Consider the following 108,641-nt stretch of genomic DNA (forward strand, 5'->3'; position numbering starts at 1 on the left):
CAGCCGGAGATGGACCACTTCGTCAGCTCGCACTTCTCGCGCGGGGTGCTGACCATGCACCCGCAGTATCTGTTCCGCACGCCGCCGGGCTGGGGACTGATCGCGCAGGGCTCGCCCAATCACGTCAAGGACGGCATCCAGCCGCTGGCAGGCCTGATCGAGACGGACTGGCTGCCCTTCCCCTTCACCATGAACTGGATCTTCACCCGGCCGGGCCGGATCAAGTTCGAGAAGGGCGAGCCCTTCTGCTTCATCCTGCCGGTCGAGCATCGCAAGGTGGAGCAGTTCGAACCGGTGATCCGCTCGCTGGAATCCAACCCCGGCATGAGGGACCAGTTCGAAGCCTGGAACCGCTCGCGCACCGACTTCAACACCCGCCTGGCCTCGGGCGATCCCGACGCGGCCAAGGAGGCGTGGCAGCGCTTCTACTTCAAGGGCGAGGTGCCCGAGGCCCTGGGCACGGCGCCGGCGACCCACGCGAACAAGCGCCGCCTGAAGAACCCGCGCATCGGCTGACGCGAAGGGGCTGAATGCGGAAACGCCCGCTTCCGTCGTCGGAAGCGGGCGTTGTCGTGTCAGCCTGGATCGCCGGAGCAGCGGCTCTCACCAGGGCCGCTCAAGCAGCGAGCGACCGCGTCGCGAGCGTTAGCGGCCCCTTTTTCAAGACGCCGGGCGGATGACGCGGGGGCCGAGGTTGTTGATGACCTCGCGGGCGTCGAAGGCGTTCATGTCGCCGGCGGGCTTGGAGCCGCGGCCCATGATGATCTCGGCCGTGGCCTCATAGCGATCGACCTGGCGGATGTCGCGGTCCCGACCCCAGTAGGGATCCCAGGTGCTCCAGTAGCCGCGCTGGTAGAAGCGCCATTGCGGACCCCAATAGGGGCCGTAGCGGTCGTAGTAGAAGGGATCCGGAGTTGAATAGAATCGGGTGTCGCGGTCGGTGGCGCGGGTCACGGTGGCGAACCAGTCATAGCCGTTCTCGACCGTCAGTTCGGCCGAACGCAGCAGAAGCGACATCTCGACCTGATCGCGCGAGGTGACGGAGTTGCCCGAGAAGCTGACGGCGTAGCGGTTGGCCTCGAGGCGCTGCTCGGCATAGCCGCCCTGACCCTTCGAGCCGACCGGCTGATAGGGGGTGGCCGTCGCACAGGCGCCCAGGGCGAGCACGCCCGCCAGGGCGATCAGCGCCGGGGTTTTGCGAAGCTTGATCATGGAAGTTTCTCCTTGAGCGTTCATTGAACGCCCGTCGGTCTGAACGAGGGGTGAATGGTCAAGTTCCCGATCACCCGTTCCGGACGGATCACAGACGCGAGACGATGAGGACGGCGGCCAGGAGCAGAAGGCATCCGACCACAATGCCGAAGCCCTTGCGGAAACGCGGCGCGGTCATCTGTCGCGCCAGGGCCGCCCCGCCCAGGCCGTAGCCGCACATCGACAGGCCGTCCATGCCGACGGTGGTCACGGCGAACAGCGCCAGCTGCGGCGCGAGGGGACGGTTGATGTCCAGGAAGGGCGGCAGGACGGCGGTGAAGAAGAGAATGGCCTTGGGATTGGCGATCTGGACCATGAAGCCGTCGATCAGGGCGCTGCGCCCCCGCTTGACCTCGATATGGGCCGGTTCGGCGGCGGTGGCGAAGGCCCCGCGCAGGGCCTTGATCCCCAGCCAGGCGACATAGAGGGCGCCCAGCACGGCGATGACGCGAAAGACCTGGGGGAAGGCGATCACCAGGGCGCCCAGGCCCAGGGCGGCGGCGCCGAACCACACCAGGGTGGCGGAGTTCATGCCCAGGACGGCGGTCAGGGAGGCGGCCTTGCCCTTCTCCATCCCCGTGGCGACGGCGAAGATGTTGGCGGGGCCGGGCGTCACCGCCATCACGGCCATGACGCCGAGAAACGCCAGATACAGATGCGGGTCAACAGGTAGCGTGGCCATAAGGCCCTTTCGGGCGCGCGGCGGGCTGCGTCAAGCCGTCGCTGGCCGGCGACCTCAGCTTTCGACGGGCGGGGCCGGCGGGGCGGGCGGAACAGGCGTTTCAGCCAGGGCGGCCTGCACTTCGTCGACGGCGTCCAGGGCCTGATCCATGCCGTACTGGGCCACCAGGCCGTAGGTGACCATCTGTTCGGGATCGGCCTGGGCCCAGGCGCCGTTGGCCGCCAGACCGTGAACCATGGGTTCGACCCCGGCTATGGCCTCGCGGACGATGGCGTCGATGTCGATCTCGGCCAGGGCCGCCTCGGCGATCTGGCTCGCCTGGCGCGTGGCCTCGGCGGTGAAGTCGGCGACGTGAGGTTGATAGTCGGACCACAGGGCCGCGATCCGCAGGCCCTTCTGGGTCTCGCTCAGCTCCGAATCGTCCTGGATGCGCTCGGCGCGGGCGCCGAACTCCTCCATCTTCTGCTCGAAGACGGCGGCGGCGGATTCAAGGCGGGTCTCGGCGGGGGTCTTCTGCGCCTCGGCGACGGCGGCCGAGACCGGCAGCAGGGCCAGGGCGGCGGCCAAGGACAGAGAGGCGAGCGGGAGGGAGGCGAGCGGCAGGGCGCGGATCATGGCGAAGCTCCTTCGACGGACGCCGCGGAGGGTCCGCCGAAGGAGGGTTCGGCTCAAGTGAAATCGCGGTAAGGCGCGATCCCGCCTCGGCCTCAGTCGACGGCGGGCGGGGCCGGCGGAGCGGCCAGGGCGGCCTCGATGGCGGTGCGGAGCTGGCCCGGCACGCCGCGCAGCGCGGCCGGGGCGGCGTCTGCGGCGGCGAGGATGTCGGCCTTCTTCTCGGCGTTCTCGGGCTTCTCGGCCATGACGCGCAGGAAGGCGCCGTACTCGTCCGCGAAGGCGGCGAACTTGGGCTCATACTGGGTCAGGACCGCGTCGGTGCGGGCCTTCTTGGTCGCGGCGTCCAGGCTGGCGTCGTCCATGATCGTCTCCAGCTCGGCGCCCATGCGCGCGGTCTCGGCCTCGAAGGCCTCGCCCTTGACCTGGAAGGCGGCTTCCTCAGGCGAGACGGGCGCCTGGTCGGTGATCGCCGGAGCGGGCGGGGGCGGGTCCTGGACGGCGGCGAAGGCGGGGGCGGCGAACAGGGTCGCCGCCGCGGCGGCGGCGAGGGAAAGACGGTTCAACGGAGAACTCCGGCTGGCGACGGCTGACGCCGTCAAGAAGGATACGCCGGCCGGTCGACCGGAGATGGCCGCAGGTTGGCCTTGCCATGGGCCGAGCGCAAGCGTCAGCATGGACCGATGAAATCGAACCTTTCCGCTGTTTCCGTCGTCGCCGCCGCCTGTGTCGGCGCCCTGGCTCTATCGACCGGCCTGACGCCGAGCGAGGCGCGGGCCCAGGCGGGAGGGCGGGCCTATGCGGTTCAGGGCGATTGCGACGGCCGCCCCGCGACCGGGGTGCGCATGGCGCCGGGTTACTGCCTCGGGCTGGTGTGGCAGGGGGCGGGACGGGACGGGCCGCAGATGCCGCGCGGCCTGACGCCGCTGGACGGCGGCGACTGGCTGGTCACCGATCTGGGGGCGTGGGAGGCGGGCAAGGGGGCGGTGTGGCGCCTGTCGTTCGCGGCCGACGGCGCGGCGCGCTGGCGACGGCTGGCGGGCGGCCTGTCGATGCCGCACACGGTCAAGCGCGGGCCGGACGGGCGCATCTATGTGTCCGAGATGAACCGCATCCTGACGCTGGACCCTGACGCCGCCGATGCGCAGGCCAGCGTCCGCACCGTCATCGGCGACCTGCCGGACAACCGGCTGCACGACAACCGCCACCCCCTGTCCAGCTTCGTCTTCGATGGGAACGGCGACTTGCTGGTCAATGTCGGGGCGCCCAGCGACCGCTGCCTCGACGCGGCGGGCAAGCCGAAGACGGACGCGCGCGGGGCCTGCGTCGAGGATGCGGCGACGGCGCAGGTGCGTCGCCACGCCTATCTGGGGAACGGCCGCTGGGCGGAAGACAGCACCGTCTTCGCCTCAGGCTTGAGGAACTCCATCGCCCTGGTGCGGCACCCGTCGGGCACGGTGCTTCAGGCCGAGAACTCGGTCGACCTGGACACGCCGGACCATCCCTATGACGAGATCAACGTGCTGACGCAGGGGCGCCATTACGGCTGGCCCTATTGCGTCGATCTGGCCACGCCCCTGCCGGGCTGGCCTGCTCGTCAGGCGCGCTGTGAGGAACGCGAACGGCCGATCGCCCTGCTGCCGCCGCACGCGGCGCCGCTGGACCTGATCTATTACGAAGGGGCGATGTTCCCGGAGTTGCAGGGACGGCTGCTGATGACCTGGCACGGTTTCCGCCGCACGGCCGGGCGCATCGTGGCGGTCGAGACGGACGAGGCGGGCCGCCCCCTGACCGACATCGGCGGGCGCTACGCCATCTATCCGCGCGGGGCGCTGTCCTATCCTGCGGGTGCGCCCAGCGTGAACGGCAAGGTGCTGACGCCCGGTTGGGACAGGATCGCCGGGCGCCATCCGCGCGGCTCGCCGGTGACGATGGCGACGGCGCCGGACGGCTCAATTTGGGTCACGGATGACAGAAGCCGGGCGATCCTGAGAATCGCCCGGCCCCGGTAGGCTTGGGTTCTAAGAGGGCTTTTAGCCCTTCTGGCCGTCCCGCTTGGCCAGGACGCGCAGGCGCAGGGCGTTCAGCTTGATGAAGCCTTCCGCATCCTTGTGGTCGTAGGCCTGGACGCCTTCTTCGAAGGTCACCAGGTCCTGGTCGTAGAGGCTGTTGGGGCTCTCGCGGCCGATGACGGTGACGTTGCCCTTGTAGAGCTTCACGCGGACCACGCCCGAGACCTTCTGCTGGCTGTGGTCGATGGCGGCCTGCAGCATCGCGCGCTCGGGGCTGAACCAGAAGCCGTTGTAGATGAGCGAGGCGTATTTCGGCATCAGCTCGTCCTTCAGGTGCATGGCGCCGCGATCCAGGGTGATCGACTCCATGCCGCGGTGGGCGGCCAGCATGATCGTGCCGCCGGGGGTCTCATAGACGCCGCGCGACTTCATGCCGATGAAGCGGTTCTCGACCAGGTCCAGACGGCCGATGCCGTTGTCGTGGCCCAGCTGGTTCAGCTTCGTCAGCAGGGCGGCGGGCGACAGGGCCTCGCCGTCGATGGCGACCGGATCGCCCTTTTCATAGGTGATGGTGATGACGGTCGGCGTGTCGGGCGCGGCTTCCGGCGAGATGGTGCGCTGGTGCACGAACTCGGGCGCCTCGACGGCCGGGTCCTCCAGCACCTTGCCCTCGGACGAGGAGTGCAGAAGGTTGGCGTCGACCGAGAAGGGGGCCTCGCCGCGCTTGTCCTTGGAGATCGGGATCTGGTGTTTCTCGGCGAAGTCCAGCAGGGCCTCGCGGGACTTGAAGTCCCACTCGCGCCAGGGGGCGATGACGCGGATGTCGGGCTCAAGGGCGTAGTAGCCGAGCTCGAAGCGGACCTGGTCGTTGCCCTTGCCGGTGGCCCCGTGACAGACGGCGTCGGCGCCGACCTGACGCGCGATCTCGATCTGGCGCTTGGAGATCAGCGGGCGAGCGATCGAGGTGCCCAGCAGGTACTGGCCCTCATAGACGGTGTTGGCGCGGAACATCGGGAAGACGAAGTCGCGCACGAACTCCTCGCGCAGGTCGTCGATGAAGATGTTCTCGGGCTTGATGCCCAGCTTCAGCGCCTTCTCCTTGGCGGGCGCCAGCTCCTCGCCCTGGCCCAGGTCGGCGGTGAAGGTCACCACCTCGGCGTTATATTCCTCCTGAAGCCACTTCAGGATGATCGACGTGTCCAGCCCGCCCGAATAGGCGAGGACGACTTTCTTGGGGGCGGGCTTGCTCATCGGTCGGGGAGTCCTTTCAGGAGCCATGTCGGAAGGCGGGGGAGGCGGTTTGGCGCGCTTAAAGGACCAGACGCGCCGCGATGCAAGTGTGCGATTGAGGGCGCGATGGCGGCGTCGCCTCCCGAACGCGTCGAAGGCGCCGCGAACAGATCCGCGACGCCCCCGTTTCAAGCTGTGTTATCAGCCGCTTAAGGAGGTCAGGCGGCCAGAGCCTTGAGCTGGTCGACCAGGTCGGTCTTCTCCCAGGAGAAGCCGCCGTCGGCGTCCGGCGTGCGGCCGAAATGGCCATAGGCGGCGCTGCGTCGATAGATGGGCTTGTTCAGGCCCAGGTGCTCGCGGATGGCGCGCGGCGAGGCGCCGCCGATCAGCCTGGGCAGTTCGCGCTCCAGCACCGCCTCGTCGATCTTGCCCGTGCCGTGCAGGTCGACGTGGACCGACAGAGGCTTGGACACGCCGATGGCGTAGCTGATCTGGATGGTGCAGCGGTCGGCCAGACCCGCCGCGACGACGTTCTTGGCCAGGTAGCGGCAGGCATAGGCGGCCGAGCGATCGACCTTGGTCGGGTCCTTGCCCGAGAAGGCGCCGCCGCCGTGTGGGGCCGCGCCGCCGTAGGTGTCGACGATGATCTTGCGCCCGGTCAGGCCGGCGTCGCCGTCCGGCCCGCCGATGACGAAGGTGCCGGTCGGGTTGATGTGCCACTCGGTCTCGGCGGTGATGAAGCCTTGCGGCAGCACCTGTTCGACATAGGGCTTCACGATGGCCGCGACCTGGCCCTGGCTCAGGTTGGCCTTGTGTTGGGTCGAGACGACGATGGAGGTCGCGCGCACCGGGCGGCCGTCTTCGTAGTGCAGGGTCACCTGGCTCTTGGCGTCAGGCTCAAGGCCCGGCTCCTTGCCCGAGTGACGGGCTTCGGCCAGGGCCTTCAGGATATTGTGGCTGTAGGCCAGGGTGGCCGGCATCAGCTCCGGCGTCTCGTTCGAGGCGTAGCCGAACATGATGCCCTGATCGCCCGCGCCCTCGTCCTTGTCCTCGCCGGCGTCGACGCCCTGGGCGATGTGGGCCGACTGCGGGTGCAGGTGGTTCTGGAACTCCAGCGTCTTCCAGTGGAAGCCGTCCTGCTCATAGCCGATGTCGCGAACCACGCCGCGCACCGTATCTTCGATCTCCTGTTCGACGCCGGGGGCCCAGGCGCCTTCGACATCCATGATGCCCTTGCCGCGGATCTCGCCGGCCAGCACCACCAGATTGGTCGTCGTCAGGGTTTCACAGGCCACCCGCGCCTCGGGGTCCTTGGACAGGAACAGGTCGACGATGGCGTCCGAAATCTGATCGGCGACCTTGTCGGGGTGGCCTTCCGAGACGCTCTCGGAGGTGAAGAGGAACGACGAACGGGCCAAGACAGGCTCCTGCGTGACGACAACGCCGCCAGACATATAAAGATATGCTTATACGTGCAAGGCGGCTTGTGTCGCGGGAATGGGGTCGGCCGGGGCTCCTCCTGCGCTCTTCGATGTCTTCGCAGCCGCACCCTGACTCTTGCGTTGCAGCATTCCGTGTGGCAGCAAAATCCACTCTTCCCCGAAAAATGAACCGGTTTCCACCCTGGCTCCCGGGTCATGCCTAGACATTTGGAACAATAATGCCGAATCCAAACATCCTTGACGCGGCCCTGACCCGTCTCGACGAGGCCGCCCGCCACGTGCAGATCGATAGCGATGTTCTGGAGAAGCTGAAATATCCGCGCGAGACGATGAAGGTCCGGCTGCTGATCCGGATGGACGACGGGTCGCGCAAATCCTTCCTTGCCTGGCGCTGCCGCTATGACGACACGCGCGGTCCGACCAAGGGCGGCATCCGCTTCCACCCGGCCTCCACCGCCGAGGAGGTCGAGACCCTGGCCTTCTGGATGACGGTCAAGTGCGCCGTGACCAACCTGCCTTACGGAGGCGGCAAGGGGGCGGTTCAGGTCGATCCCAAGAGCCTGTCCAAGGCCGAGCTGGAGCGGCTGTCGCGCGCCTATGTCCAGGCCTTCGCCGGCATCATCGGCCCGGATCGCGACATCCCGGCGCCCGATGTCTACACCAACGCCATGATCATGGGCTGGATGGCCGATGAATACGCCTCCATCCAGGGCGAGGCCGCGCCCGCCGTCATCACGGGCAAGCCGATCGCCCTGGGCGGCTCGGTCGGGCGCGAGGACGCCACGGCGCGCGGCGGCTTCTATCTGACCTGTCACCTGACCGAGCGGCTCGGGCTGCCGGCCGAGGGCCTGCGCGTGGCCGTCCAGGGCTTCGGCAACGCCGGCCAGCACGTGGCGCGCCTGTTCCGCAGCATCGGCGCCAAGATCGTGGCCGTGTCGGATTCCGGCGGCGCCGTCCACGCCGCCTCCGGCCTGGATCTGGACGCCCTGCTGGCGGCCAAGGCGGCCGGCCGGTCGGTGGTCCAGGCCGACCACGGCGGCAAGGCCATACCGCCTGAAGAGCTGGTCGCCGTCGACTGCGACGTCCTGGCCCCCTCGGCCATGGAAGACATGATCCATGACGGCAACGCCGCCTCGGTGCGGGCCAGGGTGGTGCTGGAACTGGCCAATGGTCCGATCACGCCCGAGGGCGACCGCATCCTGGCCGACAAGGGCGTGGTGGTCCTGCCCGACATCCTGGCCAACGCGGGCGGGGTGACGGTGTCCTATTTCGAATGGGTCCAGAACCGCCAGGGCTTCTACTGGACGCTGGACGAGGTCCAGTCGCGCCTCAAGACCATCATCGAGACCGAGGGCGACGCCGTCTGGGCCATCGCCGAGGACAAGGGCGTCACCCTGCGCACGGCGGCCTATATCCACGCCCTGGGCCGCCTGGCCGCCGCCATCGAGGCCCACGGCACCCAGCAGTTCTTCGCCAGCTAGGCTGTTTCCGGCCCGGCTTCGATTTCTCCAAAGCGTCGCACTTCCAACCGCTTCCCTGTCATCAGTCTTCGGCAAGGGGACGGCGACTGAAGGTTGGGAGCGCGCCCATGGACGTCTTCTATTGTCTGATCCACACGCCCGAGGCGATCACGCCCGAGCTGTGCGTCCTGCCGGGCGCCACAGAGGTCGAGGCCGTGCGCGGCCTGACCGAGGTCGCGCGCGACTGGCCGCGCCTGGAGCGCATCGACCTCTATCGCGGCAACCACGAGGTCCGCAGCTTCGCCCCGTCCGATCTGGCGACGGCTGCACCCATCCAGGCCCTGGCGGCCTGACGTCCACGCGCGGCGAGGCGTCGTCGGAGGCGTCGGCGCGATCGAAACAAACGTAAGGAGAAGTGGTGCCGCTTAGGTGACTCGAACACCTGACCCCCTCATTACGAATTTGTCGGAAGCGAAACCTTCAAATCCAGTCGTGGCAAGGGTTTGAGCGCCATTCTGGCGGCGTGAAAACAGCCCTTCCCACCCACGTCCCAGATTGGCGTGAGGGGGTGATCCGACCGTTTCCTAAGTTACGATCGTTAGCTCAGTCCCGCGCGGAAATCCGACCTGCGCCATACCTACTGACGCCAACTCGACTAGCGGCTGGAACCTCGCGGTGACGACCGTTAGCCTCGATTAACGAATGCGTTCCCAACGTCGGCTGTCCTCATATGCGTCGAGCGGCACTTCCTCCCATACTGGAGGGGGAGAGCTCTGCGAGGCCCATCTGACTTCGTGCTGTCCACGTCGCAATCGAATGCGCTCCATCTCCTGCGATGCTGCCTCGACCAAGGACTGATCTCTGCACGGCTGGCTACAGAAGGAGCACTTGGAGCAAATCAGTTTGCGACATGACGGGCATGTACGGCTGTGACCGATGATGAGGGGGGTGTTGCCGCACTTTCCTTTGGGGGTCGCTGCACCCTCATGAAACTCGATGTTCCCGTCCTTGTCAGTTTCGTACTGAACGCCCCCACAGTAGGCGATTATCGTGGTCCAAGGACGCTCTTGGCTCTCTCTTCCCTGGAGTATACCGAGACCGACAAACCTGAATTGCTTGAACCGCGCCAACCGAGTTTCTCCTCGGCCATCCCATAGCGTCTGGAGAGTCTTGAGGAGATTGCTGACCAGTTGGAGTGGATCGATCGCGCCCAACGGGAAACGCGCACTCCCGTCTATGAACAACAACTGCTCGCAGTCCTTCGGAGCATAGTTCTCTCGGTCTTCGCTGAGGGCCGACAGGAAGTCTGTGAGAATGGTCAAGAAAATTGCGGGCAGGTTAGGAGGCGCTCCGATCACCGATCGCAGCCGATGGTGTAGGCGAAGCTGCCAATCCCACATCTCGTCTGAAATGTGTGTCGGGAGCGTTTTCTGGAGGATGCAGAAGGCCTGAATTACCGTGACCTTTGGTAGATTCGAAAAGGCTGATTCCCAATCTTCATCAGAGGGCCAATCGACTGCATCAGCGGCTTCGATGAGTTTGTTTAATTCCCCGTACCAAGATGAGGGATAAGAAAAGACCCAATTCGGGAAGACGCGATCTGAAGTCCGGGGAACAGAAAAGTTTGGCGCCTCGAAGGTCTTAGATAGCCTGTCGAGTTCGTGGACGCTTGTTTCTCCCAAGAAAACAATATCCTCGTTTGGAAAATACTTGTCGAAAGGCTTGTGTGAAAGGCTGTGTTTTACATACGGCGATAAGAGCGCCGCAATTCGAACGTGAGAGTTTCGGCGATCTAGTTTGAATTTTGGAACCGTATGTTCAACATAAAAATTCTTGCTACTTATCGGTCGTCGGGAATTCTTAACATCAACAGATATTGATCCGTCTAAAAGTAGGTCGTGTGTCAGCCAGTCATTACTCCTGGCCCCGAGCTGATGGATCGATACATCCTCAACAGAATGGCCAGCGCGTTCATAAATCTCTTTCGCGGCAATCTCAGCGGCGCGAGCCGAAAGCATTTTCGCGTAGACTGCAGGTCGACCTTCGCCCGACCAGCGTCGAGCGATATCTTGATCCGGTTCTGTGATGCGTGCGTACAGTGTTGACGCGTTGACACTGGAGATAGCGTTTCCGGTTGCGCTCACCAGTGTCGTCAATAAGTCTCCGATCCGCCCGTAATGACCTTGGATGAGCTGAAGCCTAACGCTCTCAGAAACCAGAGAAAGAATTGGATCGTTAATGCCTGTTATTGAAAAGCGATCACATAATTCTTTCAGCAACCAAAAGTTCTGCTCGACATCACCCAACTGAAGCGCCGCGACAACCTCATCATGCCATTCGGCCAGAGACGTCCGTGAAAGCAATAAGTGGAGTACTTCTTCCGGTGATGTACGAACTTCCTCAAGGAAGGAGCCGATCTCATCATCGGGGATTTCCGAAATAATTCGGACGCTTTGGGCCGCTGGTTTCTCTCCCTTTCCCCGCACAAGGCGAAAAATCACGGAGGCATTTGGCGCGAGGCCATCGGCGTCAGAAATCACCTGAGTTCGGTGGACGAATACGTCATCACCCCGCGAGTGGACGAACCCAAAATCGTTGACCTTGCCGGTCTTGGAGTTGAGACCGCCGAACCAGTTAACGGTGCCTACGCGCAGGTTGCTCATTCCACGAAGTCAGCACTCAAGAGGTTGGGGGAACTGGGGCGGCGGCGTAGAACCGTGGCCATCCGACAGGCTATGACGAGGTCATTAACGCACTGCTATTGCTAGCATTACGAAAAAATAAAGCGCCCCACCCGCACCCCGACGTGATGCCAGGATGCGGGTGAAGCGCTTGGGGGGTTAGAAGGCGGCCTGTTTGGCGGCCCCGGCCTCGACAGCCTTCAGCAGGGTGTCATTGGCGAGGTGGCTATACCGCTGCGTGGACTGATAGCTGGCATGACCCAGCACCTTGCCGACCGCGAACAGATCGACGCCGGAATTGACCATGTTACTGGCCGCGCTGTGCCGCAGGTCATGCAGCCTCAGCCCCGGCAGCTTCGCCTCCGCAATCGCATGCTGCCAGCTATGCTTGATCGACACGAATGGAAGGCGGGTTTCCGGGTTCGGCACCAACCATGGACATCCCTTGAAGCGAGGCAGCTTCTCGATGATCGCCACGGCAGGCGTGGATAGCGGGACATAGCGCGACTTTCCGGTCTTGCTGGTCGGAATGAACCACGACCGACGCGCCACATCCACGTTCTCCCACCTGGCCTCCAGCAGTTCTCGCAGCCGCGCCCCTGTCAGGAGCAGCAGCCCGACGATGTGCTGAAGCTGCGGGTTCTGGGACGCCGCCACGGCCGCCTTCAGCCGCAAGGTTTCCTCTGGCGTCAAGAAGCGTTCACGACTGTTGTTTAAGGGCTTTCTCGGAATACCCCGCGTCGGGTTCCTCTCGGTGCCCAAAATGTCCCAACTGGCCCCCAGAGAGAAGGATCGGCCGAGGATTACACGTAGTTTCTCGACCGACGCCGGGGCCAAACCGCTGATACGCTTCTCATTCAGCCACTGACCGACGGACTGGCTGGTCATGTCGGTGAGGCGGGTCTTGCCCCACTTCGGAACGATGTGGACGCGCATGCAGGATTCCAGATCGTCGTAGGATTTGAGGTGGATCTTGGCGAAGGCGAGATGCTTGGCGGCCAGCTCTGCGTAGAGAGGGATGGACTTGGCCAGCGCCTTCTTCGCGCCGGGGTCGCCGCCCATCACCACCTCCGACCGCAGTTCCTGGGCCTTCTTCCGTGCTGCCGCGCAGGTGACATCATCGACACCCCCGATCTTGTGCTGCCGCTGTCGCCCGCTCACGTCGTTGTAGCGGAGATAGTAGGTGCCTTTGCCGCTAACGCGGCGCTCCAGGATGAATCCCGGAATATGGGTGTCGTACCAGTCGGTCTTCTTCTTGCCGACCTCGCAACCGGCGTTGGCGACAAAGGCCTGGGTCAGATGTGCCTTAGGCATGAGTGAATTTCCTTGTGATGAGGTGTGTTCAGACGTGCGCCATCACGCGGCGCCGGAGGGGGCGCAGCGGGAGGCGGTTTGTGGTGAAGAGGGAAGTCTGGAGCGGGACGGACCCGCGAGGCCCCAGAGTGGCCCGCCTGGGCGGGGGCTTCAGGCCGGGGATGGTGTCGGCACCCGGTGCCGGTCAGGGATGCCAGCGGTGCAGAATTCGTGGCGATCAGGGTTGGTTCAAAAGGGGTGAAAGAGGCGTCCCCCCTTTTCCCCTTTTCTGCCGTCCACGGTTAGGAGTGGTTAGATCGGATTACTCATCATCGGTCAGGACGCGCCAAGATTTGCGCTCACTACGCTTCCCGTCCTCGATACGGAGGCCATTTATCCGGACGTTACGGTGGTCTTTGAGATAATGTCCCAGGTTGTGTGGCTTGATTTCACCACGCTCACTAACTGGAAGTTCGTGGAGAATTTCCATTAGCTTTGAATCGGTTTTGGCATCTTCAATGATCTCGCGAACCATGACGGATTCGTTCCCGTACATGTTTCGCCATTGCTTCAGGAGAACCGCCAACATCTCGTAGTCATTGTTTTCCTTGACCTGCCTGATCAGACTGGAGCCAGGATCAGCCTCGCCCAACCAGATAAGGGGCTCCCGACAGAGCTTTGACCACTCTTCATAAGAGCCGATTGGCGTGAGGGTTTCGTCACGCTTTCCGTGCAGAAGGAAAGCCTGAATAATGGTGAGAGCAGCGCCGACATAGATGGATCTATATTTGGATATCTGTTTATGAGGGTTGTGTTTAAAGTGTTTAAAGACGGACTTGGGGGCAAGGCGCAACGTTACGACACGTCTACGCATGTCCTTATGTGGTTCCCTATTGTTTCCTGTTCCTAAGAACAGGGAGTTTGTTTGTGCTGTCCCAGTCCCGCTTATACCAAGAACACGCTCAGTCGTGGTTTCACTGGTCAGAGCCTTATTGATTGCACCGAAAGGCTTCCAGTCCGTCTGCATGTCATCAAAGAGGACGACGGGTGGTCTCTCGCGCAGCACCGAGAAAATGGCCTTGATCGCTTCAGTCTCAGACGTGGGATAGCTGGTGATGTAGGGCGTCAGAGGTGTAGCGAAGAGAACGACAATTTTGGCGAGCAAGCTTTTTCCGCTGCCTGACATCGCGGCGACTATGTTGAAAGCAGGAGCCAACGGAAGCCCTGGACGAACGACAGCGGTAAGGATGGCGCAAAGGGCTGCGGCAATATCTTCCGGTTTGTCGAATTCGAACTCTACCAACTCCGCCTTCAGCATCATCAGGGCCTGTTGAGCATCCTGTAGCGTGGGGGCTGTAGCGGTATACTCATCGACGCCAAAGCAAGCGTAAGTCCCTGTTTCAGAGTTGAAGCCAGGAGTAGTGATCAGTTTCTCGTTGCCGTCGAAGTAGGGCTGGTGGGCGATGCCCAGGAGTGTCTTCAGGTATTTACGATCTTGATTGAAGAGCAAGGTGTTAATCAGGTTATGGGGTGGATTGCTGACCTCCCACTCCCCTCTACGGTTCTTACGGTGCCATTCGATCATTTCCGATAGAGCGACATACAGGGTTTGCGAGTTTACGACTTCGCTTTGGACTGCGCCTTGGGTCGGGACCAAGCGCACAAGATGGCCGTTTGAAACGTAATAAAGCCCCGTTTCGGCCAGCAGACGCTCAGCCTCATAGATCGCTAAGTGCTCCTCGCCGGTCACGATCTGCACGACCGGTCTGACCTTAATGATGGCCTCGGGATGCGTGACGACCACGGCGAGCGCACTGCTGGCCATCGGGGATTTCAAAGGGGGAGAAGGGGGCGTTTCGGCAGCCAAGGCATTCTCCCCCTTTACCTCTTTCATGGGCATGGACGGTGGGGGCGGCGGAACGCGTAACTCGGCCGGAGCGGCTTTGGGTTTAGGACGAAGAACCACGTTTTGATCCTCATGGTGTTGAAGGGGTCGACCTGGGTTCAGACGCCTTCCTGCCGCTGTTCGGTGCGGCGTTTCGGTGTCGTCCCTCAGGCCGATGACCGGATCGAAGCACCAAAAAATCCTTTTGAAAACAGGTATCTATGCTTCTATTATTCCATCTAGGAAATATCCTAACTAGCGTTATCGCGGCTAGGACTATTCCTTCAAGGAATATCGATTTAGGGTGTGGCCCAAGTTGATTTGGAGCGAACCGGTGAGGAAAAACCGTGCGAATCACCCTCGGCGTAGCTTGCATCTAGGTGATCTGCGGCTGGCGTGGTTGGTTACATTTCTGGCTGTCGTGCGCCTGAAGAACAGGTCGCTCGCTGCCAAGGAACTGGGCCTCACCCAAGGCGCTGTGACCAAGCAAATCCAAAGTCTGGAGCATTGGAGTCGTAGGGCATTGGTATGGACAGACAGCGCTCCTTTGCGACTGACGCCGCAGGGTGAGGAGTTTGTGAGGGTTGCAGAAGAGACCCTCGAAATTCTGACCAAGTTCCGAATGCCGCCGCCCATGGAGCAAGCAGAACCGCCCAAAGCAAAGATCTCGGGCAAAGACCTTCGGGTTCCGCCGAGCGTGCCGAAATCCTCCGTGATTTGATCATATTCCCTTGAGGCTGAAAGGAAGCGAGCCGTTCGTTCGAGCGGGCATCGCCTCCAATCTGTTTAGCTGTCAGTGCAGAGGCGCCTCCCGTGCCGTTTCCTCCGCTTTCGCCTAACCACGATGACCGCCACGGTCACAACGACAGCGCCCGTGATGAAGGCGAGCGGCTGGGCCACCGCGAGGCTCGACAGGATCAAGGTGCCCAGAAACACCAACGTCTCCCGAGGTCGCGTGACGAACGCGTGGACCAGCGCCAGGAGAAGGACCACGGCCAGCATCATCAGCAGGGTGCGAAGCAACGCCAAGGCCATGCCGAGGATGAGGAAGGCGAGCAGCTTCTTCACCATCAGCAGCAAGCCTCCTCGGCCCAGAAGTAGGCCAGGCATCTGTAGTGGACGCCCAGCTCGGTGCCTGGACCGTTCTCGACGAACAGCCGGACGGGCGGACCGAAGGGAGGGGTGACGACGACCTCGAACCAGAGGCCGTGATCCTGGACCCAGTCGAAGGGAAGGTCGTCCGCACCGTCGCCGGTGAAGGCGAATCCAAGGGCGGTGTTGATGACGTCTGGCGTGTCGCCGCCGTGGATGACGATCAGACGGGCGTCGGGATGGTGTTCGCGGTGGCCATAGAACCGCCAGCCCCGAAGGGCCAGCAGACGACGCAGGTCGGGATCGAGGTCAGGATCGCTCAGGGCGCTCGCCACCTCGGCAAGGGTGTTCAGGCAGAGCATAGGGAAGGTGTCCTTCAGGCATGAAAAAAGCCCTCGGGCGAAGTGCCAGAGAGCTCGGGTCGGATGGATTGTTGGTCCGCCTGTCGGCGGTGGTGGTTCAGGTCTTGTCCGCAGCCGGTGGTCGATCGGCGACGCCAAGACAGTTGAAGCGGAGGGTGTCGTTGGTCTCGGGATGATCCGGCACGAACACCAGCATCCCGAAGTCGTCGGTCAGGACGTAGGCCAGCTCGAACCATGAGCCGTGGTCGTTGAACCACTCCCAGCCGGGCTGTTCGGCCTGGTCCCAGCAGATCGGATAGCCGACGGCGTCATGGATGACCTCGGCCGGATCGCCGGGCTGGACGACGACGATCTGTAGGATGTCTTTCAGGGGACGCCTGCGGTCGGTATCCACCTGCCAGACCCGAAGGCCGATGAGGGCGCGTAGATTGGGGTCGAGGGTAGGGTCTGTGAGTGCGGCCGTTACGGCGTCTCGGTCGGTGAGCGAAAGCATGGTCTGGATAGCCTTTCCGGGCATAGAAAAACCCCCGCAGCGCGTAGCCACGGGGGTCGGTGATGTTGAAGCTTGAGAGGCCCTCAGGCGGGCGTAGTGAACGGGCTCAAAGTCGATGAAGAACTAGGACTTCCCGGCCTCGCAGACGGAGGAAGGGCGAGGCAGCCTTCATCAGATCGGCCCGACCGCTTACCTCGCCGCAGGGACGCTCGGCGACAGAGCCGTGGCGGCCTGAGAGAGACGCTCCCTCATACGCTTGGATCGCGACATGCCCGATAGCGGCATGGTCCCGCTGTGCGTGACGTTGAAGTAGTAGCCGTCCTGCACAGAACCATCACCAGAGCGCCCCCTGGACGGCACCATGGTGGCGATGATCTGATGGCTGTCGAACAGGAACTTAATGGTGGCCTGATAGCCCTTGTTCGGGTGTTCTACGCGCACGATAGGATCGCTTCCGAACTCGATGTTCATGGCATCCACGAGAATCCGATCAGCCTGAGCCTCGGTGATCAGATACACCGGCTCGCTTTGGCTAACGTAGGTGCCGGCAGTGCGTGCTGGAGCAGAGGCGCAGCCGCTGATGGTAAAAACACCCACGGCAAGGGCAGTCGCTACTACGGCTCTCACTGAGCACCCGTTTGAGCAGGTTGAGACTTACGGCCACGGGTCAGGAAGAGGACGCCGCCGCCGACGCCCAGAGCCAAGCTGCCCCATAGAAGAATAGAGCCATACCGGCGGACCTTCGCTTGGTTGTCAGGATAGCTCAGGGCGTCACGCATCTGTTGTTCAAAGGCCTTCTGGTTGCCAGATAGAGATGGCCCTTCGACGCTGGCGTTGAAGCGTTGCACCGGGATGTAGGCCTGTAGAAATAGACCGCCAACCACGACGTAGAAGGCTGCAATAGCCGCAAGCACCATACGTTTGGTGTAGGTATTCATCTGGTGTTTTCTCATTGTTGTGTGTGAGATGCGCCAGGATTTGCACATCATATAAGATGCCGAGATTTGCGCTCGGCGTTACATCAGGCGTGATCTTGATTGGCTCGCACTTGAGCAGCCGCGACGTTCCCCCAATCGCAAATAACCCGATCTGGGATATCCCGATTTAGGTTTTAGCGGAAGTGCCTCACATCGGAGGGGCGCTCTTTGCCGTCATCGATCTTCACGCAGCGGCATCAGGAGTTCATCGCCTTCATCGCATCGGTGCGGAAGGCGGCCGAGATCACACAGGTCGAGCTCGCGGAGAGGCTGGGGAAGCCACAGAGCTTCGTGTCGAAGGTGGAGCGCGGTGAGCGTCGCTTAGACGTGATCGAGTTCTGCCAGGTGGCGGAGGCTCTCGGACACGATCCGGGGAAGCTCCTTCAGGAGTTTGTCGATCTAGGGCGCTGAGCGCATGCGTTACCGCCCTACCCCAGATGTGGTCTTTTTAGCTCCAGCTGAGGTGCAGGCGTCGCAATCGGCTTTAGACGTACCTGACTGTGTCGCTTCCATCGCCCCCAAGAGCGATTTGCCAGGCCGGTGACTCCGCGCCTGATAGCTTTCACAAAGGACGTCGAACAAACCGAATTTTTCAAGCAGGCCTAAGTAGCGCCTCAAGCACACCGGTTACTTCTGCGCGGATTGCTGAAGTATTTCGTTCGAAAAAATCGCTCAATGAGTAGCCAACGACAGCTTCAAAAAATGCGTATGTGCTCTTCGTATCATCATCGCTGTTAGAACCGGTGAGAACGAGCAACTTATTTTGGCGATATCTTTCGATAACGACTCCGCTGACCTGGGTCGAAATTACCAAGATAACAGGCAGGTATTCTTCATCATACGCCGCAAGTCCAAACCGCAGGTCGGCGTTCTGGCGTTTCGCGTCGGCGCTCTTGTAGCCCTGCCGCACTTCGAAGACGGCACCTTTGGTGTCTCGGTGCTGATTTACTCTCTCGCTCGCCCTGGCCAGCCACTCTGTGAGACGGCGGTTTGCATCCTTGCCTAGATGGTCACCGTCAATGCGGGCGTCGAGCGTGAGACGCTGGTTCTTTCCGTCGCTGCGAACCGAATCGTAGCCCCACCGAACCTCTTCGTCGTCAAGAGACAGCGAATCTTGGATGACGGCTCGAACTAACCGTTCGCAGCCGATGCCGACTTGCCGGTAAATGGAAGTCATCCCCCCGGCAGCCTTGTGGGCCGCATACATCAGCGGCGAGTCCAAGCCGAGCCAACTATAGAGGGGGTCAGATCCGAATAGACGGTTGAAGGCGTCGAGCGTGATTTCCTCTTCGCCCCTACTCGTGCCGAAAGCGGGGCGATAGCCTGCGCAGACCCGTATGGGGGTCAGGAGTATTTCGCGATATCGGTTGTCGTTTGCTGCGATGTTCATGACGCCAGCTTCCACGCATTGCTGTCCAAGGCTTGCAGATAGTCGGCCACCGACTTGGTTACGGCGTGGCCGACGATCGGCGGAACAGCATTACCGATCAGCATGACGTTCCCGCTCGTCGAGTATGGAAATACGAACTCGTCCGGAAACGACTGAAGGCGAGCAAGTTCACGCACCGTCAGACGGCGGTCGAGTTCGTGGTGGAAGTGAATGCGAGCTTTGGCGTTTGCTCGCACGGCATAGCCCAGCTTTCCTCGTTCGGATTTTTGATCGCCCTGTCCGGCTCCGGCGGTCGCCTTCGTTGCTACGAAATACTGCGATTGGTTGGGAACGGACTCATCCTCGATTGGCATCAGGTCGTCGATGGCCTCGTCGATCGAAACATGGCGCATCACATGGGTTGGCTCTGGTTGCCTCGGGAAGCCCGGCAAGTCCGAACGAACACAGATAATAAAAATGCGCCTCCTTGATGCGGGTAGTCCGAAGTCAGGGCAATTTAGATACCAATGTTTGACGTTGTAACCCACGGCGGTCAGGTCCGCGACGATCTGGGCAAGAAGGGCCCCCTCGTTCATTCCTTTGAGCAAAGGCACATTCTCCCCAACAACCACTCTGGGCTGATGGATCCGCATGTAGTCGACCATCTTCTGGTAGAGCAGCCCGCGCGGGCCGGAGAAGCCCATCTTGTGGCCGCAACTTGAGAAATCTTGGCACGGGAATCCGCCGAAAAGCACGTCTGCGGCGGGAACCGTCTCCATATCGATCTTGGTCAGGTCGGCTAGATGCGCATGGTCACTGATGTTTAGCTTGTAGGCACCGACCGCGTTCTTGTCATTGTCGTAGGCAGCCAAGATGTTGAACGGCTGTGGAGCATAGTATTTCCCTAGGAAGGTGAACCCCCCTAGCGCTCCGAGATCAAGGCCACCACAACCCGCGAAAAAGCTGACGGTCGAAATCTCGCCCGGCGCGGGCGAATGATCATCGCGCAGTATCGGATTTAACTGCTTTTGGACTGCGGGGTTATCCCGAAAGCCATGCTGAAAGACCGGCATCCGCCGTAATGCTTTGCGTTTAGGTAAACCGGACTTGGTACGCATCTTCGCCTCGAATCAGCTGAGGAGGTTCGACCCATTTGAGCAGGGAGCGTCTTTGGAAGACACCCCTATAAAGGCACTCGCTTCCGTGCGATCAGCGCTGCTGATCACCAATACGGAACATCGCGGCTATGCGTCAGCAACGGCCAACGGCCTTCCCACCGCGTACCCACACAGCTCCCAAGCGGAAGCACCTTCCGGCTTATTCCGGTCGGGCGTCAAAGCTAGCGGTGCTCTGGAAAGGTGGTGCCGCTTAGGTGACTCGAACACCTGACCCCCTCATTACGAATGAGGTGCTCTACCAGCTGAGCTAAAGCGGCCCCGGCGTCGTTCACGCGAAAAGGCGCGAGCGAGCGAGGAGGGCTCTTTATACGGGCGCGGCGGGCTTGCCAAGAGCCGATAGCATCGCCGGTTCGTCGGGGATGGAGGCGATGCGGATTTCGGCGAAATCGAAGGGGCGCAGGGGCGCGGCGGCGGCTTCGGAGATGCAGATGGCGATGCGGCCGGATGAGGCGGTGTGCGGCAGATCGGCGGCCAGCGCCCGGGCGGCGCGGGGCGAGTGGAGCATGACGGCGTCGAAGGGTTCGGGCGCGGGCGCGTGAGTCTCGACGGCGGCGTAGACGGGCAGGCGCTGGACCGGGCGGTCCGGCAGCAGGGCGGGCAGGTCGCCCGCCGGTTCGCGCGCGCCGGGGGCGAGCAGGGGGCCGGGCGGGGCTTCGGCGGCGATCAGGCGGGCCAGGGCGTGGATGTCGCCGGAGGCCGAGCGGACGTCGGCGAAGCCCGCCGCGCGGGCGGCTTCGGCCGTGGCGTCGCCGACGGCGAAGACGGGGTGGTCGCGAAAGCGCGGGATCAGTGAGGCGAAGGCTTCGACGCCGTTGGGGCTGGTTAGGGCGAGGACGGCGACGGCGTCGGGCGAAGGAGCGGCGTCGAGGGCGCCGGGCAGGGGCGCCAGCGTCAACAGGGGCGCGACGAGCGGGGTGAAGCCCAGCGCCGTCAGCCGGTCCGCCGTGCGGGCGGCGCCCGGCTCGGCGCGCGTGACCCAGACGCGGCGGATCGGCGTCATGGCCCTAGAGCGCGATCTTCTGGTCGCCGGCGACGGTCTGGACCTGACCGCCGAGGTCGAGGCCCAAGGCGCGGGCGGCGGCGTGATCGGCGTCTGCGGTGATATCGCCCGAGCGGGTCCAGCGGTTCGCCCCGTCGGGGCTGAGCATTTCGGTGCTGAGGTGCAGGCGGCCATCCGCGATGTGAGCGTAGGCGCCGATGGCGGTGCGGCAGGAGCCTTCCAGCGCCGCCATGGCCCCGCGCTCGGCGGCGACGGCGAGGGCGGTGGGGGCGTGGTTCAGGGCGCGGGTCCAGGCGGCGTCGACGTCGCCCTCACGCGTCTGCAGGGCCAGGGCGCCCTGGCCCGGCGCGGGCAGGAAGGCGTCCAGCGGCAGGCGCTGACGGATGACCTCGCCGAGGCCGAGACGGTTGAGGCCGGAACAGGCCAGCAGGATAGCGTCGAAGTCGCCGTCGCGCAGTCGCTTCAGCCGGGTGTCGACGTTGCCGCGCAGCATTTCGATGTTCAGGTCGGGGCGCAGGGCCAGCGCCTGCGCCTGTCGGCGCAGGGAGGCGGTGCCGAAGCGGGCGCCCTGCGGCAGGTCGGCGAAGGTCGCGTAATGGTCGCTGATGAAGGCGTCGCGGGGGTCTTCGCGCTCGGGCACGGCGGCGATGGCCAGACCGGGGGGCTGTTCGGCGGGGACGTCCTTCATCGAGTGGACGGCGACGTCGACGCGGCCGTCGAGCAGGGCTTCCTCGATCTCCTTGGTGAACAGGGCCTTGCCGCCGACCTCCAGGAGGCGACGGTCCTGGATGCGGTCGCCGGTGGTGACGATCTCGACCAGAGGGACCAGGGTTTCGACCTCGGCGTCGGGCACGCCCAGGGCGCGGCCGATGGCGCGCTGCATCATGCCGGACTGGGCCAGGGCCAGGCGCGAACGTCGGGTGCCGATGCGCAGGAGAGGTTGAGTCACGTCGAGACGCCGTTGCGAAAGGGGGGGCGGGTCGCTAACTCCGCCCAATGAAGATGGACGCGGACTATAGCAGGGCGGCGGACGGGGCAACCGAACGCGGGTCGGACGGTTTGACCGTGCTGGGCCTCGAGACCAGCTGCGACGAGACCGCCGCTTCGGTGGTGCGGCTGTCGGCGGCGGGCGCCGAGGTGCTGTCCAGCGTCATCCACAGCCAGATCGACGACCATGCGGCCTATGGCGGGGTGGTGCCGGAAATCGCCGCCCGCAGCCATGTGGAGATGATCGACGGCGTGACGCGCCGGGCCATGGCCGAGGCCGGGCTGGACTGGAGCGCGCTGGACGGCGTGGCGGCGACGGCGGGGCCGGGGTTGGTCGGCGGCGTCATGGTGGGCCTGTCCTATGGCAAGGCGGCGGCGCTGGCGCGCGGGTTGCCGCTGATCGCGGTCAACCATCTGGAAGGTCATGCGGTGTCGGCGCGGCTGGGGGCGGAGACGACCTATCCCTTCCTGCTGCTGCTGGTCTCGGGCGGGCACTGTCAGCTTTTGGAAGTGCGCGGCATCGGCGACATGAGCCGACTGGGCACGACGATCGACGACGCAGCGGGCGAGGCCTTCGACAAGATCGCCAAGGCCATGGGGCTGGGTTATCCGGGCGGACCTGCGCTGGAGAAGCTGGCGGCGTCAGGCGATGGGTCGCGCTTTGAGCTGCCGAGAGCGTTGTTGGGGCGGAAGGACTGCGACTTCTCCTTCTCGGGGCTGAAGACGGCGGCGTCGCGTCTGGCTCAGACCTGCGAGACGGAGCAGGATCGGGCTGATCTGGCCGATGCGGTGCAGAAGGCCATCGCGCGCCAGCTGGCCGAACGCTCCGAGCGGGCGATGAAGGATTACGCCGAGGCGCATCCGGAACTTGCTGACGGCGCCCTCAAGCAGCCGAGCGCTGCGCGCGAGGCGATAGGGCAAAAAGAAAGACTCTTTGTGGTGGCTGGAGGCGTGGCCGCCAACAAGACGATCCGGCGGACGCTGGAGGATCTGGCGACGAAGCACGGCTTCGCCTTCCTGGCGCCGCCGATGGCCTATTGCACCGACAATGCGGCGATGATCGCCTTGGCGGGGGCCGAGCGGCTGGAAAAAGGGCTGACGTCGGACATCGATGTCGCCGCCCGGCCGCGATGGCCTCTGGACGAGACGCGCGCCAGCGTTGATCCTGTGCACAAGAAAACGGGCCGCAAGGGCGCCAAGGCTTAAGCGGCCTGGCTCTCGGCGGGGGTCGGGGGACCGGAGAAGACATGGAATTCCATACGGCAGGCGTAATTGGCGGCGGCGCCTGGGGCACGGCCCTGGCGCAGAGCGCGGCGGCGGCGGGTCTGGCCGTCGTCCTGCAGGCGCGCGAGCCCGAGGTGATCGAGAGCATCCGCGCGCGTCGGATGAACGACGCCTTCCTGCCCGGCGTCGAGCTGGATTCGGCCATCAACGTCACCTCGGATCTGGCGGACCTGGCTGACTGCGACCTGATCCTGGCCGTGCCGCCCGCCCAGCACATGCGCGCGACGTTGCAGGCCTTCGCGACTTACGCCCGGCCGGGTCTGCCCATCATCCTGTGCTCCAAGGGTATCGAGCGCGGCTCGCTGAAACTGATGACCGACGTGCTGGCCGAGACGATTCCGTCCGCCACGGCCGCCGTGCTGTCGGGGCCGAGCTTCGCCGCCGAGGTGGCGCGCGGCCTGCCCAGCGCCGTGACCCTGGCCTGCGCCGACGCGGCCATGGCCGAGGCCCTGGCGGGCGCCCTGTCGGGGCCGGTGTTCCGGCCCTACTACGCCGACGACCTGATCGGGGCCGAGACGGGCGGGGCGCTGAAGAACGTCCTGGCCATCGCCTGCGGCATCGTCGAGGGGCGCGAGCTGGGCCGCAGCGCCCACGCCGCCGTCATCACCCGCGGCTTCGCCGAGATCGTCCGCGTGGCCACGGCCCTGGGCGGCAAGGCCGAGACGGTGGCGGGCCTGTGCGGCCTAGGCGATCTGGTGCTGACCTGCTCCAGCCCGCAGTCGCGCAACATGAGCCTGGGCCTGGCCCTGGGTCAGGGCCTCAGCGTCGAGCAGGCGCTGGAAGGCAAGCGCTCGGTGGCCGAGGGCTATGAGAGCGCGCCGGCCGTGCGCGAACTGACGCGCAAGCTGGGCGTCGACACGCCGATCTGCGAGGCGACGGCGGCGGTGCTGGCGGGCGAACTGACGGTGGATCAGGCGATCGAGAGCCTGATGAGCCGCCCGCTGAAGCCCGAGCGCGAATAGTGGCGCAAGAGGGTCCGGCGGCCGAGACGCAGGAGCGCAAGCGGGTCTGGAAGACGCCGCCGAACGTGGCCCTGTGTCTGGAGGCGGACATCGCTGATCCCGGCTCGCGCGGCTTCGTGCTGCAGATCGGCGAAGCCTTCTTCCACGGCTTCGTGGTGAAGAAGGACGGCCAGGTCGCGGGCTGGGTGGATCGCTGCCCGCATGCGGGCTTTCCCATCGCGGTGGAGCTGGATCGCTATCTGACGCCGGACGGGTCTCTGATCCTGTGCGGCTGGCACGGGGCGGCGTTCGAGCCCCTGTCGGGCGCCTGCGTCGCCGGACCCTGCGCGGGCGGCAAGCTGACGCCCTGGCCGGTTGAGGCCAGGGACGGGGTCATCCGCACGGCGTGAGGGCGGGATGGTCGCGCCCTCATCGCGCGCTCCAACTTGCCGTCATCCTCGGGCTTGACCCGACGATCCAGCTTTCGGCTCTGCTTCGTTCAAGGTGGCGGCGAAGGCGTTTCAAACGGATGCCCGTCGCGCGAGGCCTCTGGATCCTCGGGTCAAGCCCGAGGATGACGGCAGGGAAACGGCGGGTGGAAGCCGCGTCCCGCCTATTCCTTCGGGACCAGCTTGGGATCCTTGGTGAAGGCTTCGTCGACCTCTTCCTCGGTGATCCGCTTGGAGGGGTCGCCGGGCTGGTTGAGGTTCTGCTCCTCGGTGCCGTCGCCCATCATGCCGGGGTGGGGGTCTTTGGGGTCTTTCTCGGCCATGGTGATCTCCTCCGCATGGATGCAAAGGCAATCCGGCGACAGCGCCGGGCGTTCCATCACGCCCGCGCGAGGTCAGCGCTTCAGGCGTCGCGCATTGGCCGTGGCCGTGGCGTGGACGGGGGCCAGGGCGCGCCCCTGCGCCTTCAGCGCCGCGCCGTAGAAGGACCAGCCGTCGTGCATCGCCCGGCTCCAGGCGCCCATGGCCCAGTCCGTCTGGGCGGCGGCGAAGGCGAAGGGCGTGTCGGCGCGGGCCAGTTTGGTTAGGCAGTCGGCGGCCTCTGCCCCCTCGCGCGCGGCCAGACGCCCGGCGCGTTCGGCCAGGTCCAGCGCGCCGGCGCAGGCGGCCCCGGCCGAGGCCGTCATGGCCTCGACCTTCTCCGCGCCCATGCGGCTCAGTTCGGCGTGGTCGGCGCGCAGGGGATCGGCCAGAGCCTCGCCCATGATCTCGAACCGCCGCGAGATGACGGCGGCCGAGGCCTGGGCCAGTTCCTGACCGGCCTGGGCGTTGCGCAGGGCGCTGCGGGCCGTCTTCTGCATGGGGCTCATATGCAGACCCTGGGCTGGTTTCAGGCGACCGGCAAGACTTCTTGCGCGAAGTCGGTCAGGTCGCGGATCAGGGCCGGAACGGCGGCGTCGATGATGCGCTGGCCCTTTTCCGGGGTGGCCTGGGCCGGGTCCGAGCCGATGCGGCCGTCGGGGAAGCGGGCGCGATAGTCGTTGGCGTCGCGGATCGGGCCGAAGGGGGCGATCTTCGGCTCATAGGCGGCGGTCTTGATCCGGTCGGGATAGCCGGCCTGGGTCACGGCGATCTCGGACGGGGTGGCGTGGCTGCCGTGGCCCGTCGGGAAGATGTCCTCGCACAGCTTCTGCACGCCCGGCAGATCCCACCAGTTGCGCAGCTTCAGCACGAAGGGCGGACGCTCGGCCCAGGGCTCGGGCGTGAAGGACCAGTCGGCGTAGATCTCGGCGAAGGCGGCCTCGATGGTGGCGACGTTGCCGCCGTGGCCGTTGAGGAAATAGATGCGCTCGAAGCCGTGGCGCGTCAGCGACGACACCCAGTCGGCGATCACCGCCATGAAGGTCGACGGGCGCAGGGTGATGGTGCCGGGAAACGCCAGGTGGTGCTGGGCCATGCCGATGTTGAAGGTCGGCGTGACCACCAGGCTGTCGTCGCCCTTCTCCGCCGCGTGGGCGATGATCTCGGGGCACAGCCAGTCGGTGCCCAGCAGGCCCGTCGGTCCATGCTGTTCGTTCGAGCCGATCGGCACGATCACCGTCTTGGACAGCAGGGCGCCGGACTTCAGGCGCGCGTCGATCTCGGGCCAGGACGACAGGTGGATCAGCATGGAAAAGCTCCGGCGGACGGAAGGTGAGGGGATTGGGGGGCGGCTTTACGCTGATCCGCCCCCAGGGCCAACTTGGGCGCGCGTCTATTCCGGCGCGAAGGCGCGCACGAAGCGCCGGGCGGCCTCGCGGGCGCGGGCGGGGATGTCGTCGATCGCGGGATGGGGCAGGCCCAGGACCGAGCGCAGGTGGCCGTGGCCCAGGACCATGCCGGTGAACATCTCGGCGGCGGCGGCGGGATCGGGCGCGGACAGGCGGCCCAGGCGGTCCTGCTCCTCCAGCCAGACGGCCAGGCGGCGCAGGTTCTGGCCGGGACCGGCGTCATAGACGGCGCGCGCCAGCTCAGGGGCCTCGGGCGAGGCCAGGGCCATGCCGCGCAGGGCGACGCCGCGGCCTTCGATGCAGACGCGACGGATCAGGGTCTCGGCCAGGGCCGCCAGGGCGGTTTCGACATCCAGGTTCGAGGCGAGCGGGGCGACGGTCTCCTCGGAGCGTTGCGCGGCCAGGTCGCGGGCGATGGCCGTCTTGGTCGGGTAGCGGTTGTAGAGGGTCTGTTTGGACACGCCGGCGCGCCGCGCGACCTCGGCCATAGAGACCTTGGCTCCCTTCTCCCTGAACAGTTCGGCGGCGGCGCGCAGGATGGCGCGGCTCTTGTATTCATCGATCTGGCCGAGGGCGCGGGGCATCAGTGAATCTCGGAGGCTTCGGGCGAAGGGACGCTCTTCACCGGTTGGGACAACAGGGTCAGGAAGGCCGCGCAGGCGCAGCCGACGGCCAGCAGGGCGAAGGCGTCGCCGAAGGCCATCGTCGTCGCCTGCTTCTGCAACAGGCCGTACACGGCCTTCATCGCGGAGGCCTGGGGGTCGATCGAGCCCGAGAAGCGCTCGGTCAGGCCGGCGATCATGGCGCGCATCCCCTGATGGGTCTGGTCGATGGCGCTGGTCAGTTCGACCATGTGCAGGGCGGTGTTGTGGGTCAGGGCGGTGTTCAGCGTGGCCAGGCCGAAGGCGCCGCCGACGTTGCGGGCCAGATTGACCAGGCCCGAGGCGTTCTTGACCATGTGCGGCGGCAGGGTGGCCATCGTCACCTGCTGCGAGGCGATCATGGCGATCATGACGCCGCAGCCGCGCATGGCCTGGACGCCGGCGAACTCCCAGAACCCCCATTCGTCGGTGACCAGGCGGGCGTCCCACATGCCCCAGGCCGCCAGGATGAAGCCGACGAACATCAGGATGCGGGCGTCGACCAGCCGCACCAGCCGGCCGGCGAAGGGGGCGGTGGCGAACATGGCCAGGCCCGACACGATCATGGTGGTGCCGACCTCGGCCGCCGAATACTCGCGTACCCGGCCGAGAAACAGCGGCAACAGGAAGGTGCCGCCGAACAGGGCCGCGCCGACGATGAAGGTCATCAGCACCCCCACCACGAAGTTGCGGTTGCCGAAGGCGCGCAGCTCCACGATCGGATTGCGGTAGGTCAGCGAGCGCCAGATGAAGGCCGGGCCGCAGATCGCGGCGATGACGCTGAGCAGCAGGATGTTGTCGTCCTCGAACCAGTTTTCCTTGGCGCCTTCCTCCAGCACGAACTGCAGGCTCATCAGGAAGGCGGCCATCAGGCCCAGGCCCCACCAGTCGAACCCCTTGGCCAGGCTGGCGTCGCCCTTGTCGAAATGGGCGTAGCGCCCGACCAGGAACAGGACGATCACGCCGGGGAAGACGTTGATGAAGAACAGCCAGTGCCAGCTCAACTGCTCGGTCAGATGGCCGCCCAGGGTCGGGCCGACGGTCGGGGCCAGGGTGACGATCAGCCCCATGATGACGCTGGCGGTCACGCGCCGCTCGGGCGGAAAGGCGGTGAAGGCGACGGCGAAGACGGTGGGGATCATGGCTCCGCCGACGAACCCCTGAAGGGCGCGGAACAGGATCATCATCTCGATCGACGACGACAGCCCGACCATCACGCTCATGATCAGGAAGCCGGTGCAGGAGGCCATGAAGACGATTCGCGTCCCCCACAGCCGGGACAGATAGCCCGACAGGGGGATCATCACGACCTCGGGGATCAGATAGGCGGTCTGGATCCAGCTGATCTCATCGGCCGAGGCGCCGACGCCCGCCTGAATCTGCGGCAGGGAGGCGGCGACGATCTGGATGTCGAGAATGGCCATGAACTGGCCGATGACCATGCCGGCGAAGCCGAGCAGCAGGGCGGTCCAGTTGATCTCGGCCTGTTTCATCCCGGTCTGTTTCGTCCCGCTCTGGGCGGCGGGCGCCGCCGCGGCCGGGGGCGCCGCCTCGCTCACCGGGCCGAGCTCGGTGACGCGCTCAGGGCCTGGCTCGGAGAGGCGGCCATAGCCAGGGCCGTCTCGCCCGGATGGGCCTCGGCGAAGGCGGCGCCGCCCTGGCTCTTCAGGTCGACCTTGACCTCGACCGACAGGCCGGGCCGCAGGACGATGGGGCGGCCCGAGGCGTCGCGCTGGACGACGATGCGAACGGGCACGCGCTGGGTGATCTTGGTGAAGTTGCCGGTGGCGTTCTCGACCGGGATCAGGGCGAATTCCGAGCCGGTGGCCGGGGCGAAGCTGTCGATGCGGCCGTGCAGCGACCGACCGGGGAAGGCGTCGGCCTTGATCTCGACCTCCTGGCCCAGCCGCATCCGTCCGACCTGGGTCTCCTTGAAGTTGGCGACGACATAAACGTCCTGCAGCGGCACCACCGACATCAGCGGGCCGCCCGCCTGCACCACCTGTCCGATGCGCACGCCGCGCGCGCCGACGACGCCGGCCACGGGGGCGCGGATCAGGGTGCGGTCCAAGGTCAGCCTTGCCTGATCGACCAGGGCGCGGGCCTGTTCGACGGCGGCCACGCTCTGTTCGCGCGTCGAGCCGAGGACGGCGGCGGTGCGCTGTTGGGCGGTCAGGTCGGCCTGGGCCTGGGCGACCGAGGCGCGGGCGGTCTCGGCCGTGGCGCGCTGGGTCTCGATGCGCTGCTGCGACACCCAGCCCTGATCGGCCAGCTTGCCGTAGCGGTCGACCTCGGCGCGGGCCAGGTTCGCCTGGGCTTGGGCCTGGGTCACGGCGGCGGCGCGGGCGGCGATGGTCGCCTGCTCCTGCTGGGCGCGGGCGTCGACATTGGCCACGGCGGCGGTCAGGGCCGCCAGATTGGCTTCGGCCTGGGCCAGGGCGGCGCGGGCGTCCGCATCATCCAGTCGGACCAGAACCTGGCCCGCCTCGACGCGCTGGTTGTCCTTGACCAGGACTTCGACCACCTCGCCGCCGATGCGCGGGCTGACGGCCACGGTGTCGGCCTGGACGAAGGCGTTGTCGGTGCCTTCCCAGCGCTGCTTGCCCTGCCACCAGACGAGCCCCCCGACGATGAGGCCCACGCCGACCACGCCGGCGACGATCAGGGGCAGGCGCTTCTTGAGCGGGGCGGGGAGGGCCATGGAGGAGACAGCTCGCTTCGATTTCGGGGCGTAAAATGGACGCCGATGTCCAGAATACAAGGCGCGACTGCGATTTTTTGTCGCAGCGCGGCGCGTACGCGACGTTGACGACGCGCCCGCGGAAGGCGAAGCGGAGGCATGGCTCCGTTGAAATCCGCCTCCCGCCAGAAGAAGGCCGTTCAGAAGGCCGCTCTGACTCCGCCCCCAGGCAAGCGCTCGCGTCAGCCGAAGACGGCGCCCGTGGGCGCGATCATCCGCTGGCCGCCGGACGAGCACCGGGTGGAGGAGATCTTCGTCCGTCTGTCAGGCGTCATGCCCGACCCGAAGACCGAGCTGGACTTCGTCAATCCCTACACCCTGGTGGTGGCGGTCGCCCTGTCGGCCCAGGCGACGGACGTGGGGGTGAACAAGGCGACCAAGGCCCTGTTCGCCATCGCCGACACGCCGCAGAAGATGCTGGCCCTGGGCGAGGAGGGGCTGATCCCCCTGATCGCCTCCATCGGCCTGTATCGCACCAAGGCGAAGAACGTCATCGCCGCCGCGCGGATGCTGGTCGAGAAGCACGGCGGCGAGGTTCCGCTGAACCGCGCCGACCTGCAGGCCCTGCCCGGCGTGGGGCGCAAGACCGCCAGCGTGGTGCTGAACGAACTGGGGATCGAGCCGGCCATTGCGGTGGACACCCACGTCTTCCGCGTCTCGCATCGGCTGGGGCTGGCCAATGCGGCGACGCCGGACAAGGTGGAGGCGCAACTGCACCAGGTGGTGCCCGAGGCCTGGCTGCCCAAGGCGCACCACTGGCTGATCCTGCACGGCCGCTACACCTGTCTGGCGCAGCGGCCGAAATGCGGCGCCTGCGTGATCTCGGACCTGTGCCCGTCGCGCGCCAGCTTCACGGGGGTATAATCTAAGAAGTCGTCACCCTCGGGCTTGTCCCGAGGGCCCATTCGTAACCAGAACGCTGCAGCGGGGCTGTTGCGCATGAGCGTAAGGGCGGTAGGCGCCAGCTTAGTCGTGCCATGGGCCCTCGGGACAAGCCCGAGGGTGACGACCGTGTTTTAGCGCTCCAGTCGGGCCCGCACCGCCTGGCCGAAGCGGGCGCCGGCGTCCGGCGCGGCGGCCAGGTAGAAGTCCGGCTCGATCAGTTCCGCCTCCATCAGCACCCAGTCGCCGTCGGCGTTCAGCGTCATGTCGATGCGGGCGTAGAGCAGGTCCTCGCCGATGGCGGCCAGGGTGCGTTCGGCCAGACCCAGCGCGCCCTGCGGCGCGACGTCCAGCGCCTGATAGCGGCCGCCGTACTGGGTCTGGATGCGGAACTCCCCCGCCGCGCCGGGGCGCTTGTTCACCACATGGCTCAGCTCGCCGCCGAAATAGAGCAGGGAGGTCTCGCCCTCGGTCTCGATGGCCTTGAGGTAGGGCTGGATCATCGTGCCGCCGACGGGGGCGTTGGCCAGGGCCATGTCCAGCGGATCGCCCGCCGTCACCCGCAGGGTGCGCCAGGCGCCGCCCGAGACGGTCGGCTTGACGATCAGGGTCTCGGCGCCGGTCGCGGCGAAGGCGGCTTCCAGAACCGCAGCGTCGACGTGGTCGGCGAAGATCGTCTGCGGGACGGCGACGCCCTTTTCCGACAGGCGGGCCAGATAGCGCTTGTCGGCGTTCCAGCGCAGGGTCTCGGCCGGATTGGCCAGGGGCGCGCCCGCCTCGGCCCAGGTCGTGCAGGCCTGGAGCCAGCGGTCGTGATCCTGATGATAGCCCCAGACCAGCAGGGGCAGGATCAGCGGATAGTCCATCAGGGCGCGAGCGTTCTCGACATGGTCGGTCCATGGGGTGGGGCGGGCCGTGATCTCCGCCGTCGCCAGCGCCTCGCCCAGCCGGTCCAGCACGCCGGGCCACAGGGTCGAATAGGTGGGGTCGGCCGGATCGGGGGTCAGGACGGCGACGTCGGTCATGGCGCGGCTCCGAAAGGCCCGACGAGGGCCGTCTGCAACAGGTCCGACGGCTTTAGGCCGGTTTTCACTCGCGGCGAAGGTCTGAAGTCTGGCGCGCGGCCGTCTGCCCCGCTATGGGGCGCGCATGACCCAAGCCCTGCCCGCCTTCGCCCAAAACGCCCGCTTCGACGTCTGCGCCCTGGGCAACGCCATCGTCGACGTCCTGGCGCCGTGCGAACCGGCCTTCCTGGAGGCCAAGGGCCTGGTTCCCGGCTCGATGCAACTGGTCGACGAGGATCAGAGCGCGGCCCTGTATGACGCCATGGCGGCGGGGGTCGAGGCGTCCGGCGGTTCGGCGGGCAACACCGTGGCGGGCGTCGGCTCGTTCGGCGGCCGCGCGGCCTATATCGGCAAGGTGGCCAAGGATACGCTGGGCGAGGTTTTCAGCCATGACATCCGCGCCGTCGGCGTCCACTTCGACACCCCCGCGCTGGAAGACGGCGCCGGCAAGGGTTTCGGCACCGGCCGTTGTCTGATCAACGTCACGCCGGACGGCCAGCGGACCATGTGCACCTTCCTGGGCGCCGCCAACCAGCTGACCACGGCGGACGTCGACGCCGCCGTCATCGGCGACAGCGCCATCGTCTATCTGGAAGGCTATCTGTTCGATCCGGCTCCGGCCCGCGCGGCCTTCGAGGCCGCCGCTGCCGCCGCCCATGCGGCGGGCCGCAAGGTCGCCATCACCCTGTCGGACAGTTTCGTCGTGCATCGCTGGCGCGCCGAGCTGCTGGAGTTCATCGAGACCTCGGCCGACATCGTCCTGGCCAATGAGGCCGAGCTGCACGCCCTGTTCGAGACCGAGAATTTCGACTACGGCGCCGCCCACCTGGGCCGCATCGTCGAGGTCGCGGCCGTGACGCGCGGCGCCGCCGGTTCGGTGCTGTTCCGCGGAGCCGAGCGGGTCGAGGTCGAAGCCTATCCCGTCGAGAAGGTCGTCGACACCACCGGCGCCGGCGATCAGTACGCCGCAGGCGTGCTGCTGGGCCTGTCGCGCGGCCTGGGCCTGGCCCAGGCCGGGGCGCTGGGCTCGCTGGCGGCGTCGGAGGTCATCGGCCACTGGGGTCCGCGCCCGATGGTCGGACTGGAGGACCTGGCGGCCCGGCACGGCCTGAGCCTTTAAAGAGGCGCGGGGCTCAAACATCGTCACCCTCGGGCTTGTCCCGAGGGCCCATGGTCCGGCGATGCGGGACGACAGGCTGTTCCGGCGTAGGCGTGAAGGCGGCTCACCGACAGGGATGGCTCCGCACTGGGTCCTCGGGACAAGCCCGAGGATGACGGAAAGAAAGAGAAGAGCCGCGACAAAGGGTCGGACGCCGCGCCCGCTTGCCGTGGGGCGCTGGGCCGCGTAATCGGCGGACCATGTTCGGCCTCGCCAATCCCGACCGCTTCATGCGCTTCACCGGCCCCCTGGTCCCGGTGCTGTGGATCTGCGCGCTCGGCCTGCTGCTGGCGGGGACCTGGTTCAGCTTCACCGCGCCCGCCGATTATCAGCAGGGCGACACCGTCCGCATCATGTTCATCCACGTTCCGGCCGCCAGCCTGGGCCTGATGGCCTATGGGGCGCTGGGCGTGTCCAGCTTCTTCGCCCTGGTGTTCCGCCATCCGCTGGCCGATGCGGCGGCGCGGGCGGCGGCGGTGCCGGGCGCGGCCTTCACGGCCCTGGCGCTCGTCACCGGCTCCCTGTGGGGCCAGCCGATGTGGGGGACGTGGTGGGTGTGGGACGCGCGCCTGACCAGCGTGCTGGTGCTGTTCCTCTTCTACCTCGGCTACATGGCCCTGCGCGCCTCGATCGACGATGAGGCCAAGGCGGCGCGGGCGGCGGCGGTGCTGGGTCTGGTCGGCCTGATCAACCTGCCGATCGTGAAGTTTTCGGTCGACTGGTGGAACACCCTGCACCAGCCCGCCTCCCTGCTGCGCTCGGGCGGGACCAGCGTCGATCCGGTCTTCCTGCCCGCGCTTCTGACCATGATGGCGGCCTATGCGGTGCTGTTCGGCGCGATCTGGCTGACGTCGATCCGCACCGAGGTGCGGCGCCGCCGCGTTCTGACCCTTCGCGCCCGCGCGGCGCTGGAAGCCTGATGGAGTTTCCTCGTGCTTGATCTGGACATGAGCCCCTACGGCGCCTTCGTCTGGCCCGCCTGGGGGATCAGCGCCGTGGTCCTGGCCGCCCTGTCGGCCCGCGCCCTGATCGCGGCCCGCCGCTGGAAGCGCGAGCTGGCCCGGCTGGAGGCGGCGCGCAAATGAAGCGCTGGCTGGCTCTTCTTCCCATCGTGGTCCTGGTCGTCCTGGCGGTCTTTCTGATGACCCAGATGGACCGGATGGCGGGCGATCCCGCCGCCGGGCCGACCTATCGCCCCGACGCCCTGGTCGGCCAGCCGATCCCCGAGACGACGGTCCTGCCCATTCTGGTCGACGGCAAGGCGAGCGACGACCTGCTGGACCTGAAGACGGCGGGCGTGGGCAAGCCGATGATCGTCAATGTCTTCGCCAGCTGGTGCGCGCCGTGCCGTCTGGAGCATCCGCAGTTGATGAAGCTGAAGGAACAGGGCGTCGCGGTGGTCGGCGTGGCCTACAAGGACGATCCGGTCGCCACCGACGCCTTCCTGCAGGAGCTGGGCGACCCCTATCGTCTGGTGCTGGTCGACCGCGAGGGCCGGGCCGGGCTGGACCTGGGCGTGTCGGGCGTGCCGGAAAGCTTCGCCGTCGACGCCTTCGGAACCATCGTGGCCAAGTCGTCGGGGCCGGTGCTGACCGACGCCGACCTGAAGACGCTGACCGACGCTCTGAACGCCCCCGCGCGCTGAGGCGATCGCCCGAAACAGGGTGAATCGTACGTTAACCATATCTAGACGAAGCGCGGGCATCTTCATGCCATGTCCGCCATTTCGTCCGAGCGGCCGGCCTTTCCGCCCCAGGCGGGCGGTGCGGCCCACGCCCTGAGAACGGCCCAGTCGGCCTTCTTCCGCCAGGCCATGGGGCTGGCGGCGCCGGTTGCGTCCGAGGAGGCGGCGCGACCCGCTGCGGCGGTTTCTGCGCCGGTCGAACAGGCGACGCCGACATCGCGCCTGCAACGCCCCGGCTCCCTGCTCGACATTCGGGTTTAGGGCGCGGTCATAATTTACCGCTCATCCCGGCGGACGCCGGGATCCAGTGCTTTGGCTGCAAATATCTCCGCCCTAGCCGACCAGCCGACTTTTTCCGTAGCGCGCGTGGTTCTTACTGGATCCCGGCGTCCGCCGGGATGAGCGGAAAGGGAAGAACTTAGCTCTCAGCGGCGCCCTTGAGCGGGACCGCGACGGCATCAGCTGCATCGTCAGCCTGCGGTTGCTCCACGATCAACTCGCCCTTTTTCTTCTTCTTGCCGCGTCCGTCGCCCTTGCGAGCGGCCTTCTCCGCCTTCTTGGCTTCCTTGGCGGCCTTCTTCGCCGCCTTGATCTCGGCGCGGGCCTGCTCGGGAGCGGCGTCGGCGGCGTCGGACAGGCTGCACAACAGATCCAGGAAGCTGTCGCGCTTTGACTTGGGCAGCAGGCCCATGATCCGCTTGTCGGCGGCCTCGACGCGCGGGCGGGCGGCCAGCAGGGCGGCCTCGCCCGCGGGCGACAGGCGAACGGCCTTGGCGCGCGCGTCCAGCGTCGAGCGTTCCCGCTCCAGCAGCCCCTTGGTCGTCATCCGCGCCACCAGGTCGGCCAGGGTCGAGCGGTCGATGCCGGTGGCCTTGACCAGGTCGGTCTGCGTCAGGCCCGAGCGGGCGGCTACGGCCTCCAGCACGGCGAACTGGCGCTGGGTCAGGCCGTCCGGCCCGGCTTCCTCGGCGTAGATGTCCAGCGCCAGCTGCAGCGCCCGGTGCATGAGGTGGCTGGGCGATTCCGCCAGCCCGCCCTTGATCTTCGCCTGCTTGCCCGACTTGATCATCGTCTTCGTTCCCGAACAGCCCGATACCGGCCGTGGCCGGATGATGCTGCGACAGCTAACAGTCCGGCTTAACGCTTTGACGACGCAAACGCTGACGGTTTGAAGACATTTATTCTGGGGCCTATCGCGCTTAGCGCTGCTTGAGGCCGTTGTTGGCGAGCCTTGAGGCCCGGAATGGGTGCGTGAACCGCCCACTCACTCCGTCATCCTCGGGCTTGACCCGAGGATGACGGCGAGCAGCGAGACGCTCTGAACCTAGAGGCCCGTGTCGGGGGAGACGGGGCCGCGTTCCTCGTCCTTGGTCATGTTCTTCAGGATCAGCGGCACCTGCGACAGGCCGAAGATGGAGGCCGCGATCCACAGCACGCCGCGGAAGGCCGTCCAGACGCCGTTGGGATCGGGCGTCCCCAGGTTCAGCGTCGACCAGATGGCGGTGACGGCGGTCGGGCTGCGGAACACCTCATTGGCGATGGCGACGGCCAGGAAGTAGAGGCCGTAGCGGAAGGTCAGCTTGCGCCAGGCCTCGTCCGTCACCTTGATGGCCGAGCCCAGCAGGGCCTTGAACGGGTATTTCTTCAGCGGCAGCGAGCCCAGCAGGACGGCGGCCAGCAGGCCGTTCTGCACCGTCAGCTTCAGCTTCACGAACAGGTCGTCGTCGGTGACGATGGTCAGGATCCCGAACACCAGGGCGAAGCCGCCGGTGATCAGGGGCATGGGCGCCAGGCGGCGCTCCAGAATGAAGCCCACCGCCAGGGCGATCATCGAGGCGATGACCAGAACCCAGGTCGCCTTGATCATGTCGCGGGTGATGAAATAGGCGGCCATGAAGGCGACCAGGGCGCCGAAGTCGACGGCCTGGCGAATCCACTGCGGGCGCTTGGTTTCGGTCGCTTCAGTCATGGATCAGTCCTCAAGCCCGACCAGGGATCGGGAAAACGCGCGGGCGTCGAAGGGTTGCAGGTCCTCGACCCCCTCGCCGACGCCGATCAGCTTGATCGGGGCGTCCGAGGCCTGGGCCACGGGCACCAGGACGCCGCCGCGCGCGGTGCCGTCCAGCTTGGTCATCACCACGCCCGAGACATAGGCGGTGCGGCCGAAAATCTTTTCCTGCTCCAGCGCATTGCGGCCCACGGTGGCGTCCAGCACCAGCAGGGTCTCGTGCGGGGCGTCCGCATCGACCTTCTTCAGCACGCGCACGATTTTCAGCAGTTCGTCCATCAGGGTCGACTTGTTCTGCAGCCGCCCGGCCGTGTCGATCAGCACGACGTCGAAGCCTTCTTCCTTCGCCTTGGTGAAGGCGTCGAAGGCGAGCCCTGCGGCGTCGGCGCCGTCGCGGCGGCTTTCGAAATGGGCGCCGGCGCGGTCGGCCCAGACCTTGAGCTGCTCGCGGGCGGCGGCGCGGAAGGTGTCGCCGGCGACGATCATCACCTTGGCGCCCTTGGCCGTCAGGTCCGAGGCGATCTTGCCCAGGGTCGTCGTCTTGCCCGAACCGTTCACCCCGACGAACAGGACGACGTAGGGCTTGGACCCCGACAGCGGATCGAAGGTCGCCTGACGCGGGGTCAGTTCGGCGGCCACGGCCTCGGCCAGGGCCTCCTTGATCTCGCGCTCGTCGGAGGTCTTGCCGAAGCGAAGGGCGCGGAACCGCTCGACGATGCGAGCCGAGGCGGCGGGACCGAGATCGCTCTCGATCAGATGCTCCTCCAGCCGCTCCAGCGCCTCCTCCGAGAGGGGCTCCTTCACGAAGGTCGAGACGACCTGATCGGTCATCTGTTTCGAAGACCGGGACAGGCCTTGGCTCAGCCGCTGGAACCAGCCTTTTTTGGGCGTATCGCTCATGACGTGAGCCTTAGCCGACGGCGGTTCTCAGGTCACGCACGATCCTTTCATCCGCTCAGCCCGGCGGACGCCGGGATCCAGCGCTTTGGCTTCACGGCGCAACCCTATATTGAGCAGGAGGGCCGCAAGGTCTGTGCCTGTAGCTCTCACTGGGTCCCGGCGTCCGCCGGGATGAGCGGAAAATAGATGGCGAAGTCTAAGACGCACCCCTTCCACGCTCCGCGCAGCCACGGCTTCGTGCGCGTCGCCGCCGCGACCCCGGTGGTCCATGTCGCTGACCCGGCCGCCAACGCCGAAGAGCATGAGCGGCTGATCCGTCAGGCGGGCGAGCAGGGCGTAGACCTGCTGGTCTTCCCCGAACTGTCGCTGAGCGCCTACGCCATCGACGACCTGCATATGCAGGCGGCCCTGCTGGAGGAGGTCGAGGCGCGTATTCGCCGCCTTGCAATGGCCGCGGGTGAAGCGGGCGTCATCGCCGTGATCGGCGCGCCGATCCGCAACGGCGACAGTCTCTATAACTGCGCCGTAGTCGTAGCGAACGCCAAGGTTCTTGGGGTTGTTCCGAAAACCTATCTTCCGAACTACCGCGAATATTATGAGAAACGCTGGTTCGCCTCGGCCCAAGACATCGGCGCGGGTCCGACCTATGTGCCGCTGGCGGGGCAGTGGGTTCCCATGGCTCCGGGCCTGCTGTTCGGAGCTGAAGACCTTTCTGGTTTCGTCTTCGGCGTTGAAATTTGCGAGGACTTCTGGGCGCCGCTGCCTCCTTCGACGCGGCTGGCCCTGTCAGGCGCCCGTATCCTGTGCAACCTGTCGGCCTCCAACATTGTCATCGGCAAGGCGGACGAACGCGCCCTGCTATGCGCCAGCCAGTCGGCGCGCACCCTGTCGGCCTATGTCTTCGCCGCCTCGGGATGGGGCGAGAGCACCACCGATCTGGCCTGGGACGGTCAGGCGACGATCCACGAGCTAGGCGCGAAACTCGCCGAGGGCGAACGCTTCGCCCTGCACAGCCAATTGACCGTCGCAGACGTGGACGTGGACCGCATCGGTCTGGATCGGCTGCGCAACGGCACCTTCGCCGACTGCGCCCGTCGCGAGGCGGTGGAGCATCCGACTGCGATCAATTTCAAGACACGAAGCGTAGCGACGACCGACGCCCTGATCCGTCTGCTGGACCGCTTCCCCTTCGTGCCGGACGACGCCGCGCGTCTGGATCAGGACTGCTTCGAGGCCTTCAATATCCAGGTTCAGGGCCTGATGCGGCGGATGACGGCGACGGGGTCGAAGACGCTGGTGATCGGCGTCTCGGGAGGGCTGGATTCGACGCAGGCCCTGCTGGTGGCCTGTCGCGCCTTCGATCGGCTGGAGCTGCCGCGCACGGGGATTCTGGCCTTCACCATGCCGGGGTTCGCCACCTCCGACGGCACCAAATCCAACGCTTGGGCGCTGATGAAAGCGCTGGGCGTGACGGGGGCCGAGATCGACATCCGCCCCGCCGCCGAACAGATGCTGCGCGACATCGGTCATCCATTCTCGAATGGCGAGCCGGTGCATGACATTACCTTCGAGAACGTCCAGGCGGGCCTGCGCACCGACTATCTGTTCCGTCTGGCCAATCAGAACCACGGCTTCGTGCTGGGCACGGGCGACCTGTCCGAACTGGCGCTGGGGTGGTGCACCTATGGCGTCGGCGACCATATGAGCCACTACAACGTCAACGGCGGGGTGGCGAAAACCCTGATCCAGCACCTGATCCGCTGGGTGGCCGAGCGCGGCCTGGTGGGGGAGACGGCGACCCCGACCCTGCACGCCATCCTGGCCACGGAGATTTCGCCCGAGCTGGTGCCGGCGGGCGCCGACGGGGCGATCCAGTCGACGCAGAGCATCGTCGGCCCCTATGCGTTGAACGACTTCTTCCTGTTCTACATCAGCCGCTTCGGCCTGAAGCCGTCGAAGGTGGCCTATCTGGCGCATCAGGCCTGGGGCGATGCATCGACGGGCGCCTGGCCGGTCGGTCTGCCGGAGGCGGATCGCGTCGCCTACGACCTGGCGACCATCAAGGGGTGGTTGCGGAAGTTCCTGATCCGCTTCTTCCAGACCAGCCAGTTCAAGCGCTCGGCCGTGCCGAACGGGCCGAAGGTGGTCACGGGCGGGTCGCTGTCGCCGCGCGGCGACTGGCGGGCGCCGTCGGATTCCTCGGCGCGGGTGTGGCTGGATGAACTGGACGCCAATACCCCTGATGGTTGAAACGACGGGTCTGGGGTTTACGCATCCGCACCCGACGGGGTAGCGTTTTCTTCTCCCCGCCCTCTGTGAGCCTGACACACCCCGGTCGTGCGGGAGAGCCCGGACCTGTCCGGGTCAGCCTTGGGCTGAGCGTTCGGGATTGAAGAAGGATACGCCATGCGTTTTGCAACGGCCGCCGCCCCGACCGCCATTCTGGCCGCCCTGTTTCTGACCGCCGCGCCCGCCCTGGCGCAGGACGCCGCTGAACCGGCGCCCGCCGCCGCGCCAGCCGCAGCCGGAGATCCCACCGATGCCGAACTGGCCCAGTTCGCCGCCGCCATGAAGACGGTCCAGAGCGTGGCCGCCTCCGTCCAGAACGGAACGCCCACCGAGGAGCAGCAGGCCCAGATGGCCGGCGCCGTGCAGAACTCGGGCCTGGCCGTCGAGCGCTTCAACGCCATCTCGGCCGCCGTCTCGGCCGATCCGGTGCTGCAGGCGCGCGCCGCCGTGGCCGGCGCCGCCCCGTCCGCGCCGGGCTCGGTCGGCGCCGGCGTCACCGATGCGGAAGCCGGTCAGTTCGCGGTCGCCATGGCCGAGATCTCGGGCATCGCCCGCGCCCTGAACGGCGCACAGCCGAATGAGGAGCAGCAGGCCCAGATGGCCGCCGCCATCCAGAATTCGGGTCTCGACATCGAGCGTTTCAACGCCATTTCCGCCGCCACGGCCCAGGACGAGCACCTTCAGGCGCGCATCGCCCTTGCCCAGGCGCGTCAGGGCGAATAGGCCCATGGGGGACGGGCCGTCGCGAATGCGGCGGCCCTCTCTCCATTTCAGACAGGACCGATCATGAGCGACGACGTCACCAAGGACACCAACGGCAACATCCTGTCGGACGGCGACAGCGTGACCTTGATCAAGGACCTGAAGGTCAAGGGCTCGGGCGGGGTGACGCTGAAGCGCGGCACAATGGTCAAGAACATCCGCCTGACCGGCGATCCCGAAGAAATCGAAGCCAATGTCGAAAAGGTGCGCGGCCTGGTCCTGCGCACGGAGTTCGTGAAGAAGGCATGATTTAGAGGGCCTACCGAGCGCTGCCTCCGCTTGAGGTTCGGTTGCTCGCGCCTCAGCCCACCCCCGCCAGGAATTCGAAGATGGCCGACCGCGCTTCGGGTTCGTCCAGCATGGGCGCGTGCCCGACGCTGGGGACCTCGGCATAGGCCATGGCGGGGGCGGCCTTCCTCATCTTGTCGGCGATGACGGAACTGAGCAGGTCCGAAGTTCCGCCGCGCACCAGCAGGGTCGGCTTCTTGCGCGCTAGCGCCCGGAATGAGGGCCACAGATTGGGAACCAGGGCCTTGGACCCCGCCGCCTTGATCGGCGCCGAGATGTCGGGATCGTAGTCCAGCACCGGCGCGCCTTCGGTCCCCTCGCGGAAGATGCGGCGGGCGAAGGCGGCCCAGTCGGCGTCCGAATAATGGGGGAAGGCCGCCTCGTTGATGCGTCGGGCGTAGGCGGTCGCATCGTCCCAGCTCTCGACTGCGACCGGCTGGCCGGTATAGGCGGCGATGCGGGCCAGGCCCTCGGCCGCGACTTCGGGGCCGACGTCGTTCAGGATGGCGGCGGCGATGGCCTTGGGCTTCAGCGCCGTCAGCGCCAGGGTGATCAGCCCGCCCATGGAGGTGCCGAGGAAGATCGCCTTCTCGATCCCCGCCTGCTCCATCAGCGCCACGACATCCTTCGCATAGACGTCCGGCGTATAGGTCGTGGGATCGGGCGCCCGGTCCGACCGGCCGCGCCCGCGCACGTCGACGGCCAGGACGCGGCGGCCGCTGTGGGCGATGAGGCCGGCGATGACGCCGAAATCGGCGCTGTTGCGCGTCAGGCCGTGGATGGCGATGACGGGCAGGCGCGCCGGGCCCTCGGCCGGGGCGTAGTCGCGGGCGTAGAGGCTCAGGCCGTCTGGCGAGGTCCAGCGCCGCTCGACATGGCGGTCGGCCAGCGGGGTGGTCATCGGCATGAGGCGTCTCCGAACAGCTCCGTTTCGGCTGACGTTAATTCATCGGATGAAGAATAGCGATCAGCTCGACAGCAGATCGCGCACGAATTGATCCAGATCGCCGTCGGTGAAGCGATGGCCCGTCACGCCCGCCCGCCGCGCGGCCTCCATGTCCGACGGCTGGTCGCCGATCATCAGGGACCGGCCCAAGTCCAGGCCGTGCTCGGTTGCGGCCTTCAGCAACATGCCGGGATTGGGCTTGCGGTCGGGATGGTCCGGATGCCGATAGCGCGCGTCCGCGGCCTCGGAATGGAAGGGGCAGGCGTAGACGGCGTCGATGCGCCCGCCGCCTTCGGCCAGGCGCTCGACAAGCAGGCGGTTGAAGCCGTGCATGGTCTCTTCGCTGAACATGCCGCGCGCCACGCCCGACTGATTGGTGACGATGACGGTCGTGTAGCCGGCGTCGTTCAGCCGCTTCACCGCCTCGGCGGCTCCGGGGATCAGCACCAGTTGATCGGGCCGGTGCGGATAGCCGCTGTCGACGATCAGCACGCCGTCGCGATCGAGGAAGGCGGCGGGTTTGCTCATGTCGATTCCGTCAGCACGGCTGAGAAGGCCGTCATCAGATGGTAGAGGCTCGAGGCGGGAACGGCAGCGTCCAGCGGGAGCCCTTCGGCGTCAAACGTGTCAACCCACAGACCAGGCGTCGTCGTGGCGAGGTGCGTTTCGAACAGGCGCTCGATCAGTCCGGCCGCTCGGACATGTTCGCCCTGCGTGTAAACAGCGCGCAGCAGTTCGGTCTGGGCCCACAGGCGGACACCGCCGTCGCGAACCTGCCCGATCCGGCTGATCTCGCGCACGGCCAGGCCGTCGGCGCGCACCCCGCAGGTCAGGGCGCTGGTGTAGAGGGCGCGCGCGACGCTATTCAGATCCGGCAGACCCAGACGGGCGGCTTCGCCCAGCAGCCAGACCCATTCCATGTGGTGCCCCGGCTCGATGCATTGGCCTTCGGAGCCGGGGCGCGGGCTCCAGTCGGTCTCGTAGAACTCGCCCAGCATCAGATGCTCGCGGTCGAAGAAGCGCCGGTTGAACAGGTCCAGCACCGAGCGCGCCGCCGCCTCAAAGTTTGGATCGGGCGCTGTCGCCTGCCAGGCCAGCAGGGCCTCCAGCATGTGCATGTGCGGGTTCTGCCGACGTGGCAGAACGGGCGGCAGTGCTTCCTGCCAACCCCCGTGAACAGGATCGGTCATCTGCGTCTGGATCGCCGCCAGCGTTTTCAGCGCTAGGGGCAGGGCGCGTTCATCCTTCAACACACGGTGCGCCGCAGCCAGGGCGAACAGGACGAAGGCCAAGTCGTAGAGGTCGGGGGTAGCGTCGATGACGGCCCCCTCATCGTCCATGGCGCGTACCCACAGGCCATCGTCTCGACGGGCGCCGCCGATCAGGGCGTCCAGACCGGCACGAGCGATGTGCTCGCCATCGGCCCAGCCCAGCGCAGCGGCTTCGGCGAAGACATGGATCTGTCGCGCCTGCACACGGGTGCGGCGAGGCGCGCCGATGATCGAGCGACCGTCGAAATCCAGCTTCTCGTAGAAACGTCCGTTGGCGTCGATCCCTGCCGTGGCCCACAACGGCAGGGCCCGGCGGAACAGCCAGTCGTGGACTCGATTCCTAGCCGCAGCGTCCAAGCTCATGGCTCCGGCTTAGGCAGGGTCGCCGTCTTTGCCAAGCCATGGTTTTCGTTGCATCCGGCAACGCGAAGTGACTCAGGGAGGTTTGTTCAGAACCCCGCCGCTTTGGTAGGACGCAGACTGACACAGACGACCCGCCTTCGCGTCCGCGCCCCGGAGCCTTGGACTTCCGCCCGCGCCGGCCCTATCGAGAGAGCGACATCGCAATGACCATCCCCTTCATCGACCTTCAGGCCCAGCGTCTGCGCCTCGGCGGCAAGATCGAGGCCGCCGTTCAGGAGGCCGTCGTCGGCGGCGCCTGGGTCATGGGCCCGCAGGTGCGCCAGTTCGAGGCCGGCCTGGCCGCGTTCGGCAAGGCCAAGCACGCCCTGGGCTGCGCCAACGGCACCGACGCCCTGGCCCTGCCGCTGATGGCCTGGGGGATCGGGCGCGGGGACGCTGTCTTCGTGCCCAGCTTCACCTTTGCGGCCACGGCCGAGGTCGTGCCCTGGTTCGACGCCGAGCCGGTCTTCGTCGACGTGGACGCCGACACCTACAACATGGACCCGGCGGCGCTGGAGCGCGCCGTCGAAGGCATCAAGGCCGAGGGCCGCCTGACCCCGCGCGTGGTCATCGCCGTCGACCTGTTCGGCCAGCCCGCCGACTATCCGGCCATCAGGGGGATCTGCGACAAACATGGCCTGAAGCTGATCTCAGATTCGGCCCAGGGCTTCGGCTGCACCATCGACGGCGAACACCCGCTGAAATGGGCCGATGTGACCACCACCAGCTTCTTCCCGGCCAAGCCTCTGGGCTGCTACGGCGACGGCGGGGCGGTGCTGACCAACGACGACGAACTGGCCCAGCTGATGGATTCCATCCGCGTTCACGGCAAGGCGGTCGGCGTCGATCTGAAGGACCGGACCTTCGACCACGAACCCAAATATCTGAACATGCGCATCGGCCTGAACAGCCGTCTGGACACCATTCAGGCCGCCGTCCTGATCGAGAAGCTGAAGGTCTTCGCGCAGGAGATCGAGTGGCGCAACGCCGCCGCCGCCCGCTACAACGAGGGCCTGCGCCCTCACGTCGCCAAGGTTCCTGACGTTCCGGCGGGCCATGTCTCCAACTGGGCGCAGTACACGGTCGAGCATCCGGACCGCGACGCCCTGGCCGCGCACCTGAAGGATCAGGGCGTGCCGACGGCGGTCTACTATCCGATCCCGCTGCACCTTCAGCCCGCCTATGAGCACTATCCGCGCGGCGCCGGCGGCCTGCCCGTCACCGAGCGGCTGAAGGATGTGGTGATCAGCCTGCCGATGCACTCTGATCTGGATGCGGACACCCAGGACCGCATCATCGCCGCCGTCGCTAGCTTCAAGGCCTGATCCCCATGCCCCAGCAGACCCCCCTCAAGATCGGCGTCGCGGGCGCCGGCGTCATGGGCCGCAACCATGCCCGCGTCCTGTCCGAACTACGCGATGTCGAGCTGACGACCGTCTTCGATCCCGACGCCGTGACGGCCGAGGGCGTGGCCGCCGCCTATGGAGCGACCGCCGTGACGACCGCCGAGGCGTTCGTCGCCGCCGGTCTCGACGCCGCCGTCATCGCCACGCCGAACCGCTATCACGCCGAACTGGGCGTGGCCCTGCTGAACGCCGGCGTGCATGTGCTGGTGGAAAAGCCGATCGCGGCTACCCTCGCCGATGCTCAGGCCATGATCGACGCGGCCAAGGCCAATGACCGCGTGCTGATGGTCGGCCATGTCGAGCGCTTCAATCCGGCGGTCGAGACGGTCAAGCGCGCCATCGACGGCGACGAGATCATCTCTATCCAGATCACCCGTGTCGGCCCCTTTCCGCCGCGCATGGGCGAAGTCGGGGTGGTCATCGACCTGGCGGTGCACGACATCGACATCATCCGCCACCTGACGGGGTCCGAGATGACCGAGGTCCAGTCCCTGCTGGGCCACACCCACGCCTCGCGCGAGGATTCGGCCCTGCTGCAGTTCCGCATGGACAATGGGGTGATCGCCCACATCACCACCAACTGGGTCACGCCCTACAAGACCCGCGTTCTGCAGGTGGCGACCAAGAGCCGCTTCATCGTCGCCGACCTGATCACCCGCCAGGTGACGGAATTCTTCGGCCAGCAGCCGGACGGCTCCTATTCGACGCGGATGCTCAACGCCTGGCCCGCCGAACCGCTCAAGAAGGAGCATGAGGCCTTCATCCACGCCATCCGCACCGGCGAGACGGCGGCGGTCAGCGGCGAAGACGGCCTGCGCAATCTGGAAGTGGCGCTGAGGTGTCTGGGGGAATAAGGCCCATGCGTTTCCGCTCATCCCGGCGGACGCCGGGGCCCAGTGAGAACGGCAAGCGCGGCGCTTGAGGCCAAAGGACTGGATCCCGGCGTCCGCCGGGATGAGCGGGAAGGTTAGGCCTTCACCACCTGCATCGTCAGCCATTCGGCGATCAGGACGGGTTTGTCGCCGCCTTCGATCTCGACGGTCAGTTCGTGTTTCAGCAGCCAGCGGCCGCCGCCCTTGTCCTCGGCGGACAGCAGCTTGAAGCGGCCCCGCACGCGCGACCCTGACGGCGTCGGGGCGAGGAAACGCAGCCGGTCGAAGCCGTAGTTCACCCCCATGACCAGATCATCTAGCGGGGCGACCGCATCCATGCTCATGGCCGAGGCGAGGCTGAGGGTCAGGAAGCCGTGCGCGATGGTCCCGCCGAAGGGCGTCGTCTTGGCGCGCTCAGGGTCGACGTGGATGAACTGCTCGTCCTCGGTCAGGCCGGCGAAGGCGTCGATGCGCGCCTGGTCCAGCGCGAACCAGCGGCTGACGCCGACCTCCTGTCCGATCAGGGACTGAAGTTCGCTGGCCTTGGTCATGTGACGCCCTCCCGTTTGCGCCAGCCTTGCGCGGGGAGGGGGCGGAGGCAAGGCCTACCCCTCGAAGCGTCCCTCGATGATCGCGCTGAACAGGCCGGGGTCGACGTTGCCGCCCGACAGGACGATGCCGGTGGTCAGGCCCCTTGCCTCGACCTTGCCCGAGAGCAGGGCGGCCAGGGACACGGCGCCGCCCGGCTCGATGACCAGCTTCAGCCAGCGGAAGGCGAAGCGCATGGCCTCGGCCACCTCGGCGTCGGTGACGGTCGCCGCGCCCGCCAGGCGCCGGTTGATCGGCCAGGTCAGCTCGCCCGGCATGGGCGCCATCAGGGCGTCGCAGATGGACGGCGACCCTTGCGGATGGGCGATGCGCGCGCCGGCCTCCAGCGAGCGGCGGGTGTCGTCGAAGGCCTCTGGCTCGACCACGATGACGCGGGTGTCGGGGCTCTGTTCGGCCATGACCAGATTGATCCCGGCGATCAGCCCGCCGCCCGAGGCGCCGCACAGCAGCTGATCCATCGGCACGCCCGCCTGTTCCAGCATCTCCAGCCCGACCGTGCCCTGGCCCTCGATGATGAAGGGATCGTCGAACGGCGGGACCAGCACGGAGCCGCGCTGGGCCGCGATCTCGGCGCCGATGGCCTCGCGGCTCTCGGTCCAGCGGTCGTAGAAGCGCACCTCGCCGCCGAAGGCGCGCACGCCCTCGACCTTCACCGTCGGGCTGTCCGACGGCATGACGATGATGGCGGGCGTGCCGACGGCCTTGGCCGCCGCCGCCACTCCCTGCGCGTGGTTGCCCGAGGAATAGGCCACGACGCCGCGCGTCGTCTCTTCCTCGGTCAGACGGCTGATGCGGTTATAGGCGCCGCGAAACTTGAAGGCGCCCGCGACCTGAAAGGTCTCGGCCTTCATCAGGACGCGACCGCCGATGGCCTCGTTCAGGGCCGGATGTTCGATCAGCGGCGTGCGGACGGCAGCGGAGGCGATCTGGCGGGCGGCGTCGACGACGCCTTCAAAGCTGGGCGTATGCATGGCTTCCCTCTTACGTCGCGGCGCAGGCTCTGCATAACTCACATCATGCAAGCAAATATGATCCTCGCCATCGACCAGGGCACGACCTCGACGCGGGCGATCGCGTTTGAAGTCTCGCCCGAGGGGGCCTTTCATGCGGTCGCCGTCAGCCAGATCGAGCTGGCGCAGCATTTTCCGCACTCCGGCTGGGTCGAGCATGACGCGGCCGAGATCTGGCGCGCGACGCTGCAGACCTGTCGCGAGGTGGTGCGCAAGGCGGGCGGCGTCGGGCGCTTCGCCGCCATCGGCATCACCAACCAGCGCGAGACTTCGGTGATCTGGGACGCCGAGACCGGCGAGCCCCTGCACCGCGCCATCGTCTGGCAGGACCGGCGCACGGCCGAGGCGACGGGCAAGCTGGCGGCAGAGGGGCATGAGGCGGCGGTGCAGGCGGCGACGGGCCTGATCCTCGATCCCTATTTCTCGGCGTCGAAATACGCCTGGCTGCTGGACGCCGTGCCGGGCGCGCGCGAGCGGGCGGCGCGGGGCGAGGTGAAGCTGGGCACGATCGACGCCTGGCTGATCTGGAAGCTGACGGGCGGAAACAGCCACGTCACCGACGCCACCAACGCCAGCCGCACCAGTCTGATGGACCTGCAGACCCGCGCGTGGCGCTCGGACCTGTGCGACCTGTTCGGCGTGCCGATGCAGGCCCTGCCGGAGATCCGCGACTGCGACGCCCTGCTGGGCGAGGCCGATCCGTCGCTACTGGGGCGCGCCCTGCCCATTCACGGCTCGGCGGGGGATCAGCACGCGGCGCTGGTCGGCCACGGCGCACTGACGGCGGGGGACGCCAAGATCACCTATGGCACCGGCGCCTTTCTGGTCGCCAATGTCGGGGCGGCGCCCGTGGCCTCGACCTCGCGGCTGCTGGGAACGCTCGGCTATGCGGCGAGCGGTGAGGCGGCCTATGCGCTGGAGGGGTCCATCTTCTCGGCCGGGTCGGCGATCCAGTGGCTGCGCGACGGGCTGAAGGTGCTGTCGGATTCGCGCCAGTCCGAGGCCGTGGCCCAGTCGCTGACGGACAACGGCGGGGTCTATCTGGTCCCTGGCTTCACCGGACTGGGCGCGCCCTGGTGGGAGCCGGAGGCGCGCGGAACCGTCGTCGGCCTGACCCGCGACAGCGGCCCGGCGCACATGGTCCGCGCTGCGCTGGAGAGTCTGGCCTATCAGACTCGCGACCTGCTGGACGCCCTGACGAAGGACGGGGCGCCGCCGCTGAAACGGCTGAAGGTCGACGGCGGCGTCACCGCCAACGCCTTCGCCATGCAGTTCGTCGCCGACATCTGCGAGGTCGAGGTCGAACGCCCGGCCTTCCAGGAGATGACGGCCATGGGGGCGGCGCGGCTGGCGGCCTACGGCGTCGGCCTGACCGAGGCCCTGTGGACCGCCCCGGCCGAGGCGCCCGCCGTCTGGACCCCGCGCATGGGGGCCGAGGAGCGGGCGCGGCTGCTCAGGGGCTGGCGCGGCGCGGTCAGGGCCGCCATCATCGCCGCCCAGCCGGAGGAGGGGGAATGACCGAGGCCACGGATTCACAGGCATTGGACGCTCAAACTGCGTTTTCGGGCACGCGTGAGGTGGACGACCGCCATCGGCTGGACGAGGCGGGGCTGGACGCCTGGCTGGCGGCGAACGTCGAGGGCTACGCCGGGCCGCTGACCATCCGCCAGTTCAAGGGCGGGCAGTCGAACCCGACCTATGAGCTGACCACGCCGGGCCGGACCTATGTGCTGCGCCGCAAGCCGCCGGGCGCGCTGCTGGCCAGCGCCCACGCGGTGGACCGCGAATTCGCGGTGATTTCGGCCCTGCAGGCCCAGGGTTTTCCGGTCGCGCGGCCCTATGCTCTGTGCACGGACGATGGCGTCATCGGCTCCATCTTCTACGTCATGGAGAAGGTCGAGGGGCGCATCTTCTGGGACCTGAAGCTGCCGGGCCTGACCCCGCCGGAGCGCCGCGCGATGTATGACGCCCAGGTCGATACGCTGGCGGCCCTGCATCGACTGGAGCCCGACGCCGTCGGCCTGGCGGACTACGGCAAGGCGGGGAATTATTTCGCCCGTCAGGTCGGGCGCTGGACCAAGCAGTATCGCGCCTCGGAGATCGAGCCGATCGGGGCCATGGACCGGCTGATCGCCTTCCTGCCCGACAGCCTGCCGCCGGAGGGACCGACGCGGATCGTGCACGGGGACTTCCGCCTCGACAATCTGATCCTCGATCCGGCCGAGGCGAAGGTGCGCGCGGTGCTGGACTGGGAGCTGTCGACCCTGGGCGACCCGATGGCGGACTTCTCCTATCTGCTGATCGCCTGGGTCATTCCGGCGTCCTTGCGCAACGGCCTGGCCGGAGCGGACCTGGAGGCTCTGGGGATTCCCTCGGTCGCGGAGACGGTCGAACGCTATGCGCAGAAGACCGGGACGGCCGCGCCGACGAACCTGGACTGGCTGTTCGCCTACAACCTGTTCCGGCTGGCGGCCATCTGTCAGGGCATCGCCGGACGGGTGCGCGACGGGACCGCCGCCAGCGCCCACGCACGGGCCATGGCGGCCCAGGTCGGCCCGCTTTCGGACGCCGCCTGGGGCTTTGCGGGGAAGGCGGGCGCCTGAGCGGAGTCTTAATAAAACAGTTTTTGTTGCGGATTGATTTGTGAAACGGGTGCGGAAGGCCTACCTATCGGTCTGGAGCATGAACCCTGATGTCTGACAGCCAACGTTTTCCCGTCGCCGCCCACGCCCTGGCCTACCTGGCCCACAAGGGCGCCTATGCGGCGACCGAGGCCGAGCCGAGCGCCGTCCTGGCCGCCTCGGTGCCGACCAATCCGGTGGTGATCCGCCGGGTGACCGCCCTGCTGGCCAAGGCGGGCCTGATCGCGACGCGTCCTGGCGCGTCCGGCGGGTCGTGGCTGCTGCGGCGGCCCGAAACCATCTGCCTGGACGAGGTGCTGAGGGCGGTGAACGGCTGCGCCCATCTGGGGTCGCCGCCCGCCGGGGCCAAGGGCTGCCCGGTCGGCGAACATATTCCGCGCCAGGTGGCCAAGGCCCTGACGGCGGCCGATCAGGCGGCGGGCGCGGCCCTGTCGAAGATCACCATCGCCGACCTGCTGGAAGAGGACCCCGAGGTGCTGCGGGCCTTTGCGCCGCATCCGGCCTGTCCCAACGCCGACGCGGCCTGACGAGGCGGCCTTGGGGGAGGGGCGCCGCACCATCCTGATCACCGGGGCCTCGGCCGGCATCGGCGCGGCCCTGGCGCGCGTCTGCGCGGCGCGGGGCCATCACCTGATCCTGACCGCCCGCCGCGAGGGGCCGCTCCAGGCCCTGGCCGAGGATCTGGCCGCTGCGCACGGCGTCGATGCGACCGCCGTCGTCGCCGATCTGGCCGAGCCGAATGCGCCCGGGCAATTGTTCGAAGCGATCGCGGCGCGCGGCCTGCGCGTCGACGGCCTGGTCAACAACGCCGGCTTCAGCCGCACCACCGGCTTCCTCGCCACCGATCCGGCCGACCACGCCGCCATGATCCGGGTCATGCTGACCGCGCCGGTCGAGCTGTCGCGCCTGGCGCTGCCGGACATGGTCGCGCGCGGCTGGGGCCGTGTGCTGAACGTGGCCTCCTTGGCTGGGCAGATGCCGGCGACGGGCGGCGACACCCTGTACGGCCCGATCAAGAGTTTCCTGATCAAGGCGTCGCAGGGGCTGTGGCTGGAGACGCAAGGGACGGGGGTGAACGTCACCGCCCTGTGCCCCGGCTACACCTACACCGAATTCCACGACGTCAACGGCTCGCGCGAGCAGGTGTCGGCCGCCTATCCCAAATGGATGTGGATGGACGCCGACCGCGTGGCCCGCATCGGCTGGGACGCGGTCGAGGCGAACCGGCCCCGCGTGACGCCGGGCGTCGCCAACAACGTCCTGGCGGCATTGGGCGGGCTGCTGCCCGACGCCCTGGCGCTGAAGATGGTCGGCGGCCACGCCAGGCGGCTGGACCGCCTCTGAGGGTTAGTGCCCGCCGGAGGGGTAGGGGGTGGTGACGCCCGCGCTGAACATCCCCGGCAGGGCCTCGCCCAGGCCCATAAGGATGAACTGGATCGCCAGGGCGCACAGGATCAGGCCCAGCACCCGCACGACGATGGCCATGCCGACGTCGCCCAGCAGGCGGCTGATCGGGCCGGTGGCCGAGAAGCACAGGAAGGTCACGACGCAGGCGGCCCCCATGGCGATCAGGGAGGCCACGGTGCCGGCCAGACCCAGCTTGGCCGCCTCGCCCGCCTGGATGATGATGGCGGAGATGGCGCCTGGGCCGATCATCAGGGGAATGGCGAAGGGCACGATCAGCCGCTTGAAGCGGCGTTTGGCGTAGCCGCGAACATCCTTGGCGTCCGTCGCAGCGTCGGCGTCGGCGAAGATGGCGAGGAAGTCCTCGCGCGCCATGTCGAGGCCCAGCAGCAGCAGCAGGATGCCGCCGGCGATGCGGAAGGCGGCGAGCGAAATGCCGAAGAACTGCAGCAGCCCCAGGCCGGTGAAGAAGAAAAAGCCGAGGAAGACCACGGCGAACAGGCAGATCATGGCCGAGACCGAGATCCGCTGGCGCAGGGAGGCGCCCGCCGTGGCCGCTGCGAAAATCGGCACGTTGCCGATGGGGTCCAGCAGGGCGAACAGCGCCACGAACAGGTTGACCCCCAGATCGACCGCGTTCATTGCTGCACCTTGCCCTGAAAACCCGCCGCGCGACCGCGACACCTCGCCCCACCTATCGGGGCATCCGCGCGCGCCTGCAAGCCGCCGAGAGCCGGAAATGTCCGAAGCCCATTCTGTTGACCTGGCCAATCGCCCCTTCGACCCGCGCGTCATCTGCGCCCTGGACGTGCCGACGACCGATGAGGCGCGCGCCCTGGTCGAGCGGATCGGCGACGCCGTGGGCTTCTACAAGGTGGGGCTGCAGCTGTTCGCCTCGGACGGCATGGGTCTGGCGCGCGAGCTGAAGGCGTCGGGCGCCCAGGTGTTTCTGGACTGGAAGCTGCACGACATCGGCGCGACGGTGGAGAAGGCGGCGGCGGTGCTGGCGAACGCAGGCTGCGACCTGCTGACCGTCCACGCCCGGCCCCAGGTGATGGCGGCGGCGGCGCGCGGCGCGGCGGGATCCGATCTGAAGATCCTGGGCGTCACCGTCCTGACCAGCCTGACGGATGAAGATCTCAAGGCCGACGATCACAGCCTGTCGGCGGGGAAACTGGTGGAGCAGCGAGTGCGTCAGGCGCTGGAGGCGGGAATTCACGGCGTGGTCTCCAGCCCGCATGAGGCGGGCGGGGCGCGTGCGATCGCACAGGCGGCGGGGCGCGAGGATTTTCTGATCGTGACGCCGGGCGTGCGGCCCGCGGGGGCGGCGATGGATGATCAGGCGCGCGCGGCGACCCCGGCCAGCGCTCTGGAAGCCGGCGCCACCCATCTGGTCATCGGCCGACCGATCACGGCTGTCGCCGATCCGCGCGCGGCGGCCCAGGCGATCACGCGGGAGATCGCCCTGATTTGAGAGCAAGCTCCTGATCCGCAAGGGATCGTGCTTCACGTGAAACAGAAAGGGCGGCGTCCGGAGGCGCCGCCCTTGTCGTATCAGCCGCGCTCGCCGCGTTCCTGGCGGTAGGGCCGTTCGGTGGGCGACGGCGGAGGCGGCGGCGCGGGCGGCACGGCGTAGTAGCCCTGCTCGAAATTGACCACCGGCGGGGCCGTTTCGACGCGCGGCGGCTCGACATAGACGTCAGGGCGAGCGACCTCGACCTGGGCCGGGGCGACGCGCACGTCGGCGGGCGCGACATGGACCGGCGGCGGCGAGACATGCACGCGGGCCGGTTCGACGTAGACGGGGGCCGGCTGCACATAGACCGGCGGCGATTCCACGTAGACGGGCGGCTGCGAGACATAGACTGGGGGCTGGCTGACGTAGATCGGCTCGGAGCGGTAGCGCACCGGTTGGGGCGGGGGGCCGCAGCGGCCGCAGTCCTGGCCGTAACCGCCCTGATAATAGCCTTGCTGATAGCCGCCGCCGTACTGACCGCCGCTGTACTGGCCGCCGTAGCCGCCATAGCCGTAGCGGGCCCAGGGGTAGCGGCCGTAGCCGTCGACCGGATAGCCGAAGGGCATGGAGCGGGTGACGCCGGAATAGGCGTAGCCGCCGTGCTGGATCGGCGGTTGCGACGGGGCGATCACGACCGGCGGGCGAACCCCGGCGCCGCCGTAGCCGTAACCATAGCCGTAGCTCTCGATCGGGCCGTAGCCGCCCTGCCAACCGGTGTCGCTGTACCAGGTCTGGGCGCGGCTCTGCACCACGGGACCGCGGGCGTAGCCGGCGGCGGCGTTGTAACGGGCGCCGGCCTGATGGGCCTCGGCGGCGCCGGCGATGAGGACCGCCGCGCCGGCGGCGGCGTAGAATAGAGCCTTCATGGCTGCGCTCCTTGTTTCGGCCGCAAAGGTTAATGCGGATCTCGCCGGAGCGTTCATTATTCTCCCATCAAGGGAACCGGAGCGGGAAGAGCGCCGCCGCACGCCCAGCGATGGCGCCCGATCAAGCTCAAGCAGCGAGCCGCCGCGCGGCGAGTGATAGCGTCTCCAAATGCGCTCAAGCAGCGAGCCGCCGCGCGGCGAGTGATAGCGTCTCCAAATGCGCTCAAGCAGCGAGCCGCCGCGCGGCGCGCGATAGCGCCCTAAAAGTCCACCGCCAGGCCCTTCTTCTCCCAGTCGCCGAAGCGGGTGGGCTCGGGACCCTTGCGGCCGCCGACCTCATGGGGAAGGGCGTCGGCCGCTTCAGCGGCGCGGCGCTCGGCCGCCTCCAGCAGGGCGCGGCGGGCGGCCTCGCTCAGCGGGCGCTCGGGCGTGGCGTGGGGCACGTCCGTGTTGAAGACTTCCTCGGGGGAGGATTCGATCGGGGGGGTGGGCTGTTCGGTCACAGGTCGCCTGCCTTGAGAGCGGGGATACTGCGGCTCAAATAGACGTTCAGGCCGAACACGCCACCCCCTGAAGCCCGCTAGCTCGTCCGAACGCCCGCATGAACCATCTGAAGACCTTCGCCCTGCTGGCCGTGATGACCGCCCTGTTCATGGGGATCGGCTATCTGATCGGCGGCGCGACCGGCATGGCCGTCGCCCTGGTCGTGGCGGCGGGGATGAATCTGTTTTCCTATTGGAACGCGGACAAGATCGTCCTGAAGATGTACCGCGCCCAGCCGGTGGACGAGACCCACCCCAACGCCGTGGTGCGCGCCTATGTCGCCGATGTGAAGCAGATGGCGCAGGATGCGGGCCTGCCGCAGCCCAACATCACCATCATCCCGAACGATCAGCCGAACGCCTTCGCCACGGGGCGCAATCCCCAGAACGCGGCCGTGGCGGCGACGACGGGCCTGCTGGACATGCTGACGCGCGACGAGATCCGCGGCGTGATGGCGCATGAACTTGCCCATGTGAAGAACCGCGACACCCTGACCATGACGGTCACGGCGACGGTGGCGGGCGCCATCGCCATGCTGGCCAACTTCGCCCTGTTCTTCGGCGGCGGCGATGATCGCGAACGGCCGGGCGGCATGATCGGGACCATCGCCCTGATGCTGCTGGCGCCGATGGCGGCGGGTCTGGTGCAGATGGCCATCAGCCGCGCCCGTGAATACGAGGCCGACCGCGTCGGAGCCGAGATCGCCGACGACCCGCAGGCCCTGGCCTCGGCCCTGCAGAAGATCGAGGCCTATGCGCGCGGCGCGGTGAACGCCCCGGCCGAGCGCAATCCGGCCACGGCTCATATGTTCATCATCAATCCGCTGAACGGGAAGGGGGCGGACAACCTGTTCTCGACCCACCCGGCCACGGGCAACCGCGTGCGCGCCCTGATGGAGTTGGGGACGAAGATGGGCATGGGCGGGCGCGTCCGTCCGGCGCCGGCCTTCGTCGAGTCTGCCATTGTTGACTCTGGTCGCTCCGCCGCGCCGATCCGCGCGGCAACCAGCGTGCCGACGACCGACGACGGGCCTGCCTCGCCGCCGCGCGGCCCCTGGGGCTGACATCGCCCCTTTGCGCAGGCGGCCTTAAGCCGCTAGAGCGCGCGCCATGACCGACGAGACCGATCCCAAGACCTCTGACGCCGACCGGCCCGAGTGGGCGAAGGCGCATGGCCCGCTGCGCTCCTTCGGGCGCATCAAGTCGCGGCCGATCAAGGCGAAGCAGGCGGCCCTGTTCGACACCCTGATGCCGCGCATCGCCGTGCCGGACCCGGCCAAGGGGCCGATCGACCCCCTGGCCCTGATGCCGGGGGCGAAAGCCGCCTGGCTGGAGATCGGCTTCGGCGGCGGCGAGCATCTGGCGGCGCAGGCGGCGCGTCATCCCGAGGCGGTGATGATCGGCTGCGAGCCCTTCCTCAACGGCGTGGCCTCGGCCCTGCGTTACGTCGAGGAGGGCGGGCTTGAGAACGTGCGCCTGCACGCCGACGACGCCCGCGCGGTGATGGCGGTCCTGCCGGACGCTTCGCTGGACCGGGTGATGATCCTGTTCCCCGATCCCTGGCACAAGGCGCGCCACAACAAGCGCCGCTTCCTGCAGGACGAGACGGCGGTCGAGATCGCCCGCCTGCTGAAGCCCGGCGGCAAGGTGCGCTTCGTCACCGACTGGCTGGACTACGCCGACTGGGCGCTGGAGCGGCTGGCGCGCACGCCGGGCCTCGTGCGGATCGAGACGGTCGATATCGAGATGGGGGGCGCCGACTGGTTCGCCGCGCCCGAAGATCACGTCGTCACCCGCTATGAGGAAAAGAAGCTGGGCGACACCGACCCCATCTTCCTCGAGTTCGAAAAGCGGGCCTGAACGGGCTTTGGGCCGCGAAGAGACGGCGGGGGCTGACACGGCCCCCGCTTTCGCCTATATGACCGCTCACATCGTTAGACCGGCGTCCAACGGCGTCGTTTCAAGCGGCGGCCCGGACGGTCCGTCGCTTTTGTTTTCTGGAGTATCCGCTTGCGGGCCAAGACCGCCGAAGACCGTGCTCTGCTGGAACTGATCGACCCCGTGGCCGAGAGCCTGGGGCTGGCGGTCGTGCGCGTGCGCCTGATGGGCGGGACGCTGCGGCGTCGGCTGCAGATCATGGCCGAGCGCCAGGTCGACCACGACATCTCGGTCGAGGAGTGCGCCCGCCTGTCGCGCGCCGTGTCCGAGGTGCTGGACGCCGCCGACCCGATCTCGGGCGAATACCTGCTGGAGGTGTCGTCGCCCGGCATCGACCGGCCGCTGACGCGCCTGATCGACTTCGACCTGTTCGAGGGGCTTGAGGCGCGCCTCGAGACCGACCGGATGGTCGAGGGCCGCAAGCGCTTCAAGGGTCTGCTGGCCGGAACCGAGGGCGAGGACGTCGCCATCGACCTGGAGGGCGAGGACGAGACCGCCTTGATCCCCTTCGCCTGGCTGGCCGACGCCAAGCTGGTGCTGACCGACGAACTGCTGAAGCGCGGCGCCGCCCTGCGCGCGGCGCGCGGCGAACCCGAAGACGACGGCCTGCCCGAGGGCGCGCCCGAGCCTGAACAATCCAACCCAGACTCCACCAAGGACGACGCCTGATGGCCGTGACCGGAATCTCCGCCAACCGCCTGGAACTGCTCTCCATCGCCGACGCTGTCGCGCGCGAGAAGAGCATCGACCGGGAGATCGTCATCGAGGCGATCGAGGAAGCGATCCAGAAGGGCGCCAAGTCGCGCTATGGCGCGCACCACGACATCCGCGCCAAGATCGACCACAAGACCGGCGAGCTGAGCTTGACCCGCCACGTCACCATCGTCGCCGACGACTGGCAGCCGGAAGACGAGCTGGAAGAGTTCAACGACAGCGCCATGGTGCGTCTGCGCGACGCCCTGAAGCGCGACCCCGAGGCCGAGGTCGGCAAGGAGTACGTCGAGATCCTGCCGCCGTTCGAGTTCGGCCGCGTCCAGACCCAGATGGCCCGCCAGGTCGTGACCGGAAAGGTCCGCGAGGCCGAGCGCGCCAATCAGTACGAAGAGTTCAAGGACCGCGTCGGCGAAATCGTCAACGGCACGGTCAAGCGGGTCGAATACGGCAACACCATCGTCGACCTGGGCCGTGGCGAAGGCATCATGCGCCGCGACCAGTCGATCCCGCGCGAGGTGTTCAACATCGGCGACCGCGTCCGCACCTACATCTATGACGTGCGCCCGGAGGCCAAGGGCCCGCAGGTCATGCTGTCGCGCGCCCACCCCGGCTTCATGGCCAAGCTGTTCGCCCAGGAAGTGCCGGAAGTCTATGACGGCGTGATCGAGATCCGCGCCGCCGCCCGCGACGCCGGTTCGCGCGCCAAGATGGCCGTGCTGTCGAACGACTCCTCGATCGATCCGGTCGGCGCCTGCGTCGGCATGCGCGGCTCGCGCGTGCAGGCGGTCGTCGCCGAGCTGCAGGGCGAGAAGATCGACATCATCCAGTGGAACGAGGACGAGCCGACCTTCATCGTCAACGCCCTGGCCCCGGCCGAAGTCTCCAAGGTGGTGCTGGACGAAGAGGCCGACCGCGTCGAGGTGGTGGTGCCCGATGAACAGCTGTCGCTGGCCATCGGCCGTCGCGGCCAGAACGTCCGCCTGGCCTCGCAGCTGACCGGTTGGCAGATCGACATCATCACCGAGGCCCAGGACTCCGAGCGCCGTCAGCGCGAGTTCGCCGAGCGCACCTCCCTGTTCCAGGAAGCCCTGGACGTGGACGAGACCATCGCCCAGCTGCTGGTCACCGAAGGCTTCGCCACGGTCGAGGACCTGGCCTTCGTCGAGCCCTATGAGATCTCCGAGATCGAAGGCTTCGACGAGGACACCGCCGAAGAGCTGCAGACCCGCGCCCGCGAGCACCTGGAGCGTCAGGCGGCCGAGCTGGACGCCAAGCGCGTGGCCCTGGGCGTCGAGGACGGCGTTCTGGACGTGCCGGGCGTGACCGCCGCCATCGCCGTCGCCCTGGGCGAAGGCGGGGTGAAGACGGTCGAGGACCTGGCGGACCTGGCCACCGACGAGATCCGCGGCGGCTACGAAGTGCGCGGCGGCGAGCGGGTCAAGGTTCCGGGCGTTCTGGAAAGCTTCAACCTGAGCCAGGAAGACGCCGAAATGCTGATCCTGCAGGCCCGCGTGGCCGCCGGCTGGATCGACGCTTCGGAACTGCCCCAGCCGGAATACGTCGAGGAAGAGGCGTATGAGGGCGAGGGCGAAGGCGAGCTCGATGGCGAAGGCCAGGAAGAGGCCGTCGCCGAGGCTGACGCGGAGGTCGCTTCGGACGACCTCGACGACCAGTCCCGCGACATGTGATGGGAGCCGCAGCCGTCCATGAGGTCGTCCGAGACGTTGATCGATAGGGATCGTCAGGACCTGGCGTCGCGCCAGGCCCTCGATGAATCTCGCCTGATCCGTTTCGTGGCCGGCCCGGACGGCGCGGTGGTTCCCGACCTGGCGCGCAAGCTGCCGGGTCGGGGCCTGTGGGTGTCGGCCGATCGCGCCTCGCTGGAGGCGGCGATCAAGAAGAATCTGTTCGCCCGCGCGGCCAAGGCGCCGCTGAAGCCCGCCGCCGACCTGCCCGATCTGGTCGAAAACCTGCTGGTTCGGCGCTGTCTGGACCAGCTGGGCCTTGCCCGGCGCGAAGGCGTGCTTATCTCTGGCTTCGAGAAATGCGCTGCGGCGATCCGCAGCGGCCGCGCCGCGTGGCTGATCGAAGCCGCCGACGGCTCGGCCGATGGGCGCGGCAAGCTTCTGGCCCTCTCCAGACACGCCTCGCCCGCTCCCGAAATCTGCGGGGCTTTCAGCGCGGACGATTTGAGTTTGGCCCTTGGGCTGGAAAATGCGATACACGCCGTCCTGCTGCAAGGCGGGCGGGCCGATCGCTGGACTCTGGAGGTTCAGCGGCTGGCGGGATTTCGACCTCTCTGTCCCCAGAGCTGGAACCGGGCGGGGCCCGAACACGGCGCAGAGGACGACCGGAGCGCGGCTCCGGAAGGAGAGCCTTAGGGTTTGAGCGGCTGCGGGCCTGTTTCCGAAACAACGGAGGCGGGGCCGCATTCTGCTATGGGTGATTGAGAGAGACGAAGGCGGAATTCTCCGCCCTGAGTAAAGCGACCGGATGAGCGACGAAAACAACAATTCCAACGACGGCAAGACTCCTGCCAACGCGCCTTCGCAGACGGGGCCGCGCGCTCCGCTGAGCCTGAAGCCGCGCGCGACGGGTTCGGTCTCGACCGGCACGGTGAAACAGAGCTTCAGCCACGGCCGCTCCAAGACCGTCGTCGTCGAGACCAAGCGCCGCGCCGGCCCCCAGGGCGGGCATCAGCGCCCGCAGGGCTTCGATGTCGCGCGTCCGCGCCCTGAAGGCGGAGCGCCGCGTTCGGCTGCGCCGCGTCAGCCGGCGGGCGGAGGCCTGTCGGCCGAGGAGCAGGAGGCCCGTCGCCGGGCCATCGCCCTGGCGACCCAGCAGGCCGCCGAGCGCGAACGCAAGGCTGTGGCCGCCAAGGCCGCCGCCGAGGCCGCCGAGCGCGAGCAGGCCGCCGCCGTCGAGGCCGCCGCCGCCAAGGCCGCCGCTGAAGCCGCCGCCGCCAAGGCTGCGGCCGAGGCTGCGCGCGTCGAGGCCGCCAAGCTGAGCGCCGCCGCTCCGGCGCCTGCGCCGGCCAAGCCGGCCGCGCCCAAGGTCGAAGCGCCGAAGGCTGAAGCGCCCAAGGTCGAGGCCCCGAAGGTCGAGGCCAAGCCCGAGCCGGCCAAGCCCGCCGCTCCGGCCGCGCCCAAGCGTCCCGCCGTCAACTTCGGCCAGCGCGCGCCCAAGATTCCGACCGGCCGCGCGCCGCTGGAGCGTCCGGCCTTCGGCGGCCGTTCGGCTCGTGAACAGGCCATGGGCGGCGGCGAGCGTCCGCAGGCGCGTGAACAGGCGCCGCGCGAAGGCGGCCGCGAGGGCGGCGAACGTCCCGCGCGTCCGGCCCAGACCGTCCGCTATTCGGCGCTGAATCCGCGTCCGGCCCCCGGTGCCCGCACCGGCGCGCCCGGCGCGGCCCGTCCCGGCGCGCGTCCGGCCCCCAACCAGCCCCCGGCTCAGCCCGAGGTGGCCCGTCCCAGCCGCGCCGGCGGCGGCTTCGCCCGTCCGGGCGGTCGCGAGGACGACCGCGACAAGCGTTTCGCCGACAATGCGCCGGGCAAGGCCGTCAGCCGCACGCGCGGCGAGCCCAAGCGCCGCGAAGGCCGCCTGACCATCCACTCGGTGGCGGGAGGCGACGAGGACGCCGTCGAGCGCATGCGCTCGCTGGCCTCGGTGCGCCGCGCTCGCGAACGCGAGAAGGAAAAGCGCCGCGGCGGCTCGACCGAAACGCCCAACCGTCCGCGTGAAGTGGTCATTCCCGACACCATCACCGTCGGCGAACTGGCCAACCGCATGGCCGTGCGCGGCGTCGACATCATCAAGTTCCTGATGCGTCAGGGCCTGATGATGAAGATCAACGACGTGATCGATTCCGACACCGCCGAACTGGTGGCCGAGGAATACGGCATGGCGGTCAAGCGCGTGTCCGAATCCGACGTCGAGGAAGGCTTCATCGCCGAGGCCGACGACGCCGATTCCGGTGAGCTGCGCGCCCCGGTCGTGGCCATCATGGGCCACGTCGACCACGGCAAGACCTCGCTGCTGGACGCCCTGCGCACCACGGACGTGGCGGCGGGCGAAGCCGGCGGCATCACCCAGCACATCGGCGCCTATCAGGTGCGCCTGGCCGACGGTCAGCGCATCACCTTCCTGGACACGCCGGGCCACGCGGCCTTCTCGGCGATGCGGGCGCGCGGCGCCAACGTCACCGACATCGTCGTCCTGGTGGTGGCGGCGGATGACGGCGTCATGCCGCAGACGGTCGAGGCCATCCAGCACGCCAAGGCGGCCGGTTCGCCGATCATCGTGGCGGTCAACAAGGTCGATAAGCCCGACGCCAACCCGCAGAAGGTCGTCAACGAACTGCTGCAGTATGAGGTGATCGCGGAATCCCTGGGCGGCGACACGCAGATCATCGAGCTGTCGGCCAAGGAGAAGATCAACCTGACCGGCCTGACCGACGCCATCCTGCTGCAGGCGGAAGTCATGGACCTGCGCGCCAACGCCGATCGTTCGGCCGAGGGCGTGGTCATCGAGGCCCAGCTGGACAAGGGCCGCGGCCCGGTCGCGACCGTCCTGGTCAAGCGCGGCACGCTGAAGCGCGGCGACATCGTCGTGGCCGGCTCCGCCTGGGGCAAGGCGCGCGCCCTGCTGGACGAGCGCAACGCCCAGCTGAGCGAAGCCGGTCCTTCGGTGCCGGTCGAGATCCTGGGCCTGTCGGAAGCGCCGACGCCAGGCGACGTCTTCGCCGTGGTGGAGAGCGAGGCCCGCGCCCGCGAACTGACCGAATACCGTCAGCGCGTGAAGCGTGAAAAGGGTCAGGTCTCCGGCGGCAGCCTGTCGCTGGCCGACATGATGGCCAAGCTCGGGTCGAAGAAGATCAGCGAGCTGCCGGTCCTCATCAAGTCGGACGTGCAGGGTACGGCCGAGGCCATCACCACCTCGCTGGAGAAGATGGGCAACGACGAAGTGCGGGCCCGCGTGGTCATGCACGGCGCCGGCGGCATCACCGAGAGCGACGTCAACCTGGCCAAGTCGGCCGGGGCGCCGATCCTGGGCTTCAACGTCCGTGCGTCGAAGCAGGCGCGCGAACTGGCCGAGCGTGAAGGCGTCGAGATCCGCTACTACTCGATCATCTACGACCTGCTGGACGACATTAAGGGCGTGCTTTCGGGCATGCTGGCGCCGCTCCAGCGCGAAACCTTCCTGGGCAACGCCAAGGTGCTGCAGACCTTCGACATCACCAAGGTCGGCCGGGTCGCGGGCTGCCGCGTCACCGAGGGCGTGGTCCGCAAGGGCGCGCGCGTCCGCATCATCCGCGACGACGTGGTGGTGCTGGAGCTGGGCGTGCTCAACACGCTCAAGCGCTTCAAGGACGAGGTCAACGAAGTGCCTTCGGGTCAGGAATGCGGCATGCAGTTCGCCGGCTTCCAGGACATCAAGGAAGGCGACTACATCGAGTGCTTCACCGTCGAAGAGATCAAGCGCACCCTGGACTAGGACGCTTGAGCTTCACGGCCTGAAACATGAAGGGCGCGGTTTCGAAAGAGGCCGCGCCCTTTGCCTTTGGCGCTGTGGCCGATTTCCGCTCATCCCGGCGGACGCCGGGATGAGCGGGCGGGGGAGGTTCAGGCCTCGATGACGGACTTCAACGCGCCGTCGGCGAAGGTCAGGATGAAGCGCTGCACCGGCGCCGCGTCGTCGGCCTGAAGCTCAATCTCCAGCCTTTCGCCGGTCAGTTCGGCCGCGACGAGACGGGCCTCGATCTCGCCCAGCCAGGCCCGGCCCGTGACCTGCTGATAGGTCTGCTCCAGCTCAAGCCGGCAGGTCGTTCCGTCCGCGCGGGTCCAGTCCCAGCGCCCGGCGACCGGAGCCGGAACCGTCCATTTGTAGATGTAGCCGTCGGCGACCCTGATCTTTTCATCCGCCGGCCAGTCGCCCATGTCAAAGGCGTGGGAGACGATGCGGGCGCCGGGCTTCAGCTGGCTGAGCAGACGCGGGCGCAGTTCGACGTTGATCGATTGCAGCAGATAGAGGCTGACCACAGTGGCCTCGCGGACATCGACGCTGAACAGGTCTTCCTCGATGAAGTCGACCATGTGTTCGACTCCGGCCCAGCCGGCGTACTCCATGGCGTCGGCGATCCGCATGGGGTCGATGTCGACGCCGATGCCGTGGGCGTCGCGGTCGCGCGCGGCGGCGATGACGATGCGGCCGTCGCCGCAGCCCAGATCATAGAGCCGATCCTTCGGTCCGACGCCCGCCAGGGCCAGCATGGCCGCCACGGTGTCCTCCTCGGTCGGAACGAAGGGCACGGCGAGATAGTGGTCCGGGTCCTGGGTGTAGTTGTCGATGTCGAAGGGGTCTTTGAACACGGCTCTCGGATCATGAAGGAGGGGGGAGCAGACGCAGGGTGCACCGCCAGCGTCCGGCGAACATCATGCCGGATCGGCGTCGTCGCCGCCAGACACGGGCCCGGAGGGTGCGGGCGCCACGCCGTCCGCCGGATCGCATTGAAGGCTTCATCTGGCGCGCGGTTGGCTTTAGGAGTCGGGCGTCGCGTCGGGGGGCGTCGAAGAAAAGGCCGCCAATGTCACGTCCTGGACTGTCTCTGCTCCTGATCGCCTTCGTGGCCTCCAGCGCGGCCACGCCCGCCCTGGCCGACACGCGCTTCCTGTCCTTCGACGCCAGCGATCGCGCCACTCAGGCCCTGACGCGCGGGGTGACGCTGGAGGTGGAGCGCGGCTGGTTCGGCGCGACCTCGGTGAAGAACCTCTTCTCCTCCACCTCGCGCGGCTCGGCGCGGTTCGAGCGGGGCGGTCCCGATCAGGTGCGGCGCGCCCTGCCGCAGGGCGCGGCGGACGGCGGCGTCTACAGCATCACGGCCGACGGCGACGGCCGCGCCCTGTCGCGCGCCCTGTGCCCCGGCTCCGACGAGGCCTGGATCGTGGTCGGACGGGTGCGCGCGGGCCATCCCTTGACGATCGAGACGGTCGGGCGCTGGGCCGACGGCCAATACCGCCACTGCGTCAGCCTGAACTACAGCTATCGCGGCGAATGGGCGACGATGCAGGGCTCTTCGCCCGCGCGCGATGTTCCGGCGGCCTTCGGGAACAACTGAGGCGCACGTGCTGATCCGTTGGAGCCTCGCCGTTCTTCTGGGGTTGCTGGCGGGTCTGTGGACCGCACAACGAGCGGGCGATCCGACGCTGTTTCCGCCGCAGGAAGGGCAGGGGGCGATCATGGTCCATCTGCTCGACAACGGCTTTCACACCGACCTCGCGGCCCCGCGCGCGGCGCTGGCGGCCGGGGACGATGCGCTGGCGCGCGCGGTGCGCGCCCTGCCGCCCGGCGACTGGGTGCGGATCGGCTGGGGCGACGCGGTCTTCTATGTCGAACAGGGGCCGATCAGCGGGCGGCTGCCTGATGGGGCGAGAGCCTTCTTCAAGCCGGGCGGCAATCCGTCCGTGGTGATGCTGGACCCGGATATGGTCGATCCGGTGCTGTTGTCTGACGAGACGCGGACGACGCTGGGCCTGTCGCCTGCGGGCTTCGCCGCTCTGCGTGCGCGGGTGGCGGCGTCGCTGCGGCTGGATGAAGAGGGGCGGGCGGTCGTTTCGGCGCGGAGGGCGGGCGACGACGCCGTCTTCTACGCCAGCGGCGAGACGTTCTGGGTTGGGCATCTGTGCAATCACTGGACGGCCGAGGTGCTGAACGCAGGCGGCCTGTCCATGCCGATGGCCCGCAGCCTGACCTCGGGCGAGGTGATGCGGGCGGCGCGCATCGCCGAACAGCGCGCGGCGGAACTGGACTTGGACGGCGCGGGCGACTAGACCCCGCCCCTTCGCGTTTCAGAGCCGGCGTCCGATCCCCGGCGGCGCGAGCAGGAGGAGTCGGAGATGGCCCGCAAGCAACACACCCGCAACGCCAGCGGCCCGCTGGGGCCGTCGCAGCGCCAGCTGCGCGCCGGCGAACTGATCCGCCACGCCCTGGTCGACGTCATGCGCGAGCATGAGATCCACGACGAGGCCCTGGTCGGCGTCTCCGTCACCGTGACCGAGGTGCGGATGAGCCCGGATCTGCGCCACGCCACCTGTTTCGTCGAGCCGCTGGGCGCGGGCGTCGAGGCGGCCGAGACGGCAGGGCAGGAGAGCGCCATCATCAAGGCGCTGAACGAACACGCCAAATTCCTGCGCGGCCAACTGGGTCGCCGCATCGACATGAAGTTCACGCCGGACCTGAAATTCCGCCACGACGAGAGCTTCGACACGGCCAGCCACATGGACCGTCTGTTCAACGATCCACGCGTGCGCGCCGACATCGAACACGCTGACGATGAGGATGCCGGGCCTCAAGCAGCGCAAGGCGCGGTAGGCCCAGAGAAAGACTGAGTGATGGCGCGACGCAAGAAAGGCGATCTCGTCAACGGCTGGGTGTGTCTGGACAAGCCCTATGAGATGGGCTCGACCGAGGCGGTGACGAAGATCCGTCGCCTGTTCAACGCCCAGAAGGCGGGGCATGCGGGGACGCTGGACCCGCTGGCCTCGGGCATACTGCCCATCGCGCTGGGCGAGGCGACCAAGACGGTGCCCTTCATGATGGAGGCGCAGAAGGTCTATCGCTTCACCATCCACTGGGGCATTTCGACCGACAGCATCGACCGCGAGGGCGAGATCATCGCCCGTTCCGACGTGCGGCCTTCGGTCGAGGCGGTGACGGCGGCCCTGCCGTCCTTCGTCGGCGAGATCGACCAGACGCCGCCCGCCTTTTCCGCCGTGCGGGTCAATGGCGAGCGCGCCTATGATCTGGCGCGGGCGGGCGTGGAGGTCGAACTGCAGTCCCGCCGCGTGACCATTCATGAGGCGGCGGTGACGGCCGCGCCCGACGCCGATCACGTCGAGATCACGATGCGGACCGGCAAGGGCGTCTATGTGCGATCCCTGGCGCGCGACCTGGCGATCATGCTGGGCGCCGAGGGTCATGTCTCGGACCTGCGGCGCGAGCGGGTGGGGCCGTTCTCGGTCGACAACGCCGTAACGCTGGATTTTCTCGAGGAGTTGGCGCATAAGGGCGCCGCCTTTGAGGGCTTGCTGCCCGTTTCGACCGCTCTGGACGACATCCCGGAGTTGGCCGTGACGGATCAGGACGCCCTCTCTCTGAGGCAGGGACGGCCGATCGTTCTGCTCCCCCGACAGATTGAAACGCTCAAGGACCGACTCACCGCCGGTTCGCGGCTGGTTTCGGTCTTCGAGGGCGGAACCCTGGTCGCGCTCGGCAATCTCAGGGCCGGTCGGCTTGAGCCCGATCGTGTTTTCAACCTCCCCTGACGCAAACTTTCCAGTTTGCCGACAGGACACCCAACGCCCTCAACCAGCGAGCCTCCGCGAGGCGAGCGATAGGGCAAGAAAGGACTCTCGATGTCGATTACGGCTGAACGTAAAGCTGAAGTCATCGCCGATAACGCTCGCTCGACGGGCGACACCGGTTCGGCTGAAGTGCAGGTCGCGATCCTGACGGAACGCATCGCCAACCTGACCGAGCACTTCAAGACCCACAAGAAGGACAACCACTCGCGTCGTGGCCTGCTGAAGCAGGTTTCGCAGCGTCGTCGCCTTCTGGACCACCTGAACAAGACCGACAGCGCCCGCTATCAGGCGCTGATCGCCAAGCTGGGCCTGCGTCGTTAAGGCGCCCCGGTTGCGGATCGGATAATTCCACGAGGCGCGGGCGGACACGTCCGCGCCTCGTTCCGCTATTAGAAGTAGGCTTCCCGCGCGCCGCGGGTCTTACCGGCGCAACCGACGCGAGGGCCTGAAATCCGGTCCTCAATCACCCGTCCGGCCGCGATGACGCGGCCTGGCTCATGGGGACCGCAGGACTGAACGGCCTGCCGCTCCGCACACCCCCGACGGGAATACGCCCGCGGGAGACGAAAGAAGAATAATGTTCGACATCAAACGCAAGACGATCGAGTGGGCCGGACGCCCGCTGACGCTGGAAACCGGCCGCATCGCCCGTCAGGCTGACGGCGCCGTGCTGGCGACCTACGGCGAGACCGTGGTCCTGGCGACCGTCGTCTATGGCCGCCAGCCCAAGCCGGGCCTGGATTTCTTCCCGCTGACCGTCAACTACCAGGAAAAGACGTTCGCCGCCGGCAAGATCCCGGGCGGTTACTTCAAGCGTGAAGGCCGTCCGACCGAGAAGGAGACCCTGGTCTCCCGCCTGATCGACCGCCCGATCCGCCCCCTGTTCGTCAAGGGCTTCAAGAACGAGACCCAGGTCATCGTCACCGTGCTGCAGCACGACCTTGAGAACGATCCCGACATCCTGGGCATGGTCGCCGCCTCGGCCGCCCTGACCATCTCGGGCGTGCCCTTCATGGGCCCGATCGGCGCCGCGCGCGTCGGCATGATCGACGGCGAGCTGGTGCTGAACCCGGCCATCGACCAGATGGGCGAAAGCGCCCTGGACCTGGTCGTCGCGGGCACGCAGGACGCCCTGATGATGGTCGAATCCGAAGCCAAGGAGCTGTCGGAAGAGAAGATGCTCGAGGCCCTGATGTTCGCGCACGCGGGCATGCAGCCGGTCATCGACGCCATCATCGACCTGGCCGAACACGCCGCCAAGGAGCCGTTCGACTTCCAGGCCGAAGACCACTCGGACGTGGTCGCCTCGATCAAGTCGCTGGTCGGCGAAGAGATCAAGGCCGCCTACGCCCATCCGGGCAAGTATGAGCGCCGCTCGGGCGTCGACGCCGCCAAGAAGAAGGCCGCCGAAGCTCTGGTGAAGACCGACGAGAAGCCGGACGGCGTCGACTCGTCCAAGTTCTCGGCTGCGTTCAAGGAATGCGAAGCCGACGTTCTGCGTCGCGACATCATCGAGAACAGCCACCGCGTCGACGGCCGCGCCCTGGACAAGGTCCGCGCCATCGTCTCGGAAGTCGGCGTCCTGCCGCGCACCCACGGTTCGTCGCTGTTCACGCGCGGCGAGACCCAGGCCCTGGTCGTCGCCACCTTGGGCACCGGCGAGGACGAGCAGTACATCGACAGCCTGACCGGGACCTACAAAGAGTCCTTCCTGCTGCACTACAACTTCCCGCCCTATTCGGTCGGTGAAGCGGGCCGCATGGGCTCGCCGGGCCGTCGCGAAATCGGTCACGGCAAGCTGGCCTGGCGCGCCATCCGTCCGATGCTGCCGACCCGCGAGGACTTCCCCTACACCATCCGTCTGGTGTCGGAGATCACCGAGTCGAACGGCTCGTCCTCGATGGCCACGGTCTGCGGTTCGTCGCTGGCCCTGATGGACGCCGGCGTGCCGCTGGTCCGTCCGGTGTCGGGCATCGCCATGGGTCTGATTCTGGAGCCGTCGGGCGAGTTCGCCATCCTGTCGGACATCCTGGGCGACGAAGATCACCTGGGCGACATGGACTTCAAGGTCGCGGGCACCTCGGAAGGCATCACCAGCCTTCAGATGGACATCAAGGTCGCCGGCATCACCAAGGAGATCATGCAGCAGGCCCTGACGCAGGCTTCGGCCGGTCGTCTGCACATCCTCGACGAAATGTCGAAGGCGATGGAGGCTCCGCGCGCCGAGCTGGGCGAGTTCGCGCCCAAGATCGAATCCATCAAGATCGCGGTCGACAAGATCCGTGAAGTGATCGGTTCGGGCGGCAAGGTCATCCGCGAAATCGTCGAGAAGACCGGCGCCAAGGTCGACATCGGCGACGACGGCACCATCAAGATCGCCGCCAACGAGCAGGAAAAGATCGAAGCCGCCAAGGCCTGGATCCAGTCCATCGCTTCGGAGCCGGAAGTCGGCACCATCTACACCGGCAAGGTCGTGAAGGTCGTCGACTTCGGCGCCTTCGTGAACTTCTTCGGCGCCAAGGACGGCCTGGTCCACGTGTCCCAGATCGCTCTGGAACGCGTCGCCAATCCGGCCGACGTCCTGTCGGAAGGCCAGGAGGTCAAGGTCAAATTCCTGGGCTTCGACGATCGCGGCAAGACCAAGCTGTCGATGAAGGTCGTCGATCAGGAAACCGGCGAGGACATCACCGACAAGATCAACGCCGAGCGCGCTGAACGCGGTGAAGCCCCGCTGTCGGAAGACACCGGCGGCCGTCCCAAGGGCGACCGCAACGGCGGCGACCGCGGCCGTCGCCGTCGCGACTAGCCGACAGCCTCACGGTTGAAATGAAGAGGGCCTCGCTGGAAACAGCGGGGCCTTTTTTCTTTTTGGGGCGCTATCGCCCGCGACGCGGTCGCGGGCTGCTTGAGCGCGCTTTCTCTCTCCCCTTCATCGGGAGGCTGGCTGACGCGAAGCGGCAGGCGGATGTGAGCGCTTTCGCTGATAAGTCGTTGGGCTTGGTATCGCCTGGCCCTTCCCCACCCGGTCGCTGCGCGACCACCCTCCCCATGAAGGGGAGGGAGAGGGATCAGGCCGCACATTCCTTCGGCTTCTTCTCATCCGGGCCATACATGGCGCAGGAGCGGTCGATTTCGCCTTGGATCAAGATGCAGGGATTAGTGCTGTTGCAAGGCGGGCGGGTGGCGGGACTGACGGCGATGCAGCGCTCGACCAGTCGCTTTGAGCGGGCCTCGCCGATCTCGGCCAGGCAGGATGGAGCGATATCCTCGCGCTTGATGTCCCAAGCTTCGGGAATGATCGTACTGGAGGTCGGCTTTTCGACAGGGCCTGTCGCTGGCGGGGCAGCCGGCGCTGGGGCGGGCGTCGAGAGTGGCGTCGGCGCGGGTTCAGCCTTGAGCGGCGTCGCGTCGATTGGCTCTTGCGTCAAGGGGGTGTTGACGTCTGCGGGCAGCGGCGCCTCGGCGGGCGCGGGCTTGGGTTGGCCGCAAGCGGCCAGGACGGCCATCGAGGCCAGAAAAGCGGCGGCGAGGGCGGGGTGCATGAGGCAGTCTCCGTTCGCAGAAGACGGCCACCATGCCTTGATCGGCCCTCGCGGCCTAGTCCTCGAGAATTAGCGGCCGAGCGCAGCGCGCTGCAGGGCGAACAGTTCGGTGCAGCCGATTTCCGCCAGTTCGAACAGCCGGTCGAACTCGGCCCGGCTGAAGCCGCGCTTCTCGCCCGTGGCCTGAATTTCGACGATCTGGCCCGCGCCGGTCAGGACGAAGTTGCTATCGGCCTCGGCGGTGGAATCTTCCTCATAGTCGAGGTCCAGAACCGGCAGGTCGTTGAACACGCCGCACGACACGGCCGCCACCTGATCCAGAATGGGGTCGGTCGTCAGAACGCCTTCGTCCTTCAGGTAGTTGAGCGCCGAAGCCATCGCCACCCAGGCGCCGGTGATGGAGGCGGTGCGGGTGCCGCCGTCGGCCTGAATCACGTCGCAGTCGATCAGCACCTGACGCTCACCCAGCGCCTTGAGGTCGACCACGGCGCGCAAGGAGCGGCCGATCAGGCGCTGGATTTCCTGGGTGCGGCCCGACTGTTTGCCGGCAGCGGCTTCGCGGCGGCCGCGCGTGTGGGTGGCGCGGGGCAGCATGCCGTATTCGGCGGTGACCCAGCCCTGGCCGCTGTTGCGCATCCAGCCCGGCACCTTCTCCTCGATCGAGGCCGTCACCAGCACCTTGGTGTGGCCGAAGGAGACCAGGCAGGAGCCCTCGGCGTAGCGGTTGACGCCGGTTTCCAGCGTGACGGTGCGAAGTTGTTCAGGGGTGCGTTCGGACGGGCGCATGGGAATTCCTTGGAAGCGGGATGGCGCGTGCTTATCCTGAAACCATGAGCCTGTCCCGCCCTGACCTGTCTGTCGTGCGTCTTCGTCCGGCCGTGGCCGCCGACGCCGCGATCCTGATGCGCTGGGATAAGGCGCCGCATGTCGTCGCTTGCCTGACCGACGACCCCGACCATCATGAGGCGGCCGACTGGGACGAGGAGCTGGCTGCGCAGTCCGACGTCTTCAGCTACTTCATCGCCGAGGTCGACGGCCGTCCGATCGGGGCCATGCTGGACATCGACCCGGCGGGCGAACCCAACGGCTACTGGGGCGAGATCGAGCCGAACCTGCGCGCCCTCGATATCTGGATCGGCGAGGCCGACGCCCTGAACCGGGGCTATGGGACGCAGATGATGACCCAGGCGCTGGACGCCTGTTTCGCCCGGCCGCAGGTCGAGGCGGTGGTGATTGATCCGCTCAACTCCAACACCGAGGCGCATCGTTTCTATCAGCGGCTGGACTTCCGGCCGGAGGGGCGGCGCGTCTTCAACGGGACGGACGATTGCCTGGTCCATCGCCTGACCCGCGCGGACTGGGCGGCGCGGAGGGCGGGGGCATGAGCCTGCTGCATCCTTCGCCGGGCCTGGCGACGCTGGACGCGCGGGCGCGCGACATCTTCCGCCGGGTGGTCGAGACCTATCTGGAGACGGGCGAGCCGGTGGGGTCGCATACCCTGTCGCGCGCGGGCCTGGACCTGTCGCCCGCCTCGATCCGCAACACCATGCAGGCGTTGACGCAGGCGGGGCTGCTGGCCTCGCCGCACGCCTCGGCGGGGCGGGCGCCGACCCATGCGGGCCTGCGGCTGTTCGTGGACGGTCTGCTGGAAGTCGGCGACATCGGTCAGGAGGAGCGGCGCGAGATCGACGCCCGGCTAGCGGTGCTGGGCGCCAAGGGCGGCGGCCGCAATGTCGAGGAGGCGCTGGATGCGGCCTCGTCCCTGCTGTCGGGTCTGGCAGGCGGGGCGGGCATCGTCGCCAGCCCGGTGCGCGAGGCCGGGGTGCGCCATGTCGAGTTCGTGGCTCTGGGCGGCGGACAGGCGCTGGCGGTGCTGGTCGCCGACGACGGGGTGGTCGAGAACCGGCTGATGAATCTGGCGCCCGGCGTGACGCCCTCGACCCTGCAGGAGGCGTCGAACTTCCTCAGCGCCCGGCTGAAGGGCCGCCCTCTGGCTGAGGCCCGGCACGAGATGAAGGCCGAGATGGAGGCCGCCCGGCGTGATCTGGACGCCGCCGCCGCCCGTCTGGTCGAGGACGGGCTGGCGGCCTGGAGCGGAGGCGCGGGCGGCGGAGGCCACGACCGCAACCTGATCGTGCGCGGGCGCGGCAATCTGCTGCAGGACGCCCGCGCGGCCGAGGATCTGGAGCGGGTGCGCGTGCTGTTCGACGATCTGGAGCAGAAGGAACAGCTGATCGGCCTGCTGGACGACGTCGGCGCGGCCCAGGGCGTGCGCATCTATATCGGCGCGGAAACGCGACTCTTTTCGCTTTCGGGTTCCGCCGTGATCGCGGCGCCCTATATGTCGGGCCGGCAGCGGGTGCTGGGCGCCATCGGCGTCATCGGGCCCGCGCGGTTGAACTACGCCCGTGTCATACCGTTGGTGGACTATACCGCCCGGGTGCTGGGCCGGATTCTGGACGGACAAGAGACGTGAACGACATCAACGACGAGACCCGGGACCAACTCGAGCAGGACATCCACGAGGGCGAGGGTGCGCCTGAAGGCGATGAAAACGCCGTGGTCGACGCCCTGATCGCCGAGCGCGACCAGTGGAAGGACCGCGCCCTGCGGGCCGTGGCCGAGGCCGAGAACGTCAAGCGCCGCGCCGAGACGCAGCAGAACGACGCGCGCGCCTACGCCATCCAGCGCTTCGCCAAGGATCTGCTGGGCGTGGCCGACACCCTGGAGCGCGGCCTGGCGGCGGCGCCCAAGGATGCGGACGGTCCGGCGGCGGCCATGGTCACGGGGCTGGAGCTGACGCAGAAGTCCCTGCTGTCGGCCTTCGAAGCCAACGGCCTGACCCGCGTCGATCCCGCGCCGGGCGACGCCTTCGATCCGCACCTGCATCAGGCAATGATGGAGCAGCCGTCGGACACCGTGCCGGGCGGCGCCGTCATCCAGACGCTGCAGCCGGGCTACGCCCTGTTCGGCCGCACCGTGCGCGCGGCCATGGTGGTGGTCGCGGCCAAGGGCTCGGGCCCGGCGGCCGGCGGCGCCTACGCCGATTCGAACACGACCGGCGGGAATTTCGACGCCAAGGCCTGAGGCTTTCGCGCGCTGAAACGACGACGGCCCGGCGCCGACGCGTCGGGCCGTTTTCCTTTGCCTATAGTGCCGCTCATCCCGGCGGACGCCGGAATCCAGTGAGAGCTTCCCGCACCGCGCTTGCGGCCAAAGGACTGGGCCCCGGCGTCCGCCGGGGTGAGCGGGTGGAGAGGTCAGCTCTTCAATCTCGAGCCGAACAGTTCGAGCAACCGTCGCCAGCCGTCCTTCGCGTCCGCCTCGCGATAGGAGGCGCGATAGTCGGCGTGGAAGCCGTGCGGGGCGTCGTCGTAGAGGATGATCTGGCTGTCGGTTCGGCCCGCCGCGGCCAGGGCATCGGTCATCGCCTTGACCGTATCATTGGGAATACCGCCGTCCTGGCCGCCGTAAAGACCCAACACCGGCGCCTTGAGTTCGCCCGTCAGGTCGATGGGCCAGGGGCGGCCCGCCGTCTTCTGTTCTTCGGTGGCGTTGGCGGCGGGGGACAGGCGGCCGTACCAGGCGACCCCGGCGTCCAGCGTCGGGAAGCGGGCCATGGCCTGCCACACCACCTTGCCGCCCCAGCAGAAGCCGGTGATCCCGACCTTGTCGGCCTTGGCCCAGGACTGGGCGCCGATCCAGTCCAGCGTAGCGCCGATGTCGCCCATCACCTGGTCGTAGCCGGCGGCGGCGACGATGCGTTGGATCGCCTGCATGTCGCTGAGCGGGGCGGGATCCTGGACGCGGACGAAGAAGGCGGGCGCGATCGCCGCATAACCCGCCTTGGCCAGACGGCGGCAGACGTCGCGGATGTATTCGTGCACGCCGAAGATCTCGGACACGACGATGACGACGGGGAAGGGGCCGGCGCCTTCGGGCCGGGCGACATAGGCGGGCAGGACGAAGCCGCCGGGCGCCGGATAGGCAGCGTCCTGCGCGATCAGGCCGGCCGCGTCGGTGGCGATGGGCTGGGCCGACTGGCTGAGGGCGGCGGGGGCGTAGGCGGCGAAGAACAGCCCGCCCGCCGTCGCCACGCCCAGGCTGCGGCGGCTGGGGGCGATCTGGTCGAGGCTCAGGCCCTCGGGCCGGGTGATCAGGGTCATCTCGGGTCTCCGGGTCGGCGCTGTGGAAGCGACGACAGTGCCTCGGCTTTCCCCGTCCCGTCGAGTCTTTCCGGCCAACCGGCCCTCGTCAGCCCGCGACCCGCAGCGTCAGGTTGACCCGCCCGCCGCCGGGCAGCAGCAGCGACGAACCGGTCAGCAGCCGGTCGATCCCGTGGCGCGCCAGCCGCGCCGGGCCGGTCAGGGCGCAGACGTCGCCTGAGGCCAGGCGCACGCTGGCGGTCGCGCCGCCCTCGGCGGGGCCGAAGCGGAACACCGCCGTGTCGCCTAGCGAGATCGACAGCACGGGCGCCGTCAGGTCGCGCTCGTCCCTGTCCTGGTGCAGGCCCATCTTCGCCTCGTCCTGATAGAGGTTGATCAGGCAGGCGTCGGGCGGCGTCGGCCAGCCGGTCAGGGCGTCCCACAGGCTCAACAAGCGGGCTGGAACGTCGGGCCACGGCGCGCCGGTCGCCGGGTGGGTCGGCTGGTAGCGATAGCCCTGTCGGTCCGACACCCAGCCCAGGGCGCCGAAATTGCTCATCCGCACCGAAAAGGGCCGCCCGCCCGGGGTGAGCGGGCGATAGAGGGGCGCCGTCTCCAGCCCCTGCCGCACCTCGGCCAGCAATGCGGCCTGTTCTGCGCCGTCCAGCAGGCCGGGCCACAGGCGAAACCCGGGCAGGGCGGTCGGGACTTCCCTCGGTCTTTCTTTGGACGCTTGCGGATCGTTTGGCGGGAACATCGGCCGAATTTAGCGGCGCCGCGCCGTCTTGTCCGCCATAAGGCGCGGAATCGGTGCGGAAGCGGGTGGAAGGCCTTGCAGCCCCTGCGGTCTTTCCCATATCCGAGCCAATCCGACGATAACCCCCTTTTCGTTAGGGGTTTGTCCGCCGACCCCATCCACCGCCGAACCGGGCGTCGTCCGGCGAGGCACAATCTCAAAAGCCCAACTGGGGGCGGTCACGCGCGGCGCTTGATGTTACGAGGCCGCCGCATCGCCCGCCGCAAGGAGTGAAAAAGACAAGCCCATGGCCAAGATCATCGGCATCGACCTCGGCACGACCAACTCGTGCGTCGCCGTCATGGACGGCAAGAACCCCAAGGTCATCGAAAACGCCGAAGGCGCCCGCACCACCCCGTCGGTGGTCGCCATTCAGGACGGCGGCGAAATCCTCGTCGGCCAGCCGGCGCGCCGTCAGGCGGTGACCAACCCCGCCAACACCTTCTTCGCCATCAAGCGCCTGATCGGCCGCAACTATGACGACCCGGTGGTGGCCAAGGACAAGGGCATGGTGCCCTTCGAGATCGTCAAGGGTCCGACCGGCGACGCCTGGGTCCAGGCCCACGGCAAGGACTATTCACCCCAGCAGGTCTCGGCCTTCACCCTGGGCAAGATGAAGGAGGCCGCCGAGGCCTATCTGGGCGACAAGGTCACCCAGGCCGTCATCACCGTTCCCGCCTATTTCAACGACGCCCAGCGTCAGGCGACCAAGGACGCCGGCAAGATCGCCGGCCTGGAAGTCCTGCGCATCATCAACGAGCCGACCGCGGCGGCCCTGGCCTATGGCCTGGAGAAGAACGACGGTCAGAAGATCGCCGTCTATGACCTGGGCGGCGGCACCTTCGACGTCTCCATCCTGGAGATCGGCGACGGCGTGTTCGAGGTGAAGTCGACCAACGGCGACACCTTCCTGGGCGGCGAGGACTTCGACCTGCGTCTGGTCGACTACCTGGCCGACGAGTTCAAGAAGGAGCAGGGCGTCGACCTGCGTCAGGATAAGCTGGCCCTGCAGCGCCTGAAGGAAGAGGCCGAAAAGGCCAAGAAGGAGCTGTCCTCGACGACCCAGTACGAGGTCAACCTGCCGTTCATCACCATGAACCAGTCGGGCCCGCTGCACCTGAACATCAAGCTGTCGCGCGCCAAGCTGGAGGCCCTGGTCGAGGACCTGGTCGCCCGCACCATCGAGCCGTGCAAGAAGGCCCTGGCCGACGCCGGCCTGAAGGCGGCGGATATCGATGAAGTGGTCCTGGTCGGCGGCATGACCCGCATGCCCGCCGTGCAGGAAGCCGTGAAGAAATTCTTCGGCAAGGAGCCGCACAAGGGTGTGAACCCGGACGAGGTCGTGGCCCTGGGCGCCGCCGTTCAGGCGGGCGTGCTGCAAGGCGACGTCAAGGACGTGCTGCTTCTGGACGTGACCCCGCTGACCCTGGGCATCGAGACCCTGGGCGGCGTCTTCACCCCGCTGATCGAGCGCAACACGACGATCCCGACCAAGAAGGCCCAGACCTTCTCGACCGCTGACGACAATCAGTCGGCCGTGACGATCCGCGTCTTCCAGGGCGAGCGTCCTATGGCCGCTGACAACAAGGTGCTGGGTCAGTTCGACCTGATGGGCATTCCGCCGGCGCCGCGCGGCATGCCGCAGATCGAGGTCGCCTTCGACATCGACGCCAACGGCATCGTCCACGTCACCGCCAAGGACAAGGCGACCAACAAGGAGCAGTCGATCCGCATTCAGGCCAACGGCGGCCTGTCGGACGCGGACATCGACAAGATGGTCAAGGAAGCCGAGGCCAACGCCGCGGCCGACAAGGCCCGCAAGGAACTGGTCGAGGCCCAGAACGGCGCCGACAGCCTGATCCACTCGACCGAGAAGGCCTTGTCCGAGCACGGCGACAAGATCGACGAGGCGACCAAGACGACCATCCAGTCGGCTCTGGACGACCTGAAGGCGGCCCGTGAAGGCACGGAGCCCGAGGCCATCCGCGAGAAGACCAACACCCTGGCTCAGGCTTCGATGAAGCTGGGCGAGGCGATGTACGCCGCCCAGCAGGGCGACGCCGACGGCGCCGAAGGCCAACCGGCCGACGACGGCGTGGTCGACGCCGAGTTCGAGGAAGTCTCGGACACGGACGAGAAGAAGGACGCCTGAACCGGCGTCTGACGGATGTTCGGCCCCGCTTGCCAGACGGCAGGCGGGGCCGTTTCATGAAACTTGCATCATTCGACCGGGCGCCCATGTCATCAGGCAGGCCGTCGGTCATCCGCGAACGGAGCGCCTCCGTCACAAGAGAGGCCTGAAGCGGCGGGAAGTAAGAGGACGAACGCCTGATGGCGCAACGTGACTATTACGAGATTCTGGGGGTCGAGCGGACGGTCGATGCGGCCGCGCTCAAGAGCGCCTATCGCAAGCTGGCGATGGAGCACCACCCGGACCGCAACGGCGGCTCCGAAGAGTCCGTGGCCCGTTTCAAGGAGATCTCCGAGGCCTATACCGTCCTGTCCGACGATCAGAAGCGCGCGGCCTATGATCGTTTCGGCCATGCGGGCGTGAACGGCGGCGGCGCGGGCGGGGGCAATCCCTTCGGCCAGGGCGGCGCCGGCTTCCACGACATCAACGACATCTTCTCCCAGGTCTTCGGCGACGCCTTCGGGGACGCCTTCGGCGGCCGGGGCGGCGGCGGACGCCAGAACCACGGGCCGCGCCGCGGCTCGGACCTGCGCTACGATCTCGAGATCACCCTGGAGCAAGCCTATCAGGGCGCCGAGGTCGAGATCGCCATCCCGACCCTGATGGCCTGCGAGGTCTGCGACGGCTCGGGCGCCAAGGCGGGCACCAAGCCGACCATCTGCAACACCTGCGGCGGCGCCGGGCGCGTGCGCCAGGCCAACGGCTTCTTCCAGGTCGAGCGCACCTGCCCCCGCTGCGGCGGCTCGGGCGAGATGATCGCCGACCCCTGCACCACCTGCCGGGGTCACGGCCAGGTCCGCAAGACCCGCAAGCTCAGCCTCAAGGTTCCGGCGGGCGTCGACGACGGTTCGCGCATCCGCCTGTCGGGCGAGGGCGAGGCGGGACAGCGCGGCGGGCCGCGCGGCGACCTCTATGTGTTCCTGTCGGTGCAGCCCCATGAGCTGTTCGAACGCGATAACCTGGACCTGCTGGTCACGGTGCCGGTGCCGATGACGGTGGCGGCCCTGGGCGGCGTCGTGGACGCCCCCTGCCTGATTTCCGACGCCTGCGACGGCAAGTGCAAGGCCCCGGTCGAGGTGCCCGCCGGCGCCCAGACGGGCAAGACCGTCCGCATCAAGGGCAAGGGCATGCCGCACCTGAACGGTCGCGGTCGCGGCGACCTGGTGGTCGAACTGTTCGTCGAGACGCCGACCGAACTGACCGCGCGCCAGAAGGAGCTGCTGACCGAACTGGCGGCGTCGCTGGGCGAGACCCAGACCCCGCGCAACACCAGCTTCGCCGGCAAGGCCAAGCGTTTCTGGGCCGACATCCTGGGCGGCGACGCCGATAATCCGAAAGAGACCGCGTGAGCGACATCTTCCACGCCGGCATCTCCGGCGCCCGGGGCCGCATGGGCCGCGCCGTTTCGCAAGTCCTGGACGCCCGCGAGGATGTGGTGGTCGCCGCCCGTTTCGATCGCGGCGAGACCGTCGACCTGAAGCTGTGCGACGTCATCATCGACTTCTCGACGCCCGAGGCCTCGGTGGCTCTTGCGCGCGCCTGCGCCGAGGCGGGCGGGCCGGCCCTGGTCATCGGCTCCACCGGCCTGACGCCGGAGCAGGAGGCCGAGATCGAGGCGGCGGCCGACAGGATCGCCATCGTCATGAGCGGCAACTTCTCGCTGGGGGTGAACATCCTGATCGGCCTGGTCGAGCACGCAGCCCTGCGGCTGGACGCCCGCGACTGGGACATCGAGGTGCTGGAGACCCATCACCGGCGCAAGGTCGACGCGCCCTCAGGTACGGCCCTGATGCTGGGCGAGGCGGCCGCCAACGGCCGGGGCCGCGATCTGGAGGAGCTGCGCAGCGCCCCCTATGACGGCATCACCGGCGCCCGCGAGCCGGGCAAGATCGGTTTCGCCTCCCTGCGCGCCGGCGGGGTGATCGGCGAGCACACCGTCATGTTCGCTTCGGAAGACGAGATGCTGACCCTGTCGCATTCCGCCATGGACCGCAGCCTGTTCGCCAAGGGCGCCGTGGCCGCCGCCGCCTGGGTGCGCAACCGTCGCCCCGGCCTCTACGACATGCAGGACGTGCTGGGCTTCCGTCAGGCATGATGCTGGGGGCGCTGACGCGCCCCAGCGCTATCGCTCGCCGCGCGGCGGCTCGCTGCTTGAGCGCGATTTGAGCGCTGTCAGGCCGGTTCGGCCAGCAGGGCGTCCATGGCCTCGCGCCAGGCGGTCAGGTCGTCGGACCGTTCCACGATCAGGCGGCTGAGCACGCCGCATGGGCCTGGCGTTGGAGCCGTCATGCCCCAGGCGGGGAAGGCGCGTCGCTCGATGCGGCCGCGCGCCACGATCTCGATGTCTTCATGCCGCTCGTCGAAATGCAGATGCAGCATGAGGATGTCGAGCGCGCTGGGCGAGCCTTCGAGAAGCTGGACGAACACCCCGTCCTGCAAGGTCAGCGCGCCTGTAATGCCGTTGCGGGCGTTCAGGAACGCCGCGACATGCACGATGTCGAGAACAGCAGCCCCTTCATCGTCCGGGGCCAGTCGCGAGCGGCTGCAATAGACGAGCTGGTCCAGCGTGTTCATGACGGCGACGCTAGATGATTATCTACAGGTGCGAAAGTGATGGTTTCATCAACGTCCGGTTGAGCCGAATCCGCCGGCGCCGCGCGTGGTTTCGTCCACGGCTTCGACCTCGACCATCCGGGCCTGCTCGTAGCGGGCGATGACCATTTGAGCGATGCGGTCGCCGCGCTTGATCTCGAACGGCAGCTCGCCGTGGTTGATCAGGATGACCCCGACCTCGCCGCGATAGTCGCTGTCGATGGTGCCCGGCGAATTGGGCGCCGAGATGCCGTGTTTCAGCGCCAGGCCCGAGCGCGGACGCACCTGGGCCTCATAGCCGGGCTCCAGGGCGATCTTCAGCCCCGTAGGGATCAGCCGGCGCTGGCCGGGCTCCAGCACCACGCTCTCGCCCTCGGCGATGGCGGCGCGCAGGTCCATGCCGGCCGAGCCGGGAGTCTCATAGGCCGGCAGGGGCAGGCCTTCGGCGTGGGGCAGGCGTTCGACGCGGACGGTGGTCATGACGGGGAGGGTCTCTCTTAAGCCTTGAAGTGATCGGCGATGCGCAGGGCCAGCTTGCGCGCCACCTCGGTCTTGGACTGGCGGGGCCAGGGTTCGGCGCCGCCCTGGGTGAACAGGGTCACGGCGTTGCCGTCCGAGCCGAAGACCTCGTCCGAGACGTCGTTGCCGACGATCCAGTCGCAGCCCTTCTTCGACAGTTTGGCGCGGGCGTTCGCTTTCAGGTCGCTGGTCTCGGCGGCGAAGCCGACCACCAGTTTAGGCCGGCGCGGACCGGGGGCGGAGACGCCGGCCAGGATGTCGGGGTTCTCGATCAGGGCCAGGGACGGCGGGCCGCCCGGCGCCTTCTTGATCTTGCCCGAGGCCACGCCGTCCACGCGCCAGTCGGCGACGGCGGCGGTCATCACGGCGATGTCGGCCCGATCTGACGTCTTCAGGGCGGCCTCGACGGCGGCCTTCATCTCGGTCGCGGCCTCGACCCAGACGCGGTTCACGCCGACCGGCGCGTCCAGCGCCACCGGGCCGGAGATCAGCGTCACCTCGGCCCCCAGCTCGGCCAGGGCGGCGGCCACGGCGTAGCCCTGCTTGCCGCTGGAGCGGTTGGTCAGGCCGCGCACCGGGTCGATGGGTTCGAACGTCGGTCCGGCGGTGACGACGGCGGTCCTGCCCTGCAGCGGCCGTCCATCCGGCCCGGCCAGCAGACGCGTGATCGCGTCGAGGATGATCGGCGGCTCGGCCATGCGGCCCGGCCCGAACTCGCCGCAGGCCATGATCCCGTCGTCCGGCCCGACCACGGCCATGCCGTGAAAGCCGTCGAAACCCTTCAGCCGTTCGACATTGGCCTGGACGGCGGGATGCAGCCACATCCGCACGTTCATCGCCGGGGCCAGCAGCACCTTCTTGTCCGTGGCCAGAAGCGTGGTCGAGGCCAGATCGTCGGCCATGCCGTTGGCCGCCTTGGCGATCAGCCCGGCCGTGGCGGGCGCCACCACCACCAGGTCGGCCCAGCGCGACAGCTCGATATGGCCCATGGCGGTCTCGTCTTCCGGCATGAACAGGTCCTGCCGCACCGGGTGGCCGGTCAGGGCCGCCAAGGACATGGGGGTGACGAACTCGGCGCCGGCCTTGGTCAGGACGGTCATCACCTCGGCGTCCGCCTTCCTGAGCAGGCGGATCAGCTCCAGCGCCTTATAGGCGGCGATGCCGCCGCCGATGATCAGCAGGACCTTGCGGCCGGAAAGCGAGAGTGCGGTCATGGCGGAATCTGTAGCCGCGCCGCGTGACGGCGTCGAGACAAAGCCGCCTCGCTGACGGTGATGTAAATGGAACATTGTCGGAACAAAAATCTTGTGCCTAACTGCGTTCTCTGGGTGTTCGGGAGGAATTTCCATGCGGATGCGAGTGACGGCGGCGCTGGCCGCGACGGTTGTGGTTCTGGTCGGATGCGACAACGGCGGTTCGGCGGTCGAGACGCGGGAGAGGGGCGCGGCCGAGCCGGTCGGCCTGTCAGCGACGGCGGCGTCGGCGGAGGCCGACGTCTCGCCGCCTGAGCCGGCCAAGCCGACGGTCACCGCCAACCGCCGCGAGACCGCCGACGCCAAGGTGCAGCGTCTGTATGAACGGAACGGCGCGGCCTTCGGTGCCCGGTCGGCCGACGACTATCTGCAGAAGGTGAGGGCCTTCACCGACAACGCGCCGCGCGGGACCGAGACGGTCAAACGGCCGAACGGGGACACCCTCTTCTATCAGGCGTCGACCAACACCTTCGCCGTGGTGGACGGCGATGGCGTGCCGCGCACCATGTTCAAGCCGGACGACGGTCCGGCCTATTGGGCGCAGCAGAAGGAGCGGGCGCCGACCTTCGGCCAGCGCCGGACCGGGACGCGGGCGGAGCCGTAGGTCTCGCTCCCTATGGCGACCGAGTTGCGGCTAGGCCTGATCGAACGTCAGCGGCGCGCCCCAGAACTGGGCGACCAGGTCCGACTGCGGACCGGGCGTTCCGGTGGTCAGGAAGTCGCGGCGCGCCGACGCGCCCAGGTCGTATTCCGGATGGCGGTCGAAATAACGCTCCAGCGAATCGGCCACGGCGGCGGGCTGGCTGATGACCTGGACGCCGGGCGGCAGGGCCTGGGCGAACAGGTCGGCCACGATCTCATAGTGGGTGCAGCCCAGGATGGCCTTGTCCGGGTGGCGGCCGATGCGGCGGCGCAGGGCGTCGACGTGGTCGTCGACCACCACCTTCAGCTCCTCGGCCGGGGCGCCCAGCTCGATCAGGCCCGCCAGGCCGGGGCAGGCTTCGGTGAAGACGGCCAGGTCGTCGCGGCGCTTGTCGATCTCGATCTCATAGACGCGGCTCATGGCGGTAGCGGCGGTGCAGAAGACGCCGGTGATGTCGATCGCCTCCTTCTTCTCGCCCTCCAGGCGGCTTTCGCGCTCGGCCTCGAACGACCAGGGCAGGCCGGTGGCCGCCTCGATGGTGGGGACGATGATGCCCAGGATGTTGACCGGCCGGCCCAGCTTTTCGCGCATCCCCGGAATCCAGGTCTGCTGCAGGCGGCGAAGGGCGATGGCCGAGGCGGTGTTGCAGGCCAGGATCACCACCGAGGCGCCGGCCTCGAACAGGCGCTCGCACCCGGCGCGGGTCAGCGCGACGATGTCTTCGCCGCCGCGTCCGCCATAGGGAGCATGGGCCTGATCGCCCAGATAGATGAAGTCCCGCGTCGGAAAGCGGGTCGTGAGTTCGCGGTGGACCGTCAGGCCCCCCACGCCGGAGTCGAAAACGCCTATCGCCATGCAGCGGCCTTTAGCCTCGCGGGGTTTCGTCGTCCAATACTTAGGACTAAACCGGATTTATGCGACGTCAGAGGCCCTTGCGCCGAAGGACGTGCGAAACAGCAATGGTTGGGAGACCTGGATGCACAGACGCCATCTTCTCATCGGGGGCGCGAGCCTCTTCGCCCTGTCGGGCTGCGCCTCGGCCGGGGCCGTGGAGAACGCCGTGAGCGGCGCCGTCGCCGCCCTGACGACCGCCGATGAGGCCCGCATCGCCCGTGCGGTCCTGCCGGCCAGTGCGCCGCGCGCCGAACTGCTGCAGCCTTGGACCGGCCCCTATGACGGCGTGCCGCCGTGGGACAAGGTGACGGCGCCCAAGATGCGCGAAGCCATCCTGGAAGGCATCGAACTGCAACGCGCCGACGTGGCCGCGATCGCAAACAACCCCGAGGCCCCGACCTTCGCCAACACCCTGGCGGCGATGGAGCTGGTCGGCGAGCCTCTGGATCGCGCGATGAACATCTTCAGCGTCATGACGTCGAACATCGGCGGCGACGAGTGGGACGTGCTCGAGACCGAGCTGTCGCCGGTCCTGTCGGCGGCGTCCGACGAGATCACCTTCAACGACAAGCTGTTCCAGCGCATCAAGGCTGTGGCCGACGGCGCCGACAACGACGGCCTGAACGCCCAGCAGACGCGTCTCGCCGAGCGCAGCCGCGACCGCTTCGTGCGCAACGGCGCCGCCCTGGACGCCGCCGGCAAGGCCGAACTGGGCCGCATCAACACCGAACTGTCGAACGCCTTCACCAGCTTCGGCCAGAAGGTGGTGGCCGACGAGAACACCTGGACGGTGATCGCGAACGAAGCCGGTCTGAAGGGACTGCCGGACTCGAACAAGGCCGCCGCGGCCGCCGCGGCGCGTTCGCGCAATGTCCAGGGCTGGGCCATCCTCAACACCCGCTCCAGCGTCGATCCGTTCCTGACCTTTGCCGACGACCGCGCCCTGCGCGAACAGGTCTGGCGCAAATTCGTCATGCGCGGCGACAACGGCGACGCCAACGACACCAAGGCGACCATCGTCCGCATCGTCGCCCTGCGCGACCAGCGCGCCAAGCTGCTGGGGTTCAAGAACCACGCCGAATGGCGGATGCAGGACACCATGGCCAAGACCCCGGCCGCTGCCATGGACCTGATGCAGCGCGTCTGGGCCCCGGCCAAGGCCCGCGTCGCCGAGGAAGTCGCCGACATGAAGGCGATCGCCGGTCACGACATCGAGCCGTGGGACTATCTGTATTTCGCCGAGAAGGTCCGCAAGGCGAAGTACGACCTCGATCAGAACGAGCTGAAGCCCTATTTCGAGCTGCACGCCGTTCGCGCGGCCTCCTTCTACATGGCCGAGCGCCTGTACGGCTTCGTCTTCAAGCAACTGCCCAAGGGCCAGGTCTCGACCTTCGAGCCGGACGTGACCACCTATGAGGTCACCGACAAGGCCACCGGCAAGCTGATCGGCCTCTACTACGCCGACGACTTCGCCCGTCCGGGCAAGCGCTCGGGCGCCTGGATGACCACCTATCGGTCGTTCTCGGCCCTGACGGGGTCGCAGCCGATCCTGGCGTCGAACAACAACAACTTCGTCAAGGCGCCCGAAGGCCAGCCTCTGCTGATCTCGCTGGACGACGCCGAGACCCTGTTCCACGAGTTCGGCCACGCCCTGCACTATTTCAGCTCGAACGTGACCTATCCGTCGTTCGGCAACACGCCGCGCGACTTCGTGGAATACCCGTCGCAGGTGCACGAGCACTGGGTCCTGACCCGGCCGATCCTGGACGGCTATATGAAGCACGTCGAGACGGGCCAGCCGATGCCGCAGGCCCTGGTCGACAAGATCGAGGCGTCGCAGACCTTCAACCAGGGCTATGCGACCGTCAGCTATCTGTCATCGGCCCTGGTCGACATGGACCTGCACACCCAGGCGACGCCGCCGACCGACATCGACGGCTTCGAAAAGGCTTCGCTGGCGCGCTTCGGCATGCCCAAGGAGATGGTGATGCGGCACCGCCTGCCGCAGTTCAATCACCTGTTCACCTCCGACGCCTATTCGGCCGGCTACTACTCCTACCTGTGGTCGGAGACGATGGACGCCGACACCTGGGCCTACTTCGAGGAGTCGGGCGACGTCTTCAATCCGGATATCGCCGGCCGCTTCAAGTCGATCATGCTGGCGCCGGGCAACACCACGGATCGCGGCGACGCCTATCGCCAGTTCCGTGGCCGCAACCCGGACGTGGCGGCCCTGCTGAAGGTGCGCGGTTTCCCGGTGTCTTAAGGGGCCTACCGCCCTTCGGGCTGCTTGAGGCCCGTTAGGTGATAAAGCTGGAAGGGGCTCGGCGGGGTGACTTGCCGAGCCCTTTTCGTTGCCGGGGATTGACCCGAGGATGACGAAGGAGGGGGAGGGCTCGACGGCGACCGCGTCCATGCTAAGGCTTGGAAGTGTCACGGGCCGCGTCGGGTTGAGACCCGAAGGGCGGCGCGAAGCCGCCAAGGCGGAGCCTTCTGATCGCGGCCCACCAGGAAGGAGAGCCCATGAGCGTCGTCGCCTCCTATGTCTACAAGGACGGCAAGCGGGTGCGCGCGGCGCCGCTGACGGATCAGGGCCTGGCCCTGGGCGAGGGGGAGTATCTCTGGATCGGCCTGCATGAGCCGTCGGACGAGGAGTTCGACGTCCTGGTCCGACGCTTCCATCTGCATCCCCTGGCGGTCGAGGACGCCCTGACGGCGCATCAGATCCCCAAGCTGGAAGTCTATGGCTCCGAGCTGTTCATCGTCGCCCGCACGGCCCAGGCCAAGGGCGACCGCATCCTGTACGGCGAGACCCACGTCTTCGTCGGACCCAACTACGTCATCACCATCCGCCACGGATCGGCGCGCGCCCACACCCAGTTGCGCGCCCAGCTGGAGGCCTCGCCGCATCAGCTGAAGCACGGGCCGGACTTCATCCTGCACGGGGTGCTGGACTTCATCGTCGACGGCTACATCCCGATCATCGACGCCGTTGAGGACAAGGTGCTGGAGATGGAGCAGGTCGCGCTGGACAGCTTCCTGGCGCGCGACGACATCACCCGCCTGTTCCAGCTGCGCCGCGAACTGGTGAAGTTCAGCCGGGTTCTGGGGCCGATGGAGGAGGTCTGCGTCAAGCTGCAGTCGCTGGACCTGCCTTGCATCGACCGAGAGGTTCGGCCCTATTTCCGCGATGTGGCCGACCATGTGCGTCGCGTCGCCAGCCGGGCGGCGGCCCTGCGCGACATCTTGGCCTCGGTGTTCGAGGTGTCCAACCTGCTGGAGCAGCAGCGCCAGGGCGTCATCACCCGCAAGCTGGCCGCCTGGGCCGCCATCCTGGCGACGCCGACGGCGGTGGCGGGCATCTACGGCATGAATTTCGAGCACATGCCCGAGCTGCGCTGGACCTATGGCTATCCGGCCGTGCTGGCCTTGATCGTCGCCATCTGCATCGGTCTCTACATCACCTTCAAGCGGACGCGGTGGCTGTGATCAGCCGCTGTTTCGAAGGCCCGCCGCCACGCCGTTGATGGCCAGGAGGATGCCGTTGCTGACGCGCGGGTCGTCGTCGCCCGCCCGGCGGCGGCGGATCAGCTCGATCTGCACATGGTTCAACGGCTCGACATAGGGCATCCGCTGGCGGATCAGGCGGCTGAGCTCGGGCTGCCCGCCCAGCAGGGCGTCCTGGCCGGTGATCGACAGGACGGCGGTCACGGTGCGGTCCCATTCGGCGCGAATGGCGTCATAGATGCGCTCGGCCAGGGCGGGGTCGGGAACCAGTCCGGCGTAGCGGCGGGCGATGGCCATGTCGGCCTTGGCCATCACCATCTCCATGTTCTGCACCACGGTGCGGAAGAAGGGCCAGGTCTCGGCCATGGCGCGCAGCTCGGCGGGGTCCTCGCCCTGGACCGCCGCGCCGAAGCCGTACCAGCCGGGCAGCATGACCCGCGACTGCGACCAGCTGAACACCCAGGGAATGGCGCGCAGGTCCTCGATGGCGGGCGAGGCGGTGCGGCTGGCCGGGCGCGAGCCGATCTTCAGGTCGGCGATCTCGGCGATCGGGGTGGCGGCGCGGAAATAGTCGACGAAGCCGGGCGTGTCATAAACCAGGGCTCGATAGGCCTGCATCGAGGCGGCCGACAGGCGCGCGGCCGTCTCGCCGTGCTGGGCGCTGTAACCCGCGTCGGATTGAGGCCCGAGAGAGGCCAGCAGGGTTCCGCAGGTCAGGGCGTCGAGGTTGCGCTGGGCCACCTCCGGCTCGCCGTATTTGTTGGCGATGACCTCGCCCTGTTCGGTGACGCGGATGCGGCCCGCGACGGTGCCGGCGGGCTGGCCCAGCACGGCCGAGAAGCTGGATCCGCCCCCGCGCCCCACAGCGCCGCCCCGCCCGTGGAACAGCTGCAGCCGCACCCCTGCGGCGCGCGTGACGTCCAGCAGGGCGCGCGAGGCCTCGTGCAGCTCCCAGCCCGAGGTCAGGTAGGAGCCGTCCTTGTTCGAGTCGGAATAGCCGATCATCACCTCCTGCACCCCGCGCGCCTCGGCCACGGCGCGGGCGGAAGGATCGGCGAGGACGCGCTCCAGCGTGGCGCGGGCGGCGCGGAGGTCGTCGATGGTCTCGAACAGGGGCGCGGCCTGGATGGGGCAGGCGGAAGGCTTGGCCGGGTCGTAGAGGCCGACTTCCTTGAGCAGCAGATAGACCTCGAGCATGTCCGAGGCGGCGTCGGTCTTGGACACGATGTGGGTGCGGATCGCCTGCGGACCGAAAGTCGAAAGAGCCTCGGCGGCGGCCTGAAGGATGGCGCGCTCCTTCAGCGTCTCGGCCGCATAGTCGGCGTAGGGCGAGAAGAGGGGGCGGGGGCTGGACAGTTCGCGCGCCAGCACGGCCAGCCGTTCGGCCTCGTCCAGGTCGGCGTAGTCGGGGCAGACGCCGGCTGTCTTCAGCAGGTCGGCGACCACGCGCTGATGCACGTCCGAGTTCTGGCGCAGGTCCAACGTCGCCATGTGGAAGCCGAATACGTCCGCCGCCGTGATCAGCCGCGCCAGCCGGTCGTCGGCGAAGACGGCGCCGTGGGTCCGCACCAGACTGTCGTGCAGGATGTTCAGATCGGCGCGGAAGGCGTCGGGGCCGTCATAGGCAGGGGCGTCGAAGCGGGCGGGGCGAGGCGTCGGCTCGCCGGTCAGGGCGGGATAGGCCGCCGACAGGCGGGCGTATATCTGACTGAGCGCCAGGCGATAGGGCTCGTCCGCGCGCTGGATGGAGGCGTCGCCGGACCCTTGCGCCAGGGCGGCCAGCTCGGGCGTGACGCGGGTCAGGTCGATGGACAGGCTGAGCTCGGCGCCCAGGGCGTGCACCTCGTCCAGATAGAAGCCGAGCGCGGCGCGGGCCTGGCTGCGGAAGGCGGCGCGCAGGGTGTCGGCGTCGACGTTGGGGTTGCCGTCGCGGTCGCCGCCGACCCAGGAGCCGATGCGCAGGAAGGGCGCCAGGTCCGGCGCGTCCAGCAGCTGGCGCCACTCGGCCAACTGGGCCGGGGCGACGTGCAGGAAGATGCGCTGCAGCCAGTCGACCACGGTGTCGATTTCGTCCTGCACCACCAGGGCCGAGGCGCGGGTCAGCCGCGTGGCCCACAGGATGACGATCTGGCGGCGCAGCGCTTCCTTCAGGGTTTTGGCGTCGCAGGCCACGCCGTCGCGGTCGCAGCCGTCCAGAAGTTCGCCGACCGTCGCCGTGCGGTCGAGCACGCTCTTGCGGCGCACTTCGGACGGATGGGCGGTCAGCACCGGCGAAATCAGGGCCTGGGCCAGCAGGTCGCGCACGGCGTCCAGACCGACGCCCGCGTCGGCCAGACGCTTGAGCACGCCCTCGGGCGTGTCGGCCCGTTGGCCGGCCACGGCCTGCGCCTGGGCGCGGCGCTTGCCGGCCCGGTCCTCGGCGACATTGGCCAGCAGGGAGAAGGCGGCGAAACCGTGCGTCAGACCGATGGCCTGATCCAGCGACAGCTCGCCCAGCAGACGCTCCAGCTCCGAGGCGTCGTCCGACGCCGGGTCGCGGTGATATGCGACCGACGCCTGGCGCACCGCTTCGATGCGGTCGTAGAGAGCCTGTCCGCCCTCGTCGCGGATCACCTCGCCCAGCAAGGCGCCCAGAAGCCGGACCTCCGCGCGGAGGCGGTCGTGAGGAAATTCGGAAGTCTGGGTCATGGATGTCTCTCAGCGGGGAGGCCGGAAGCGGAACCGTATCAGCGGAATCCGAGCGCGCCAGTCCATGCGGCAACGCAGAAACCCTTTGTGTGGTGGCGTTTCGACGGAGAAACGGAGTCGACATCGCCTTGCTTTTCCGCCATAAGCCGCGACTTCCGGCGCAATTGAACCTGCGCCTCCACCCGCACGACCCCTGATCTTCTTCAGGACGAGGCGGGAGAGGGCCTCTGTCGACGTGATCGTTCGCAGAGGTCGCCCGTCTATGGGCGTTTCTCACGGAGGCGAAGGCCCAGGCGCATGAAAGGGTTTGAATGTTCGAGGCTCTGAACGAGCGGCTGACAGGCGTCTTCGACCGGATCACCGGCCGCGGCGCCCTGTCCGAAAAGGATGTCGAGGAGGCCCTGCGCGAGGTCCGCGTCGCCCTGCTCGAGGCCGACGTCGCCCTGCCGGTGGTCAAGGACTTCATCGCCCGCGCCAAGACGGCCGCGACCGGCGAAGAGGTCATCCGCGCCGTCAAGCCCGCCGATCAGGTGGTCAAGATCGTCTATGACGGCCTGGTCGACATGCTGGGCGGCGAAGAGCCGGTTCCGCTGAACACCAATGCGACCCCGCCCGCCGTCGTGCTGATGGCCGGTCTGCAGGGCTCGGGCAAGACGACGACCTCGGCCAAGCTGGCCCTGCGTCTGTCGAAGTTCGACAAGAAGAAGGTCATGATGGCCTCGCTGGACACGCGTCGTCCGGCGGCCATGGAACAGCTGGCGACCCTGGGTCAGCAGATCGAGGTCGCGACCCTGCCCATCGTGGCGGGCGAGAGCGCCGTCCAGATCACCCGCCGCGCGCTTCAGTCGGCCAAGCTGCAGGGCTTCGACGTCCTGATCCTCGACACCGCTGGCCGCATCACCCTGGACGAAGGGCTGATGAATGAGGTGGCCGAGGTCGCCCAGATCGCCCAGCCGGTTGAGACCCTGCTGGTCGCCGACAGCCTGACCGGTCAGGACGCGGTGCGCACCGCCGCCGCCTTCCACGAGCGCCTGCCTTTGACCGGCCTGATCCTGACCCGCGCCGACGGCGACGGTCGCGGCGGCGCCATGCTGTCGATGCGGGCCGTCACCGGCCTGCCGATCAAATATCTGGGCGCGGGCGAAAAGGTCGATGCGCTGGACGTCTTCGACGCCCGCCGCGTCGCCGGCCGCATCCTGGGGCAGGGGGACATCGTCGCCCTGGTCGAGAAGGCCGCGGGCGAGCTGGACCAGGCCAAGGCCGAGAAGATGGCCCGCAAGCTGGCCAAGGGTCAGTTCGATCTGGACGACCTGGCCGGGCAGCTGAACCAGATGAAGAAGATGGGCGGTCTTCAGGGCATCATGGGCCTGCTGCCCGGCGTGGCCAAGCTGAAGAACCAGATGGCCGAGAACAACGTCTCGGACAAGATGATCGACCGCCAGCTGGCCGTCATCAACTCCATGACCAAGGCCGAGCGCAAGAAGCCGGAACTGCTGAACGCCAGCCGCAAGAAGCGCGTGGCCAAGGGCGCCGGGGTTGAGGTTCAGGACATCAACCGCCTGCTGAAACAGCACCGGCAGATGGCCGACATGGTCAAGTCGCTGTCCAAGGGCGGCGGCAAGAACCTGCAGAAGATGGCCTCCATGATGGGCGGCCTGCCCGGCATGGGGGCTGGTGGACTCGGGGGCGGTCCCGACATGAACCGCCTGAAGGCCCTGGGCGGCGGCAAGATGCCGGAACCCTCGGCCGATGAAATGAAAGCCATTCAGGACCGCCTTGCGGGCCTGGGCGGCGGACAACTTCCGGGGGGCCTTCCGGGTCTGCCGGGCTTCCCCAAAAAGAAATAACGACCTTCTAGAAAGAGACTGAAAATGCTGAAGATTCGTCTGGCCCGCGGCGGCGCCAAGAAGCGCCCCTACTACCACATCGTCATCGCTGACTCGCACAGCCCGCGCGACGGCAAGTTCATCGAGCGCGTCGGCAGCTACAACCCGATGCTGCCGAAGGACAGCGCCCAGCCGCGCGTCGTCCTGAAGGTCGAGCGCATCGGCGAATGGCTGGCCAAGGGCGCCCAGCCGACCGACCGCGTCGCTCGCTTCCTGTCGCAGGACGAGACCCTGGGCCAGAAGGTCAAGTGGGTCCAGGGCAACAACCCCAAGAAGGCCGAGCCGGGCAAGAAGGCCCAGGAACGCGCCGCCGAGCGCGCCCAGCGCGAAGCCGACCGCCTGGAAGCCGAAGCCGCCGCCAAGGCCGAGGCCGCTGAAGCCGCCGCCGCCGCCGCCGCCGCTCCGGCCGTGGAAGAAGCTCCGGCTGAAGAAGCCCCCGCTGCTGAAGTCGCCGCCGAGGCGACCGAAGAGCAGGCCTAAGCCTTATTGTTCATCCGGCTCCGGCCGGTTGAGACGGGAAAGCAGCGTCCTTCCGGGGCGCTGCTTTTCTGCTATCTGGACCCATCGCATCGGCAAACGGAGCCCGGCCATGAGCAGCGAAGACAGACTGATCCTGGTCGGCCAGATCGGCGGCGCCTTCGGCGTGAAGGGCGAGGTCCGGATCAGCGCCTATACCGCCGACGCCATGGCCCTGGTCGGCTATTCGCCGCTGCTCGGCGCCGACGGCAAGCCGGTGTTGACCCTGCTTTCGGCGCGGCCGGACAAGGCCGGGGTGGTGGCGCGGGTCAAGGAGGTCGCGACGAAGGAAGAGGCCGACGCCCGGCGCGGCCAGAAGCTGTTCGTCACCCGCGACGCCTTGCCTGAGCCTGACGAAGACGAGTTCTACCTGACCGACCTGATCGGCCTGGAGGGGCGCGATCCGGCCGACGTGGTGCTGGGCAAGGTGAAGTCGGTCCAGAACTTCGGCGCCGACGACATGCTGGAGATCGCTCCGGCCGAGGGCGGCCCGACCTGGTATCTGCCCTTCACGCGCGAGGCGGCGCCGGACCTGCACATCAGCGAGGGCTGGCTGCGCATCGTCCGCCCGACCGAAGTCAGCGAACGCGACGAAGACTGACGCACGGACATTCGCCGCATGGGCGGTTGCGGATGGCGGCGACGCCTCCAACATGAGCGGGACACCTCTTGTTGGAGCGCTCCATGGCCGATCTGTCCGCCTTTCCCGTCACCCGCCAGTTTCCGCCGCAGCATCCGGATCGGCTTCAGCTCTATTCCCTGCCGACTCCCAACGGGGTGAAGGTCTCCATCCTGCTGGAGGAACTGGGCCTGCCCTATGAGGTCCATCTGGTCGACATCAGCAAGGACGAGACCTGGACGCCGGAGTTCCTGTCGCTGAATCCCAACGGCAAGATCCCGGCCATCATCGATCCGGACGGGCCCGGCGGGAAGCCGCTGCCCCTGTTCGAATCCGGCGCCATCCTGGTCTATCTGGCCGAAAAGGCGGGGCGGTTCCTGCCGACCGATCCGGCGGCGCGCTATGAGACCCTGCAGTGGGTCTTCTTCCAGATGGCGGCCATCGGCCCGATGTTCGGCCAGGTCGGCTTCTTCCACAAATACGCAGGCAGCGCCTTCGAGGACAAACGCCCGCGCGATCGCTACGTCGCGGAATCTCGACGCCTGCTGGGCGTGCTGGAAGGGCGGCTGAAAGATCGCGCCTGGATCATGGGCGACGACTACACCATCGCCGACATCGCCATTCTGGGTTGGGTGCGCAATCTGGTCGAACACTATGGCGCGGGCGAGTTGGTCGGCTACGCCGACTTCCCGCACGTCGCGGCCTGGCTGGCGCGCGGCCTGGCGCGCCCGGCCGTGCAGCGGGGCCTGAACATCCCGGCGCGGCCGTAAGGCGAGAGTTGCGGGGGCGGGCGATGCGCCGCGCCCCCGCGCAGGCTCAGATCTCTTCGGTCGGAGCGTCCGGCACGTATTTCTTGATGGACTCGATGGCGCGCTTGGCGCCGGACTTGTCGGAATAGCCCTCGGTCGAGAAGATGATCTCGGAGTTGTACTTGAATCGGACGCGGAACTCGCCCGCCTTGTCCTGATAGACTTCGAACTTGTGCGCCATGATCGCCTCGCTCTGACGGCCGCCAGTCGGCCGAGGCGGAGAAGCTGCCACGGCCCCGCTCGGGCCGTAAAGGGCGTGAAATGTAAAAGGCGGCGAAGCGGCTCAGCCGCGCGAGGGAATCCAGCGCCGCGCCGCCAGGGCCAGGAAGCCGACAGCCAGGCCCCAGAAGGCCGAACCGACCCCGAACAGGGCCACGCCCGACGCAGTGGCGGCGAAGGTCAGCACCGCCGCCTCGCGATCCTTGACCTCGCCCATCATCGCCCCCAGCGATCCAGTCAGGGGCGCGATCAGGGCCAGGCCGGTGATGGCGGCCAGCGCTCCCGTCGGCATGGCGATGAACAGGCCGGCCAGCGGCGCGGCGAACAGGGCGACGACCAGATAGAACAGGCCGTAGATCACCCCCACGGTCCAGCGTCTGGCGGCGTCCGGGTGGGCGTCCGGCCCGGTGCAGATGGCAGCGGTGATGGCGGCTAGGTTGACGCCGTGCGCCCCGAAAGGCGCCAGCAGGGTGCTGGTCAGCCCGCCCCAGAAGATCAGCTTTCCGGCGGGCGGGGCGTAGCCTGCGGCCCGCAGCACCACCAGACCGGGCAGGTTCTGCGACGCCAGCGTCACCAGATACAGCGGCAGGGCCAGACTGACCGCCGCCTTCCAGTCGAAGGCGGGCATGACCGGCGACAGGGCGCCGAACAGGCCGGTTCCCTCGGGCAGGGCGACCTGGCCGCGCAGGGCCAGGACGGCGAAGGCGGCGACCAGAACGGCGGGCAGGGACCAGGCGGGCGCCAGCCTGCGCATGACCAGAAAGACCAGCAGCAGACCCGCCGCCAGCGTCAGATCGGTCGGAAACACCAGGAACAGCTTGAGGCAGAAGGGCAGCAGCACCCCCGCCAGCATGGCCGAGGCCACGGCGGCCGGAATGCGCTCGGCCAGTCGGCCCAGCGCCGGGATCAGGCCGGTCAGCACCATCATCAGCCCGGCGATCACGAAGGCGCCCACGGCCGTCGACCAGCCGAGGCCGAGCGTCGAGGCGGCCAGCAGGGCCGCGCCCGGCGTCGACCAGGCCAGCACCACCGGCATCTTCAGCCGCCAGCTCAGCACTGCGCCGGGCAGGCCGATGCCCAGGCACAAGGCGGTGACCATGGAGATGATCTGGGCGGGCGCCGCCCCCATGGCCTGGCCGGCCTGCACCACCAGGGCGACCGTGCCGCCGAAGCCGACGACGGTCGCCACGGCGGCGGCCGAGAAGCTGGCGGCCACAATGCTGGGAGAAGGCGGCAGGCGGGACGAGCTCATGCCCTATGGCTTAGGCTGCGCCGCAACGCTTCGCAAAGGGGAAGGGCGCCGTTCCGGCGTCGTTTGAGTCGTCATGCTGGACCACACCGGGATCATCGTTTCGGACCTGACGGCGGCCCGCCGCTTCTATGACGCCGTGGCGGAGGCTCTGGGCCTGCAGACCGCCAGTAATTCGCCGGAGTCCTTCCTGTTCGGCCACAGCGCCGAACAGCCCATTCCCTATCTGTGGATCGGGACCACGCGGCCGTCCTATTGGGTCGAGGGTTCGCGCGCAGGGTTGAACCAGATGCACGTCGCCTTCGTCGCGCGGGACAAGGCCATGGTCGAGGCCTTCCATCGGGCGGCCCTGGCGGCGGGCGGCCGCGACAACGGCGCGCCCGGCCCCCGCGAAGGGGCCGGGGACTATTACGGGGCTTTCGTGCTGGATCCCGACGGCAACAACATCGAGGCCTGCTGCCGGGGCGCTGCGGTCCGCTGAGGACTCAGCCTTCCATGTCGTCCGGCAGGCCGACGGCGTGGAAACCGGCGTCGACGTGGACGACCTCGCCCGTGGTCGAGCGGCCCAGGTCCGAGCACAGCCACAGGGCGGCGCCGGCGACGCCTTCCATCGAGGTCTCTTCCTTGATCAGCGAGAACTGCGCCGACTTGGAGTGCAGGCCGCGCCCGCCCGAAATGCCCGCCAGCGACAGGGTGCGCATGGCGCCCGCCGAGATGGCGTTGACGCGAATGCCCTTCGGCCCCAGGTCGCGCGCGATGTAGCGGGTGGCGGCTTCCAGCGCGGCCTTGGCCACGCCCATGGTGTTGTAGTTCGGAATGACCCGCTCGGAGCCCAGATAGGTCAGGGTGATCATCGCGCCGCCGTTGGGCATCAGCTTGGCCGAACGCTTGGCCACGTCGACGAAGCTGAAGGCCGAGATGTTCATGGCCAGCAGGAAGCTGTCGCGGGTGGTGTTGTCGACGAAGGAGCCCTTCAGCTCATCCTTGTTGGCGAAGGCCACCGAGTGGACGACGAAGTCGATCGTGCCGAATTCCTTTTCCAGTTCGGCGAAGGCGGCGTCCATGGAGGCGTCGTCGGTGACGTCAGCCTGGATCAGCAGCTTGGCGCCGACGCTTTCGGCCAGCGGGCGCACGCGGCGCTCAAGCCCTTCGCCCAGATAGGTGAAGGCCAGCTCGGCGCCTTGTGCGGCCAGTTGCGAGGCGATGCCCCAGGCGATGGAGTTGGAGTTGGCCACCCCCATGATCAGGCCCTTCTTGCCCTTCATGAGGTCTCCGGTGGGCATGTCCCAGCCTTCGCTCGTCGCCATGGGTTCGTCTCCGTATCTAGAACTTGATCCGCCTTTTGGACGGGCGCGCGGCGGGTGACAAGCGCCCAGACCTCGGCTCGGGCTCAATCTGCGAAGCTGGCGTTTCTCCGCAGGCGGCCTAAGTTGAAGCCATGAGCTTCGACGTCGACAGTTCGAACGCGCAGCCGCAAGGCGCTTCCCCGGGGCCGGTCTTCTTCGACCGCCGCGAGCTGGACCAGATGCTGCGGATCTATGGACGCATGGTGGCGGCGGGCGAATGGCGGGACTACGCCATGGCCGGAGGCAGGGACCACGCCGAGTTCGCCGTCTTTCGTCGCCACGGCGACGCGCCGCTCTACCGCATCGAGAAGCGCCCGGCGCTGCGCCTGAAACAAGGGCAGTGGGCGGTGATCGGCGAGGGCGGCCATGTGCTGAAGCGCGGCCGCGACCTCGCCCAGGTGCTGCGCGTCTTCGACAGCCGGCGCTTCACGGTGGTGGAGTAGGCGGCGCCGGGTTTGCCGGTCGTCATTGAGGCAAAGAAAAAGGCCCCGACGTCGCCGTCGGGGCCTCATTTTTTTTGGCCTGCCGCCCTTCGGGCTGCTTGAGGCCCAGCGCTCAAGTCGGCCGTGACCGCGTCACAGCTTAAGAAGCCCTATTCGCGGCTGCCCATGAAGGCCAGCAGGAACTGGAACAGGTTGATGAAGTTGATGAACAGGCTCAGAGCGCCGAAGCCCGTGGCCACGCCCATGGCGTTCTTGTCGCCGCCGAGCGCGTAGTAGGTCATCTTCAGGCGCTGGGTGTCATAGGCGATCAGACCCGAGAAGATCAGCACGCCCGCGCCCGAGATCACCAGATACATCACGCCCGATTGCATGAACATGTTGACGATCGAGGCGATGATCAGGCCGATCACGCCCATGATCAGGAAGGTGCCCATGCCGCTCAGGTCCTTCTTGGTCGTGTAGCCGACCAGGCTCAGACCCGCGAAGGCGGCGGCCGTCACGAAGAAGGTCGAAGCCAGCGAACCGCCCGTATAGCGCAGGAACAGCACGCCCAGACCGGCGCCGATGGTGGCGACCACGGCCCAGTAGAGCATGTTCACGCCCCGTGCCGTCGGATTCTTCATGAAGAACATGGAGCCGAACAGCATGACCAGCGGCGAGAACTGGATGATCATGCCCAGCATCGTCAGGCCGACGCGACCGTCCGGCATGCGGGCGAACAGCAGTTGCTGCACCGCAGGAACGTTGCCGGTGACGTAGGCCAGGGCGCCGGCGACGACCAGGCCGATCGCCAGCTTGTTGTAGACGCCCAGCATGAAGGCGCGCAGGCCGGCGTCGACGGACATGTCCGCCGACTGCGGAAGCGGGCGCGCATAGCCGTTGTTGAAATCGCTCATCGCGAAAGAAGTCTCCCATGTGGCCGGAAATATCCCGACCCGTGGCTCAAATATCGGGACGCGGGGACGTCCATGCAAGAAAAACCGGACTTCCGGCCGCCGGTTCCGCCCGCTACCAAGGGTCGCATGTTGCGCCTGTTCACCGCTATCGCCATTCCCGAGGACGTCGCCGAGACCCTGGCGCGGCGCCAGTCCGGCCTGCCGGGCGCCCGCTGGCGGCCGCTGGACGCCCTGCACGTCACCCTGGCCTTCTATGGCGAGGCGTCCGAGCGCACGGCCGACGATCTGGCGTCGGAACTGACCCGGGCCGAGGGCGGAGGGGCGTTCGAAGTCACACTGAACGGCGTCGGCGCCTTCGGAGACGCGCATCGCAGCCACACCCTGTGGGCGGGGCTGGACCGGTCGGAGCCGCTGAGCGTCCTGGCCGGGCGTTGCCGCGCGGCGGGCGAACGGGCGGGCGTCCCGCCTGAAAAGCGCGAATACCGCCCGCACGTCACTCTGGCCTATCTGAAGCCCCAGGCGAACCCGGACCGCATCGGCGCCTGGATCGCGGGACACAACCTGTTGAAGTCGCCGCCGATCCGCGTGGATCGCTTCGGCCTTTATTCCAGCGTTCTGACCGGCGATGGCAGCGTCTACACCCTAGAACGCGAGTATCTGTTGTGATCGAACGCCCTGCTTCGCCCCTCGGTCCCACGCTGGAGACCGAGCGCCTGTTCCTGCGTCCGCCGACGCTGGATGATTTTCCGCGCTGGGCGGAGTTTCAGGCCGACCCTGACACGACTCGTTTCATCGGCGGGCCGCAGTCGAAGCATCAGGTCTGGCGGACCATCGCCTCGGTCGCGGGCATGTGGGCCTTGCATGGCGAGGGCATGTTTTCGGTGATCGAGAAGGCGACCGGCCTGTGGATGGGCCGCATCGGGCCGCTGCATCCCTATGATTGGCCGGGCCGCGAGGTGGGCTGGAGCCTGCACCCCGACGCCACGGGCAAGGGCTATGCGATCGAGGCCGCCGTCGCGACCATGGACTACGCCTGCGACGTGCTGGACTGGGCGGACGTGATCCATTGCATCGACCCGGACAACCGGGCGTCGGAGAAGGTGGCGGAACGGCTGGGCTCGACCAATCGCGGACTGGCCGTCATGCCGCCGCCCTTCCATGAGCACGCCGTCAATCTGTGGGGCCAGACGCGGGATCAGTGGCGTCTGAACCGGCAGCGCTTGCGATAGGAACATAGGCGGAACATAAAGGCGAATGCCCGCCGCCGCGCTTCACCTCGAACTGGTCTTCAGCCGCCCTGAAACGACCCTGTCCGTCACGCGTGGGGCCGCCCGGCTGATGGCGGACATGGGTTATGCGCCCCTGCTGGAGGTCTGCCTGCCCAATGGACGGCGCGCCGACGTCATGGCCCTGGGGCCGAAGGGGGACATCGTCATCTGCGAGGTGAAGTCGGGGATCGACGACTATCGCGTCGACCGGAAGTGGCATGAGTACGGCCCGTTCTGCGACGCCTTCTATTTCGCCGTGGCGCCGGAGTTTCCTGAGGGCGTCCTGCCCGACGAGCCAGGGCTGATCGTCGCTGACGGCTTCGGCGGGGCGGTGGTGCGCGAGGCGCCGGCGACGCCCCTCGCTCCCGCGCGCCGCAAGGCCCTGACCCTGGCCTTCGCCCGCCTGGGCGCGCTCCGGACGATGCGGGAGTAGCGCCTTCTCTCACAAGGGGAGAAGAAGAAGAACAATGCGCTCAAGTCGCGAGCGACCGCGTCGCGAGCATAGCGCCCCACAATGAAGCGATAGGCGCAGCCTATCGCGGCGCGCGTTTGGCCAGGATGCGTTGAAGGGTGCGGCGGTGCATGCCCAGGCGACGGGCCGTCTCGGAGACGTTGTGGTCGCACAGCTCATAGACGCGCTGGATATGCTCCCAGCGCACCCGGTCGGCCGACATGGGGTTTTCCGGCGGCTCGGGCGCCTCGCCGGTGGACAGCAGGGCCTTGACCACGTCGTCGGCGTCGGCGGGCTTCTGGAGATAGTCGACGGCCCCGGCCTTGACCGCCGCGACGGCCGTGGCGATCGCGCCGTAACCGGTCAGCATGACGATGCGGGCGTCCTCGCGCCGCTCGCGGATCATCTCGACCACCTTCAGGCCGTTGCCGTCCTCCAGCCGCATGTCCAGCACGGCGAAGGCCGGGACCGCCTGGCGCAGGGCGTCGTTCGCCTCGGCCACTGAGCCGGCGACAGTGACGGCGAACCCGCGGGATTCCAGCGCCCGCCCCAGACGGGTGCGCAGCGCCTGGTCGTCATCCAGCAGCAACAGGGATTTGTCGTCGAGGGCGGCGACTTGAGCGGCGACTTGGGGTTCGAGGTCGGACATGCGGTTCTCCTGCGGTTCAGGTCGTGCGTCATGGGCGCAGGGTCAAGGGCGAAGCCGACGACTGCGACATCAGGTTCCACCGGACTCCATGGCGGAAACCGGCGCCTCCAGCGCCTGTCGCGGCCAGCGGATGGAGACGCGGGCGCCCTTGGGCTGGCCCTTCTCGCCGTCTCCGGACCCGACCGAGACCTTGGCGCCAGTGCGTTCCAGCAGCGTGCGGGCGATGAAGAAGCCCAGGCCCATGCCGCCCTGGCTGGGGGCGATGGGGGCGGTGATCGGGGGCGGCGCCGCGCGGCGGCCGCGCCGGGCGGGGCGCGAGGCGGCGGCGATCTGGGCGGCCAGGGCGCGACGGGCCTTGGCCTGGGGGCGGCTGGTCACATAGGGCTCGCCCAGGCGCGGCAGAATCTCGGAGGCGAAGCCGGGGCCGTCGTCCAGGATGTCGATCTCGATCCAGCCGGCGTCGACCACGGCGGTCAGCCGCACCTTGCGGGCGGCGAAGTCGGCGGCGTTCTCGACCAGGGTGGACAGGCCGTGGACGATCTCGGGCAGGCGGCGGACGCGCGGCACGGGGTGTCCGGGCGGCGCCTTGACGGCGATCTCGAAGTCCAGGTCGAAGCCCCGGTGCGGCTCGGCCACCTCTTCCAGCAGGGCCTTCAGGTCGATGTCGGTGAACAGGGGGTCGCCCTCTTCGGGCTGGGCCGACAGCTGCTTGAGGATGGCCCGGCAGCGTTCCGCCTGTTGCAGGATCAGGGCGGCGTCCTCGGCGGCCGGACTGTCGGGGACGGCGTCGCGCAGCATCTCCTTGGCGACGACCTGGATGGTGGCCAGGGGCGTGCCCAGCTCATGGGCGGCGGCGGCGGCCAGGCCGCCTAGGGCCGCCAGCCTCTGCTCGCGCTGAAGGACGTCCTGGGTGGTGGCGAGGGCCAGCTCCAGCTTGTCGGCGTCGGCGGCGACCTTCCAGGCGTAGCCGGCGGTGAACAGCACCCCCGTCACCAGGGCCAGTCCCAGCCCCAGACGATAGAGGCCCGGCAGCTCCAGATGTTCGTGCAGCCGCCACGGCAAGGGCAGGGACCAAGAGAAGAGGAAGCCCACGGCGATCAGGGCCATGATCCCCAGGATCACCGCCTGGCGCGCAGGCAGGGCGGCCGCCGCGATGGTCACCGGCGCCACCAGCAGCAGGCAGAAGGGGTTGGCCAGCCCCCCGGTCAGGGCCAGCAGGGTCGCCAGCTGCAGGATGTCGAAACCCAGCTGAGCGGCGGTTCGAGGCCCGTCGGGCAGGCTGCCGTCGATGCGCCGCGCCCGCGCCATGGTGGCCAGGTTCATCGCCACGCCGGCGCCGATCACGGTCAGGCACTCCCACAACGGCAAGGGGAAGTGCAGGGCGAAATAGGCCGTCAGGATCGCCGAGGTCTGGCCGATCACCGCCAGCCAGCGCAGCACGATCAGGGTGCGCAGCGACAGGCCGCGTCCGCGTCGGGGCAGCTCCGGCAGGCCGGCCAGCTCGCCTCCCGCCAGGGCCAGGAGGTGCGGCGAGGCGGGCGGCTGGACGTGCGGCGGAATGGGGGCTTCTGTAGGGCTCACCCCTCTTCTATAGACCGGGCGCAGGGCGGCTGCACGGTGCGCCGTGTCGCGCCCGCCGAATGACCCTTCCGCCGAGGAGACGCCATGCCCCGCCGTCCCGTGATCCTGTTCGCCGCCGCCTGCGCGGTCATCGCCCTGGCGCTGGGCCTGATCACCATGGTGGTGGTCGGCGGTCGCCAGCAGGCGGCCCAGACGACGGACGTCGCGACGGGCCAGCCCTTGGTCGGCGGCCCCTTCACCCTGACCAATCAGGACGGCCAGGTCGTCGATCAGTCGATTCTGGAAGGCAAGTGGAGCCTGGTCTTCTTCGGCTTCACCTACTGCCCCGATTACTGCCCCACGACGCTTGGCGTGCTGAACGCCGTGCAGGAGCGGATGGGCGACAAAGCCAGGGATATGCAGATCGTCTTCATCAGCATCGACCCCGAGCGCGACACGCCGCAGATGCTGAAGGACTATCTGTCCTCGGACGGCTTCCCGGATGACGTCATCGGCCTGACCGGCACGCCGGAACAGGTGGCCCAGGTCGCCAGGGAGTACCGCGCCTTCTATCAGAAGGTCGGCGAGGGCGAGGGCTACACCATGAATCACGGCCTGACCGTCTATCTGATGGGGCCGGACGGCCAGTTCCGCAGCGCCGTCGCCCACGACCTGGGCCCCAGCCGCACGGCGACCCTGATCGAAAATGCGATGGAGAAGGGCTGATCACCTTTCCCTGAACGAAGCGAGGCCGGTCTTTTTTGCGACGCAGCACCCTGTATGATCGGCGTTCCACATCGGCGGGGGCCGCAGTCGGGGTTTCATGCTCTACGCTTTTCACGAGCTCGCCTATCATTCGGCGACGCCGTTCCGGATCGGGGCCCAGATGGCCCGCCAGTTCTGGACCTCTCCATTCAATCCGGCGTCGGATACGGCGATCGGCCGCACCGCCTACGCCTCGGCTGAAGTGTTCGAAAGTCTGACGCGTCGCTACGGCAAGCCCGACTGGGGTCTGGAGACGATCGAGATCGACGGCAAGGCCGTCCGCACCACCGAACAGGTCGTCTGGTCCTCGCCCTGGTGCCGTCTGGTGCGGTTCGCCCGCAACATCGGCGACCTGAAGCGCGCGGGCCGACTCGCCGCCGCGCCCGCCGTGGTGATCGTGGCGCCCCTGTCGGGCCACTACGCCACCCTGCTTCGCGGCACGGTCGAGACCTTCCTGCGCGACCACGACGTCTATGTCACCGACTGGTCTAACGCGCGCCAGGTGCCGATGCTGGAGGGCCGTTTCGACTTCAACGACTACATCGACCATGTGCGCGCCATGCTGGCGGCGGTCGGGCCGCGCGCCCACGTCGTCGGCGTCTGCCAGCCGGGGCCGCCGGTGCTGGCGGCCTGCGCGGTGATGGCGGCCGAGAACGACCCGAACCGGCCCGCCTCCATGACCTTCATGGGCTCGCCCATCGACGCCCGCCTGTCGCCGACGGTGACGAACCAGCTGGCCGAGGAAAAGCCCTTCACCTGGTTCAAGTCGAACATGATCCACACCGTGCCCTGGCCCTATCCGGGCGTCGGGCGGAGGGTCTATCCAGGCTTCGTCCAGCTCTACAGCTTCATGTCGATGAACGAGGATAAGCACCTCGACGCCCATCGCCGCTATTTCGAGGATCTGGTGGCGGGCGACGGCGACGGGGTTGAGAAGCACGAGCAGTTCTACGACGAGTATCTGTCGGTGCTGGACCTGACCGAGGAATTCTATCTCCAGACCATCGACATCGTCTTCCAGCAGCACCTGCTGCCGCGCGGCCTGTTGCAGCATCGCGGCGAGACGGTTGATCTGACCGCGATCACGGACATCGGCCTGGCCACCATCGAGGGCGAGATGGACGACATCTCCGGCGTCGGTCAGACCCAGGCCGCGCACGGCCTGACGCCGAACATCCCGGATGATCGGCGCCTGCTCTACGTCCAGCCCAAGGTCGGCCACTACGGCGTCTTCAACGGCCGCCGGTTCCGCGAGGAGATCTATCCGCGCGTGCGCGATTTCATCGCCAGCAATGAAGCTGTCAGTGTCGTACCGGAACGGTCAGCGTCTGCCGCTTGAGGGCGGCGGCGCCCTGAGGCTGTCGGTCAATCCGCGCGCGCGTCGGCTGTCGATCCGCATTGACGCCCGAGCCGGCGAGGCCGTGGCCGTCGCTCCCAGCGAGCGGCGCCTGGGCGAAGTCGTGGCCTTCGCCCGCACCAAGGCCGGATGGATCGCCGAACGGCTGGCCGCGCGGGCCGAGACCCTGGCGTTTGCGCCGGGCGCCGAGGTGAGCTGGCAGGGGCGTCCCTTGCGGCTGGAGGCGACGGGCGGCGCAGGCGCGGCGCGCCTGGTCGAAACGGCCGAGGGGCCGGTGCTGCGCTCGGGCGGAGAGGGCGAGGCCTTCTCACGACGCATCGAGAACTGGTTCCGTCGCGCCGCACGCGACTTCCTGGTCGAGCGGACCGAGGTTCACCTCAAGGCTCTGGGCCAGAAGCCGGTGAAGGTGTCCATCGTCGACACCCGCTCGCGCTGGGGCTCGTGCAGTCCGCACAACCGCTCGATCCGCTATTCCTGGCGCGTCATCATGGCCCCGCCCGCGGTGGCCGACTACCTGGCCGCGCACGAGGTCGCCCACCTGGTCCACGCCGACCACAGCCCGGCCTATTGGGCGGTCGTGGCCCGTCTGGTCGGGGATCATCGCCCGCACCGACGCTGGCTGCGCGAGCATGGCGCGGCGCTTCACGCGGTCGGTTAAATCCTTCTCCCACAAGGGGAGAAGGAAAGCCTAGAAAAACAGCGCGTCGGGCTGGCGTTGCTGTTGCGGAGCGGGTCGCGCCGCCGGGGGCTGTTGCGGCTGGGCCGCCTGCGGGGCCTGGCCGTCGATGACCACGGGCGGTTGGGCGTCGTCGTAGGGAACGGCCGTGGCGTAGGGGTCCTCGACCTGGCCCATCAGGTCGCCGACGGGGTCGGGCGGGATCCAACCCTCGGGCAGGGGCGGGCCGTTGGGGATGGCCTGGACCGCCAGACGCGGCAGGGCCGCCTCCATGAAGCCGCGCCAGATGGCGGCGGGCGAAGAGCCGCCGGTGACGCGGGCCATCGGCTTGTTGTCGTCCTTGCCGACCCAGACGGCGGCGACGAAGCCGCCCGTGTAGCCGACGAACCAGGCGTCCTTGTAGTCCGAGGTGGTGCCGGTCTTACCCGCGATGTCGCGCCCGCCGATGGCGGCCGAACGACCGCTGCCCGAGGTGATCACCCCGCGCAGCATCTGGTTCATGTAGTAGAGCGGCGGATTGTTGATGGCCTGGCCGCTTTCGGACGGGCCGTGGGTGTAGATCACCCGCCCAGACGGGGTGCGGATGCGGCTGATGCCGTAGGCGTCGACGCGGCGGCCGCCGTTGGCGAAGGCGTCATAGGCCTGGGCCATCTCCAGCGGGCTGACCTCGACGGCGCCGAGGGCCATGGAGGGCTGCAGGCCGATCTCGCTGCTGATCCCCAGACGGCGGGCGGCGCGAGCCACGCTGTCGCGCCCGACCTGGTCGGCGACATAGGCGGCGACGGTGTTGGTCGACTGGGCCACGGCCTGGGCCAGGGTCATCTGGCCCGAGAAGCGGCCCGAGTAGTTGCGCGGCGACCAGCCGCCGATGGTCACCGGCTGGTCCACCACCGGGGTCTCGGGCGTATAGCCGGCCTCGACCGCCGCCAGATAGACGAAGGGCTTCCAGGCCGAGCCCGCCTGGCGGCGGGCGTCGACGGCGCGGTTGAACTGGCTGTCGCCATACGACGAACCGCCGATCATGGCGCGCACCCGACCGTCGCCGTCCAGGGCGACCAGGGCCGCCTGCTCGACGCCCTTGCCCTTGTCGCGGTCCAGAATGCGGCGCACGGCGCGCTCGGCGTCGGTCTGCAGCGTCAGGTCCAGGGTGGTTTCGACCACCAGATCCTCGGTCGGCTCGCCGACCAGGCCGCGGATCTGCTTGTCGAGCCAGTCGATGAAGTACTGGGCGTGCTGACTGGCCAGCGTCTTGGACACCCGCACCGGCTCGGCCACGGCGGCGTCGCGCTGAGCGCGGGTGATGGCGCCGACCTCGACCATTTCGTTCAGAACGACGTTGGCGCGGGCGGCGGCGCGCTCGCTCTCCGACACCGGCGAATAGCGCGAGGGCGCCTTCAGAAGACCCGCCAGCAGGGCCGCCTCGCCGACCGTCAGCTTGTCGGCGCTCTTGTCGAAATAGCGTTGCGAGGCGGATTCGATGCCATAGGCGCCGGCGCCGAAATAGACGCGGTTCAGATAGAGGGCGAGGATCTCCTTCTTGGAGAACTTCATTTCCAGCCATACGGCCAGCATCAGTTCCTGGACCTTGCGCTTCATGTTCTGATCGGGCGTCAGGAACAGGTTCTTGGCCAACTGCTGGGTGATGGTCGAACCGCCCTGGACCACGCGCCCGGCCTTCAGGTTCGAGGCCATGGCGCGGCTCATGCCGATGGGGTCGAAGCCGGGGTGATGGTAGAAACGGCGGTCCTCGATGGCCACGAAGGCGGCCGGCACGTAGTCGGGCAGGGCGTCCAGATCGACCGGCGGCGCCATCTGGGTGCCGCGCACCGCGATCAGGGCGCCGGAGCGGTCCAGATAGGTGATCGAGGGCTGGCGATCGACCTCGTACAGACTGGAGGTGTCGGGCAGGTCGCGCGCGAAGACGGCGAAGAAGACGACGCCGAAGATCAGACCCCAGACGGCCAGAACCGCGCCCCAGTAGAAGAGACGGCCCATGAAGGTGCGACGCGGTTTTCCTCCGCCCTGATCGTTCCCGTCGGGTCCGCGGTCCTTGCGCGCCATGAACATCCCTCTATGCCAGCGGCGCGAACCCTAGACCATTTTCGGTTCAGTCGGAATCGACTGAACCTAGAACAATGGTCCAGAATTAAGCTGGAGCGAATATCTGGGTTCAGTTGAACGCAGTCCAACTGAACCGATTTCGCTCTAGCCGTTCACGTCGCCCGCGAAAACGCCCCCGTTTCCGATCACGCCAGCGTGTGCGTTTATTTCGCCGAAAGAATGGCGCGCCGGGCCAGCCAGACGCCCTGATCGCCGGCGCTCTCCACCGTCAGGTCGGCCTCGCTGAGCAGGGCGTGATAGGCGTCGGGGTCCAGGCTGCCGTGATAGAGCGGTTCGCCGCGCCATTCGCCGATCGCCTCGCCGTGGGCGGGACCGGCGGTGAACATCAGCCGCCCGCCTGGGCCGACGCGGGCGGCCAGGGCGGGCAGGACCGTCGTCTGCGCCTCAGGCGTCAGATGGAACAGGCTGTGCCAGGCCAGAACGCCGTGAAAGGCGCCGTCCGGCAGGGTTTCGCGCATGTCGCCGATGCGCCAGTCGCCGCCCGGCAGGGTCTGGCGCGCATGGGCGATCAGGCCGGGCGAGGCGTCGAGGCCGATGACCTCGAATCCGCGCTCCAGCAGGGCGGCGCCCATGGGCCAGCCCGAGCCGCAGCCGACGCCCAGCACGCGGGCGCCGGGCGGCCAGCCCTGCGTGAAGCGGCCCAGCCAGGCCGCTTCGTTCCAGTCGCCCTCATCCCGGCGCAGAACAGAGCCTCGGTCGCGAATCCAGTCCGCCGCCTTCTCCTGATAAAGGCCGACGATCCGGTCCGCGGCCGGATGGCTCATCGGGCCAGGAAGGCGTCCAGCTCGCCGTAGAAGGCCGTCGGCTGGTCGAACATGATGAAGTGGGCGCTGTCGTCGATGCGCTTCAGCTTCGCGCCGGGCAGGGTCGCGAACGACGCCTGATAGATGGCGTCGGTGATCGCATCGGTCATGCGGGCGTCGTTGAACTTGACGTAGAGCACCTCGGTCGGGGCGGTGATCCGGGCTAGTTCGGGGCGCAGGTCGGTCGTGACCAGTTCGCGGAAGGCGGCGGCCGAGACCTTCTGATCGCTGTCGCGCATGTCCTGAAGGGCCTCCTCGCGGCGGCCCTCGGTGTTGATCATGCCGTTGATGGCGGTTGTCGCCTGGGCGACGTAGGCGTCGCGCGGGCTGGCGGATTGGGCGGTCCAGATCTGATCGGCGACGGGCGTCACGCTCTCGGCGGTCGCGCCGGGCGCGCCGAACATGGCGCCCATGAAGGGGATCATGTCGACGACCATCAGCCTGCCGACCAGATCGGGGTGACGCGCGGCCAGCATCATGCCCATGGTCCCGCCCATGGAGTGGCCGACGACGGCGGGCTTGTTCAGATGCTGTTCGCGGATGTAGCGGGCGATTTCCTCGGCCACGGGGGCGCCGACCGGCTGGGGGGCGTCGCTCTGGGCGTTGGCTTGCGGCGCGGCGCCGGCGAAACCGGCGACGTGGATGCGGTGGACGCGATAGCGCCCGGCCAGATGGTCGACCGCGCCCTGCCAGATGTCGGGCGAGGACGACAGGCCGGGGATCAGGATCAGGTCGGGCGCGCCCTCCGGCCCGTCGACCACCACGCTGAGGCGATCGGACGCGAAGGCGGCGTGCGTCGCGTGATTGGCGGGGCCGTCCTGAGCCAGGGCGGCGGGGGCGGCGGCCAGCAACAGGGCGGCGGCGCCGAAAAGGGCGGTGGAGGCGGTGCGGATCAAGGCGTCTCTCCCAAAGAGAATTTGCGCCAGATTAATTCATCGGCTGAGGAAGGGAATGGCCTTTGGACGGCCGACCGTCGCTGCTGCTACAAGGCGGCCATGACCGCAGACGCCGCGCCCGCATCTTCCGCCGCCCCAGAAGCCAAGGCCCCGCCGACGGCTTTCGGCAAGGGCTTCATCACCGACGCCTGGTATTTCGTCGCCCTGGCGCGCGACGTGCCGGTCGCCAGCCTGAAGCGCTATGAGATCATGGGCGAGCCGGTCCTGATCGGCCGCACGCGCGCCGGCGAGGTCTATGGGATGCGCGACATCTGCCCCCACCGCGCGGCGCCGCTGTCGGCCGGGCGGCTGGTCGAGAAGCCGGGCGAGGGCGAGACGATCGAATGTCCCTATCACGGCTGGCGCTTCCGGCCCGACGGCGTCTGCGCGGCCATCCCGTCGCTGGTCGAGGATCAGGCGTTCGAGGCGAACCGCATCAAGGTCCGATCCTACCCGGTGCGCGAGAGCCAGGGCATGGTCTTCGTCTGGATGGCGGCGGACGCCCGCAACCCGTCCGAGCCGGATCAGGAACCGCCGCAGTTCCCCGGCGCCGTCGGCCAGCCCCGTCTGGTCGAGTGGATGGATTTCGACAGCCATATCGACCACGCCGTCGTCGGCCTGATGGACCCCGCCCACGGCCCCTATGTCCACCAGCAATGGTGGTGGCGGTCCGAGCATTCGATGCACGAGAAGGCCAAGACCTTCGCCCCGGTCGACTTCGGCTGGGCCATGGTGCGTCACGCGCCGTCGTCGAACAGCCGCCTGTACAAGGTGCTGGGCGGGGCGCCCGCGACCGAGATCACCTTCCGCCTGCCGGGCTATCGCTGGGAGCATATCCAGGTGGGCGAAAAGCAGGTGCTGGCCCTGACCTGCCTGACGCCGGTGAGCGAGACCAAGACCCGCATCACCCAGATCTTCTGGTCCGATCACTGGGTGTTCG

114 protein-coding genes and 1 tRNA gene (2 of these 115 only partly in view) are annotated in these 108,641 nt (G+C 67.7%); 59 read left to right on the forward strand and 56 right to left on the reverse strand.

The annotated features are described in order from the left end of the window. Window positions 1-516 carry the 3' portion of a DUF6065 family protein gene (locus ACWGL1_RS10315; RefSeq protein WP_343829983.1) on the forward strand. It extends 225 nt beyond the left edge of the window, so 516 of the gene's 741 nt are visible here — the last part of the coding sequence; its start codon lies off the left edge, out of view; the stop codon is at window positions 514-516. A 144-nt stretch (window positions 517-660) separates the two neighbouring features. On the opposite strand, the gene ACWGL1_RS10320 is transcribed toward ACWGL1_RS10315, so the two are convergent. From ACWGL1_RS10320 to ACWGL1_RS10335, 4 genes are all read right to left on the reverse strand, one after another. Next, window positions 661-1,212 (reverse strand): CC0125/CC1285 family lipoprotein, encoded by a 552-nt coding sequence (locus ACWGL1_RS10320; protein WP_338577556.1) that lies wholly within the window; start codon window positions 1,210-1,212, stop codon window positions 661-663. Window positions 1,213-1,300: 88 nt separating this feature from the next. Then, a complete protein-coding gene (locus ACWGL1_RS10325; RefSeq protein ID WP_452111936.1) occupies window positions 1,301-1,933 on the reverse strand; it encodes a LysE family translocator in 633 nt (210 codons plus the stop codon). Between the two features lie 54 nt (window positions 1,934-1,987). Then, window positions 1,988-2,548: a hypothetical protein gene (locus tag ACWGL1_RS10330; protein ID WP_452111937.1), complete on the reverse strand. Its 561-nt coding sequence runs from the start codon at window positions 2,546-2,548 to the stop codon at window positions 1,988-1,990. Between the two features lie 92 nt (window positions 2,549-2,640). After that, window positions 2,641-3,111 (reverse strand): translation initiation factor IF-2, encoded by a 471-nt coding sequence (locus ACWGL1_RS10335; protein WP_452111938.1) that lies wholly within the window; start codon window positions 3,109-3,111, stop codon window positions 2,641-2,643. Between the two features lie 117 nt (window positions 3,112-3,228). On the opposite strand from ACWGL1_RS10335, the gene ACWGL1_RS10340 reads away from it, so the two are divergent. Further along, a complete protein-coding gene (locus ACWGL1_RS10340) occupies window positions 3,229-4,557 on the forward strand; it encodes a PQQ-dependent sugar dehydrogenase (RefSeq protein ID WP_452111939.1) in 1,329 nt (442 codons plus the stop codon). A 21-nt stretch (window positions 4,558-4,578) separates the two neighbouring features. On the opposite strand, the gene ACWGL1_RS10345 is transcribed toward ACWGL1_RS10340, so the two are convergent. Both ACWGL1_RS10345 and metK read right to left on the reverse strand, forming a co-directional pair. Then, complete coding sequence (locus tag ACWGL1_RS10345) at window positions 4,579-5,808, reverse strand: argininosuccinate synthase (protein ID WP_452111940.1); 1,230 nt, start codon at window positions 5,806-5,808, stop codon at window positions 4,579-4,581. 197 nt (window positions 5,809-6,005) lie between these two features. After that, a complete protein-coding gene (gene metK / locus ACWGL1_RS10350; protein ID WP_452111941.1) occupies window positions 6,006-7,205 on the reverse strand; it encodes a methionine adenosyltransferase in 1,200 nt (399 codons plus the stop codon). 242 nt (window positions 7,206-7,447) lie between these two features. Here metK and ACWGL1_RS10355 point away from each other — a divergent pair, with 242 nt between their 5' ends. Together ACWGL1_RS10355 and ACWGL1_RS10360 are read left to right on the forward strand one after the other, a co-directional pair. Further along, window positions 7,448-8,710, forward strand: a complete 1,263-nt coding sequence (locus tag ACWGL1_RS10355; protein WP_291780326.1) for a Glu/Leu/Phe/Val family dehydrogenase — start codon at window positions 7,448-7,450, stop codon at window positions 8,708-8,710. A gap of 107 nt (window positions 8,711-8,817) precedes the next feature. After that, on the forward strand, window positions 8,818-9,042 hold the full coding sequence (locus ACWGL1_RS10360) for an oxidoreductase (protein WP_291780323.1): 225 nt from the start codon (window positions 8,818-8,820) through the stop codon (window positions 9,040-9,042). A 342-nt stretch (window positions 9,043-9,384) separates the two neighbouring features. Here the strand turns inward: ACWGL1_RS10360 and ACWGL1_RS10365 are convergent, their stop codons facing one another. The 3 genes from ACWGL1_RS10365 to ACWGL1_RS10375 form a co-directional block, all read right to left on the reverse strand. After that, window positions 9,385-11,352 (reverse strand): cold-shock protein, encoded by a 1,968-nt coding sequence (locus ACWGL1_RS10365; RefSeq protein WP_452111942.1) that lies wholly within the window; start codon window positions 11,350-11,352, stop codon window positions 9,385-9,387. Between the two features lie 177 nt (window positions 11,353-11,529). Then, the gene (locus ACWGL1_RS10370; protein ID WP_452111943.1) at window positions 11,530-12,684 is read right to left on the reverse strand and encodes a tyrosine-type recombinase/integrase; all 1,155 of its coding nucleotides are present in this window, start codon (window positions 12,682-12,684) and stop codon (window positions 11,530-11,532) included. Between the two features lie 301 nt (window positions 12,685-12,985). After that, a complete protein-coding gene (locus ACWGL1_RS10375) occupies window positions 12,986-14,629 on the reverse strand; it encodes a hypothetical protein (protein WP_452111944.1) in 1,644 nt (547 codons plus the stop codon). Between the two features lie 223 nt (window positions 14,630-14,852). Between ACWGL1_RS10375 and ACWGL1_RS10380 the strand changes: the two genes are divergently transcribed. Beyond that, the gene (locus ACWGL1_RS10380; RefSeq protein WP_452111945.1) at window positions 14,853-15,269 is read left to right on the forward strand and encodes a helix-turn-helix domain-containing protein; all 417 of its coding nucleotides are present in this window, start codon (window positions 14,853-14,855) and stop codon (window positions 15,267-15,269) included. 65 nt (window positions 15,270-15,334) lie between these two features. On the opposite strand, the gene ACWGL1_RS10385 is transcribed toward ACWGL1_RS10380, so the two are convergent. The 5 genes from ACWGL1_RS10385 to ACWGL1_RS10405 all read right to left on the reverse strand — a co-directional run bounded on the left by ACWGL1_RS10385 (window position 15,335) and on the right by ACWGL1_RS10405 (window position 17,433). Next, the gene (locus ACWGL1_RS10385) at window positions 15,335-15,619 is read right to left on the reverse strand and encodes a hypothetical protein (RefSeq protein ID WP_452111946.1); all 285 of its coding nucleotides are present in this window, start codon (window positions 15,617-15,619) and stop codon (window positions 15,335-15,337) included. Further along, on the reverse strand, window positions 15,619-16,002 hold the full coding sequence (locus tag ACWGL1_RS10390; protein ID WP_452111947.1) for a hypothetical protein: 384 nt from the start codon (window positions 16,000-16,002) through the stop codon (window positions 15,619-15,621). The genes ACWGL1_RS10385 and ACWGL1_RS10390 overlap by 1 nt, the downstream gene beginning before the upstream one ends. 97 nt (window positions 16,003-16,099) lie before the next feature. After that, complete coding sequence (locus ACWGL1_RS10395) at window positions 16,100-16,495, reverse strand: hypothetical protein (protein WP_452111948.1); 396 nt, start codon at window positions 16,493-16,495, stop codon at window positions 16,100-16,102. 189 nt (window positions 16,496-16,684) lie between these two features. Continuing rightward, window positions 16,685-17,014: a hypothetical protein gene (locus ACWGL1_RS10400; protein WP_452111949.1), complete on the reverse strand. Its 330-nt coding sequence runs from the start codon at window positions 17,012-17,014 to the stop codon at window positions 16,685-16,687. A gap of 104 nt (window positions 17,015-17,118) precedes the next feature. After that, the gene (locus tag ACWGL1_RS10405; RefSeq protein ID WP_452111950.1) at window positions 17,119-17,433 is read right to left on the reverse strand and encodes a hypothetical protein; all 315 of its coding nucleotides are present in this window, start codon (window positions 17,431-17,433) and stop codon (window positions 17,119-17,121) included. A 207-nt stretch (window positions 17,434-17,640) separates the two neighbouring features. Here ACWGL1_RS10405 and ACWGL1_RS10410 point away from each other — a divergent pair, with 207 nt between their 5' ends. Continuing rightward, window positions 17,641-17,883, forward strand: coding sequence for a helix-turn-helix domain-containing protein (locus tag ACWGL1_RS10410; protein WP_452111951.1), 243 nt, complete (start codon window positions 17,641-17,643; stop codon window positions 17,881-17,883). A gap of 181 nt (window positions 17,884-18,064) precedes the next feature. Here ACWGL1_RS10410 and ACWGL1_RS10415 read toward each other — a convergent pair whose 3' ends face one another. The 5 genes from ACWGL1_RS10415 to hemC form a co-directional block, all read right to left on the reverse strand. After that, entirely contained in the window at window positions 18,065-18,862 is a 798-nt protein-coding gene (locus ACWGL1_RS10415; RefSeq protein ID WP_452111952.1) for a hypothetical protein, read from the reverse strand. Beyond that, a complete protein-coding gene (locus ACWGL1_RS10420) occupies window positions 18,859-19,959 on the reverse strand; it encodes a DNA cytosine methyltransferase (RefSeq protein ID WP_452111953.1) in 1,101 nt (366 codons plus the stop codon). The genes ACWGL1_RS10415 and ACWGL1_RS10420 overlap by 4 nt, the downstream gene beginning before the upstream one ends. 241 nt (window positions 19,960-20,200) lie before the next feature. After that, window positions 20,201-20,276, reverse strand: a tRNA-Thr gene (locus tag ACWGL1_RS10425). Window positions 20,277-20,323: 47 nt separating this feature from the next. Beyond that, window positions 20,324-21,019, reverse strand: a complete 696-nt coding sequence (locus tag ACWGL1_RS10430; protein WP_452111954.1) for a uroporphyrinogen-III synthase — start codon at window positions 21,017-21,019, stop codon at window positions 20,324-20,326. A 4-nt stretch (window positions 21,020-21,023) separates the two neighbouring features. Beyond that, window positions 21,024-21,968 carry a hydroxymethylbilane synthase gene (hemC, locus tag ACWGL1_RS10435; RefSeq protein ID WP_422388303.1) on the reverse strand — a complete coding sequence of 315 codons (945 nt, stop codon included), beginning with the start codon at window positions 21,966-21,968 and terminating at the stop codon, window positions 21,024-21,026. 53 nt (window positions 21,969-22,021) lie between these two features. Between hemC and tsaD the strand changes: the two genes are divergently transcribed. The 3 genes from tsaD to ACWGL1_RS10450 are packed head-to-tail and all read left to right on the forward strand — an operon-like array spanning window position 22,022 to window position 24,641. Further along, window positions 22,022-23,212 carry a tRNA (adenosine(37)-N6)-threonylcarbamoyltransferase complex transferase subunit TsaD gene (tsaD, locus tag ACWGL1_RS10440; protein WP_452111955.1) on the forward strand — a complete coding sequence of 397 codons (1,191 nt, stop codon included), beginning with the start codon at window positions 22,022-22,024 and terminating at the stop codon, window positions 23,210-23,212. Between the two features lie 41 nt (window positions 23,213-23,253). After that, the gene (locus ACWGL1_RS10445; RefSeq protein WP_338577569.1) at window positions 23,254-24,252 is read left to right on the forward strand and encodes an NAD(P)H-dependent glycerol-3-phosphate dehydrogenase; all 999 of its coding nucleotides are present in this window, start codon (window positions 23,254-23,256) and stop codon (window positions 24,250-24,252) included. Beyond that, window positions 24,252-24,641: a Rieske (2Fe-2S) protein gene (locus ACWGL1_RS10450; RefSeq protein WP_025976400.1), complete on the forward strand. Its 390-nt coding sequence runs from the start codon at window positions 24,252-24,254 to the stop codon at window positions 24,639-24,641. Before ACWGL1_RS10445 ends, ACWGL1_RS10450 begins: the two co-directional genes overlap by 1 nt. A 203-nt stretch (window positions 24,642-24,844) precedes the next feature. Here the strand turns inward: ACWGL1_RS10450 and ACWGL1_RS10455 are convergent, their stop codons facing one another. From ACWGL1_RS10455 to ACWGL1_RS10480, 6 genes are all read right to left on the reverse strand, one after another. Beyond that, the gene (locus ACWGL1_RS10455; protein WP_223850640.1) at window positions 24,845-25,003 is read right to left on the reverse strand and encodes a hypothetical protein; all 159 of its coding nucleotides are present in this window, start codon (window positions 25,001-25,003) and stop codon (window positions 24,845-24,847) included. A gap of 72 nt (window positions 25,004-25,075) precedes the next feature. Continuing rightward, window positions 25,076-25,540 carry a phasin family protein gene (locus ACWGL1_RS10460; RefSeq protein WP_291780298.1) on the reverse strand — a complete coding sequence of 155 codons (465 nt, stop codon included), beginning with the start codon at window positions 25,538-25,540 and terminating at the stop codon, window positions 25,076-25,078. A gap of 29 nt (window positions 25,541-25,569) precedes the next feature. Continuing rightward, a complete protein-coding gene (locus tag ACWGL1_RS10465) occupies window positions 25,570-26,349 on the reverse strand; it encodes a creatininase family protein (RefSeq protein WP_291780295.1) in 780 nt (259 codons plus the stop codon). 84 nt (window positions 26,350-26,433) lie between these two features. After that, complete coding sequence (locus ACWGL1_RS10470) at window positions 26,434-27,033, reverse strand: TetR/AcrR family transcriptional regulator (protein ID WP_452111956.1); 600 nt, start codon at window positions 27,031-27,033, stop codon at window positions 26,434-26,436. Beyond that, the gene (locus tag ACWGL1_RS10475; protein ID WP_338577579.1) at window positions 27,033-28,649 is read right to left on the reverse strand and encodes a DHA2 family efflux MFS transporter permease subunit; all 1,617 of its coding nucleotides are present in this window, start codon (window positions 28,647-28,649) and stop codon (window positions 27,033-27,035) included. The genes ACWGL1_RS10470 and ACWGL1_RS10475 overlap by 1 nt, the downstream gene beginning before the upstream one ends. Next, window positions 28,646-29,791, reverse strand: coding sequence for an HlyD family secretion protein (locus tag ACWGL1_RS10480; protein ID WP_452111957.1), 1,146 nt, complete (start codon window positions 29,789-29,791; stop codon window positions 28,646-28,648). The genes ACWGL1_RS10475 and ACWGL1_RS10480 overlap by 4 nt, the downstream gene beginning before the upstream one ends. Before the next feature lie 138 nt (window positions 29,792-29,929). On the opposite strand from ACWGL1_RS10480, the gene nth reads away from it, so the two are divergent. Next, window positions 29,930-30,694, forward strand: coding sequence for an endonuclease III (gene nth / locus ACWGL1_RS10485; protein WP_452111958.1), 765 nt, complete (start codon window positions 29,930-29,932; stop codon window positions 30,692-30,694). Window positions 30,695-30,846: 152 nt separating this feature from the next. On the opposite strand, the gene ACWGL1_RS10490 is transcribed toward nth, so the two are convergent. Then, complete coding sequence (locus tag ACWGL1_RS10490; RefSeq protein WP_452111959.1) at window positions 30,847-31,737, reverse strand: ATP-grasp domain-containing protein; 891 nt, start codon at window positions 31,735-31,737, stop codon at window positions 30,847-30,849. A 124-nt stretch (window positions 31,738-31,861) separates the two neighbouring features. Here ACWGL1_RS10490 and ACWGL1_RS10495 point away from each other — a divergent pair, with 124 nt between their 5' ends. The 5 genes from ACWGL1_RS10495 to ACWGL1_RS10515 all read left to right on the forward strand — a co-directional run bounded on the left by ACWGL1_RS10495 (window position 31,862) and on the right by ACWGL1_RS10515 (window position 34,880). Beyond that, entirely contained in the window at window positions 31,862-32,896 is a 1,035-nt protein-coding gene (locus ACWGL1_RS10495; protein WP_452111960.1) for an adenosine kinase, read from the forward strand. Between the two features lie 239 nt (window positions 32,897-33,135). Further along, window positions 33,136-33,855: a heme ABC transporter permease CcmC gene (ccmC, locus tag ACWGL1_RS10500; RefSeq protein ID WP_291780279.1), complete on the forward strand. Its 720-nt coding sequence runs from the start codon at window positions 33,136-33,138 to the stop codon at window positions 33,853-33,855. Between the two features lie 12 nt (window positions 33,856-33,867). Further along, entirely contained in the window at window positions 33,868-34,020 is a 153-nt protein-coding gene (ccmD, locus tag ACWGL1_RS10505; RefSeq protein WP_003166605.1) for a heme exporter protein CcmD, read from the forward strand. Further along, complete coding sequence (locus tag ACWGL1_RS10510) at window positions 34,017-34,580, forward strand: DsbE family thiol:disulfide interchange protein (protein WP_452111961.1); 564 nt, start codon at window positions 34,017-34,019, stop codon at window positions 34,578-34,580. Before ccmD ends, ACWGL1_RS10510 begins: the two co-directional genes overlap by 4 nt. A gap of 69 nt (window positions 34,581-34,649) precedes the next feature. Beyond that, complete coding sequence (locus ACWGL1_RS10515) at window positions 34,650-34,880, forward strand: hypothetical protein (protein ID WP_452111962.1); 231 nt, start codon at window positions 34,650-34,652, stop codon at window positions 34,878-34,880. Between the two features lie 157 nt (window positions 34,881-35,037). Here ACWGL1_RS10515 and ACWGL1_RS10520 read toward each other — a convergent pair whose 3' ends face one another. From ACWGL1_RS10520 to ftsY, 3 genes are all read right to left on the reverse strand, one after another. Beyond that, a complete protein-coding gene (locus ACWGL1_RS10520; protein WP_452111963.1) occupies window positions 35,038-35,688 on the reverse strand; it encodes a MarR family winged helix-turn-helix transcriptional regulator in 651 nt (216 codons plus the stop codon). A 255-nt stretch (window positions 35,689-35,943) separates the two neighbouring features. Continuing rightward, a complete protein-coding gene (locus ACWGL1_RS10525; RefSeq protein ID WP_291780252.1) occupies window positions 35,944-36,588 on the reverse strand; it encodes an inner membrane-spanning protein YciB in 645 nt (214 codons plus the stop codon). Window positions 36,589-36,591: 3 nt separating this feature from the next. Then, window positions 36,592-37,527: a signal recognition particle-docking protein FtsY gene (ftsY, locus tag ACWGL1_RS10530; protein WP_452111964.1), complete on the reverse strand. Its 936-nt coding sequence runs from the start codon at window positions 37,525-37,527 to the stop codon at window positions 36,592-36,594. A 186-nt stretch (window positions 37,528-37,713) separates the two neighbouring features. Here ftsY and ACWGL1_RS10535 point away from each other — a divergent pair, with 186 nt between their 5' ends. From ACWGL1_RS10535 to ACWGL1_RS10545, 3 genes are all read left to right on the forward strand, one after another. Beyond that, window positions 37,714-39,777 carry an NAD(+) synthase gene (locus ACWGL1_RS10535; RefSeq protein WP_338577594.1) on the forward strand — a complete coding sequence of 688 codons (2,064 nt, stop codon included), beginning with the start codon at window positions 37,714-37,716 and terminating at the stop codon, window positions 39,775-39,777. A 156-nt stretch (window positions 39,778-39,933) separates the two neighbouring features. Then, window positions 39,934-40,539: a DUF4168 domain-containing protein gene (locus ACWGL1_RS10540; protein WP_291780244.1), complete on the forward strand. Its 606-nt coding sequence runs from the start codon at window positions 39,934-39,936 to the stop codon at window positions 40,537-40,539. A 63-nt stretch (window positions 40,540-40,602) separates the two neighbouring features. After that, window positions 40,603-40,827, forward strand: coding sequence for an alkylphosphonate utilization protein (locus tag ACWGL1_RS10545; RefSeq protein ID WP_024354307.1), 225 nt, complete (start codon window positions 40,603-40,605; stop codon window positions 40,825-40,827). A 52-nt stretch (window positions 40,828-40,879) separates the two neighbouring features. Here ACWGL1_RS10545 and ACWGL1_RS10550 read toward each other — a convergent pair whose 3' ends face one another. Genes ACWGL1_RS10550 through ACWGL1_RS10560 form a run of 3 tightly spaced genes read right to left on the reverse strand, consistent with a single transcriptional unit; the run spans window position 40,880 to window position 43,446 of the window. Continuing rightward, complete coding sequence (locus ACWGL1_RS10550; protein ID WP_452111965.1) at window positions 40,880-41,773, reverse strand: alpha/beta fold hydrolase; 894 nt, start codon at window positions 41,771-41,773, stop codon at window positions 40,880-40,882. Between the two features lie 60 nt (window positions 41,774-41,833). Continuing rightward, a complete protein-coding gene (locus ACWGL1_RS10555; protein ID WP_338577601.1) occupies window positions 41,834-42,340 on the reverse strand; it encodes a D-glycero-alpha-D-manno-heptose-1,7-bisphosphate 7-phosphatase in 507 nt (168 codons plus the stop codon). Next, window positions 42,337-43,446, reverse strand: a complete 1,110-nt coding sequence (locus tag ACWGL1_RS10560; protein ID WP_338577603.1) for an AGE family epimerase/isomerase — start codon at window positions 43,444-43,446, stop codon at window positions 42,337-42,339. Before ACWGL1_RS10560 ends, ACWGL1_RS10555 begins: the two co-directional genes overlap by 4 nt. A 203-nt stretch (window positions 43,447-43,649) precedes the next feature. On the opposite strand from ACWGL1_RS10560, the gene ACWGL1_RS10565 reads away from it, so the two are divergent. Continuing rightward, window positions 43,650-44,810, forward strand: coding sequence for a DegT/DnrJ/EryC1/StrS family aminotransferase (locus ACWGL1_RS10565; protein WP_452111966.1), 1,161 nt, complete (start codon window positions 43,650-43,652; stop codon window positions 44,808-44,810). Window positions 44,811-44,815: 5 nt separating this feature from the next. Next, complete coding sequence (locus ACWGL1_RS10570) at window positions 44,816-45,745, forward strand: Gfo/Idh/MocA family oxidoreductase (RefSeq protein WP_452111967.1); 930 nt, start codon at window positions 44,816-44,818, stop codon at window positions 45,743-45,745. A 113-nt stretch (window positions 45,746-45,858) separates the two neighbouring features. Here the strand turns inward: ACWGL1_RS10570 and ACWGL1_RS10575 are convergent, their stop codons facing one another. Together ACWGL1_RS10575 and ACWGL1_RS10580 are read right to left on the reverse strand one after the other, a co-directional pair. After that, window positions 45,859-46,314 carry a MaoC family dehydratase gene (locus ACWGL1_RS10575; protein WP_452111968.1) on the reverse strand — a complete coding sequence of 152 codons (456 nt, stop codon included), beginning with the start codon at window positions 46,312-46,314 and terminating at the stop codon, window positions 45,859-45,861. 54 nt (window positions 46,315-46,368) lie between these two features. Further along, entirely contained in the window at window positions 46,369-47,343 is a 975-nt protein-coding gene (locus tag ACWGL1_RS10580) for a threonine ammonia-lyase (RefSeq protein ID WP_291780220.1), read from the reverse strand. Window positions 47,344-47,400: 57 nt separating this feature from the next. Here ACWGL1_RS10580 and glpK point away from each other — a divergent pair, with 57 nt between their 5' ends. The 4 genes from glpK (at window position 47,401) to ACWGL1_RS10600 (ending at window position 51,368) form a co-directional block, all read left to right on the forward strand. Next, window positions 47,401-48,900 carry a glycerol kinase GlpK gene (gene glpK / locus ACWGL1_RS10585; RefSeq protein ID WP_452111969.1) on the forward strand — a complete coding sequence of 500 codons (1,500 nt, stop codon included), beginning with the start codon at window positions 47,401-47,403 and terminating at the stop codon, window positions 48,898-48,900. Continuing rightward, window positions 48,897-49,985, forward strand: a complete 1,089-nt coding sequence (locus tag ACWGL1_RS10590) for a phosphotransferase family protein (protein ID WP_452111970.1) — start codon at window positions 48,897-48,899, stop codon at window positions 49,983-49,985. Before glpK ends, ACWGL1_RS10590 begins: the two co-directional genes overlap by 4 nt. A gap of 89 nt (window positions 49,986-50,074) precedes the next feature. After that, the gene (locus tag ACWGL1_RS10595; protein ID WP_291780212.1) at window positions 50,075-50,551 is read left to right on the forward strand and encodes an Rrf2 family transcriptional regulator; all 477 of its coding nucleotides are present in this window, start codon (window positions 50,075-50,077) and stop codon (window positions 50,549-50,551) included. A 10-nt stretch (window positions 50,552-50,561) separates the two neighbouring features. Then, window positions 50,562-51,368 carry an SDR family NAD(P)-dependent oxidoreductase gene (locus tag ACWGL1_RS10600; protein WP_452111971.1) on the forward strand — a complete coding sequence of 269 codons (807 nt, stop codon included), beginning with the start codon at window positions 50,562-50,564 and terminating at the stop codon, window positions 51,366-51,368. A gap of 3 nt (window positions 51,369-51,371) precedes the next feature. Here the strand turns inward: ACWGL1_RS10600 and ACWGL1_RS10605 are convergent, their stop codons facing one another. After that, window positions 51,372-52,070: a MarC family protein gene (locus ACWGL1_RS10605; RefSeq protein WP_291780206.1), complete on the reverse strand. Its 699-nt coding sequence runs from the start codon at window positions 52,068-52,070 to the stop codon at window positions 51,372-51,374. Window positions 52,071-52,167: 97 nt separating this feature from the next. Between ACWGL1_RS10605 and pyrF the strand changes: the two genes are divergently transcribed. Continuing rightward, window positions 52,168-52,902 carry an orotidine-5'-phosphate decarboxylase gene (pyrF, locus tag ACWGL1_RS10610; RefSeq protein WP_452111972.1) on the forward strand — a complete coding sequence of 245 codons (735 nt, stop codon included), beginning with the start codon at window positions 52,168-52,170 and terminating at the stop codon, window positions 52,900-52,902. A gap of 80 nt (window positions 52,903-52,982) precedes the next feature. Here the strand turns inward: pyrF and ACWGL1_RS10615 are convergent, their stop codons facing one another. Together ACWGL1_RS10615 and ACWGL1_RS10620 are read right to left on the reverse strand one after the other, a co-directional pair. Continuing rightward, the gene (locus ACWGL1_RS10615) at window positions 52,983-53,810 is read right to left on the reverse strand and encodes a hypothetical protein (protein WP_291780199.1); all 828 of its coding nucleotides are present in this window, start codon (window positions 53,808-53,810) and stop codon (window positions 52,983-52,985) included. 260 nt (window positions 53,811-54,070) lie between these two features. After that, window positions 54,071-54,313 carry a DUF1674 domain-containing protein gene (locus ACWGL1_RS10620; RefSeq protein WP_291780196.1) on the reverse strand — a complete coding sequence of 81 codons (243 nt, stop codon included), beginning with the start codon at window positions 54,311-54,313 and terminating at the stop codon, window positions 54,071-54,073. A 98-nt stretch (window positions 54,314-54,411) separates the two neighbouring features. Here ACWGL1_RS10620 and htpX point away from each other — a divergent pair, with 98 nt between their 5' ends. From htpX to infB, 6 genes are all read left to right on the forward strand, one after another. Further along, on the forward strand, window positions 54,412-55,416 hold the full coding sequence (htpX, locus tag ACWGL1_RS10625; protein WP_291780193.1) for a zinc metalloprotease HtpX: 1,005 nt from the start codon (window positions 54,412-54,414) through the stop codon (window positions 55,414-55,416). A gap of 46 nt (window positions 55,417-55,462) precedes the next feature. Next, window positions 55,463-56,212, forward strand: a complete 750-nt coding sequence (trmB, locus tag ACWGL1_RS10630; RefSeq protein WP_452111973.1) for a tRNA (guanosine(46)-N7)-methyltransferase TrmB — start codon at window positions 55,463-55,465, stop codon at window positions 56,210-56,212. A 150-nt stretch (window positions 56,213-56,362) separates the two neighbouring features. Continuing rightward, window positions 56,363-56,959: a ribosome maturation factor RimP gene (rimP, locus tag ACWGL1_RS10635; protein WP_338577623.1), complete on the forward strand. Its 597-nt coding sequence runs from the start codon at window positions 56,363-56,365 to the stop codon at window positions 56,957-56,959. Next, window positions 56,959-58,692, forward strand: a complete 1,734-nt coding sequence (nusA, locus tag ACWGL1_RS10640) for a transcription termination factor NusA (RefSeq protein WP_452111974.1) — start codon at window positions 56,959-56,961, stop codon at window positions 58,690-58,692. The genes rimP and nusA overlap by 1 nt, the downstream gene beginning before the upstream one ends. Before the next feature lie 18 nt (window positions 58,693-58,710). Then, a complete protein-coding gene (locus ACWGL1_RS10645) occupies window positions 58,711-59,385 on the forward strand; it encodes an RNA-binding protein (RefSeq protein ID WP_452111975.1) in 675 nt (224 codons plus the stop codon). A gap of 112 nt (window positions 59,386-59,497) precedes the next feature. Further along, window positions 59,498-62,497: a translation initiation factor IF-2 gene (gene infB, locus ACWGL1_RS10650; RefSeq protein ID WP_338577629.1), complete on the forward strand. Its 3,000-nt coding sequence runs from the start codon at window positions 59,498-59,500 to the stop codon at window positions 62,495-62,497. A gap of 128 nt (window positions 62,498-62,625) precedes the next feature. Here the strand turns inward: infB and ACWGL1_RS10655 are convergent, their stop codons facing one another. Then, window positions 62,626-63,372, reverse strand: coding sequence for an SAM-dependent methyltransferase (locus ACWGL1_RS10655; protein ID WP_452111976.1), 747 nt, complete (start codon window positions 63,370-63,372; stop codon window positions 62,626-62,628). Window positions 63,373-63,587: 215 nt separating this feature from the next. Here ACWGL1_RS10655 and ACWGL1_RS10660 point away from each other — a divergent pair, with 215 nt between their 5' ends. The 6 genes from ACWGL1_RS10660 (at window position 63,588) to pnp (ending at window position 69,169) form a co-directional block, all read left to right on the forward strand. Beyond that, window positions 63,588-64,118 (forward strand): hypothetical protein, encoded by a 531-nt coding sequence (locus ACWGL1_RS10660; RefSeq protein ID WP_291780170.1) that lies wholly within the window; start codon window positions 63,588-63,590, stop codon window positions 64,116-64,118. A gap of 7 nt (window positions 64,119-64,125) precedes the next feature. Beyond that, the gene (locus tag ACWGL1_RS10665) at window positions 64,126-64,830 is read left to right on the forward strand and encodes a DUF2459 domain-containing protein (RefSeq protein WP_452111977.1); all 705 of its coding nucleotides are present in this window, start codon (window positions 64,126-64,128) and stop codon (window positions 64,828-64,830) included. A 66-nt stretch (window positions 64,831-64,896) separates the two neighbouring features. Next, on the forward strand, window positions 64,897-65,388 hold the full coding sequence (rbfA, locus tag ACWGL1_RS10670; protein ID WP_452111978.1) for a 30S ribosome-binding factor RbfA: 492 nt from the start codon (window positions 64,897-64,899) through the stop codon (window positions 65,386-65,388). A 3-nt stretch (window positions 65,389-65,391) separates the two neighbouring features. Continuing rightward, window positions 65,392-66,324: a tRNA pseudouridine(55) synthase TruB gene (truB, locus tag ACWGL1_RS10675; RefSeq protein WP_452111979.1), complete on the forward strand. Its 933-nt coding sequence runs from the start codon at window positions 65,392-65,394 to the stop codon at window positions 66,322-66,324. 90 nt (window positions 66,325-66,414) lie between these two features. Further along, window positions 66,415-66,684, forward strand: a complete 270-nt coding sequence (rpsO, locus tag ACWGL1_RS10680; protein WP_024354282.1) for a 30S ribosomal protein S15 — start codon at window positions 66,415-66,417, stop codon at window positions 66,682-66,684. A 256-nt stretch (window positions 66,685-66,940) separates the two neighbouring features. Next, entirely contained in the window at window positions 66,941-69,169 is a 2,229-nt protein-coding gene (pnp, locus tag ACWGL1_RS10685; protein ID WP_452111980.1) for a polyribonucleotide nucleotidyltransferase, read from the forward strand. 262 nt (window positions 69,170-69,431) lie between these two features. Here the strand turns inward: pnp and ACWGL1_RS10690 are convergent, their stop codons facing one another. Both ACWGL1_RS10690 and rph read right to left on the reverse strand, forming a co-directional pair. Then, window positions 69,432-69,905, reverse strand: a complete 474-nt coding sequence (locus ACWGL1_RS10690) for a hypothetical protein (protein WP_452111981.1) — start codon at window positions 69,903-69,905, stop codon at window positions 69,432-69,434. A 69-nt stretch (window positions 69,906-69,974) separates the two neighbouring features. Next, window positions 69,975-70,691: a ribonuclease PH gene (gene rph, locus ACWGL1_RS10695; protein ID WP_452111982.1), complete on the reverse strand. Its 717-nt coding sequence runs from the start codon at window positions 70,689-70,691 to the stop codon at window positions 69,975-69,977. Window positions 70,692-70,735: 44 nt separating this feature from the next. Here rph and ACWGL1_RS10700 point away from each other — a divergent pair, with 44 nt between their 5' ends. Genes ACWGL1_RS10700 through grpE form a run of 3 tightly spaced genes read left to right on the forward strand, consistent with a single transcriptional unit; the run spans window position 70,736 to window position 72,992 of the window. Next, window positions 70,736-71,290 carry a GNAT family N-acetyltransferase gene (locus tag ACWGL1_RS10700; protein ID WP_452111983.1) on the forward strand — a complete coding sequence of 185 codons (555 nt, stop codon included), beginning with the start codon at window positions 70,736-70,738 and terminating at the stop codon, window positions 71,288-71,290. Then, entirely contained in the window at window positions 71,287-72,381 is a 1,095-nt protein-coding gene (gene hrcA / locus ACWGL1_RS10705; protein ID WP_338577644.1) for a heat-inducible transcriptional repressor HrcA, read from the forward strand. The genes ACWGL1_RS10700 and hrcA overlap by 4 nt, the downstream gene beginning before the upstream one ends. After that, window positions 72,378-72,992 carry a nucleotide exchange factor GrpE gene (gene grpE / locus ACWGL1_RS10710; protein WP_430818925.1) on the forward strand — a complete coding sequence of 205 codons (615 nt, stop codon included), beginning with the start codon at window positions 72,378-72,380 and terminating at the stop codon, window positions 72,990-72,992. Before hrcA ends, grpE begins: the two co-directional genes overlap by 4 nt. A 173-nt stretch (window positions 72,993-73,165) precedes the next feature. Here grpE and ACWGL1_RS10715 read toward each other — a convergent pair whose 3' ends face one another. Continuing rightward, window positions 73,166-74,071, reverse strand: coding sequence for a dienelactone hydrolase family protein (locus tag ACWGL1_RS10715; protein WP_452111984.1), 906 nt, complete (start codon window positions 74,069-74,071; stop codon window positions 73,166-73,168). A gap of 88 nt (window positions 74,072-74,159) precedes the next feature. Next, window positions 74,160-74,807: an alpha-ketoglutarate-dependent dioxygenase AlkB gene (locus ACWGL1_RS10720; protein WP_452111985.1), complete on the reverse strand. Its 648-nt coding sequence runs from the start codon at window positions 74,805-74,807 to the stop codon at window positions 74,160-74,162. Window positions 74,808-75,093: 286 nt separating this feature from the next. Between ACWGL1_RS10720 and dnaK the strand changes: the two genes are divergently transcribed. The 3 genes from dnaK (at window position 75,094) to dapB (ending at window position 79,132) form a co-directional block, all read left to right on the forward strand. Further along, entirely contained in the window at window positions 75,094-76,998 is a 1,905-nt protein-coding gene (gene dnaK / locus ACWGL1_RS10725) for a molecular chaperone DnaK (protein WP_452111986.1), read from the forward strand. A gap of 179 nt (window positions 76,999-77,177) precedes the next feature. Continuing rightward, window positions 77,178-78,386 (forward strand): molecular chaperone DnaJ, encoded by a 1,209-nt coding sequence (dnaJ, locus tag ACWGL1_RS10730; RefSeq protein WP_452111987.1) that lies wholly within the window; start codon window positions 77,178-77,180, stop codon window positions 78,384-78,386. Then, window positions 78,383-79,132 carry a 4-hydroxy-tetrahydrodipicolinate reductase gene (gene dapB / locus ACWGL1_RS10735; protein ID WP_291780125.1) on the forward strand — a complete coding sequence of 250 codons (750 nt, stop codon included), beginning with the start codon at window positions 78,383-78,385 and terminating at the stop codon, window positions 79,130-79,132. The genes dnaJ and dapB overlap by 4 nt, the downstream gene beginning before the upstream one ends. Window positions 79,133-79,209: 77 nt before the next feature. Here the strand turns inward: dapB and ACWGL1_RS10740 are convergent, their stop codons facing one another. From ACWGL1_RS10740 to coaBC, 3 genes are read right to left on the reverse strand one after another with little or no spacing between them, the layout of a single operon-like run. Beyond that, the gene (locus ACWGL1_RS10740) at window positions 79,210-79,611 is read right to left on the reverse strand and encodes a BLUF domain-containing protein (protein ID WP_452111988.1); all 402 of its coding nucleotides are present in this window, start codon (window positions 79,609-79,611) and stop codon (window positions 79,210-79,212) included. A gap of 48 nt (window positions 79,612-79,659) precedes the next feature. Beyond that, entirely contained in the window at window positions 79,660-80,109 is a 450-nt protein-coding gene (gene dut, locus ACWGL1_RS10745; RefSeq protein WP_291780119.1) for a dUTP diphosphatase, read from the reverse strand. Between the two features lie 17 nt (window positions 80,110-80,126). Then, on the reverse strand, window positions 80,127-81,362 hold the full coding sequence (coaBC, locus tag ACWGL1_RS10750) for a bifunctional phosphopantothenoylcysteine decarboxylase/phosphopantothenate--cysteine ligase CoaBC (protein ID WP_291780116.1): 1,236 nt from the start codon (window positions 81,360-81,362) through the stop codon (window positions 80,127-80,129). 133 nt (window positions 81,363-81,495) lie between these two features. Between coaBC and ACWGL1_RS10755 the strand changes: the two genes are divergently transcribed. Next, window positions 81,496-82,005 carry an S-type pyocin family protein gene (locus ACWGL1_RS10755; RefSeq protein ID WP_452111989.1) on the forward strand — a complete coding sequence of 170 codons (510 nt, stop codon included), beginning with the start codon at window positions 81,496-81,498 and terminating at the stop codon, window positions 82,003-82,005. Window positions 82,006-82,035: 30 nt separating this feature from the next. On the opposite strand, the gene ACWGL1_RS10760 is transcribed toward ACWGL1_RS10755, so the two are convergent. After that, window positions 82,036-82,899, reverse strand: a complete 864-nt coding sequence (locus ACWGL1_RS10760; protein WP_312219277.1) for a glutamate racemase — start codon at window positions 82,897-82,899, stop codon at window positions 82,036-82,038. A gap of 121 nt (window positions 82,900-83,020) precedes the next feature. Here ACWGL1_RS10760 and ACWGL1_RS10765 point away from each other — a divergent pair, with 121 nt between their 5' ends. Both ACWGL1_RS10765 and ACWGL1_RS10770 read left to right on the forward strand, forming a co-directional pair. Continuing rightward, entirely contained in the window at window positions 83,021-85,204 is a 2,184-nt protein-coding gene (locus ACWGL1_RS10765) for a M3 family metallopeptidase (protein WP_452111990.1), read from the forward strand. Window positions 85,205-85,461: 257 nt separating this feature from the next. Then, on the forward strand, window positions 85,462-86,427 hold the full coding sequence (locus tag ACWGL1_RS10770; RefSeq protein WP_346485490.1) for a magnesium and cobalt transport protein CorA: 966 nt from the start codon (window positions 85,462-85,464) through the stop codon (window positions 86,425-86,427). Here the strand turns inward: ACWGL1_RS10770 and ppc are convergent, their stop codons facing one another. Continuing rightward, window positions 86,428-89,133, reverse strand: a complete 2,706-nt coding sequence (ppc, locus tag ACWGL1_RS10775) for a phosphoenolpyruvate carboxylase (RefSeq protein WP_452111991.1) — start codon at window positions 89,131-89,133, stop codon at window positions 86,428-86,430. A 311-nt stretch (window positions 89,134-89,444) separates the two neighbouring features. On the opposite strand from ppc, the gene ffh reads away from it, so the two are divergent. The 4 genes from ffh (at window position 89,445) to ACWGL1_RS10795 (ending at window position 92,924) form a co-directional block, all read left to right on the forward strand. Further along, entirely contained in the window at window positions 89,445-90,980 is a 1,536-nt protein-coding gene (ffh, locus tag ACWGL1_RS10780; RefSeq protein WP_452111992.1) for a signal recognition particle protein, read from the forward strand. A gap of 24 nt (window positions 90,981-91,004) precedes the next feature. Beyond that, the gene (rpsP, locus tag ACWGL1_RS10785; RefSeq protein ID WP_291780095.1) at window positions 91,005-91,499 is read left to right on the forward strand and encodes a 30S ribosomal protein S16; all 495 of its coding nucleotides are present in this window, start codon (window positions 91,005-91,007) and stop codon (window positions 91,497-91,499) included. A gap of 109 nt (window positions 91,500-91,608) precedes the next feature. Further along, entirely contained in the window at window positions 91,609-92,136 is a 528-nt protein-coding gene (gene rimM, locus ACWGL1_RS10790; RefSeq protein ID WP_452111993.1) for a ribosome maturation factor RimM, read from the forward strand. Between the two features lie 83 nt (window positions 92,137-92,219). Continuing rightward, complete coding sequence (locus ACWGL1_RS10795) at window positions 92,220-92,924, forward strand: glutathione S-transferase N-terminal domain-containing protein (RefSeq protein WP_346485499.1); 705 nt, start codon at window positions 92,220-92,222, stop codon at window positions 92,922-92,924. A 46-nt stretch (window positions 92,925-92,970) separates the two neighbouring features. On the opposite strand, the gene ACWGL1_RS10800 is transcribed toward ACWGL1_RS10795, so the two are convergent. After that, window positions 92,971-93,144: a YegP family protein gene (locus tag ACWGL1_RS10800; protein WP_286952237.1), complete on the reverse strand. Its 174-nt coding sequence runs from the start codon at window positions 93,142-93,144 to the stop codon at window positions 92,971-92,973. A gap of 102 nt (window positions 93,145-93,246) precedes the next feature. Continuing rightward, complete coding sequence (locus ACWGL1_RS10805) at window positions 93,247-94,434, reverse strand: benzoate/H(+) symporter BenE family transporter (protein WP_338577656.1); 1,188 nt, start codon at window positions 94,432-94,434, stop codon at window positions 93,247-93,249. Between the two features lie 73 nt (window positions 94,435-94,507). On the opposite strand from ACWGL1_RS10805, the gene ACWGL1_RS10810 reads away from it, so the two are divergent. Beyond that, window positions 94,508-94,912 (forward strand): VOC family protein, encoded by a 405-nt coding sequence (locus ACWGL1_RS10810; protein ID WP_338577657.1) that lies wholly within the window; start codon window positions 94,508-94,510, stop codon window positions 94,910-94,912. A gap of 4 nt (window positions 94,913-94,916) precedes the next feature. Here ACWGL1_RS10810 and ACWGL1_RS10815 read toward each other — a convergent pair whose 3' ends face one another. After that, complete coding sequence (locus ACWGL1_RS10815; RefSeq protein WP_338578654.1) at window positions 94,917-95,714, reverse strand: enoyl-ACP reductase FabI; 798 nt, start codon at window positions 95,712-95,714, stop codon at window positions 94,917-94,919. A gap of 155 nt (window positions 95,715-95,869) precedes the next feature. Here ACWGL1_RS10815 and ACWGL1_RS10820 point away from each other — a divergent pair, with 155 nt between their 5' ends. Further along, window positions 95,870-96,220, forward strand: coding sequence for a DUF2794 domain-containing protein (locus ACWGL1_RS10820; protein ID WP_338577658.1), 351 nt, complete (start codon window positions 95,870-95,872; stop codon window positions 96,218-96,220). 149 nt (window positions 96,221-96,369) lie between these two features. On the opposite strand, the gene ACWGL1_RS10825 is transcribed toward ACWGL1_RS10820, so the two are convergent. Continuing rightward, window positions 96,370-97,116 carry a Bax inhibitor-1/YccA family protein gene (locus ACWGL1_RS10825; protein WP_346485503.1) on the reverse strand — a complete coding sequence of 249 codons (747 nt, stop codon included), beginning with the start codon at window positions 97,114-97,116 and terminating at the stop codon, window positions 96,370-96,372. Window positions 97,117-97,242: 126 nt separating this feature from the next. Between ACWGL1_RS10825 and thpR the strand changes: the two genes are divergently transcribed. Genes thpR through mmcB form a run of 3 tightly spaced genes read left to right on the forward strand, consistent with a single transcriptional unit; the run spans window position 97,243 to window position 98,817 of the window. Beyond that, window positions 97,243-97,782, forward strand: coding sequence for an RNA 2',3'-cyclic phosphodiesterase (gene thpR / locus ACWGL1_RS10830; protein WP_452111994.1), 540 nt, complete (start codon window positions 97,243-97,245; stop codon window positions 97,780-97,782). Continuing rightward, window positions 97,779-98,345, forward strand: coding sequence for a GNAT family N-acetyltransferase (locus ACWGL1_RS10835; protein WP_452111995.1), 567 nt, complete (start codon window positions 97,779-97,781; stop codon window positions 98,343-98,345). The genes thpR and ACWGL1_RS10835 overlap by 4 nt, the downstream gene beginning before the upstream one ends. 25 nt (window positions 98,346-98,370) lie before the next feature. After that, window positions 98,371-98,817: a DNA repair putative endonuclease MmcB gene (gene mmcB, locus ACWGL1_RS10840; protein ID WP_291780062.1), complete on the forward strand. Its 447-nt coding sequence runs from the start codon at window positions 98,371-98,373 to the stop codon at window positions 98,815-98,817. A 100-nt stretch (window positions 98,818-98,917) separates the two neighbouring features. Here the strand turns inward: mmcB and ACWGL1_RS10845 are convergent, their stop codons facing one another. Together ACWGL1_RS10845 and ACWGL1_RS10850 are read right to left on the reverse strand one after the other, a co-directional pair. After that, window positions 98,918-99,484 (reverse strand): ActR/PrrA/RegA family redox response regulator transcription factor, encoded by a 567-nt coding sequence (locus ACWGL1_RS10845; RefSeq protein WP_291780060.1) that lies wholly within the window; start codon window positions 99,482-99,484, stop codon window positions 98,918-98,920. Between the two features lie 69 nt (window positions 99,485-99,553). Continuing rightward, window positions 99,554-101,065 carry an ActS/PrrB/RegB family redox-sensitive histidine kinase gene (locus tag ACWGL1_RS10850; RefSeq protein WP_452111996.1) on the reverse strand — a complete coding sequence of 504 codons (1,512 nt, stop codon included), beginning with the start codon at window positions 101,063-101,065 and terminating at the stop codon, window positions 99,554-99,556. An 84-nt stretch (window positions 101,066-101,149) separates the two neighbouring features. Between ACWGL1_RS10850 and ACWGL1_RS10855 the strand changes: the two genes are divergently transcribed. The 3 genes from ACWGL1_RS10855 to ACWGL1_RS10865 all read left to right on the forward strand — a co-directional run bounded on the left by ACWGL1_RS10855 (window position 101,150) and on the right by ACWGL1_RS10865 (window position 103,824). Continuing rightward, window positions 101,150-101,770, forward strand: coding sequence for an SCO family protein (locus ACWGL1_RS10855; RefSeq protein WP_452111997.1), 621 nt, complete (start codon window positions 101,150-101,152; stop codon window positions 101,768-101,770). Between the two features lie 97 nt (window positions 101,771-101,867). Beyond that, complete coding sequence (locus tag ACWGL1_RS10860) at window positions 101,868-103,148, forward strand: polyhydroxyalkanoate depolymerase (protein ID WP_452111998.1); 1,281 nt, start codon at window positions 101,868-101,870, stop codon at window positions 103,146-103,148. Further along, window positions 103,114-103,824 carry a M48 family metallopeptidase gene (locus ACWGL1_RS10865; protein WP_338577663.1) on the forward strand — a complete coding sequence of 237 codons (711 nt, stop codon included), beginning with the start codon at window positions 103,114-103,116 and terminating at the stop codon, window positions 103,822-103,824. The genes ACWGL1_RS10860 and ACWGL1_RS10865 overlap by 35 nt, the downstream gene beginning before the upstream one ends. Window positions 103,825-103,854: 30 nt before the next feature. On the opposite strand, the gene ACWGL1_RS10870 is transcribed toward ACWGL1_RS10865, so the two are convergent. From ACWGL1_RS10870 to ACWGL1_RS10880, 3 genes are all read right to left on the reverse strand, one after another. Continuing rightward, on the reverse strand, window positions 103,855-105,909 hold the full coding sequence (locus tag ACWGL1_RS10870) for a transglycosylase domain-containing protein (RefSeq protein ID WP_338577664.1): 2,055 nt from the start codon (window positions 105,907-105,909) through the stop codon (window positions 103,855-103,857). Between the two features lie 197 nt (window positions 105,910-106,106). After that, entirely contained in the window at window positions 106,107-106,727 is a 621-nt protein-coding gene (locus ACWGL1_RS10875) for a methyltransferase domain-containing protein (RefSeq protein WP_452111999.1), read from the reverse strand. Further along, window positions 106,724-107,662, reverse strand: coding sequence for an alpha/beta fold hydrolase (locus ACWGL1_RS10880; RefSeq protein ID WP_452112000.1), 939 nt, complete (start codon window positions 107,660-107,662; stop codon window positions 106,724-106,726). Before ACWGL1_RS10880 ends, ACWGL1_RS10875 begins: the two co-directional genes overlap by 4 nt. A gap of 99 nt (window positions 107,663-107,761) precedes the next feature. Here ACWGL1_RS10880 and ACWGL1_RS10885 point away from each other — a divergent pair, with 99 nt between their 5' ends. Then, window positions 107,762-108,641, forward strand: partial view of an aromatic ring-hydroxylating oxygenase subunit alpha gene (locus tag ACWGL1_RS10885; RefSeq protein WP_291780036.1) — the 5' portion only. It continues 236 nt past the right edge of the window; 880 of the gene's 1,116 nt are visible here — the first part of the coding sequence; it begins with the start codon at window positions 107,762-107,764; the stop codon falls past the right edge of the window.

The organism is Brevundimonas sp. NPDC055812, assembly GCF_053616535.1.

Coding starts and splice junctions, on each gene's coding strand:
- ACWGL1_RS10605 (WP_291780206.1), bottom strand. CDS start 52,070: ATGAACGCGGTCGATCTGGGGGTCAACCTGTTCGTGGCGCTGTTCGCC.
- ACWGL1_RS10660 (WP_291780170.1), top strand. CDS start 63,588: ATGTCACGTCCTGGACTGTCTCTGCTCCTGATCGCCTTCGTGGCCTCC.
- rimM (WP_452111993.1), top strand. CDS start 91,609: ATGAGCAGCGAAGACAGACTGATCCTGGTCGGCCAGATCGGCGGCGCC.
- dnaK (WP_452111986.1), top strand. CDS start 75,094: ATGGCCAAGATCATCGGCATCGACCTCGGCACGACCAACTCGTGCGTC.
- rpsO (WP_024354282.1), top strand. CDS start 66,415: ATGTCGATTACGGCTGAACGTAAAGCTGAAGTCATCGCCGATAACGCT.
- ACWGL1_RS10340 (WP_452111939.1), top strand. CDS start 3,229: ATGAAATCGAACCTTTCCGCTGTTTCCGTCGTCGCCGCCGCCTGTGTC.
- ACWGL1_RS10510 (WP_452111961.1), top strand. CDS start 34,017: ATGAAGCGCTGGCTGGCTCTTCTTCCCATCGTGGTCCTGGTCGTCCTG.
- dut (WP_291780119.1), bottom strand. CDS start 80,109: ATGACCACCGTCCGCGTCGAACGCCTGCCCCACGCCGAAGGCCTGCCC.
- ACWGL1_RS10615 (WP_291780199.1), bottom strand. CDS start 53,810: ATGAAGGCTCTATTCTACGCCGCCGCCGGCGCGGCGGTCCTCATCGCC.
- ACWGL1_RS10700 (WP_452111983.1), top strand. CDS start 70,736: ATGAGCCTGTCCCGCCCTGACCTGTCTGTCGTGCGTCTTCGTCCGGCC.
- ACWGL1_RS10770 (WP_346485490.1), top strand. CDS start 85,462: ATGAGCGTCGTCGCCTCCTATGTCTACAAGGACGGCAAGCGGGTGCGC.
- ACWGL1_RS10555 (WP_338577601.1), bottom strand. CDS start 42,340: ATGAGCAAACCCGCCGCCTTCCTCGATCGCGACGGCGTGCTGATCGTC.
- ACWGL1_RS10370 (WP_452111943.1), bottom strand. CDS start 12,684: ATGCCTAAGGCACATCTGACCCAGGCCTTTGTCGCCAACGCCGGTTGC.
- hrcA (WP_338577644.1), top strand. CDS start 71,287: ATGAGCCTGCTGCATCCTTCGCCGGGCCTGGCGACGCTGGACGCGCGG.
- glpK (WP_452111969.1), top strand. CDS start 47,401: ATGATCCTCGCCATCGACCAGGGCACGACCTCGACGCGGGCGATCGCG.
- ACWGL1_RS10575 (WP_452111968.1), bottom strand. CDS start 46,314: ATGACCAAGGCCAGCGAACTTCAGTCCCTGATCGGACAGGAGGTCGGC.
- ACWGL1_RS10390 (WP_452111947.1), bottom strand. CDS start 16,002: ATGCTCTGCCTGAACACCCTTGCCGAGGTGGCGAGCGCCCTGAGCGAT.
- tsaD (WP_452111955.1), top strand. CDS start 22,022: ATGGACGCGGACTATAGCAGGGCGGCGGACGGGGCAACCGAACGCGGG.
- ACWGL1_RS10405 (WP_452111950.1), bottom strand. CDS start 17,433: ATGAATACCTACACCAAACGTATGGTGCTTGCGGCTATTGCAGCCTTC.
- ACWGL1_RS10515 (WP_452111962.1), top strand. CDS start 34,650: ATGTCCGCCATTTCGTCCGAGCGGCCGGCCTTTCCGCCCCAGGCGGGC.
- ACWGL1_RS10525 (WP_291780252.1), bottom strand. CDS start 36,588: ATGACTGAAGCGACCGAAACCAAGCGCCCGCAGTGGATTCGCCAGGCC.
- ACWGL1_RS10470 (WP_452111956.1), bottom strand. CDS start 27,033: ATGCCCCGCGCCCTCGGCCAGATCGATGAATACAAGAGCCGCGCCATC.
- rpsP (WP_291780095.1), top strand. CDS start 91,005: ATGCTGAAGATTCGTCTGGCCCGCGGCGGCGCCAAGAAGCGCCCCTAC.
- infB (WP_338577629.1), top strand. CDS start 59,498: ATGAGCGACGAAAACAACAATTCCAACGACGGCAAGACTCCTGCCAAC.
- ACWGL1_RS10550 (WP_452111965.1), bottom strand. CDS start 41,773: ATGCCGATGACCACCCCGCTGGCCGACCGCCATGTCGAGCGGCGCTGG.
- ACWGL1_RS10325 (WP_452111936.1), bottom strand. CDS start 1,933: ATGGCCACGCTACCTGTTGACCCGCATCTGTATCTGGCGTTTCTCGGC.
- rph (WP_452111982.1), bottom strand. CDS start 70,691: ATGCGCCCGTCCGAACGCACCCCTGAACAACTTCGCACCGTCACGCTG.
- ACWGL1_RS10590 (WP_452111970.1), top strand. CDS start 48,897: ATGACCGAGGCCACGGATTCACAGGCATTGGACGCTCAAACTGCGTTT.
- ACWGL1_RS10460 (WP_291780298.1), bottom strand. CDS start 25,540: ATGCAGAAGACGGCCCGCAGCGCCCTGCGCAACGCCCAGGCCGGTCAG.
- ffh (WP_452111992.1), top strand. CDS start 89,445: ATGTTCGAGGCTCTGAACGAGCGGCTGACAGGCGTCTTCGACCGGATC.
- ACWGL1_RS10875 (WP_452111999.1), bottom strand. CDS start 106,727: ATGAGCCATCCGGCCGCGGACCGGATCGTCGGCCTTTATCAGGAGAAG.
- ACWGL1_RS10595 (WP_291780212.1), top strand. CDS start 50,075: ATGTCTGACAGCCAACGTTTTCCCGTCGCCGCCCACGCCCTGGCCTAC.
- ACWGL1_RS10755 (WP_452111989.1), top strand. CDS start 81,496: ATGCGGATGCGAGTGACGGCGGCGCTGGCCGCGACGGTTGTGGTTCTG.
- ACWGL1_RS10535 (WP_338577594.1), top strand. CDS start 37,714: ATGGCGAAGTCTAAGACGCACCCCTTCCACGCTCCGCGCAGCCACGGC.
- truB (WP_452111979.1), top strand. CDS start 65,392: ATGGCGCGACGCAAGAAAGGCGATCTCGTCAACGGCTGGGTGTGTCTG.
- ACWGL1_RS10870 (WP_338577664.1), bottom strand. CDS start 105,909: ATGTTCATGGCGCGCAAGGACCGCGGACCCGACGGGAACGATCAGGGC.
- coaBC (WP_291780116.1), bottom strand. CDS start 81,362: ATGACCGCACTCTCGCTTTCCGGCCGCAAGGTCCTGCTGATCATCGGC.
- ACWGL1_RS10430 (WP_452111954.1), bottom strand. CDS start 21,019: ATGACGCCGATCCGCCGCGTCTGGGTCACGCGCGCCGAGCCGGGCGCC.
- ACWGL1_RS10580 (WP_291780220.1), bottom strand. CDS start 47,343: ATGCATACGCCCAGCTTTGAAGGCGTCGTCGACGCCGCCCGCCAGATC.
- ACWGL1_RS10445 (WP_338577569.1), top strand. CDS start 23,254: ATGGAATTCCATACGGCAGGCGTAATTGGCGGCGGCGCCTGGGGCACG.
- htpX (WP_291780193.1), top strand. CDS start 54,412: ATGAACCATCTGAAGACCTTCGCCCTGCTGGCCGTGATGACCGCCCTG.
- ACWGL1_RS10540 (WP_291780244.1), top strand. CDS start 39,934: ATGCGTTTTGCAACGGCCGCCGCCCCGACCGCCATTCTGGCCGCCCTG.
- ACWGL1_RS10690 (WP_452111981.1), bottom strand. CDS start 69,905: ATGCACCCCGCCCTCGCCGCCGCTTTTCTGGCCTCGATGGCCGTCCTG.
- mmcB (WP_291780062.1), top strand. CDS start 98,371: ATGCCCGCCGCCGCGCTTCACCTCGAACTGGTCTTCAGCCGCCCTGAA.
- ACWGL1_RS10560 (WP_338577603.1), bottom strand. CDS start 43,446: ATGAGCTTGGACGCTGCGGCTAGGAATCGAGTCCACGACTGGCTGTTC.
- ACWGL1_RS10480 (WP_452111957.1), bottom strand. CDS start 29,791: ATGGCCCTCCCCGCCCCGCTCAAGAAGCGCCTGCCCCTGATCGTCGCC.
- ACWGL1_RS10455 (WP_223850640.1), bottom strand. CDS start 25,003: ATGGCCGAGAAAGACCCCAAAGACCCCCACCCCGGCATGATGGGCGAC.
- ACWGL1_RS10395 (WP_452111948.1), bottom strand. CDS start 16,495: ATGCTTTCGCTCACCGACCGAGACGCCGTAACGGCCGCACTCACAGAC.
- ACWGL1_RS10345 (WP_452111940.1), bottom strand. CDS start 5,808: ATGAGCAAGCCCGCCCCCAAGAAAGTCGTCCTCGCCTATTCGGGCGGG.
- ACWGL1_RS10490 (WP_452111959.1), bottom strand. CDS start 31,737: ATGACCGACGTCGCCGTCCTGACCCCCGATCCGGCCGACCCCACCTAT.
- ACWGL1_RS10815 (WP_338578654.1), bottom strand. CDS start 95,714: ATGCCCACCGGAGACCTCATGAAGGGCAAGAAGGGCCTGATCATGGGG.
- thpR (WP_452111994.1), top strand. CDS start 97,243: ATGTTGCGCCTGTTCACCGCTATCGCCATTCCCGAGGACGTCGCCGAG.
- ACWGL1_RS10805 (WP_338577656.1), bottom strand. CDS start 94,434: ATGAGCTCGTCCCGCCTGCCGCCTTCTCCCAGCATTGTGGCCGCCAGC.
- ACWGL1_RS10365 (WP_452111942.1), bottom strand. CDS start 11,352: ATGAGCAACCTGCGCGTAGGCACCGTTAACTGGTTCGGCGGTCTCAAC.
- nusA (WP_452111974.1), top strand. CDS start 56,959: ATGGCCGTGACCGGAATCTCCGCCAACCGCCTGGAACTGCTCTCCATC.
- ACWGL1_RS10800 (WP_286952237.1), bottom strand. CDS start 93,144: ATGGCGCACAAGTTCGAAGTCTATCAGGACAAGGCGGGCGAGTTCCGC.
- ACWGL1_RS10720 (WP_452111985.1), bottom strand. CDS start 74,807: ATGTTCCCGCCAAACGATCCGCAAGCGTCCAAAGAAAGACCGAGGGAA.
- nth (WP_452111958.1), top strand. CDS start 29,930: ATGGCTCCGTTGAAATCCGCCTCCCGCCAGAAGAAGGCCGTTCAGAAG.
- ACWGL1_RS10330 (WP_452111937.1), bottom strand. CDS start 2,548: ATGATCCGCGCCCTGCCGCTCGCCTCCCTCCCGCTCGCCTCTCTGTCC.
- dnaJ (WP_452111987.1), top strand. CDS start 77,178: ATGGCGCAACGTGACTATTACGAGATTCTGGGGGTCGAGCGGACGGTC.
- trmB (WP_452111973.1), top strand. CDS start 55,463: ATGACCGACGAGACCGATCCCAAGACCTCTGACGCCGACCGGCCCGAG.
- ACWGL1_RS10855 (WP_452111997.1), top strand. CDS start 101,150: ATGCCCCGCCGTCCCGTGATCCTGTTCGCCGCCGCCTGCGCGGTCATC.
- ACWGL1_RS10645 (WP_452111975.1), top strand. CDS start 58,711: ATGAGGTCGTCCGAGACGTTGATCGATAGGGATCGTCAGGACCTGGCG.
- ACWGL1_RS10355 (WP_291780326.1), top strand. CDS start 7,448: ATGCCGAATCCAAACATCCTTGACGCGGCCCTGACCCGTCTCGACGAG.
- ACWGL1_RS10415 (WP_452111952.1), bottom strand. CDS start 18,862: ATGAACATCGCAGCAAACGACAACCGATATCGCGAAATACTCCTGACC.
- ACWGL1_RS10740 (WP_452111988.1), bottom strand. CDS start 79,611: ATGAACACGCTGGACCAGCTCGTCTATTGCAGCCGCTCGCGACTGGCC.
- ftsY (WP_452111964.1), bottom strand. CDS start 37,527: ATGAGCGATACGCCCAAAAAAGGCTGGTTCCAGCGGCTGAGCCAAGGC.
- ACWGL1_RS10320 (WP_338577556.1), bottom strand. CDS start 1,212: ATGATCAAGCTTCGCAAAACCCCGGCGCTGATCGCCCTGGCGGGCGTG.
- ACWGL1_RS10860 (WP_452111998.1), top strand. CDS start 101,868: ATGCTCTACGCTTTTCACGAGCTCGCCTATCATTCGGCGACGCCGTTC.
- ACWGL1_RS10385 (WP_452111946.1), bottom strand. CDS start 15,619: ATGGTGAAGAAGCTGCTCGCCTTCCTCATCCTCGGCATGGCCTTGGCG.
- ACWGL1_RS10565 (WP_452111966.1), top strand. CDS start 43,650: ATGACCATCCCCTTCATCGACCTTCAGGCCCAGCGTCTGCGCCTCGGC.
- pyrF (WP_452111972.1), top strand. CDS start 52,168: ATGTCCGAAGCCCATTCTGTTGACCTGGCCAATCGCCCCTTCGACCCG.
- ACWGL1_RS10495 (WP_452111960.1), top strand. CDS start 31,862: ATGACCCAAGCCCTGCCCGCCTTCGCCCAAAACGCCCGCTTCGACGTC.
- ACWGL1_RS10465 (WP_291780295.1), bottom strand. CDS start 26,349: ATGCTGATCCACCTGTCGTCCTGGCCCGAGATCGACGCGCGCCTGAAG.
- ACWGL1_RS10545 (WP_024354307.1), top strand. CDS start 40,603: ATGAGCGACGACGTCACCAAGGACACCAACGGCAACATCCTGTCGGAC.
- pnp (WP_452111980.1), top strand. CDS start 66,941: ATGTTCGACATCAAACGCAAGACGATCGAGTGGGCCGGACGCCCGCTG.
- ccmC (WP_291780279.1), top strand. CDS start 33,136: ATGTTCGGCCTCGCCAATCCCGACCGCTTCATGCGCTTCACCGGCCCC.
- rbfA (WP_452111978.1), top strand. CDS start 64,897: ATGGCCCGCAAGCAACACACCCGCAACGCCAGCGGCCCGCTGGGGCCG.
- ACWGL1_RS10520 (WP_452111963.1), bottom strand. CDS start 35,688: ATGATCAAGTCGGGCAAGCAGGCGAAGATCAAGGGCGGGCTGGCGGAA.
- ACWGL1_RS10360 (WP_291780323.1), top strand. CDS start 8,818: ATGGACGTCTTCTATTGTCTGATCCACACGCCCGAGGCGATCACGCCC.
- ACWGL1_RS10795 (WP_346485499.1), top strand. CDS start 92,220: ATGGCCGATCTGTCCGCCTTTCCCGTCACCCGCCAGTTTCCGCCGCAG.
- ACWGL1_RS10825 (WP_346485503.1), bottom strand. CDS start 97,116: ATGAGCGATTTCAACAACGGCTATGCGCGCCCGCTTCCGCAGTCGGCG.
- ppc (WP_452111991.1), bottom strand. CDS start 89,133: ATGACCCAGACTTCCGAATTTCCTCACGACCGCCTCCGCGCGGAGGTC.
- ACWGL1_RS10715 (WP_452111984.1), bottom strand. CDS start 74,071: ATGACCCTGATCACCCGGCCCGAGGGCCTGAGCCTCGACCAGATCGCC.
- ACWGL1_RS10765 (WP_452111990.1), top strand. CDS start 83,021: ATGCACAGACGCCATCTTCTCATCGGGGGCGCGAGCCTCTTCGCCCTG.
- ACWGL1_RS10820 (WP_338577658.1), top strand. CDS start 95,870: ATGAGCTTCGACGTCGACAGTTCGAACGCGCAGCCGCAAGGCGCTTCC.
- ACWGL1_RS10570 (WP_452111967.1), top strand. CDS start 44,816: ATGCCCCAGCAGACCCCCCTCAAGATCGGCGTCGCGGGCGCCGGCGTC.
- ACWGL1_RS10845 (WP_291780060.1), bottom strand. CDS start 99,484: ATGTCCGACCTCGAACCCCAAGTCGCCGCTCAAGTCGCCGCCCTCGAC.
- ACWGL1_RS10760 (WP_312219277.1), bottom strand. CDS start 82,899: ATGGCGATAGGCGTTTTCGACTCCGGCGTGGGGGGCCTGACGGTCCAC.
- ACWGL1_RS10810 (WP_338577657.1), top strand. CDS start 94,508: ATGCTGGACCACACCGGGATCATCGTTTCGGACCTGACGGCGGCCCGC.
- ACWGL1_RS10420 (WP_452111953.1), bottom strand. CDS start 19,959: ATGCGTACCAAGTCCGGTTTACCTAAACGCAAAGCATTACGGCGGATG.